At 50.4% G+C, this 115,343-nt stretch carries 104 protein-coding genes (2 of these 104 only partly in view); 45 read left to right on the top strand and 59 right to left on the bottom strand.

Translation table 11 applies throughout. The annotated features are described in order from the left end of the window. Positions 1–657, top strand: the end of a protein-coding gene (locus tag H6624_04765) for a penicillin acylase family protein (protein MCB9083630.1). 1,785 nt of this gene lie to the left of the window's left edge; 657 of the gene's 2,442 nt are visible here — the last part of the coding sequence; its start codon lies off the left edge, out of view; the stop codon is at positions 655–657. Next, entirely contained in the window at positions 654–998 is a 345-nt protein-coding gene (locus H6624_04760; GenBank protein MCB9083629.1) for a hypothetical protein, read from the top strand. Before H6624_04765 ends, H6624_04760 begins: the two co-directional genes overlap by 4 nt. Here the strand turns inward: H6624_04760 and H6624_04755 are convergent. The 13 genes from H6624_04755 to H6624_04695 form a co-directional block, all read right to left on the bottom strand. Beyond that, complete coding sequence (locus H6624_04755) at positions 979–2,046, bottom strand: MBL fold metallo-hydrolase (protein ID MCB9083628.1); 1,068 nt, start codon at positions 2,044–2,046, stop codon at positions 979–981. The genes H6624_04760 and H6624_04755 overlap by 20 nt on opposite strands. Before the next feature lie 154 nt (positions 2,047–2,200). Further along, positions 2,201–2,797 (bottom strand): hypothetical protein, encoded by a 597-nt coding sequence (locus tag H6624_04750; protein ID MCB9083627.1) that lies wholly within the window; start codon positions 2,795–2,797, stop codon positions 2,201–2,203. 200 nt (positions 2,798–2,997) lie between these two features. Further along, positions 2,998–3,384, bottom strand: coding sequence for a hypothetical protein (locus tag H6624_04745; protein MCB9083626.1), 387 nt, complete (start codon positions 3,382–3,384; stop codon positions 2,998–3,000). Next, positions 3,381–4,145: a M23 family metallopeptidase gene (locus tag H6624_04740; GenBank protein ID MCB9083625.1), complete on the bottom strand. Its 765-nt coding sequence runs from the start codon at positions 4,143–4,145 to the stop codon at positions 3,381–3,383. Before H6624_04740 ends, H6624_04745 begins: the two co-directional genes overlap by 4 nt. Continuing rightward, complete coding sequence (locus H6624_04735; GenBank protein ID MCB9083624.1) at positions 4,121–5,353, bottom strand: serine hydroxymethyltransferase; 1,233 nt, start codon at positions 5,351–5,353, stop codon at positions 4,121–4,123. The genes H6624_04740 and H6624_04735 overlap by 25 nt, the downstream gene beginning before the upstream one ends. A 28-nt stretch (positions 5,354–5,381) precedes the next feature. Beyond that, on the bottom strand, positions 5,382–5,825 hold the full coding sequence (rpiB, locus tag H6624_04730; protein MCB9083623.1) for a ribose 5-phosphate isomerase B: 444 nt from the start codon (positions 5,823–5,825) through the stop codon (positions 5,382–5,384). Positions 5,826–5,867: 42 nt separating this feature from the next. After that, positions 5,868–7,145 (bottom strand): beta-ketoacyl-ACP synthase II, encoded by a 1,278-nt coding sequence (gene fabF, locus H6624_04725; GenBank protein MCB9083622.1) that lies wholly within the window; start codon positions 7,143–7,145, stop codon positions 5,868–5,870. Positions 7,146–7,214: 69 nt separating this feature from the next. Then, entirely contained in the window at positions 7,215–7,451 is a 237-nt protein-coding gene (acpP, locus tag H6624_04720) for an acyl carrier protein (protein ID MCB9083621.1), read from the bottom strand. A gap of 67 nt (positions 7,452–7,518) precedes the next feature. After that, complete coding sequence (gene fabG, locus H6624_04715; GenBank protein ID MCB9083620.1) at positions 7,519–8,259, bottom strand: 3-oxoacyl-[acyl-carrier-protein] reductase; 741 nt, start codon at positions 8,257–8,259, stop codon at positions 7,519–7,521. 18 nt (positions 8,260–8,277) lie between these two features. Beyond that, positions 8,278–9,243 (bottom strand): ACP S-malonyltransferase, encoded by a 966-nt coding sequence (gene fabD / locus H6624_04710; GenBank protein MCB9083619.1) that lies wholly within the window; start codon positions 9,241–9,243, stop codon positions 8,278–8,280. 3 nt (positions 9,244–9,246) lie between these two features. After that, a complete protein-coding gene (locus H6624_04705; protein MCB9083618.1) occupies positions 9,247–10,248 on the bottom strand; it encodes a ketoacyl-ACP synthase III in 1,002 nt (333 codons plus the stop codon). Between the two features lie 38 nt (positions 10,249–10,286). Further along, entirely contained in the window at positions 10,287–10,466 is a 180-nt protein-coding gene (rpmF, locus tag H6624_04700) for a 50S ribosomal protein L32 (protein ID MCB9083617.1), read from the bottom strand. A gap of 93 nt (positions 10,467–10,559) precedes the next feature. Next, positions 10,560–11,144, bottom strand: coding sequence for a DUF177 domain-containing protein (locus H6624_04695; GenBank protein ID MCB9083616.1), 585 nt, complete (start codon positions 11,142–11,144; stop codon positions 10,560–10,562). Positions 11,145–11,260: 116 nt separating this feature from the next. Between H6624_04695 and H6624_04690 the strand changes: the two genes are divergently transcribed. Both H6624_04690 and H6624_04685 read left to right on the top strand, forming a co-directional pair. Beyond that, the gene (locus tag H6624_04690; protein ID MCB9083615.1) at positions 11,261–12,172 is read left to right on the top strand and encodes a hypothetical protein; all 912 of its coding nucleotides are present in this window, start codon (positions 11,261–11,263) and stop codon (positions 12,170–12,172) included. A gap of 617 nt (positions 12,173–12,789) precedes the next feature. Beyond that, positions 12,790–13,107: a four helix bundle protein gene (locus tag H6624_04685; GenBank protein ID MCB9083614.1), complete on the top strand. Its 318-nt coding sequence runs from the start codon at positions 12,790–12,792 to the stop codon at positions 13,105–13,107. On the opposite strand, the gene H6624_04680 is transcribed toward H6624_04685, so the two are convergent. Beyond that, the gene (locus H6624_04680; protein ID MCB9083613.1) at positions 13,104–14,498 is read right to left on the bottom strand and encodes an HNH endonuclease; all 1,395 of its coding nucleotides are present in this window, start codon (positions 14,496–14,498) and stop codon (positions 13,104–13,106) included. The genes H6624_04685 and H6624_04680 overlap by 4 nt on opposite strands. Positions 14,499–15,278: 780 nt before the next feature. On the opposite strand from H6624_04680, the gene H6624_04675 reads away from it, so the two are divergent. The 3 genes from H6624_04675 to H6624_04665 all read left to right on the top strand — a co-directional run bounded on the left by H6624_04675 (position 15,279) and on the right by H6624_04665 (position 17,316). Beyond that, positions 15,279–15,554: a DUF4258 domain-containing protein gene (locus H6624_04675; GenBank protein ID MCB9083612.1), complete on the top strand. Its 276-nt coding sequence runs from the start codon at positions 15,279–15,281 to the stop codon at positions 15,552–15,554. 16 nt (positions 15,555–15,570) lie between these two features. After that, positions 15,571–16,023 carry a hypothetical protein gene (locus tag H6624_04670; protein MCB9083611.1) on the top strand — a complete coding sequence of 151 codons (453 nt, stop codon included), beginning with the start codon at positions 15,571–15,573 and terminating at the stop codon, positions 16,021–16,023. Positions 16,024–16,320: 297 nt separating this feature from the next. Continuing rightward, positions 16,321–17,316: a tyrosine-type recombinase/integrase gene (locus H6624_04665; GenBank protein ID MCB9083610.1), complete on the top strand. Its 996-nt coding sequence runs from the start codon at positions 16,321–16,323 to the stop codon at positions 17,314–17,316. A gap of 343 nt (positions 17,317–17,659) precedes the next feature. Here H6624_04665 and H6624_04660 read toward each other — a convergent pair whose 3' ends face one another. The 10 genes from H6624_04660 to H6624_04615 all read right to left on the bottom strand — a co-directional run bounded on the left by H6624_04660 (position 17,660) and on the right by H6624_04615 (position 25,673). Beyond that, the gene (locus H6624_04660; GenBank protein ID MCB9083609.1) at positions 17,660–18,763 is read right to left on the bottom strand and encodes an RHS repeat-associated core domain-containing protein; all 1,104 of its coding nucleotides are present in this window, start codon (positions 18,761–18,763) and stop codon (positions 17,660–17,662) included. Positions 18,764–19,163: 400 nt separating this feature from the next. Continuing rightward, positions 19,164–19,430, bottom strand: coding sequence for a BrnA antitoxin family protein (locus H6624_04655; GenBank protein MCB9083608.1), 267 nt, complete (start codon positions 19,428–19,430; stop codon positions 19,164–19,166). Further along, positions 19,414–19,644 carry a DUF4160 domain-containing protein gene (locus H6624_04650; protein MCB9083607.1) on the bottom strand — a complete coding sequence of 77 codons (231 nt, stop codon included), beginning with the start codon at positions 19,642–19,644 and terminating at the stop codon, positions 19,414–19,416. Before H6624_04650 ends, H6624_04655 begins: the two co-directional genes overlap by 17 nt. A gap of 313 nt (positions 19,645–19,957) precedes the next feature. After that, positions 19,958–21,499: an IS66 family transposase gene (locus H6624_04645; protein ID MCB9083606.1), complete on the bottom strand. Its 1,542-nt coding sequence runs from the start codon at positions 21,497–21,499 to the stop codon at positions 19,958–19,960. Next, positions 21,456–21,869 carry an IS66 family insertion sequence element accessory protein TnpB gene (gene tnpB, locus H6624_04640; protein ID MCB9083605.1) on the bottom strand — a complete coding sequence of 138 codons (414 nt, stop codon included), beginning with the start codon at positions 21,867–21,869 and terminating at the stop codon, positions 21,456–21,458. The genes H6624_04645 and tnpB overlap by 44 nt, the downstream gene beginning before the upstream one ends. Beyond that, positions 21,869–22,258 (bottom strand): hypothetical protein, encoded by a 390-nt coding sequence (locus H6624_04635; GenBank protein ID MCB9083604.1) that lies wholly within the window; start codon positions 22,256–22,258, stop codon positions 21,869–21,871. The genes tnpB and H6624_04635 overlap by 1 nt, the downstream gene beginning before the upstream one ends. A gap of 227 nt (positions 22,259–22,485) precedes the next feature. Further along, complete coding sequence (locus H6624_04630) at positions 22,486–23,202, bottom strand: CPBP family intramembrane metalloprotease (GenBank protein ID MCB9083603.1); 717 nt, start codon at positions 23,200–23,202, stop codon at positions 22,486–22,488. Next, entirely contained in the window at positions 23,199–23,699 is a 501-nt protein-coding gene (locus H6624_04625; protein MCB9083602.1) for an RHS repeat-associated core domain-containing protein, read from the bottom strand. Before H6624_04625 ends, H6624_04630 begins: the two co-directional genes overlap by 4 nt. Positions 23,700–24,144: 445 nt before the next feature. Beyond that, positions 24,145–24,597, bottom strand: coding sequence for a hypothetical protein (locus H6624_04620; protein ID MCB9083601.1), 453 nt, complete (start codon positions 24,595–24,597; stop codon positions 24,145–24,147). 2 nt (positions 24,598–24,599) lie between these two features. Next, complete coding sequence (locus H6624_04615) at positions 24,600–25,673, bottom strand: RHS repeat-associated core domain-containing protein (GenBank protein MCB9083600.1); 1,074 nt, start codon at positions 25,671–25,673, stop codon at positions 24,600–24,602. A gap of 368 nt (positions 25,674–26,041) precedes the next feature. Here H6624_04615 and H6624_04610 point away from each other — a divergent pair, with 368 nt between their 5' ends. Next, positions 26,042–26,389 (top strand): type II toxin-antitoxin system RelE/ParE family toxin, encoded by a 348-nt coding sequence (locus H6624_04610; protein ID MCB9083599.1) that lies wholly within the window; start codon positions 26,042–26,044, stop codon positions 26,387–26,389. 7 nt (positions 26,390–26,396) lie between these two features. Continuing rightward, a complete protein-coding gene (locus tag H6624_04605; protein ID MCB9083598.1) occupies positions 26,397–26,711 on the top strand; it encodes a transcriptional regulator in 315 nt (104 codons plus the stop codon). 411 nt (positions 26,712–27,122) lie between these two features. Here the strand turns inward: H6624_04605 and H6624_04600 are convergent, their stop codons facing one another. The 3 genes from H6624_04600 to H6624_04590 all read right to left on the bottom strand — a co-directional run bounded on the left by H6624_04600 (position 27,123) and on the right by H6624_04590 (position 30,414). Next, positions 27,123–28,217, bottom strand: a complete 1,095-nt coding sequence (locus tag H6624_04600; protein MCB9083597.1) for an RHS repeat-associated core domain-containing protein — start codon at positions 28,215–28,217, stop codon at positions 27,123–27,125. A 608-nt stretch (positions 28,218–28,825) separates the two neighbouring features. After that, complete coding sequence (locus H6624_04595; protein ID MCB9083596.1) at positions 28,826–29,794, bottom strand: nucleotidyl transferase AbiEii/AbiGii toxin family protein; 969 nt, start codon at positions 29,792–29,794, stop codon at positions 28,826–28,828. After that, positions 29,791–30,414: a hypothetical protein gene (locus tag H6624_04590; protein ID MCB9083595.1), complete on the bottom strand. Its 624-nt coding sequence runs from the start codon at positions 30,412–30,414 to the stop codon at positions 29,791–29,793. The genes H6624_04595 and H6624_04590 overlap by 4 nt, the downstream gene beginning before the upstream one ends. Positions 30,415–31,145: 731 nt before the next feature. Here H6624_04590 and H6624_04585 point away from each other — a divergent pair. From H6624_04585 to H6624_04535, 11 genes are all read left to right on the top strand, one after another. After that, positions 31,146–33,083, top strand: coding sequence for a hypothetical protein (locus H6624_04585; protein ID MCB9083594.1), 1,938 nt, complete (start codon positions 31,146–31,148; stop codon positions 33,081–33,083). Position 33,084: 1 nt separating this feature from the next. Beyond that, positions 33,085–34,719 carry a hypothetical protein gene (locus tag H6624_04580; protein ID MCB9083593.1) on the top strand — a complete coding sequence of 545 codons (1,635 nt, stop codon included), beginning with the start codon at positions 33,085–33,087 and terminating at the stop codon, positions 34,717–34,719. A 209-nt stretch (positions 34,720–34,928) separates the two neighbouring features. Next, positions 34,929–35,660, top strand: coding sequence for a hypothetical protein (locus H6624_04575; protein ID MCB9083592.1), 732 nt, complete (start codon positions 34,929–34,931; stop codon positions 35,658–35,660). A gap of 241 nt (positions 35,661–35,901) precedes the next feature. Next, positions 35,902–36,198 carry a hypothetical protein gene (locus H6624_04570; protein ID MCB9083591.1) on the top strand — a complete coding sequence of 99 codons (297 nt, stop codon included), beginning with the start codon at positions 35,902–35,904 and terminating at the stop codon, positions 36,196–36,198. A 155-nt stretch (positions 36,199–36,353) separates the two neighbouring features. Further along, positions 36,354–37,421 (top strand): hypothetical protein, encoded by a 1,068-nt coding sequence (locus tag H6624_04565; protein ID MCB9083590.1) that lies wholly within the window; start codon positions 36,354–36,356, stop codon positions 37,419–37,421. A gap of 424 nt (positions 37,422–37,845) precedes the next feature. Beyond that, positions 37,846–38,307, top strand: a complete 462-nt coding sequence (locus H6624_04560) for a hypothetical protein (GenBank protein MCB9083589.1) — start codon at positions 37,846–37,848, stop codon at positions 38,305–38,307. Positions 38,308–38,321: 14 nt separating this feature from the next. Further along, on the top strand, positions 38,322–42,407 hold the full coding sequence (locus H6624_04555) for a hypothetical protein (protein MCB9083588.1): 4,086 nt from the start codon (positions 38,322–38,324) through the stop codon (positions 42,405–42,407). Next, on the top strand, positions 42,391–42,819 hold the full coding sequence (locus H6624_04550; GenBank protein MCB9083587.1) for a hypothetical protein: 429 nt from the start codon (positions 42,391–42,393) through the stop codon (positions 42,817–42,819). Before H6624_04555 ends, H6624_04550 begins: the two co-directional genes overlap by 17 nt. Before the next feature lie 236 nt (positions 42,820–43,055). Further along, a complete protein-coding gene (locus H6624_04545) occupies positions 43,056–43,535 on the top strand; it encodes a hypothetical protein (GenBank protein MCB9083586.1) in 480 nt (159 codons plus the stop codon). A 378-nt stretch (positions 43,536–43,913) separates the two neighbouring features. Next, entirely contained in the window at positions 43,914–45,539 is a 1,626-nt protein-coding gene (locus H6624_04540; protein MCB9083585.1) for a VWA domain-containing protein, read from the top strand. Positions 45,540–45,650: 111 nt separating this feature from the next. After that, positions 45,651–45,905, top strand: a complete 255-nt coding sequence (locus H6624_04535) for a hypothetical protein (protein MCB9083584.1) — start codon at positions 45,651–45,653, stop codon at positions 45,903–45,905. On the opposite strand, the gene H6624_04530 is transcribed toward H6624_04535, so the two are convergent. Next, positions 45,902–46,414, bottom strand: a complete 513-nt coding sequence (locus H6624_04530; GenBank protein ID MCB9083583.1) for a hypothetical protein — start codon at positions 46,412–46,414, stop codon at positions 45,902–45,904. The genes H6624_04535 and H6624_04530 overlap by 4 nt on opposite strands. Positions 46,415–46,578: 164 nt before the next feature. On the opposite strand from H6624_04530, the gene H6624_04525 reads away from it, so the two are divergent. Further along, positions 46,579–47,697, top strand: coding sequence for a patatin-like phospholipase family protein (locus tag H6624_04525; GenBank protein ID MCB9083582.1), 1,119 nt, complete (start codon positions 46,579–46,581; stop codon positions 47,695–47,697). Here the strand turns inward: H6624_04525 and H6624_04520 are convergent. From H6624_04520 to H6624_04480, 9 genes are all read right to left on the bottom strand, one after another. Then, a complete protein-coding gene (locus H6624_04520; GenBank protein MCB9083581.1) occupies positions 47,694–48,254 on the bottom strand; it encodes a biopolymer transporter ExbD in 561 nt (186 codons plus the stop codon). The genes H6624_04525 and H6624_04520 overlap by 4 nt on opposite strands. Next, entirely contained in the window at positions 48,254–48,688 is a 435-nt protein-coding gene (locus H6624_04515; GenBank protein ID MCB9083580.1) for a biopolymer transporter ExbD, read from the bottom strand. Before H6624_04515 ends, H6624_04520 begins: the two co-directional genes overlap by 1 nt. Then, positions 48,681–49,334: a MotA/TolQ/ExbB proton channel family protein gene (locus H6624_04510; protein ID MCB9083579.1), complete on the bottom strand. Its 654-nt coding sequence runs from the start codon at positions 49,332–49,334 to the stop codon at positions 48,681–48,683. The genes H6624_04515 and H6624_04510 overlap by 8 nt, the downstream gene beginning before the upstream one ends. A 97-nt stretch (positions 49,335–49,431) precedes the next feature. After that, positions 49,432–51,762, bottom strand: coding sequence for an AgmX/PglI C-terminal domain-containing protein (locus H6624_04505; GenBank protein MCB9083578.1), 2,331 nt, complete (start codon positions 51,760–51,762; stop codon positions 49,432–49,434). Between the two features lie 126 nt (positions 51,763–51,888). Continuing rightward, positions 51,889–55,137 (bottom strand): tetratricopeptide repeat protein, encoded by a 3,249-nt coding sequence (locus H6624_04500; protein ID MCB9083577.1) that lies wholly within the window; start codon positions 55,135–55,137, stop codon positions 51,889–51,891. Further along, the gene (locus H6624_04495) at positions 55,134–56,918 is read right to left on the bottom strand and encodes a hypothetical protein (GenBank protein ID MCB9083576.1); all 1,785 of its coding nucleotides are present in this window, start codon (positions 56,916–56,918) and stop codon (positions 55,134–55,136) included. The genes H6624_04500 and H6624_04495 overlap by 4 nt, the downstream gene beginning before the upstream one ends. 17 nt (positions 56,919–56,935) lie before the next feature. Next, a complete protein-coding gene (locus tag H6624_04490; protein ID MCB9083575.1) occupies positions 56,936–57,625 on the bottom strand; it encodes an outer membrane beta-barrel domain-containing protein in 690 nt (229 codons plus the stop codon). Between the two features lie 150 nt (positions 57,626–57,775). Beyond that, entirely contained in the window at positions 57,776–59,110 is a 1,335-nt protein-coding gene (locus H6624_04485; GenBank protein MCB9083574.1) for a dicarboxylate/amino acid:cation symporter, read from the bottom strand. A 14-nt stretch (positions 59,111–59,124) separates the two neighbouring features. Further along, the gene (locus tag H6624_04480; GenBank protein MCB9083573.1) at positions 59,125–60,411 is read right to left on the bottom strand and encodes an aminotransferase class I/II-fold pyridoxal phosphate-dependent enzyme; all 1,287 of its coding nucleotides are present in this window, start codon (positions 60,409–60,411) and stop codon (positions 59,125–59,127) included. A gap of 410 nt (positions 60,412–60,821) precedes the next feature. Between H6624_04480 and H6624_04475 the strand changes: the two genes are divergently transcribed. Then, entirely contained in the window at positions 60,822–61,259 is a 438-nt protein-coding gene (locus H6624_04475) for a type II secretion system protein GspG (GenBank protein ID MCB9083572.1), read from the top strand. Here the strand turns inward: H6624_04475 and H6624_04470 are convergent. The 5 genes from H6624_04470 to H6624_04450 all read right to left on the bottom strand — a co-directional run bounded on the left by H6624_04470 (position 61,256) and on the right by H6624_04450 (position 65,817). Beyond that, positions 61,256–61,810 carry a hypothetical protein gene (locus H6624_04470; GenBank protein ID MCB9083571.1) on the bottom strand — a complete coding sequence of 185 codons (555 nt, stop codon included), beginning with the start codon at positions 61,808–61,810 and terminating at the stop codon, positions 61,256–61,258. The genes H6624_04475 and H6624_04470 overlap by 4 nt on opposite strands. Before the next feature lie 146 nt (positions 61,811–61,956). Beyond that, positions 61,957–62,286 carry a hypothetical protein gene (locus tag H6624_04465; protein MCB9083570.1) on the bottom strand — a complete coding sequence of 110 codons (330 nt, stop codon included), beginning with the start codon at positions 62,284–62,286 and terminating at the stop codon, positions 61,957–61,959. A 199-nt stretch (positions 62,287–62,485) separates the two neighbouring features. Next, positions 62,486–63,520 carry a hypothetical protein gene (locus H6624_04460; protein ID MCB9083569.1) on the bottom strand — a complete coding sequence of 345 codons (1,035 nt, stop codon included), beginning with the start codon at positions 63,518–63,520 and terminating at the stop codon, positions 62,486–62,488. A gap of 134 nt (positions 63,521–63,654) precedes the next feature. Further along, positions 63,655–65,199 carry a hypothetical protein gene (locus H6624_04455; protein ID MCB9083568.1) on the bottom strand — a complete coding sequence of 515 codons (1,545 nt, stop codon included), beginning with the start codon at positions 65,197–65,199 and terminating at the stop codon, positions 63,655–63,657. Positions 65,200–65,274: 75 nt separating this feature from the next. Next, positions 65,275–65,817, bottom strand: a complete 543-nt coding sequence (locus tag H6624_04450) for a site-specific integrase (GenBank protein ID MCB9083567.1) — start codon at positions 65,815–65,817, stop codon at positions 65,275–65,277. A gap of 326 nt (positions 65,818–66,143) precedes the next feature. Between H6624_04450 and H6624_04445 the strand changes: the two genes are divergently transcribed. Together H6624_04445 and H6624_04440 are read left to right on the top strand one after the other, a co-directional pair. Beyond that, complete coding sequence (locus H6624_04445) at positions 66,144–66,923, top strand: hypothetical protein (GenBank protein ID MCB9083566.1); 780 nt, start codon at positions 66,144–66,146, stop codon at positions 66,921–66,923. A gap of 107 nt (positions 66,924–67,030) precedes the next feature. Further along, positions 67,031–67,756 (top strand): hypothetical protein, encoded by a 726-nt coding sequence (locus tag H6624_04440; protein ID MCB9083565.1) that lies wholly within the window; start codon positions 67,031–67,033, stop codon positions 67,754–67,756. A gap of 17 nt (positions 67,757–67,773) precedes the next feature. Here the strand turns inward: H6624_04440 and H6624_04435 are convergent, their stop codons facing one another. Further along, positions 67,774–68,400 (bottom strand): iron-containing redox enzyme family protein, encoded by a 627-nt coding sequence (locus H6624_04435; GenBank protein ID MCB9083564.1) that lies wholly within the window; start codon positions 68,398–68,400, stop codon positions 67,774–67,776. 20 nt (positions 68,401–68,420) lie between these two features. Continuing rightward, positions 68,421–69,089 carry a hypothetical protein gene (locus H6624_04430; GenBank protein MCB9083563.1) on the bottom strand — a complete coding sequence of 223 codons (669 nt, stop codon included), beginning with the start codon at positions 69,087–69,089 and terminating at the stop codon, positions 68,421–68,423. 170 nt (positions 69,090–69,259) lie between these two features. Between H6624_04430 and H6624_04425 the strand changes: the two genes are divergently transcribed. Further along, positions 69,260–70,987, top strand: a complete 1,728-nt coding sequence (locus H6624_04425; protein MCB9083562.1) for a B12-binding domain-containing radical SAM protein — start codon at positions 69,260–69,262, stop codon at positions 70,985–70,987. A gap of 4 nt (positions 70,988–70,991) precedes the next feature. Here the strand turns inward: H6624_04425 and H6624_04420 are convergent, their stop codons facing one another. Continuing rightward, a complete protein-coding gene (locus H6624_04420) occupies positions 70,992–71,777 on the bottom strand; it encodes a hypothetical protein (protein MCB9083561.1) in 786 nt (261 codons plus the stop codon). A 474-nt stretch (positions 71,778–72,251) separates the two neighbouring features. Between H6624_04420 and H6624_04415 the strand changes: the two genes are divergently transcribed. The 6 genes from H6624_04415 (at position 72,252) to H6624_04390 (ending at position 76,820) form a co-directional block, all read left to right on the top strand. Next, complete coding sequence (locus tag H6624_04415) at positions 72,252–73,373, top strand: Glu/Leu/Phe/Val dehydrogenase (GenBank protein MCB9083560.1); 1,122 nt, start codon at positions 72,252–72,254, stop codon at positions 73,371–73,373. 107 nt (positions 73,374–73,480) lie between these two features. Continuing rightward, positions 73,481–74,245: a hypothetical protein gene (locus tag H6624_04410; GenBank protein ID MCB9083559.1), complete on the top strand. Its 765-nt coding sequence runs from the start codon at positions 73,481–73,483 to the stop codon at positions 74,243–74,245. 25 nt (positions 74,246–74,270) lie between these two features. Next, positions 74,271–75,422 carry a PQQ-binding-like beta-propeller repeat protein gene (locus tag H6624_04405; protein MCB9083558.1) on the top strand — a complete coding sequence of 384 codons (1,152 nt, stop codon included), beginning with the start codon at positions 74,271–74,273 and terminating at the stop codon, positions 75,420–75,422. 83 nt (positions 75,423–75,505) lie between these two features. Continuing rightward, positions 75,506–75,853 carry a hypothetical protein gene (locus tag H6624_04400; protein MCB9083557.1) on the top strand — a complete coding sequence of 116 codons (348 nt, stop codon included), beginning with the start codon at positions 75,506–75,508 and terminating at the stop codon, positions 75,851–75,853. Positions 75,854–75,864: 11 nt separating this feature from the next. Continuing rightward, positions 75,865–76,389, top strand: coding sequence for an adenine phosphoribosyltransferase (locus H6624_04395; GenBank protein ID MCB9083556.1), 525 nt, complete (start codon positions 75,865–75,867; stop codon positions 76,387–76,389). Between the two features lie 14 nt (positions 76,390–76,403). Then, complete coding sequence (locus tag H6624_04390; GenBank protein MCB9083555.1) at positions 76,404–76,820, top strand: cytidine deaminase; 417 nt, start codon at positions 76,404–76,406, stop codon at positions 76,818–76,820. Positions 76,821–76,832: 12 nt separating this feature from the next. On the opposite strand, the gene H6624_04385 is transcribed toward H6624_04390, so the two are convergent. Further along, positions 76,833–77,864 carry a DUF2817 domain-containing protein gene (locus tag H6624_04385; GenBank protein MCB9083554.1) on the bottom strand — a complete coding sequence of 344 codons (1,032 nt, stop codon included), beginning with the start codon at positions 77,862–77,864 and terminating at the stop codon, positions 76,833–76,835. 123 nt (positions 77,865–77,987) lie between these two features. On the opposite strand from H6624_04385, the gene H6624_04380 reads away from it, so the two are divergent. After that, positions 77,988–78,443 (top strand): 6-carboxytetrahydropterin synthase, encoded by a 456-nt coding sequence (locus H6624_04380; protein ID MCB9083553.1) that lies wholly within the window; start codon positions 77,988–77,990, stop codon positions 78,441–78,443. Positions 78,444–78,455: 12 nt separating this feature from the next. On the opposite strand, the gene H6624_04375 is transcribed toward H6624_04380, so the two are convergent. The 5 genes from H6624_04375 to H6624_04355 all read right to left on the bottom strand — a co-directional run bounded on the left by H6624_04375 (position 78,456) and on the right by H6624_04355 (position 84,672). Beyond that, complete coding sequence (locus H6624_04375) at positions 78,456–80,075, bottom strand: S8 family serine peptidase (GenBank protein MCB9083552.1); 1,620 nt, start codon at positions 80,073–80,075, stop codon at positions 78,456–78,458. A 218-nt stretch (positions 80,076–80,293) separates the two neighbouring features. Further along, entirely contained in the window at positions 80,294–81,175 is an 882-nt protein-coding gene (locus tag H6624_04370) for a CPBP family intramembrane metalloprotease (protein ID MCB9083551.1), read from the bottom strand. Further along, positions 81,172–83,262, bottom strand: a complete 2,091-nt coding sequence (locus tag H6624_04365; GenBank protein MCB9083550.1) for a cyclic nucleotide-binding domain-containing protein — start codon at positions 83,260–83,262, stop codon at positions 81,172–81,174. Before H6624_04365 ends, H6624_04370 begins: the two co-directional genes overlap by 4 nt. Next, on the bottom strand, positions 83,259–84,041 hold the full coding sequence (locus H6624_04360; protein ID MCB9083549.1) for a hypothetical protein: 783 nt from the start codon (positions 84,039–84,041) through the stop codon (positions 83,259–83,261). The genes H6624_04365 and H6624_04360 overlap by 4 nt, the downstream gene beginning before the upstream one ends. 1 nt (position 84,042) lies before the next feature. Further along, positions 84,043–84,672, bottom strand: a complete 630-nt coding sequence (locus tag H6624_04355) for a PilZ domain-containing protein (protein ID MCB9083548.1) — start codon at positions 84,670–84,672, stop codon at positions 84,043–84,045. Between the two features lie 182 nt (positions 84,673–84,854). On the opposite strand from H6624_04355, the gene H6624_04350 reads away from it, so the two are divergent. Continuing rightward, positions 84,855–85,832, top strand: coding sequence for an isoaspartyl peptidase/L-asparaginase (locus tag H6624_04350; protein MCB9083547.1), 978 nt, complete (start codon positions 84,855–84,857; stop codon positions 85,830–85,832). 10 nt (positions 85,833–85,842) lie between these two features. Here H6624_04350 and H6624_04345 read toward each other — a convergent pair whose 3' ends face one another. Then, positions 85,843–86,325 (bottom strand): GNAT family N-acetyltransferase, encoded by a 483-nt coding sequence (locus tag H6624_04345; protein ID MCB9083546.1) that lies wholly within the window; start codon positions 86,323–86,325, stop codon positions 85,843–85,845. Between the two features lie 82 nt (positions 86,326–86,407). Then, a complete protein-coding gene (locus H6624_04340; GenBank protein ID MCB9083545.1) occupies positions 86,408–87,841 on the bottom strand; it encodes a hypothetical protein in 1,434 nt (477 codons plus the stop codon). 590 nt (positions 87,842–88,431) lie between these two features. Here H6624_04340 and H6624_04335 point away from each other — a divergent pair. The 3 genes from H6624_04335 to H6624_04325 all read left to right on the top strand — a co-directional run bounded on the left by H6624_04335 (position 88,432) and on the right by H6624_04325 (position 91,551). Beyond that, a complete protein-coding gene (locus tag H6624_04335; protein ID MCB9083544.1) occupies positions 88,432–90,012 on the top strand; it encodes a hypothetical protein in 1,581 nt (526 codons plus the stop codon). 100 nt (positions 90,013–90,112) lie between these two features. Beyond that, positions 90,113–90,514, top strand: coding sequence for a hypothetical protein (locus H6624_04330; GenBank protein ID MCB9083543.1), 402 nt, complete (start codon positions 90,113–90,115; stop codon positions 90,512–90,514). Positions 90,515–90,957: 443 nt separating this feature from the next. After that, a complete protein-coding gene (locus tag H6624_04325; protein ID MCB9083542.1) occupies positions 90,958–91,551 on the top strand; it encodes a hypothetical protein in 594 nt (197 codons plus the stop codon). A 37-nt stretch (positions 91,552–91,588) separates the two neighbouring features. Here the strand turns inward: H6624_04325 and H6624_04320 are convergent, their stop codons facing one another. Next, positions 91,589–93,172, bottom strand: coding sequence for a serine/threonine protein kinase (locus H6624_04320; protein MCB9083541.1), 1,584 nt, complete (start codon positions 93,170–93,172; stop codon positions 91,589–91,591). 149 nt (positions 93,173–93,321) lie between these two features. Between H6624_04320 and H6624_04315 the strand changes: the two genes are divergently transcribed. Beyond that, a complete protein-coding gene (locus H6624_04315; protein MCB9083540.1) occupies positions 93,322–93,726 on the top strand; it encodes a response regulator in 405 nt (134 codons plus the stop codon). Here H6624_04315 and H6624_04310 read toward each other — a convergent pair. The 4 genes from H6624_04310 to H6624_04295 form a co-directional block, all read right to left on the bottom strand. Continuing rightward, positions 93,664–95,247, bottom strand: a complete 1,584-nt coding sequence (locus H6624_04310; protein MCB9083539.1) for a hypothetical protein — start codon at positions 95,245–95,247, stop codon at positions 93,664–93,666. The genes H6624_04315 and H6624_04310 overlap by 63 nt on opposite strands. A gap of 94 nt (positions 95,248–95,341) precedes the next feature. Next, positions 95,342–95,893 carry a PilZ domain-containing protein gene (locus tag H6624_04305; protein ID MCB9083538.1) on the bottom strand — a complete coding sequence of 184 codons (552 nt, stop codon included), beginning with the start codon at positions 95,891–95,893 and terminating at the stop codon, positions 95,342–95,344. 185 nt (positions 95,894–96,078) lie between these two features. Continuing rightward, a complete protein-coding gene (locus tag H6624_04300) occupies positions 96,079–97,623 on the bottom strand; it encodes a thioredoxin family protein (protein MCB9083537.1) in 1,545 nt (514 codons plus the stop codon). Between the two features lie 96 nt (positions 97,624–97,719). Then, positions 97,720–99,288: a penicillin-insensitive murein endopeptidase gene (locus tag H6624_04295; protein ID MCB9083536.1), complete on the bottom strand. Its 1,569-nt coding sequence runs from the start codon at positions 99,286–99,288 to the stop codon at positions 97,720–97,722. A 683-nt stretch (positions 99,289–99,971) separates the two neighbouring features. On the opposite strand from H6624_04295, the gene H6624_04290 reads away from it, so the two are divergent. The 3 genes from H6624_04290 (at position 99,972) to H6624_04280 (ending at position 104,416) form a co-directional block, all read left to right on the top strand. Next, positions 99,972–101,444: a hypothetical protein gene (locus H6624_04290; GenBank protein MCB9083535.1), complete on the top strand. Its 1,473-nt coding sequence runs from the start codon at positions 99,972–99,974 to the stop codon at positions 101,442–101,444. Between the two features lies 1 nt (position 101,445). After that, positions 101,446–102,837: a hypothetical protein gene (locus H6624_04285; GenBank protein MCB9083534.1), complete on the top strand. Its 1,392-nt coding sequence runs from the start codon at positions 101,446–101,448 to the stop codon at positions 102,835–102,837. 616 nt (positions 102,838–103,453) lie between these two features. Next, positions 103,454–104,416 (top strand): nucleotide excision repair endonuclease, encoded by a 963-nt coding sequence (locus H6624_04280; GenBank protein ID MCB9083533.1) that lies wholly within the window; start codon positions 103,454–103,456, stop codon positions 104,414–104,416. Here the strand turns inward: H6624_04280 and H6624_04275 are convergent. Then, positions 104,373–107,051, bottom strand: coding sequence for a hypothetical protein (locus H6624_04275; protein MCB9083532.1), 2,679 nt, complete (start codon positions 107,049–107,051; stop codon positions 104,373–104,375). The two genes, H6624_04280 and H6624_04275, sit on opposite strands and share 44 nt — an antisense overlap. A gap of 195 nt (positions 107,052–107,246) precedes the next feature. Between H6624_04275 and H6624_04270 the strand changes: the two genes are divergently transcribed. From H6624_04270 to H6624_04250, 5 genes are all read left to right on the top strand, one after another. Next, positions 107,247–108,962 carry a hypothetical protein gene (locus H6624_04270; protein ID MCB9083531.1) on the top strand — a complete coding sequence of 572 codons (1,716 nt, stop codon included), beginning with the start codon at positions 107,247–107,249 and terminating at the stop codon, positions 108,960–108,962. A 115-nt stretch (positions 108,963–109,077) separates the two neighbouring features. Next, on the top strand, positions 109,078–109,845 hold the full coding sequence (locus H6624_04265) for a hypothetical protein (GenBank protein MCB9083530.1): 768 nt from the start codon (positions 109,078–109,080) through the stop codon (positions 109,843–109,845). After that, positions 109,842–111,314 (top strand): TolC family protein, encoded by a 1,473-nt coding sequence (locus H6624_04260; GenBank protein MCB9083529.1) that lies wholly within the window; start codon positions 109,842–109,844, stop codon positions 111,312–111,314. Before H6624_04265 ends, H6624_04260 begins: the two co-directional genes overlap by 4 nt. Then, positions 111,311–114,538, top strand: coding sequence for an efflux RND transporter permease subunit (locus H6624_04255; GenBank protein ID MCB9083528.1), 3,228 nt, complete (start codon positions 111,311–111,313; stop codon positions 114,536–114,538). The genes H6624_04260 and H6624_04255 overlap by 4 nt, the downstream gene beginning before the upstream one ends. Further along, positions 114,522–115,343, top strand: partial view of a hypothetical protein gene (locus H6624_04250; GenBank protein MCB9083527.1) — the 5' portion only. The gene runs 159 nt beyond the window's last position; only the first 822 of its 981 coding nucleotides appear in the window; it begins with the start codon at positions 114,522–114,524; the stop codon falls past the right edge of the window. The genes H6624_04255 and H6624_04250 overlap by 17 nt, the downstream gene beginning before the upstream one ends.

Below are 115,343 nucleotides of genomic sequence, written 5' to 3'. Positions count from 1 at the left end.
CTCAACCTTTGGGACTATCGCGATCACGAAGCCTCTGTGGCCTCATCCATTTTTTACTACTGGTGGGGACGGTTTGAGGATCTTCTTTGGGAAGATGAATTCTCATTGGGGAAAGATCGTCTTTATCCTTCCCGTACGAGGACGGCTCAGTTGATCAAGAACCTTAGTTTTTCCCCAGACCACCGCGACAGGCAGTGGTTGGATCGGCCCACGACCCAAGCTGTTGAAGGTCTTGAGGATCTGCTGGTAGAGGCTCTTGAGGATGGGGTTGCAAGATTGAAAGAGGAATTTGGTGGTAACCCCAAAAATTGGCTTTGGCATCGTGTAAGACCGACCTATATTCCACACGTCAGTTACATTCCGGGACTTGGTTCAGAAGATCTCCAAATGGGAGGAAGCCAGTACTCCGTCAATTCGAACAAAGGAGGCCATGGGCCCACATGGCGGATGATTGTCAGTTTTGAGCCCGAACCCAAGGGTTGGGGGAACTTTCCCGGCGGGATTTCGGGTAATCCCTTTGATCCGGACTACACCCGCCATGTGGAAGCTTGGTCTCAGGGGAAGGTGAGAGAGTTCCGCAGATTTAAGACTCGCGATCAGGCAATCAATGAATCCCAGACTCGGTTGAGTTTTTATCACCCAGGGAAGGCTCCATGATTTACCTACTTGCCATTGTGTTGTTAGTGACCGGTTTGTTTTTGCCTTGGTGGTCGGTGGCACCCATTTGTTTTGTCGCCGGTTGGTTTTTGAGCTCACGATTTAAGGGTTTCTACGTATCTGCGATTTCGGTAATGCTCACCTGGGTGGCCGCTGCCTATTACTTTGATATGAAAAATGCTCTTGGGACGGGGGAGAGATTGGCTCAGCTTTTTCACTTGCCCCATTTTACACTGGTGTATTTGATGATTGGCTTGGCAGGCGGCCTGTTTGCCGCCTGCGCCGCCTTGGCGGGAAACTACTCCCGCCGCGCCCTGGTTTCTACTGAACCCCGTGATTGATTCCGGGTTTGGGTGGTTCAATCCCTTTACTTAGCGAAAAGACAGTTTGAATGGAGCTGATCACCGCGTGGTGTGAGTCCATATTCATCTTTTCTCTCAGGTAGTGCACTCGATCAAATCCAGTACAATGGGCACCTAAAAAGTGTTCTACGCCAAATGACAACAGCATTTTTGCCGTCCAGTCCAGCTGCCCTTCGGCACTGCCTTTTTCCTGGCGGAACAAATGAAACCCGCCAATGACCGTGTGAACTTTGCCTGTCCCTGATGTGCGAGTCGCGTAGTCTAAAATGTTGATGAGGCCTGCATGACCACAGCCAGTGATAACAACTAGGCCTTTCACGGTGTTGATCACCAGGGCCTGACTCTCCGGAATAATGTCATCAACCAACTTACCATCGGGTGTTTGCATGGGGTCGGAGGGGCTCCAGTTTTTCTCTGCAAAGGGGCGTGGCACGTGGCCACCGGTCAGCCAAATTCCCGGGGCTAGAGTTTTCGGTCGAACATGTTCCACAAAAAGGCCGCCAAGGGCTTCATACTTTGGTTTTTCCTGAACCATCACGTTGTCGTCGCCGCCATCTTTCAGCGGGCGTGGCCAAAAAGTTTCAGGGCCACCGACGTATGCGACAGAGAGGGCTTTGCTCTGTGGGTCTTTCTTGAGACAGTGCTGGCGGATGGCCACCAGCCCCATGGTGTGATCCTGGTGATTGTGGCTGAGAATAACTTCCCTGATACTGCACAGATCAATCTTATCGCCGGCAGGCCGCTTGGCATTGATCTTTTCCACGTTGTAGAGAACGGTTTGCGGTTCGCCCCCAGTATCAAACAAAATTGTCTTTTTAGAACCGTCCTTGAGGGTCGCTTCGACGAGGGCTGAAAACCCCCACTCGCCGTGGGTCCACCGGCTGATGGCCATGTCCGACAGGACAGTGACCTGAACATCCTGAACCATCTCCTTGCTTGGTAGGGCATGCGAGGGCATTTGAACAAAGAGTGAAAATAAAATCGTCGCTGCCGCCAAATAGACGGAACGAAATGAGGGCACAGTCATGAAAGGCTCCTTCATGTTTGATCCAATTGAGTTAGTTGCTCAATAGTGAGCCCTATTGACTGGTCTTCATCTGGTCAAATTAAGGTTGTAAGGGAGCAAGAGTAGAAATTTCTACTGGGAGATCCATTCTAAACTTGGAAAAGCTTTCTACCCATTAGCGACAAAGAGACTTCATGGCCTGGGCGGCCACGCGGCGATCCATGCGTTTGAAGTTGCGTATTTTTTGACTGACCATAGGTTGATCGGTGACGACTTCAATGTCTTCCAACCCCTTGGTAGAAGAATAGATCATCTTTTTGCGACAGCGGTTGGAGGTCTTTTCATAGTAGACTGCTTGGCGCTTGGGAGCGGCCATATCGTACCCGCAGTCTTCGAGAGAGTGCTGTTCATTGCTCTGAACCTTACGTAATTCCCAACTGGGGTTGGATGAAGAAACATAGACATAGACTTTGTGGCATTTGCCAGCGACCACATCCCACTCGGAGTGACTGGCTTTAGCCGCCTGAAATCCACACTTCTCAATGCCAACGCCGGTGATCTGCACCTTGCCGCCAAGTGTCTTGATCATCTTGCATTCGCCTTCTTCATAGCGGTAGCTAGGGCCAGCTTCAGCGACATTGAACGAAATAAAAAGTGAAACAAGTAATCCCAGTATCAGCCATTCGCTCATACTGAGGTTTTGCCTTTCATTGTTCTCAACTGTTCCCAAGTATTTCATGCCAATAAATCCCTCGTTAGCTTGCCAGTCCATTCATCCCACTCAGGTAAATATTCAATTATTGTACCGATTTGGCGCAAAGTTGGAGTCAGATGGTGGCGCTAAGGTGTTGAAATCAGTAAAGACATGAGAGATTGATGAAAAGCCGAGGGATTTCAGCCGTCTAAGCTTGAGACAGGTGAAAACCAGCTGCTCAATGAACCCGGCCCCAAAGAGAGGTTGGCTTTAGGGGCCTAATTGTCGAGATGGAGAATAAAGAGGCGGCAGATGATAAAGCCCAAGCTAAACAAGGCTCCGCCCCAGAAGTTCTCAAAACGGAAGCGCACCTTTTTTCGTTTTTCCCGATTGTTGCCAATCATGTGAATGAGAAAACCACAAACGATGGGAGCGACCATGACATTCAGGGCCAGTGCCCAGGTGTCGCCAATAACCTGATAGGGGAGAACATAAGTCGAAAGCCATCCCAGTAGTGCGCCCAACAACATCCAAAGCGGAAGTTTGTCGGCCCGCTCAATACCTTGTGGGAAAAACCAAACTAAAACCTCAAGCACAATCTCCACCAGGCTCGGCAGCAGGATCTCAATCAAAAAACTTCCAGCGAGAAGAAGAAATTCAGTCATAAACGATTCGCTCCAAACCGGAGATTAACACACAGGGCGGGATGGGTCTGCCAGCCCACCTGGTTGCACTCCGCATCAGGCACCAAACGGAGAAGGGTTGCAAGAGGAAGTCCTTGCGTCTCAGTGGCTTCGGCAACTTCGCCCTTAAATCTCAACATGGACAAGGGATCAACCGGCTGTTTGTCCTTAAGCAATTCAAAATGAAGGTGAACCCCTGAGACTCGGCCCGTGCGACCCATCAGGCCAATCAGTTGTCCACGGGTGACCCACTCTCCGGTATTGACTTTGTAGCGGTTGAGATGAGCATACAAGGTCGCCCACATGTGGTTGTACTCAACTAAGATCATCTTGCCATAACCTTTAAAGCCTCGGCCGGCGTAGACGATGATGCCATCATGGGCGGATAGAATAGGACTATTCAGAGAGCCAGCTAAATCAATGCCCTGGTGGCTGGGATTTGAGGATGGGCGAAACTTCTGAGTCAGCCGAGCGGCCTGCACCGGCCACTCCAGGACAAAGGGACCCTCGCCAATCGGGGCCTCGCCACTTCTTGGCGTGGGGGCAGGAGTGGGACCTCGAAACTCCGGCAAAAGGAGTTGATAGTTATTACTCTCGCTGCGAAAAGCATCCGGTGACTTAAATTCACCCGGGCCCCTAAAGCTGGAGCATCCAGCTAATGAGAAAGCAATCGAGCCCAAAAGGCAAAACCACAGGAGTTGCCCCTTAATATGGGGAGCTAATAAATGGGGAATTTCTCGCACAGCTCTCGAACCTGATCACGGACTTTGGTGATGGTCGATTCATTAGTGGAGTTTTCCAATACATCGGCAATCCAGCCACCGATCACTTCCATTTCGCCTCGACCCATGTTGCGGGTGGTAAGAGCCGGGGTACCAATGCGAATTCCACTGGTCACAAAGGGCGATCGCTTTTCATTGGGAACAGTGTTCTTGTTCACGGTAATCCCCGCACGATCCAGAACCTGCTCGGCATCTTTGCCGGTGATTTCACGATCACTCAAATCAAGCAGCAAAAGGTGGTTGTCAGTCCCGTCGGTGACAAGCTTAAAACCACGTGCCATTAAGGTGTCGGCCAGAGCCTTGGCATTGTCCAATATCTTTTCGCAGTAGCTGCGGAACTCTGGCTTAAGGGCTTCGCCGAAGGCCACGGCCTTGGCAGCAATAACGTGCTCCAGGGGTCCCCCCTGAATGCCAGGGAAGATCTTACTGTTGATGGCCTTCGCCCGTTCCTCATTACACAAAATCATGCCGCCCCGAGGGCCGCGCAGAGTTTTGTGAGTGGTGGTGGTGGTGAAATCGGCAAAAGGAATGGGTGAGGGATGAGCCCCTCCAGCCACAAGGCCTGCAAAATGGGCCATGTCGACGAGCAAGGTGGCGCCCACGGCATCGGCGATCTCACGAAATTTGGCAAAATCCAAAATGCGGGGGTAGGCGCTGTAACCCGCAATCAGCAATGTCGGCTTGTGTTTTTTGGCCGAGTCCATGATTTCATCGTAATCCAGCCTTTCTGTCTCTGGGTTTAGCCCATAGTGAACCGCATTAAACAAAAAGCCAGAAAAGTTCACTGGCGAGCCGTGGGTCAAATGCCCTCCGTGGGAGAGATTCATGCCCATAATAGTGTCGCCAGTTTTGGCTGCGGCTAAACAAACCGCCATGTTGGCCTGAGATCCAGAATGAGGTTGGACGTTGGCGTGTTCACAGCCAAAGAGCTTTTTGGCTCGGTCAATGGCTAGTTGTTCTGCTTTGTCCACCTCTTCACAGCCGCCATAGTAACGTTTTCTTGGATAGCCTTCGGCATACTTATTGGTGAGGACAGAGCCCTGGGCCTCCATCACCGCGCGGGAGGCATAGTTCTCACTGGCAATCATTTCCAGTCCGGTCTGCTGGCGCTCCATTTCCGCATCAATAATGGCGGCGATTTCAGGATCTTTCTCGTGAATGATAGACATGGTGGTTCTCCAAAAGTTGGTGGTTCAATTATTCAACGGGAGCGGATACCTTTTCCACTCGCTCGCTGTGGCGGCCGCCCTCAAATGGAGTGGCCAAAAACAGACGCAGAAGCTCTTCAGCTAGACTTGGCTCAAGCAAACGGGAGCCAAGGCACAGCACATTGGCGTCGTTGTGTTGGCGAGCCAGGACGGCAGTCTCTTCTGACCAGCAAAGGGCGGCACGAATCCATGGGTATTTGTTGGCTCTCATGGCCATACCCTGGCCAGAGCCACAGACCAAAACACCTCTCACACCAGGCTGTTCGCGCATCTTTTCGCATAGCCGACTCGCAAAATCAGGATAATCGACTCTCTCTTCGGAGTTGGTGCCGAGATCTTGCCACTGCAGGCGGGGATATTTTTTAAGCAAATGATCTTTTAGAGGGAAGCCCGCATGGTCACAGGCAATCATGATGGGTAGATCGTAATCCATGAGACCTCTCTCTCTAAAATGTGGTTCCAGGCCCGGTTGAAATCAACTGAACCTGGAGAAAATCAGACTGGCATTGGTGCCACCAAAGCCAAAGCTGTTGTTCATCACATGGTGCATTTGCTTCTCGCGAGCCGTGTGAGGAACATAGTCCAAATCATTTTCAGGACTCGGATTGTCCAAGTTGATCGTCGGTGGAACGATTCCATGGTGAAGTGCCTGAAGGGCAATTACACTTTCGACGGCTCCGGCCGCACCCAAAGTGTGACCAATCATGCTCTTGGTGCTACTCACCCAAAGTTTGTAAGCATGATCACCAAAGACCGACTTAATGCCTTCAGTTTCCGCCTGGTCACCGGCTGGAGTGCTCGTTCCATGGGCGTTGATATAGTCAATCTTGTTACTGTCAATCATGGCATCACGCAGGGCCATCTTCATGGCCACAGATGCTCCGGCTCCGCCAGGGATCGGATTAGTCATGTGAAAGCCATCAGAGCTAAATCCATAACCTGTAAGTTCTCCATAGATGCGGGCTCCACGCTTTACCGCGTGTTCCATCTCCTCCAGGATAAACATTCCACAACCTTCTGAGAGGACAAATCCGTCCCGATCCCGATCCCAAGGACGGCTCGCTGCCTGCGGGTTGTCGTTACGAGTGGAAAGAGCCTTCATGGCGGCAAAGCCACCGATCGCTAGGGGGCATACAGTGCCCTCTGTTCCGCCAGCAAACATCACATCACAAAATCCGTTGCGGATATATCCGGCCGCCTCGCCAATGGCGTGGGCGCCCGACGCGCAAGCAGAGGTTATGGTGTAGTTGGGGCCCTTAGCGCCGTATTTAATACTGATGTGTCCGGCCGCCATATTTGAGATCACCGCCGGAATAAAAAAGGGCGTGATCCTAGAAGGTCCGCGCTCCACCACCACATCCCGCTGGGATTCTATTAGGGGCAATCCGCCGATTCCCACACCTGTGATAGCCCCAGTCTTTTCCTGAATGGCATCGGTCAATTCCAAGCCGGAATCAGCCAGAGCCATGTGGGCTGCACCTAGGGCAAAGTGGGTAAATCGATGCATCTTCTTTTGGTCTTTTTTGGGGACGTAGTCATCAATGGGGAAGTCTTTAACCTCTCCACTGATTTGCACCGAAAAATTTGTGGGATCAAATTGGGTGACACGGTCAATTCCAGAGCGGCCATTGATGAGGGCTTCCCAAGAGGTTTGAGCCGTGTTCCCGACAGGTGTAATTGCAGCCAGCCCGGTGATCACAACTCGGCGTTGTTCACGGGCAGGGCGGCGGTAGTTGTTTTCTCCCGATGCCATGGTCTTCCCCTTATCGTCTATTCGCAGACGTACCTAATGGTTTGCGATCAATGGGGTGGGGGTAAGGCCTTATGCCTTACCTTTTCCCTCTAAATATTTGCAGACGTCAGAGACAGTCTTCAGCTTCTCTGCATCTTCATCCGGAATCTCAATCTCAAATTCCTCTTCCATGGCCATAACCAATTCCACGATATCAAGGCTGTCAGCGCCCAGGTCATCGATGAAAGAAGCTTCGAGCTTCACACGCTCAGGATCTACACCCAGTTGCTCTTCAATGATCTTTTTCACTTTTGGTTCGATCGACATTTCCGTCTCCTCGTTTCGTCGTTGTTTCCGTTTCCGCTTTGTTAGCTCCGCTGCTCCACAGTCATCCTTACATGTACATTCCGCCATTAACGTGAATGGTTTGTCCGGTGATGTAGGAAGAGTCGTCACTCAATAAAAATTGCACCGCATTGGCCACATCATCCGTTTGGCCCAGGCGGTTCATGGGGATCGTTTTGAGGATACTCTCTTTTTGAGTATCATCCAGGGCATCTGTCATATCCGTGACGATAAATCCCGGTGCCACACAATTAATGCGAATTCCACGTGAGGCCACCTCTTGGGCAGCTGAGCGAGTAAATCCCTCAGTGCCAGCTTTCGAAGCGGCATAGTTTGCCTGACCAGGGTTTCCCGAGTGGCCAATCACGCTGGTAATATTGACGATGGACCCGGCTCGGGCCTTCAGCAAACTCTTCATGACAGCTTTGGTAACCAAAAAGGTCCCGCGCAGGTTGGTCTGCATAACATCGTCAAAATCATCAGTTTTCATTCTTAGCAGGAGCTGATCGCGGGTGATGCCGGCGTTGTTAACGACACCGTCAATCTGATCAAAGGCATTTATGACATTCTGAATGCCCTCGTTCACAGAGGCTTCATCGCCCACGTCCATCTTCAGGCTCATGTGACCATCACCGGGCAGTGACTTGAGAACCTGTTCAGCGGCATCCGGTCGGGACGTGTAGGTGATTGCGAGGCGGGCTCCCGCCTCGGCCAATTTGTGGGCGATGCCCGCACCAATTCCGCGACTGCCGCCGGTAATAAGAATACGCTTGCCCTTTAAGTCAGCCACAGTGGTCCTTCCCGCTCATTACGCCTGGAGCTGTTGTTCCAGTGCCTTGAGTTCATCAAGCGAATTGATATTGAACGTCTCGAGGTTGGCACTGTCAATTTTTTTAGCCAACCCAGATAATACCTTTCCGCAGCCCAACTCAACTACTTTTCGCGTCCCCATATGCACCAGTTTCTCGACGCATTCCACCCAGCGAACGGGTGCAGAGATCTGGCGGATAACATTCTCTCTTAGAACAGCGGCCTCTCGTACCGGATCGGCGGTGAAGTTTTGTACAATGGGATAAGCCGAGTCTTGGAAGGGCGTATCCTCAAGGGTCTTGCGCATCTTCTCTTCCGCTGGTTGCATCATTGAGCAATGAAAAGGAGCCGATACCTTAAGGGGTATAAACTTCAGGCGCCGAGGAGCTTCGCCAGAGAAGGCCTCGGGAGAATAGTTTTTTTGTAGCCACTCAATGGCCTGACTTTGGCCACTGGCGACAATTTGTCCTGGAGCATTAAAGTTAGCGGGTTCCACAGGGCCCAAGCTAGAGGTCTTCTCTGTCCATTTGCACAACTCAATGATCTGCTCAGGTGTGACCCCCATAACAGCAACCATGGCCCCTTCACCTACGGGGACAGCTGATTGCATATATTCGCCACGCTTGCGAACCGCTCGCATGGCGTCGACAAAATTCAGTGATCCACCGGCAACAAGGGCGGCGTACTCACCAATGGAATGTCCGGCTCCAGCAATTGGTTCAAATGGAACCAGTGATTGGAGAACCCGATGGGTGGCCGTAGAAACAAGCAGCAAGCAAGGCTGAGTGTTGTGGGTGAGAGCCAAGTCGCTCTCAGGACCATCAAAGCAAAGTTTTTTGAAATCAACCGACAGTGAATCACTGGCCTCTTCAAAGAGTTCTTTGGCAATCGTGAAATTGTCGTAGAGAAACTGACCCATCCCGGTGTGTTGACTTCCTTGACCGGGGAAAAGTGCTGCCCACATTCGTTAAAACCTCATCAGCAGGCTACCGCTGGTGATTCCCGCACCAAAGGCAGTAAGAAGGACATGTTGGCCCCGCTGAACTCGGCCGTCCCGTACGGCTCGGTCGAGAGCCACAGGTACCGTCGCAGCAGAAGTATTCCCCATGTCTTCGATTTCAACCACCACTTTTTCCATAGGGATACCGAAGTGCTTGGCCACGGCTTCGATAATTCGCACATTTGCTTGATGGGGAATCACCCAATCCACGATGTCGGCACTCATGTTGTTGTAGTCCAAAGCTTCTTGACAGGCTTGGCTCATGGTGCGAACGGCATTCTTAAAAATCTCCCGACCCTTCATGCGCACAAAGTGAAGATCCTTGTCCAAGACCTCTTGAGAAAAGGGATGAACCGATCCGCCGCCAGGGAGAACAAACAAATCGGATATCTTGCCGTCGGCATGAAGGTGGTGACTGTAAATGATCGAGTCCTGATCTTCTTCCGCCCGAGTGACAACCGCAGCACCAGCCGCATCGCCAAACAGAATGCAGGTATCGCGGTCTTTATAGTTCACGATGCGATGAAGAACTTCAGAGCCAACCACCAAAATATTTTTTAAAGGCCCAGTGCGAATAAACTGGTCGGCAATAGCAAGACCATAGACAAAACCAGAGCAGGCAGCTGAGATGTCCAGAGCCATGCAGTCGCCAGCACCCAATTTGGTCTGTAAGACACAGGCCGTGTTCGGCATAATCTGATCCGGGGACACGGTGGCCAACAGAATCATATCGATCTGGTCGGGTGTGCGCTCAGCCATCTCGAGTGCCCGCATGGAGGCATGGTAGGCCAAATCGCTGGTCACTTCGCCATCAGCAGCAATATGACGACTGGCTATGCCCGTACGTTCACGAATCCAGGAATCAGATGTGTCGACCAGCTTTTCCAGGTCGACATTTGTTAGGAGCTTCTCTGGTAAATAGGAACCCGTACCCGCAATTCGAGTACGGTAAGTCGAGGTGTGCGCCACGATGATCCTCCCCAATCACTTTTGAATTCTGCCAAAGCTTAAGCTTGGGCAGTGATGACTTCCTGACCTCTATAATATCCACAAGAGAGACAGACCCGATGCGGACGGTAGATAGTTCCGCAGTTGGGGCAATTGTGCACGGTCGGACGTGTCACCTTATCGTGGGAGCGACGGTTACCTTTGCGCATACGCGAGCTTTTCTTTTTAGGACATGCCATGCTTCTAATCCGTTGTTGGGGGCCGCGTTCAAGGCCCGGCTCATTAGCACTCAAATTTCAAAGCGCTATAAATTATCCAAATAGACCGCAAAATCAACTATTTAATTTCAAATCCTTCAGAACCGCGAAGGGGCTAGTACGGCCGCTTTCGGGGCTCTCTGCTTGGCCAGGGCGGTTGAGCCAGCCCTTCTCGTAGGCCTCAGTCAGGTTTTCACAGTCCTCGCCACAGTTTTCAATGGCTTTGGGCTGCATGGGCTCCGCCAGGGCGATGATTTCATGAATAAAATCACCCAAATGGAGGACCTCGCTGTTCAGAGTGGTCATCGACGGGGCTGAGGAGTCCAGCTCCGTGCTGTGATTCACCCGGGACGACTGGGAGCCCCTGGGTCTTTCGTCCTCAATGACCAAAAGCTCGTTGAGCCTCTCCTGGACCGAGTGTTTAAAGTCCACAGCACAGCGGTAACAGGCCAGATCCATCTGTGCTTCGACTGACCCAGTGAGTTCAAAGACGTTGCCGAGAGGTCTAATAAATACCTGAATATTAAAGGAGTTTTCCCCAACAAGGTCCTTGATGGCCTGGCTCATCTGAGGGTGATTGGCATTGTACCTGAAGCTACGGCCTTCTTCCGGGATTTCCTTAAGACTGATTTCAATTGGGTCGTCTTTGAAAGCTTTCATAGGCCGAGCAGTTTATTCACTCTATTTCGCCGCGTCAATATAAATGGCCAAATCTGCGAATCCGGTCTCCTCAAATGGCAAAAGCCTTCCTAAAATAACGACTTAGGGAGATGAAGTTGGGCGCAGTTTTAGGCCGGCTTCCCAGCCGGTTAGCCATGGTGTTGTTTCTCGCCTTTGCGGGGCTGTTTACAGCTCCGGCGTGGGCCATTCTTGATCTTTACGTCCAAGATGATTTGCCCGTTTATGAAGAGCCCGAAAAGGGGGCCCGGCAGGTCAGTCGCCTCACTCGTGGAGATCGGGTCGTCATCTCCTCCAAGATTTACGGTGCTTATCGAAAAGTGTTGGTGACCTACGGTGGGAAAAGGCGCGGAGGCTATGTCCGCATTTCTCAGCTCCGTCGATCATACATTAAGAGCCGCGAAGATGTGGAGCTGGAAGGAAAGCGCATTTACAGCCAAGACTATGCCCTTGGTTTGAGTTTGATTGGCTCTTATATGCGGCAGGGAGCACGAAGTTTTAGTACTTCTTCTGCCGACCAGTACGACATCAGTGCTTTTGCCAGTACCACCTTCTTTTTTAGTCTTTTTGCCGATATTCCCTGGAGCAAAACCATGATGCTCCGGCCCTATCTGACTTTTCGTTCCACCAAATTTAAGGGTGAGGCCGAACTCGTAGGATCGATCAATGCCCTGCGCCCCGCCCAAGTGACTCTTGAACAGAGTTTTTTAGGTTTGGGTTTAATGGCTAAGTTCTACGGAGTCTCCACCGATAGTTTTTGGTACGGCGGTGGTATCGAGCTTGGCAACGGAACCAAAAGCGAACTAGTCATCGACGATGGCATTCCCTTAAAAGTCGATGGCGATGACAAGCCCTTTTTTGCCCTCTTATATGGCGCCATCGGTTGGGATATTCCCGCTCCCGGCGCCATGTGGTTGGTGCCGGATATTCGGTTGGGTGTGGTGCCGAATAATGATCCGATGATTATGTATTTTGAGGTCTATCTATCCGGCGCTTATTCCTTCCGCTAGTGAGACTGGTGAAAAAGGCCTGTCTTCGGCGTTAAACGGGCTATCGCTCGTTCCAACGTGCAAGTAAGCACGCCTGCACTCGCTCAATCCCGTTTGCCTTGAATCCAGACCTTTTTGACCAGCCTCATACTGTAATCTCATATCTAAGGTCATTTGACCTGTCTCAGGTTGCAGAGTGGACGAGGTCTGTCTTTGGCGCTAAACGGGCTCTCGCTCGTTCCAACGTGCAGGTTTTTTCCGTAACCCGTGCTCCGTAACCCGTAAACGTTCCTGTGACGGTTTCCGTTTACAGTGACGGTAACGGTGACTGTCACGGTACCGTGAACGGGTTACGGGTAACGCTCGCGGGATTTTTCTCCTTTGTTGCGTTCGTTGGTCCCTTTTCTCAGTAACCCGTGGTCTGTAACCCGTAAACGTTTCCGTGACGGTTTCGGTATCCGTGCCGTGATCCGTTTTCCTTTGTGGCAGTGGTTGGCCCACCTTTTTCGGTAGCCTGTAACCCGTAAGCAGTAAGAGTTTCCGTGCCAGTTTCCGGTACAGTTAGTGGCTTCCTCCTTTGCTCCGTTCGTTGGTCCACCTTCGGTTGACGACCAACTCACTTCACAAAGGAGGCATAAATGAAACAAAATGATTCTCAATACAGGTTCAGGACTTTGGATTTGGCGGTGGAGTTTTGTCAGAAGGTGAAATTGTTGAAACTGCCGATTCATTTGCGGGATCAGATGCTCAGGGCATCCTCATCGGTGGCATTGAATCTCGCCGAGGGAAGCGGGAAACCCAGCGCAAAAGACAAGCGGCGGTTTTATTCCATTTCCCTGGGTTCCCTTCGCGAATGCCAGGCGATCCTGAGAATTGAAGACATTGACGATTTTGATCTCCTTGATCTAGCGGACCATTTGGGAGCCTCAATCTACAAACTGACCCTTGCCACCTAGCTGGGCAAGGGTAGACTCGGTAAACCAGAAAGATGCTGGGCGCGGTGGTGGCCGGAGCACAACAGAGTTAGGTTTTCCAAAAGGTTGCTTCCACCAAGTGAAACCGGTTTGAGGTGATGGATTTCCAAAAACTTCATCTCCCGACACCGTTCTCCCTGGTGATTCACATGGCTGCATCTTCCGGCAAATTTGAGCATGACTTGATGTTTAGTGGCGGCGGGAAGAGGTCTTCGGCGAATTTGTTTGTTCATAGGTAGGGGCTTGGCTCCGTTGGTCGTATCGTGTTCTCTCTTCTCATGTGTGGTTGAGTTTGCTTCATCTTTTTCTGTACCGACTTCATCTTTGATTTCTTCCCTTTTCCCTGTGGATGAACCCTGCCGGCCCATGGGACCAATGCCATTGTCTACCTTTCGGTCCTGCAAGTTTGTAGTCTTCGGGCTCTCCTTTGACGCAGGCATTTCGACAACTTGTCTTAAGACAAGTTCCGGACATGATTGCGTCATAGAACTGTGATTTGAATTCCCATTCCCATTCCGGCTCTTATTCCGGGTCTCATTCGGTTTTGAATCTCTTTGGATTTGGGCACTAGTATTCTCATTCTCATTCTCATTCTCATTCTCATTCTCATTCTCATTCTCATTCTCATTTTGTTTTGAATCGTTTTGATTTTTGGGACTGGTGCTTTGGCTCACGCCCGCGAGTTTCCCGCGGATCAATTGCCGTTTGGCCTTTTCGACGGGGTCATGTTTCTCCAAGTAGAGATCGACCAGGGCTGCGAGGGTTTCTTCAAGGCCGGCTGGTTTCTTCGATTTTTGACCCACCAAATCTTGGGCTCGGCGAATTTTCATCATGAGCTTCTCCGATATTCCCACCTGAAGTTGAACGCGCACGACTGAGGGCTGCTGGAGAATGGCCACCTTTTCTTGGATCTCATTCTGAGGATGAACAAAGTCCATGCGACCCTTGCGTGCTTCCTGGGGGTTTTCTTTAGCCACCTCTCGCTCCACTTTGGATTGGGGCGCAGTCTTAGCCAGCTCGATCCAGTGGCTTTTGTTTTCAGGATTTATGACAGCCGTGATCTTCCGCGCCTTTGAGACCGTTAAAGCGCCCTTTGTGATCTCTTCTTTCAGTTCCGGAACCTCGCGGGATTTGCGAGTGACGTTAATAAAAGTGTAGGCCACATTATCCGCAAGGCCCAGGCCATGGACAGCGTATTGAAATAGAGAGTTAAATCCATAGCGTAGATAGACTCTGTAGAGATCCACTTGATCTAATATGTTCATCAGATCAACTTCCGCTGCCTTGTATCGGGCCGAAGCCTGCAGGGCCTTGTGGTGAATGTCCTTTATCTTTTGTGGCAAATGCTTTTCAAAGTCATTCTGCTGATTCAAATCCTGTCCCCCTCGTGACGATTTGAGATCTTATAGCACAGGTTTTTTAGTGCAATTTTTAGAGGTTTGCCTAACGCAAATCAAATCGCCCAGGAGCCACGCCAGCATGGGCATTGAGCGATTCTACAGGAGATTGCGAGAGAAAAATGAAAATCAGAAAATGAAGAGAATCGCGGGCATTCTCGGAGCCCGAAAAACCCGTCAACAGACTTTTTCGCTCGTCCAAAAAAATTTTACGCCCGGCCTGCCGTAAAGGTCATGAAGCCCAGCAATCAAAAAACGCCTGGCACTTAAACTCCTGTTTTCTGAGGAGCAACGTCGCCGAGACGAACTTGCTGGGAAACTCAGCACCAAAGAATTTGATAGGGGCTTATGCTTATTCTTTTTATTCCCGAAAGCCTGAGGTGAACTCTCCCTTTTCAATGTTATTAAGGCGATCGTAGTAGTTCTCGAGGGGAGGAGGTTTGACGAGGGAATTCTCGATCTGAGGTCGAAACGCCAACACAAGTGCTACGACGACCATCAAGAAAAGGAGGTACTCAGTGAGTGCTTGGCCATTCTCAGGTTTTAAGAGATGAGATCTATTCACAAACAAATTTTATCACAAAAGCCCTTAAACCACCTACTGCGGAAATTCCCGAATGATTTTAGACAAGTATGCCCGCAACTGCCTGGATTTAGGCGGCAATCGTAGTCTGTCACTGATAGAAATGGCTTGAAAACCAAATGTAACTGAGTTACATTGGGAATGTGGTTAGGCCTCCTAAGGTCAGCAACCTTATGTCGAGAATCTCCGAGTGCATAGATGCGGGTCAATACCGTTATTTTGAGCATGCTGAGGAGAGGATTCAACAGAGAAAGGTTTCTCGCCTGGAGGTGAAGCAGGTTCTTCGCAGTGGGCATCATGAGAAGAGTAAGGATGTCTTTCGCGAGGAGTACGGAAATTGGTGTTACTCGGTAAAGGGAAGGACGGTTGATAAACGGGTTTTACGGATTGCGGTTACTTTTGATGAAAATGAGATGTTGATTGTTACCGTTATCGCCCTGTCAAAATAAAGTTGGAGTCGGTGGTATGGCTGAGAAAAAGATAAAGAAATCACACATTGATTATGGGTTTGGTTTCCCGGTTGTTCTCCTGGATGCCCCTTTTCGGAAGGTTCAAGGCAAGTGGGTTTTGGATCTCAATTTTGAGAAGTATGAAAAGGCAGTTCTGATGGCTTTAACTCATAAACCGGCTCGCCTTTCAGGGAACGAGGTTAAATTTATCAGACACTCCTTTGAAATGACCCAAAAAGCATTTGCGAAGAGGTTCGGGGATGGAACTCACCCGGCCGTCATAGGTTGGGAGAAGCAAGGGGATAAGCCGACCAACATGAGTTGGTCGACCGAGAAAGACATTCGCCTCTTTATTGTCGACAACTTGAACCCCAGCCGCCTTAGGAAGGCTTACGCCGAGTTGGAGCAGTCAGTTCCAAAGCGGTCAGAAAAAGTCCAAATCCAATCCTCAGATATTCACGCCGCCTGAGTTCCTCCGCCTATCTACTTTTTTGGATGCGGCTTTTTTCACCGACGCCTGCTCGCAAACTTGATGGAAGATGACGCAGGCATTTCGGCAACTTGTCTTAAGACAAGTTGCCGAAATGCCTGCGTCAAGTTCGAACTCCCTGGATTGGAGCTGACGAGTATGGCTCAGATTACTCCAAAGACAGATGGATTTTAGAAAGCTCATTCATGGGGGATCTCAGTGCGGCAGCGGACCTCGACTAAATCGATGCATGATTATAGGACTTTTCTTGCATTACACATGTGCTAAGATTTCTTGGTGAATGAAAGTTCTGAAAAACCACCTAAAGACCCCACTTTCTCTCTCAAAAACCCGTCGGTCTCGCTAGTCAATTCCCGCGGATTCGAAAAACAAATCTCAAATAAAGCCCAAGCCCAAAGGCTTATCTTTGGCTCATTGCCATCTCAAGAACAGGGCTTACTATTCTCATGGCTTTACCAAAAATCCCCCAGGACCCGTCGCTACTACCAAAGAATCTGGGGCGAGTTCTTAGGGCTTTTTGAAAACTCCATTAGGAGCCTTCACGATATCGAAATTGGTCACCTGGTGGTTTTCCTAAAAACCAAAGAAAGCCTTAAGCCTGCATCGAGAAATCTGGCTAAAAACTCCCTTTCAAGTTTTTTGTCTTTTCTCACCAAATCAGGCTTTTTAGAAAAAAACCCAGGCCTCAGTCTGAGCTCCATTCCGGTTCCCGATAGGGTAGGGACCAAGGTCTTGTCATTAGAGCAGCTGCAAAGAATGTATGAGTGTGAGGAAAGCCCAAGAAATCGGGCCCTGATGAAGCTTCTTTATTTTTCAGGCATGAGGGTGAGTGAGCTTTGCGGGTTAAGGCTTAAGGATTTGATCAAAAAAAGTGATTCTGACACCAAAATCCAGATTCTTGGAAAGGGCGGGGTGGCGAGAGTTATTCTGGTTCCAAGTGAAGTCATTGGGGAGATTTTTGAGTACCGAAAATCTTTGGGGCTTAATTCTGATCCCGAAAGTCCACTTTTTGTCTCGGGAAAAGGTGAGGGTAAGCCTCTAAACCCAAGCCAAATTTATAGGATCATTAAGATGGCGGCGGTTAGGGCCAAAGTAAGACCCATTCCCTCGCCTCACTGGTTTAGGCACACCTCGGCCACCCATGCTCTTGAAAACGGGGCTCCCATTCATGTGGTGCAAAAAACCTTGGGGCATAAGTCAGTTTCGACCACGGGGCGGTATTTGGAAGCCAATCCCATGGAGTCGAATGCTAATTGGCTGGAGTGGGAGTGAGTTTGTAGGCCAAACTTAGGGGGAGAGGGCTCTAAAGGTCAATTAGTCCCTTCGTAAATCTCTCCAAATTGGGCCAAGACGCTTGAAAAATGACAAAGGAAAACATGGCAAACAATGTCAACGCAATCAGACCGGGTGCCTTCTTGATCCGGGGAATGCAGAACCAGGCTAGTGGTACTCCCAGAAGAAGGCCCAAAAAGCCTCTGTATTCCAACAGCCACTTATTTGGAAATAAGTAAAGGATTGCCAGTGGCACCCAAGAGGTGGAAATAATTTCCGACAGCAAAATGAGATAGGATGATTTCAACAGACTCAAAATCCTGTTACTCAATTTCATATTCAATTACCGCAGTCCACCGGCAAAACCCCAGCAGTTCAAGTTCTGGCCAGAAGGATCAAAGCCGATGGGATTGTAGTTCTTTTGCCCGTTATCAAATTGATCTTGAAGTTGGCGGGCCTTATCAATGACTTCCTGGTCTTTATTTGAACCTTGCGGAATTCGCGACCAAGGAATTTCGGTTCCTCTGTCCCGAGAATTGCTGTGGTCGATGTCGACCCTCCCAGTGTGGCCACCTCCGGTTAACCCATCACCAACAACATTGACGATTGGAATTGATTCGTTAGGATACAGGTCAATTCTCACGGTACCTCCCGGATTGGCTGGATCATCAACTACGACCCCAACATGGCCTGAATCGATTATCAGCCAGGAATCCTGGCCAGCCAAATCAACGAAATTTGTAGGGTCGGAATTTGAGTATTTGTAGTGATTCAAGTCGCCACCATTGAACCCAATCGGATCCTTACTCATCCACCTTCCCACGGCTGCCATGTAATCTCGTGCTCCAAAGCGAACAAGATTGGTGTGCTGGTCTGTGATACCCCCGGCAAATCCAAAGGGCTGAAAGCCGGGGTTTGAATCTAACAAGACCACACCGTATTCGTCGTAGTCGGTTTCTTGGACGACGGAGTTGTCAGTAAGATCAATGACCATGCGGACAGAGCCTAAGTGATCGGAGATGATTTTAAACTTCTTAGGCCCTTGAATCATGTAATCAGGGACATGGGCTTTAGATCCATAGACGAAGATGGATTTGACTGAGCCTTGGCTATCGAGTTCAGCAATGGGGTTGAGTTGATCTTGGTAGATAAACGCTTGCACGAGTGAGCCGTTGAGTTTTTTGCCGACTCTGCGGTTTTGTCCGTCGATCATGTATTCGATCTGGTCGCCATTAGGAAGCTGAGCGGATCTTAAATTCCCGAAGACGTCATAATCAAAGGAGTAAAACTGAGTAGGAGATTGGCTAGAGTCGGAATAAGAGACCAGGTCTCCGTTATTGTTGTAAGAAAAACTTAAATTTCCAGAGGTGAGAATTCTGTCCTGCTCGTCAAAGGAGGCAAGGATTGATCCTTGGGGGGAGAGTTTTTCTAAACGATTCCCGTTCATGTCAAAAGTGTATCTTGAAAACAAGGCACCGTCTTTATGAACTTCCGAGAGTCTGCCAGAGGAATCATAGAGGTAGTTCCAAGTGGTTGAAATGGCGGATTTTGTATCGGTTTTTTGAGAGATTCTTCCCAAGGAGTCACGGACGAAGGTCTGGGCGAAGAATGGCCCTGAGGAGTAGGATAGAGGTTCGCCAAATGAGTTGTAGGTGTATTCATCTTGGATGGAGCCGGTTGAGGAGGAAGTAAGTAGAGCATTTTTGTCAAAGTTGAAGGATATCTCTCCAATCGGAGGCCGGGTGGCATCCCGCCAAAACCATTCGAGTTTAACCTAGTGTCTCTTATCGGGGGAAAGGCCCAACCGTCCGGCCCTTCGCAATACCAAACAATAGCCGGTCACCTAACTAGGCTCGTTTTTTAAAGACAGCCTTCTCAAGTTTTTTGAGTCGAGATTCATAGCTAGAATCCCCGAGAACAGCTTCCCTGAGAATCTCGTTCATGAGTGTTTGATAGCCCTTACCTTGAGTTTTGGCCTGTTTCCTCAGAGCTTCGACGACTTCTGAATCAACAAAAGCCGTCACTCGAAACTTGGCATTTTTAACATCAAATTCGTCACGATCGAGTTCCTCGTCGCCATATTTAATTTTCTTTTTCTTAATTTTGCCAGTCATCCCATGCCTCCAAAAGAAGCTCCTGATACTTCACCACTTGTTTTTCAATTTCGTTGAGTGCCTTCTTGCTAAAGCCTTTATTTTCCAAGCACTCCACCTTATCCAGCCGAAATTTAGCTTCAGCATTTTTCCCCAGTACATGCACATGGGGATACCCGTGATCTCCGGGAACGATAACAAACCTGATATTCCTAAATCGGATAATCACCGGCATAAGGCAAGTATATGCATATTGTATGTATATGTCAATAGAGCGGGTAAATCGCTGATTAATGGAGGCTTTCTGGATTTACTGCCATTTTAGGTTGAGGTGACACTTCCAATGGAAGAATAAAGTGACCCCTTCACTGGAATTCAGCACCCAGCCATCCCACCTTCCGACCCTTCACAATACCAAAAAGTGACGGGCTGAGTGTCCATTGCCAGTGCGACTCCGCGATTCAAAGAGTGGCCACCCAGTGGTACTAAAACTCCAGGCTGGTCAGTGCGGCTGCCGGATTCTCCTAATTCAGATGTACGCTGGGCGCCTATGAGGCCCTTGATTCCTGATTGAGTTTTTTGGCTAGCGCAAGCGGAGTAAGTGGCTGGTGGCGTTTGTCCGAGTTGGTCTGGATCAGGTATTTCAGATAGGCTCTAGGAGCTATCCCGACTTTCTTGCAGGTTTCGATGACCGTGTACAGCGCGGTAGCCACATCTGCTCCATTGATCGTTTTTGAACCATTGAAGTTCTTTCGCCCCATAACTACGTGCCTGAGGCTTCTTTCAGCATCATTGTTGCTCAGAGGTAAGGCCAAGTTATCTAAAAATGCCGTCAACTCCTTCCACCGACCTAGACTGTAATCAATGGCCTTGGATAAACCTACTGATCTCAGATGTTTCTTCCTGGTCTCGATAAGCCACTCGTAAATTTTCTTAATCTGGAGCCTGGATTTCTCTTCCCGTAGGCTTTTTAACTCTTCCCAGGTCTTTGCCGACCGCTCGATCGCAAAAAGCTCATCAATCAGATCCAATATTTCCACGGACTCTTTTGGGTAGCTACCGTGGAGCTCAAAAAATTCTCTCCGAGCATGAGACCAACAGTTGCCTAAAATAATGTTCGGGGCCAACTTAAAGCGATTATAACCACTAAATCCATCTGCCATCAGACAGCCACTAAATCCCTTTAAAATCTCCTCTGCAACCGTCCCCGAGCGAGTCGGCTCGAACTGGTAGTAGTTGCCTGATCTGTTAGACAAAGTCCACACATAGCACTGGCTCTTATTGCCCTGAAGTGGCCACGTGGTTTCATCGATGTGACTAGCGACCTTGTCCCTAATGATGTCTTGCCTAATTCCCTCTAAAACAACATTGCAGTGGTCCGCAACACCAGCACAGAGGTTGTACAGACTTTTCACTGAGACCTTAAGGCCAGCAGACTCCATCTGCCGGCGCTGACGCTCTAGGGGCACATGATATTCATATTTGTCGCTCACCACAGACAGTGCAAAATCCACTGAGTATTGACAGCCTCGGCGCACCTTGGCGGGCCCAGGTGCCGTAATGATCACCTCTTTTGCCCTTTTTCTCGAACTCACTAATCGGTACTTCTTTTGCTTGTGGATAACTTTTTTGTACACCCGCTCTGTTACGGTTATCTCTTGGCTAGTTTGAAAAAGGCCTGGGATCTCCTCCCAGTATTCCCCTTCCTGAAGCTCATATTGCTTTGATAGCTCGCTTAGGCCCAGCTCATTAAAATCATAAAACGCCTCGAAGTACTTCTCGTTATCAAATGCCTTAATCTTTTCGCAGTTGGCAGATTCGCGCGCCTCAGACTGTGAGTGTAAAAGCACTTCCGACTGCTTTGCATTTGAGATTGGTCGATTGTGAGGAACTCTTTCTGGGCCGCTGCCAAAAAACTTGCACTGTAGCCTTGAGAGTTGATCCCGAAGATCAGTAGACAAAAACTCCTGAGACTGGCGTTGGGACTGAGCCTCCTTAAGCAGCTGACTTAACCGCTCGACCTCTTTGGTCGCCAGCATCGCATACTCACGCAAAACTTCCGGGTTGGTCTCTTGCTCCAGGGGTCTCATAACAATGGATACTGACTTGACTTCGAGGTAAGGTCAACGCCTCTTCGCCAAAGCGACGCCGACGGACGTATCCGCCACACAGTAATTGATCCATTTCTTCGATAGTGATTTCAAAGTCTTCTAGGCGATCCAGGGCCATAAACTGGCCTCTTTCAAGTCGCTTGGCAAACAGCAAAAGGCCTGTTCCATCATAGCAGAGTGCCTTTAATCGCTTTCGATTGCGACCGATGAAGATAAAGAGATCTCCCTCGAGAAGGTCCCTTTTCATCTTCTCCCGAACAACCATTGCCAAACTGTCAAATCCCGCACGTAAATCCTGATAATCGGAGTAAATAAAAACCCGGTGACCAGAGCGAAGTCTAATGCTCATCACATCACCCCATGGATCAGTTGTCTGACCTGGCTAAAACTCAGACCCTTGATTTGATATCCCTGTGGAGTTACCACGGTTAAACCTTCAACGGTGAGAGGTTCAACCGTGGAAGATTTAACCGTGAGAGCGGCTGTTGGAACAGCTTTTTGATCTCGTATCTTTACTGGTTTAAAGCGCCCGGGCGCCGCCTTTTCCCAGGCGTTCAGGGTAACATAGGGAACCCCGATGATTTTGGAAAGCTCGTGGGAGCTATATCCCAGCTTCCAAAGCTTTTTGACTCGATCTTTGACCGCCTTGGGCCACGCTTTTCGCCCGCCGGTCACTTCTTGCTTATACTGAATAATGATTTGTTGTATCTCAGATATCAGGTTGTCGCCCTCGTCCATGGTGTCCTCCTGGACCAAGGATAACTGGGCCTAATCAAACTAGGAAAGAACCCTGCCTACGCCCAGCGTACATTCAGATTTCCAAAATGACGGTTTAAAGTTTGGCAGGATGAGGAAGTCGGCCCTACCGTAGATTCAGTGCATCCAAAAAAGTAGATAGGCACAAAACTATGGCACGATTTAGGCACTGGTGGTTAGTACTTGACCCAGTTTTGAAACCATTTAGGTCAAGTTAAGTGAGTTCTTTTACGTTTTCTAGAGGCAAGTAACAAAAGAAATACTACAACTAGGTAGAATATCTTTTCATAGTACGCCATATTAAAACCGGGGTAAGGTCGAGCTAAAAGAAGAACAAGTGAGTCGTCTATGCCATGAAGGAGGGATAGCCATACAATAGATATTCCTATAGACCTGGCTCCTGCGTAAACTAATCCATATGCAAACAGTTCGGGAAAATGGTAATAGGGTTGAGCTTGGACATGATATATCATAAAAATCAGGGAGCTAATCCAGATCGCTGCGGTAGGAGAATATTGCTTCGAGAGGGCGATGTAGGCTAACCCACGGAACAAAAATTCCTCAAAAAAGCCAACGACAAAACTACTGATGATGAGCATTGCAATTTGAGAATCTCCAATATCTCCTGTAAAGAATTGAAATGACCTTGATTTCAAAGATATCAGCGAAAATGCAACTAACAGAAAAAATGCGCCCCATTTGCCTTGCCAATGAACTCCCAATTCGGCCCATGACAGGTGCCGTTTACAAATATACAGCGTAAGGACGAAACAAAGTGTGCGCGGAATATCCATAACGGAGTCCCGCGCAACCCAGTCATCAAATGAGTTGTTCTTCATAGAGTCATAAACAAGAGCTCTTAAGGCACCATATAACAAAATGATTAGCAGCGAATACGACAGTAGCCTTGATCGTTTTGTCATCATGTTCTCGTTGAGCCTCCTGGACACTGACCTCTTATGCCACCACCACCATTTGAATTCGGATTTGGATTAGGTAGAAGCTCTGGTGGTTTACATATTTTCGCGGAAGGGTTCTTTCTACAGAATTCCAACCGTTCTCTAATCCTTCTCGAACCCTCCTCTCGAATCCATCTCAACAATTCCTCGCGAGACATTGGAGGGATTTCTGGGTCCAATTCACTTTCGCCGGTAATATCAATTAAATTTATGGGGTCATTTACCACATACCCGTACAAATTCGGACTCCCACCATCAAACCCAATCGGATCCTTGCTCGTCCACCTTCCCACGGCTGCCATGTAATCTCGTGCCCCAAAGCGCACGAGATTTGTGTGCTGATCCGTCAAACCACCGGCAAATCCAAAGGGCTGAAATCCTGGGTTTGAATCTGAGAGGATAACACCGTACTCGTCGTAGTCGATTTCTTGGGCGATGGAGTTATCACTAAGATCAATGACCATGCGGACGGATCCCTACTCTTTTGCCTCGATCTTTATTAAGAGAAACTGTTCTCCCGTTGGATCTACCTGGTGTGAAGATCCATCTTCTTTACGACAGTAGATCAACGTTCTCCCATCATTCCCTTTCCTGGGAGAGAAACCAATCACAGTAGATTCCAACTTGTGTTGGTCTAAATGAACAATCCTATGAGTCGGCAATCGATCCGAAAGCCACACGGATCTTACTGCCGACGATGGGTCGACGGCTAGCATGTCGAGCTCAAGGAAAATCTCTGCAGATGCAACTGATTCAAGTTCCGAGATTGCCCAAGCGAAAACATGCTGCCAGCTCGTAAAAACAAAGAGACGAAACTTTTCATCAGAATCCAACTCCAAATGGCCGATAGCAGATTCTGTTTGAGAAAGGTCAAGGAAGGCTGTAAAATACCTAATTAGGTTAGAGACATCAATTCCCATGGTTCTCCTGGAACTCGAATTTCGAAGATTCAATGGAAGCTATCTTTTTGAAGTTTGTAGCGTTCTCTCTGTAGATTAAAATGTCAGAAAATGGGGGCCTGTTTTCTAAGAATTGACCATTATAAAATCCAATTCCCCCAAGCTCCCATGTTGTCTTTTTGGCAGCTTCAATGACAACGACTTTGTGAGTGGGTGGCCGATTGTCGGATGTCAGTCTACCAAATGAACTATCGAGTGAAACAAATGGGGACAGAACAGCCCCCTTTCCTGCAATGGCCTTTAACGTATTGTCCAGGTGGAATTCCCATGCAAGTTCGATCCATGATTCAAACAAATCGTCAGCGTCAAAGCTGCATTGTCCAAGGCTAAACACCGTCCCCCATGTTAAATCTAAATATTTTGAGAATCGTATCATAGCTTCGTGAAGGGCAATTGTAGTCATTGTTACTCATTTTCTCCGGATGCGACAGGGCACTGTCGGTTTAGAAAGTCCAGTTCTTCTGGTGTTGGCGGTCGCTTTTTGGGATCATTTGGCCATCTTTCAGTTCTGGGTGTGCCCTCGTCGAAAATTACGCGTTCCTTTCCTGATCTGGTATTTGGGTTGGGCCTGTATTCTTTAACCCGATCTTTGGTTATGTCAACCACTCGCCCGTCATTGAAGTTGACTCTAACGCCTCTACCTCCACCCCTGGTTGTTCGTGGCGTAACTGTGTATCCACCTCCGCGACCTCCACCAATTCCAATAGTACCTCCGGCGTTTGTTAGGTTCGGGCCGGGAAATCGCTTATTGTAGCCACTGATGTCAATGTAGTTAATCGGATCTTGGCTGACATAATGGTATAGCCCCAGTCCATCGGTGAAAAGGGAGGAGTCCATCAGAGTCCACCTTCCAACCTCTGCCATGTAGTCCCGTGCCCCGAATCTAACGAGATTGGTGTGCTGATCGGTGATACCACCGGCAAATCCAAAGGGCTGAAATCCTGGATTTGAATCTGCGAGCACCACGCCGTATTCGTCGTAGTCGATTTCTTGGGCGACGGAGTTGTCAGTAAGGTCAATGACCATGCGGACAGATCCTAAGTGATCGGAGATGATTTTATATTTTTTAGGCCCTTGAATCATGTAATCAGGGACATGGGCTTTAGATCCATAGACGAAGATGGATTTGACTGAACCTGCTCCATCGAGTTCGGCAATGGGGTTGAGTTGATCCTGGTAGATAAAGCCCTGAATGAGTGATCCGTTGAGTTTTTTGCCGACTCTGCGGTTTTGTCCATCGATCATGTATTCGATCTGGTCGCCGTTTGGCAGCTGAACGCCACGCAGGTTTCCGAAGACGTCATAGTCGAAGGAGAAAAACTGAGTGGGCGATTGGCTGGAATCGGAATAAGAGACCAGGTCCCCGTTATTGTTGTAGGAAAAACTTAAACTCCCAGAGGTGAGAATTCTGTCCTGCTCGTCAAAGGAGGCAAGGACAGATCCTTGGGGGGAGAGTTTTTCTAAACGATTCCCATTCATGTCGAAAGTGTATCTTGAAAACAAGGCACCGTCTTTATGAACTTCCGAGAGTCTGCCAGAGGAATCATAGAGGTAGTTCCAAGTGGTTGAAATGGCGGCTTTCGAGTCGGTTTTTTGAGTGATTCTTCCAAGCGAGTCACGGACGAAGGTCTGGGAGAAGAGGCCTCCAGAGGAGTAGGATAGAGGTTCGCCATATGAGTTATAGGTGTATTCATCTTGGATGGAGCCGATTGAGGAGGAGGTGAGTCGGGATGACTCGCGAACCACTTTTGATTGTGGGGCGACAGCAAAATATTGAATATTTTCATTCGGTTACCAGATCCTATTATTGCTTTACATATTGTGCATTATAATGCACAATATGACTCATGACCATCTCTGTAAAGCATCGGGTTGCCATTAGGTTTGTGGACTCAACGGGGAAAGCTCCGTTTGATCAATGGTTTGATGGTTTAAAAGACAAAAGCGGAAAGGCAAAAGTTGTTGTTAGAATTGAGAGGGCTGAAAGCGGCCTTTTTGGAGATCACAAGGGAGTCGGCGACGGGGTTATTGAGCTGAGGATCGATTCTGGGCCTGGGTATCGGATTTATTTTGGAATTCATGAGGATAAGATAATCCTTTTGCTGCTCGGCGGAGATAAAGGGTCTCAAGAATCAGACATCAAAAAAGCAAAGGAATATTGGGCCGAGTTTAAAATCCGGCCTGAAACTAAGTAGGTGAGCTATGTCAAAAGAAGGACTTAAATTTAGCGATAAGGTACTTGAGGAGCTGAGAGATCCTGAATTTGCGGCGCTTTATCTGAATGAACATTTGGATTATGAAGGCGAATTGAAACAGGAGCTTCTTCTCCAGGCCTTTAGTAACTTGATTGAGGCCCACGGAGCCAGTCAACTAGCCAAGAAGACAAAAATTGCCCGGAGAACACTCTATTCAGCTTTTGAGGAGAACGGAAACCCCACTTTGGCGACCCTTATAAAGCTGATGAGTGAAATAGGGGTCACCCTGGAATTCAAACATAAAATCAAGAAGGCAAACTAACTGGCAGTGACCGGCTTTTCTAAACCCGGCGGTTCTCGCAATTGTCTATAAGGTCAGGATGAGGAAGTCGGACTGGCAATCTAGCCGGTCACCTAACTACTCAAAGCGGATCATATTAAATATGTTAATAGGATAACTAGCGCAATGACCAAAAATATCGCGCTAAATATATAAGAGCGTTGTTTTGATTTAAAGATGAAGTCGAATTGCTTCCTTGGCCATGAAAAAATATTTGCGCTTGACGCAAATGCAATGAATAGGAAAACAAAGGACAAGCTCACCAGTCGAAAGAACATGGCTACAGATTTATCCTTTAGAAATTCGTTTCCGTAAATGTACGCAGTAAGTAAGAACAAGATAATGTGTACGATCATCGTGATGTATGACGATGCCATATTATTCAGAAGCCTTTCATTTTTCAATTGAAGGGGTGGAACACTTGTTTTCCTTATCTTTGCCTTCTACCTTGTCGTAGCAGTACATGGCCCATCCAACGGCCTGTGGGCTCGCAGCGAGTGCGGCGGCACTTATGCATGCCCTAGCTCCTGCGGGGTTCCCTGTAAAGGTGGATATGCATCCGGCGGCGATAATCGCGTGGGTTAGACCCAGTGAAGAAATTGTACCTGTTGCCATACATTTGGCGAAACTACCAATTGCCTGTCCATTTATCTGGGGCACATTGATTTCACCTGCCTGACCACCGAAATTAGTCTCTCCTGTGGGAGATGTCCCTGGGATGTGACCGCCTACATTTCCGATTGGCAATAAATCCCTCAGGCCGCTCGGATCCACGGAGTTCATGGAATCGTTTTGCACGTACCCATACAAATTCCCATTCCCACCCTCAAACCCAATCGGGTCCTTGCTCGTCCATCTTCCCACGGCTGCCATGTAGTCTCGGGCCCCAAATCGCACGAGATTGGTGTGCTGATCGGTGATACCACCGGCAAAGCCAAAGGGCTGAAATCCTGGGTTTGAATCTAACAAGACCACCCCGTATTCGTCATAGTCGATTTCTTGGACGACGGAGTTGTCAGTAAGGTCAATGACCATGCGGACAGAGCCTAAGTGATCGGAGATGATTTTAAACTTCTTAGGCCCTTGAATCATGTAATCGGGGACATGGGCTTTAGATCCGTAGACGAAGATGGATTTGACTGAGCCTTGGCTGTCGAGTTCAGCAATGGGGTTCAGCTGATCCTGGTAGATAAAGCCCTGAACGAGTGAACCGTTGAGTTTTTTGCCGACTCTGCGGTTTTGTCCGTCGATCATGTATTCGATCTGGTCGCCGTTAGGGAGCAGAACTCCACGCAGGTTTCCGAAGACGTCATAGTCGAAGGAGTAAAACTGAGTGGGCGATTGGCTGGAATCGGAATAAGAGACCAGGTCTCCGTTATTGTTGTAGGAAAAACTTAAATTTCCAGAGGTGAGAATTCTGTCCTGCTCGTCAAAGGTGGCCGAGACTGATCCTTGAGGTGAGAGTTTTTCTAAACGATTCCCATTCATGTCGAAAGTGTATCTTGAAACCAATGCTCCGTCTTTATGAACTTCAGAGAGCCTTCCAGAGGAGTCATAGAGGTAGTTCCAAGTGGTTGAAATGGCGGATTTTGTATCGGTTTTTTGGGTAATTCTGCCAAGAGAGTCACGGACGAAGGTCTGGGCGAAAAATGATCCTGAGGAGTAGGATAGAGGTTCGCCAAATGAGTTATAGGTGTAGGCATCTTGGATGGATCCGATTGAGGAGGAGGTGAGTAGAGCATTTTGGTCAAAGTTGAACGAGATGTCTCCTGCTTGAGTGAGTAGTCCATCGCGGTCGAATTGAAAGGGGATGTTGGTGGAATTGATTTGGATATTTTGTGCTCTGAAGTCGGAGTTGAGAGTGGTGTTAAGAGTCGCCGAGAAGAGAGGAGTGGAGATACTTTCTTGAGTAACGAAAGGTCCGTCGTAGTCGTAGGAGTTTTCGATGCCTCCCGGAGCGGAGATGGCAGAAATCTGAGAAGTGTTTGGCAGGTAAGAGTAGGTGTAAGCCCCAAGAGGTGTGGTGGTCGAAAAGAAAAATACCGCGTGATGTGGGTGACATGGAATTATGTAACAATGGTCTAGTCGAGAACCGGTTAAAGGCGATCGAGATACTTGCTGATCCTCTGCAGGATTTCGTTGAGAGTGGGGTGGTCCCTGAAGTAGAGGCTACTGCTTCGGTTGAATTCCTTTTCAAAAAGATCGCGATCAATGGGGTCTGTCAGCTTGAAGGCCTCACTGTTGGAGACCTTGGTGTCATCTCCTCTGAATCGTTCTCTTTTGAACTCTTGATATTCCCGAGTGCCGATAAAATTTTGAATATCCTTGCGGTCAAGGAGCTGGAAAATGTCGTAGTAGTGGCGGATAAAATTGGCGGGTAGGCTCGTCTCATTCTTGTTCTTATAAAGGCGGAATTTACGGATAACCGCCTGGAGTTTTTCAACGAAGGTGTACCTTGGGTCATAACAGGGTACGTCTTTGGCGCGATTGTCGATCATGCTGACTCCGGGCGTAGCGGCTGCGCGATCATATGCCCACGAAGAGATGAGCTTTGGTTGGTTGGGCACTGTCTGGTCAAAACCCACTTCGAGGAGGATGCCTTCTTTTAACCCCGGCACAGAAAAGTGTGAAGAGTATAGAAGCCTAATCCCGCCATTTCTGTACTTCTGGTCATCATCAAAGGTTTTGTCCCGCAAAACGCTTTCGATACCTGGGATTTTGTCCGTTATATGGTTGGCGATCCAATCAAAGTACTTGGCTCTGGAGTCTCGGTGTTTCTGATTATCGTGGTTTTTGCCACAGTAGACTGGAAATCCACAGAGATTTAAATCAGGTTCAATTTTTATATCAATGTCTTCCGAAAAGCGGTGTATGCAATCGTAACCCTTTGATAGAGAGGTGCCTCCCTTTAGGTGGAAATCCATGTCTAGCTGCTGGAGGCCCCATAATAAGTGCATGAGCCAATAGTCTTTTTCGACAAGAGCAGGGTCTCTGATGCCGAGGTCTACAGCAGTTATCTCGATGAGATCCTTGAAGTCGGATCGTTCGTGAAGATAGCCATTCATTTGGGCAAGGATTCTTTGTGCGACGTCCGACTCTGGGCACTTCTTAGGATGTGATCGAGTTTTTTCTGGGCGGACAAGGTGCCGTATCGGGAGGCGGCAAGAAGAAGTCGCCTGCGGTTGAATTCGGGGAGCTTGTCTCGGAGTCTCGTTAGGACCTGATTGCGATCCTCAGCAAGTTCATTGAAGCGATTTAGAATTTCAACTACCAGAAACTCCGGAGTCAGTTGTTTTGGGGCCTCTCGCCAGCGATGAAAGTAAAAGGTGAGGCCTCCGAAGGTAAACTCCCCCAATCTTTTTCGATTGAAGACGACGAGATCGTTGTAGAGCTGGGTGGTCCCCAAACCAAGGGCATTGAACTGGCTTGGGCCATAAACGACAAAGTGATCGTCTTTAAGAAAGGAGCAAATGAGGGAGTTTATTTCGGGTGGTGCATCCCCAAAGACTGTGCTCTTTGGCGCGAGATAAAGTCCATGGGAAAGCTTTTTGAGAAGGCCTTCCTCTACCAGTTGAGCGAGGTGGCGATCAATGTTGGAGGACTGACTCGCTAATTCGGCACGACGATAGACTTGGCCGGGCACCAAATAGGCTTTGAGCTTTTTGAGTGTGGTCGTCTGAGGCATTTACAGCCCTCCATATTGTAAGTATCGGTAAAAGGCCTTTAGAAGTAAAGAATATTAGTAAAAATTCATGTATTTAAGTTTAAATAATCAATAAATACATATAATTAAAATAATATCAGATATATCTAAGTCAATTTTAAGAGTTTTGAGCCCGCGATTGGATAAGGCAGGATTCAGGCCACGGGTGAAAGGGGTCTGGCTGGTCCAAGGCGAATTGTCATCCGGAGCCACGGATAGGTTTGGCCGAAGGGCGGGGGCGGAATTAGGGGGAAAGTCGTTGCGTGTAGGTGTTCCAGTTGTGGGCGAGGGGTGCCTATCTACTGTTTTGGATCGACTTGACTCGCGGGCAATCACCCTCCCGAATCGAAGGAAGATGACGCAGGCATTTCGGGAACTTGTCTTAAGACAAGTTGCGGACCTGTTTGCGTCAAAGGAGCAGGGGGCGGATCGAATCGTATCTGATATCCGATATCAGGTATCGGATATCAGATATCAGATGTCTAGCGTTGGGATGGCCGAGGGGAAAGGGCGAATCCCGGTAACAAAATTGGGCGGGGTGAATAGGGGGTAAACGATGGGGAGGGGAAAAGGGCGAGGTGAGAAGGAATTGGGGGCGAATGGAGGTGGTATGGATCGTGAAGTGGAGGTTCCCGACCAAAAAGATCAATAAGATCCAAGAATGTAGGTGGGTGCATTTAAGGAATTGAAGAACTTCAAGGACTTAAGGCGCTATGAATCGAATCTTGTTAAGGGCTCCCTGGTGGAGTCAGAAGACTAAAAGAGATGGCCATCGGCTGATGGCTGCTGTGCTTTCGTTGAGTCTGGCCTTTTCTCCAGTGACCACAGCCGTGGCGGCTGAAGGTGATGGTGAAAAAGCGGCAGCGGCGGAATCAGCACCGGCTCCGGTTTCAGTGGAAGAGATCCAGGTGGATCAATCGAGAGCCAATCAGGCCGCTCGGGACTTTAAACTGTCGCCGGAACATGGGAATCTCCTGCTCAGTCTCACCGAAGGCCTCATCCATGAACAAGAAGGCATGGGCAATCACCATGTGTACGAACTGACCATGAGTCAGTTCATCGAGCTTTTGCAGGCCCGAGCCGGCAAGGTCATGGACATGTTTTCCTCTCGGCAAAGCGGCTTGGATTTTAGCCTCAACGGCCCGGTCAGAGCCTGGTTGATTGATAACGGCTACAATCCACTACTGGCTGATGCCCTGGAAATCATTCTTGAAGGCCGAGGCAATGCCTTTGACGGCATGATTGAAAAAGTCGCCGAACGTTTGGGTAAGAGTGCTGTGGCCGTACGTGCGGAAATGCAGCGCATTTCCTATCGCATCCCCGCAGGATTCTCCAATACCTCAAAGCTTCGCCTGGGTTCTTATCATGGTGAATCAGTCAAAAAGGCCGCTCACGCCAAGGCCTTTCAGCTGAGCCAAGAGGGAAAACCCCTGGTGTTCGATCCTGGATTGGCAAATCTGTTGGCCCATGTGGATCGCATGAAGTTTGAAGTCTCGGTGGTGGCCAATTCCCCTGACTTCACCGCCATGGAGAAATTCAAAGGCCACTTTACCAAGCTGGGTGACCTCTACACATCGGTGTGGGAGAGCTTGGCCGGCATCGAAATGACAGTGATCGACTTGCAGGGTTTGATCGATTCCCTTCGCTACAAACTCTCTTTGGAAATCGTCGACACCGCCCGCGAGGCCGAGCACTTAAAAGGTCTATTGGATGCGGCCATTGAACTGCGCGAGCGTTACATAAGAATTGTCGAACCCTTCTTGTCGGTGCAAAACCAAACAAATCTCAGTCGTTGGGATCTGCTCCATCGCTTAGCCAAAATGACACCCGATGTGGAGTTGGGTTTCAAAGAAGTGAAAGGTTTTGCCAGTCATGCGGTTGACCGAGCGGATGTGATACTTGGTCTAGACGGCAGTCGGGGCGACGCTCTTAAGTTCGACTCGCCCTGGGAACTCGAGTTTGTGATCGCCCGCGACCAGGCACGCGCCCGTGGTTTGGCGGGGCAGTGGGACTCCATTCGCACCTTTCAGGTCGAGCTGCGGGAAACCTACAAGACTGCTCACTGGACGACCACGAGTCAGGAAGCTATTCGTGATTCAAAGGGAAATGTGACTGGTTATCGCACGGTCACCCATCATCATCACTCGTCGAGTACCGACTGGGACTATGAAACTGTCCATACGCCCGTGTATGAAATGGAAGTGGCCATTCGTCTTCAGGGCTTTCGTCAGCGGATGAGAGAATTGGCAGGGCTCCCCGCGAGTGAAAGGGGAGCAGCCCTTGAAAAGCTGCAGGCAGAAATGACAGCGCTTAAATCTCAGCTGACCCGCTACGCGACGGTACCGCCGGTTGGCAAGGATGAGTCCGAGCAAAAGATCAAGCGGACGCAGAACCTTATTGAACAAGTGCGCCGAATGATTGCCCAATCCGAAGTTCTGGGCGTTCAGCTGGCCAACTCGATCCCGAAATTTAATCGTGACTTGAAGCCCAATCCAGGCTGGACAGAACGAATTGCCCTGCAGTTGCAGAGTCTGGACGCCAAACGCTGGCGACGGGCGAAGATCATTGGTTTTTCCTCAGCGGGTGCGGCTGCGGTGGCAGGAGCTTGTTATTTCTTCCTGCAAAACGGCGGCATGATAGGAGGATTTTAATATGAGATTTCTAATTACGATCCTCATCTTTGTCGTTTGTTCCTGGCCCACGGCCTGGGCGGCCACAGAAGCCGAGGTGGCTCAGGCACTTGATAAGGCTTTCTTCAACCATGAGTTGAATAGGCCAGTGACTCCCAATGATGCCCTGTGGTTGGTGATGTCCACCGTTCATTGGAACTCCAATATTGGTGAAATCAGTAACGCGCAAATGCAGTTGATCAAATCCAACATTGCCTCGGACACAGGTCTGGTAGCTCAAGTGTTACTTAAGCAGGGATACAACTACCATGTGCTTGTGCGTCTCAGACCTTTGGTGGGCTACGATCCTCACAACGTGAGTTATGGTGTCACGGACATCGCCTCATTGAAAAGCACAGCTATTGGTTCTGCCAAGGCGGGGATTCCTGAGTTTGCCCGCGTGCAGACCGATCACTGGGCCACTAATCACAAGGGTGAGCTGAAGATCATGTATGATGCTCAAGTCCATTGGCTGATCGAAAGATCCAAGAACATGGTGGATGTGGCGATGACCGCAGCCGGTACGGCATCCCATAGTCCAGTGAATCTGGTGGTGAATCGCTTTAAGCTCGTGAACACCATTATTGATTTCTCCAAACGGGTGGAGCATGTGCTCACTGAGTACCAAGCTCTTTATGCCAGTATTGAAGTGAAGATGGCCCGCCATCAGGGCGAGGGAGAGATTGAATCTGGCCTGGCGCGCGTGCGCGATCAGCTTTTGGCTGAGCGAGCAGCCTTTATCAAGTGGGTGACTGAGGTCTTGGATAAAGGTCAGCCATCGAGTGAAAAGGACAAGACCCCTTGGCGGGAGTTGGGTCGTGCCATGAGACAGGCCCAGAGTGAATTGGCCAACTTAGAAAATACTTTTAAAGAACTTTCCAGCCGGACCCTGGCCGAAGTGGACAGAGTCACAGGTAACACCGGATTGAGTGCCCGCTATGCCAATGACTTAGAGCCAGAATTGGAACTCAAGCGGCAGGAGCAAATCAAGCAGAACGAAGAGTTCGCTGCCCGCTGGGAGCAGATCAAAGAGCGGACTTATTTTCGCCGCAATCACAAATGGACCTATATCCACAAGCATTCTGAGCAGCATGGCCCCTACATTGAGAGGTCCAGATCGACAAAATCGAGAGAAGTCTGGGATGTGGCTCTGCCGCCCATTGAGCAGGAAGTGGAAGTGGTGGAGCAGCTCCTGGCCGAAGCTCAGCGAATTTTAAAGACAAAATTGCAGGCGCCGCAAATATTAGAACTGCGTGAGAGACTGATCAACATCCAGGCCCGGCATGCTGAGCACTTTGGTCGGGGACCGGTGCTCCCCGAGGTGGCTCCTTCAGGGCTTCAAGAAGGTTTTAACGAACACTTTCAGGCGCGCAATCAATTGATTGCCCAGTGGTTGGAAATGCTGATTGATTCCACCTACCGACATGAAGCCCATGAGAAAAAGGGCTATGTGGGCATTGAGTTTGAGACTGAACTTAGGGCTGACTACGCGGCCACTCTCACGCGCTTGGAAAAGATCGCCCGTCGTTTTCGCATTGCCGCCTACAGTATTGGTGGTTCGGCGATCACTGCGGCCGGTGCTGGTTGTTATTACTTCTTGTCCTCTGGTGGCTTCTAACCCAATAGAGGCCCAATAAACTGGCGATATGGGCAAATTCCCCTCGCTGGCTGGTCGCAGCAAGAATCAATCAATGGCCCGGGACCAATTGTCCCGAGCCATTCTCAATCACTTTTCAACTCCGCGAGAAACAAAAATTGTGTGGGCAGGGGCGGTGGCTCCTGCTATTTCCTGGTTTTCTCATTTGAACATGAAAAGAGGGTATAGGGGTGAAATCTCAGGTATTGCTTTGGTGTTTGTTGCTAGGTCTTTCCGCCTCCGCGTCCAGCCCGTCGGCATCAAGTGAATTGACGGCAGAAGAGGCCGAGAACCAACTGGATGTTGAGCGCGAGTGGGTGAGCATTGAGTCCGACTGGTTCAATCAGGCAACAGACCCACAAAATAACGCCACTCCTGATCAGGTGAGTAGTGCCACCAAAGTGTATCTATTGTTGTACGAAGGCCAGCAGTTTTACTTTCACCTGGGCTCTCAGGTCACCTATGCCCCAGATGGCAAATGGGATGCGCCGACAACGCTGGTGAACTTCGGGGCCTCCCTGGGCTTTTGGGGAGATGATGTGGAGGTTGAGGCTTTTGTTGAAACCTACGTGAATCACAAGGACTCTGACCTCAGTGAAATTGAACCCCACCTGGTGTTTTGGGCGTCGACCGGTAAAATGTTCTGGGAGTTAGACCCAAGCCTGCGTTTTCGCACCGGCGGTGAAAGCCGTGACCCGGCCTTTGGTGTTTTAGGCTTCGCCGCTTACCGTATGAACGACAATTTGGGAGTGGGATTGCGAACAGTGGCCGACTATTCTCCAGACGATGAATTTGTGTGGTTGGGGCCGAGCCTTGAGTTTGACACTCCCGTCGGCATTGGTGGTTTTTTGTTCGCTGGATTCGACACCCATGGCCCCGTGGCCAGCACCAACCTGATGTTGCGACTTTCCGGTAGCCTTTGAATTTGTCACCCAGGCGGTGGGAGTCAGAAAAATAACAGTGTCTAAAGGCCTTACAAGCAAAGCTTCAGCTGGAATCTAATGACAGGTGAGAGATGTAAGGTCTTTCTTGTTTTTGGCCTCTAATTTGATGCCTGTCCAATCGTCCATGGAATCGAACATAATGAGTGATCTGCACGTTCTCTCAGACTGGCCAAACAGGAATGCGAGTGGCCCTACTTCTGTGTCCAATCAAGGAGGACCGATGATTCATCTGGAGATGGTTCAGCGTTTTGTTGACGGCGCCGAATGCCCCACCTGCCAACACCACCACACACTTTTTGCCAACCTTCGCTGTGATCGGGACAGTGATGGACCTGAGTACACCATCAGTTGCCAGCAGTGTGGTTTTCGTATGCTCTGCGAAGTGGAAGTGATTCCAGAAAAATCCAACGTGTGGGCGAGAGTGGTCTGTGAGATCAACAGCCCCATTTGCCACCTAGCCCTTGACCCAAGCCTTTACGCCGTCCATCTGGAAGGGCGTCACAAATCAGCCGCATAGCTTGGAAATCTCACCCTTTTTCGGGGTGAGCCAATCGGTCTCTATAGCGTCAAGTGACTGGTCAGCATCGGTGAACCTGACGCTCTACCACCCCTAGATGAGATCTGAAGGACCATGGATTTTGCAATATTAGAGGCTTATCAGGGGATAGAAGTATGGATGCTTCACGATGGGCCACGATGGCTTTCGCTCTTGCTACCGCACTGATGTTGGGTTGTGAACCCATGCACGTGCGTAGCCTTCAAGACAACAGTTTCAATGGCAGCTCAGGCTCCGGGTCCGGCAGTGGATCGGGTGGTGGAGGTTCAGGCGGTGGTGGCTCCGGAGGAGGATCCAGTTTGCCAGCTGAGCAGGCCTTCTTTGCCGAGAGGGTAAAGGCTTCATTTGAAGCCAGCTGTATCGCCTGTCATGCGGCTCCTCGTCTGGTGACGGGAACTCCCGCGCCTCTCAATATCTACGACTATGGTCCGATGAAGAACTTGTTGAACGATGGAGTTTCACCCGCCAACAATCGCTTGATCAACAAGATCCGCGGAGTCATCACCCACACTGGTGGAGATGCCTGTGGAGGCAATTTGAGCTCCGGCCCCTGCAAAGAGGTCATGGAATGGTACAAGGTGGAGAACAAAGTCACCGACAATGGTTCCACCGGCTTTATCGACAATATCTCTCCCCTGGGTGTCGTCACCGGATGGGCTAAAGACCCCGGCGATGAAGCCAAAAAGCTCACCGTCTATTTCTACGTCAACGGCCCTGTCGGTGTTGGCCAAGCAGCAGGGTCGGTTGTGGCCCAAGAGGTTGGTCTGGGAGGCGCCGGCCTTAACCATTACTTTAACCATCAGTTGCCAGCTCAATTTCGCGATGGAACCACAAGAGAAATCTATGCTTATGCGGAACAGGCGATTGCGGGCAATCTTCTGCCTGGAACTCCCAAACAGTATGTGGCCTATCAGCAGTCTGATGAAGGTCGTCAGTACTTTGCCGCTAACATTGCCACTAATTTCGCCAACACCTGCGGAGCTTGTCACCCCACCACCTATGAGGCGGGGTTTGCCAATTTGATCTCACCTCCGCCAGATAAGGGTGGTACCGCCCAAAATAACGGATTGGTGATCAAAGGTTCCGGTGGCAACGGCCACGGAGGTGGCAATCGCTGTGGGGGCACCAATGGTTCTCCCTGCCGGGAGTTCCAGGAGTGGTGGAGGATTGAGTTCGGAAATTAAAAACCGGCTCCTTCATTTGCTGATCCGCAAAAACCCTTTATCAGTGAAAACGGTCCTTTGCCGACCATTCTCCGCAAATCCTCACGCACCTTTTCGGCCGCAGGCTCGTCTTCGGGTCGCGTCAGGCATCCTGCCGCGCCTCGGATACGCCCTGCGCGACGGTGAGGATTCGGATTTACGGAAATGGCTCGGCAATCGGACCTATTCCCTGGGTAAAGGTGGTCCAAGGTTTTGCGGATCAGCAAATGAAGGAGCCGGTTTTTAAGCCATTCCTCACGGAGTTTCACTTTTTGTTAAAAGTTCAACTTTAAAGGTCAGTGGTAATTACAAGAACCCCTTGGGGCTTGGGTTTGGTGAAGTCCAGTGCTATTCGGCAAGGACTTTAACCCAAAAGTACTGAAGGAATATTGAGAGGGGGTTCTCTATGATCAAAGTGTTTGGACTGGTCTTAGTCCTACTATTGTCTGTTAGTTTTGCTGAAGCGCGTATTCCGCGCAATCTGCGCATCGTTCCTGGATCTGAGCTGATCATTAATCAGACTCGTGAAGCCATTGAGGATTTGACTGCTGTTCATCAGATTTCATTCCAATCCGCCATGCTGGTCTATTTTGTCAGCAAAATGGAAGAAGTCGCTACTCCTCAGTCCATCGGATTGGTGGAAGAGATGGTTTCGGCCCTTGAAGCCATTGCCGGCCAGGAGGTGGACGAAAGTAGTGATGAGGTGATGGCTTACTCAATGGAACATCAGCTCTATTTTGCTCAGGCCGTGGCCTCTTATCTTGTTGAAGTCATTCCAGTGAGTGCACAAAAAGAGGAAGCCTTTGGTAATGCTGTTCGCAAGTTCGTCAGTGGCGCCAAAGCTGTTGTCAGCCAATCTGAAAAGTAAAGCCTAAGATCATCATGCGGGGGATCTTATTTTTATTCCTGGCCCTTGGTTTATCCATGGGCTCACGGGTTCATGCCTATTGGGGACCGCCCACTGAAGATGCGGTGAAGTTCTATCAGCACATGTTGAGAGTTGGGAAGGCGTCTTATGATTCCAACAACTCCCATCGTGGACTGCAGTACTGGGCATCATTGACACGAGACTGGAATCACGTCCAGGTGAAGTCCTTCTTAAAGAACAATCTGCAAAAGGTAAATGGCTTTGATAATTGCCGCTTTTGCGATTTGACCCTGGCAGCTTATCTGTCTGGTGATGAGGCACTGCAGGCCAAGGCCATTGGCCTGGCCAGGGAGAGATTCCGCAACTTCGCTGGAACGGATCAGGAGAAGCAAAATTACTACCGCGAGGTGATGAACAACCAACTCCACCAACTCATATCTCACCAGGACAAGTTGGAACTTCCCTATGCGATGATTGGAGCCTACTGGCAAAAGCTCAACATTCCCTTCAGCTGGACCGTCGAGTACTTGGATCAGTACTTGATCTATCCCCACCATCAACATCAGCATGTCTCCATGGCCATGGCGATTTTGCGGGCGGCTCTTGGTGGAGAGGAAGAATTCCACCAGTGGTGGCATGCTGAGCGGGATCGACGGGTCCAGGAGTACCTCGGGAAACTGGAAGTCTACCTGGCTACGGAGCCAGAAGTAGACCGTGAGGACCACCGCGAGGAATGGCATGAGATCAGGGACAAGTGGCAACAGGTGCGCTTTCTCCTTTTGCAAGTTGCGGAGAGTATCCCTGGTGATTTGTTGGTGCGCGCATATGAGCGAATTTCACTAAATCCCTGGCATGATAACTTTCACGCAGAGTTTCTTCAGGTTCTTAGCAAGACCAAGGACAAGGGGGCGATCAGTCGCGCCCACCAGCTCATTGAGAAAAGGATCGCTGGGACTGACACTGCTTACACTGATTTCATCAATAGGTACATGAAATCAGAAGATGGCAGGTTCCGCCATCGCCATGATGAGTGGATGCATGAAATGGAACATGACGAGGAGGACGAATCCAACTACTACAAGTACCCGGGGAACAACTTCTATCAGGAGAGGCAAAAGAGAAACCAGGATCTGCTGACAGCTGAAGGGCGGCGCAATGCCTACGTCGATGAGGTTCTGACGGTCTACATGAGGTTTCTCAACAACCATAGGACGAACGAGGAAATCGAACCAGCAGTTGGAGACTTGATCAATCTCTATGGCCTTAAGTACGAGGACTTTGAGTTATACATCGAACACTTTCTGCGCAAACCCGAAGGTCGGCTGGTGGGCTTGGGCAAAAGCCTCGCCCTTCACTTTAAGGGTGAACAGTATGTTGCTGCTATCGAGGCGAGAAGGGAGCAAGGGCGCCGGGAGAAGGCGGTGGAGTTTCTCACCTCGATTCCCGTCGCCAAGGTTCACGAAGCCTTTAGTCCCGTCCAGGCCTATTACTACAATATCTACGTCCACAGTGGTGATCGGGAGATCCAAGAACTTGTTCTTTCCAAATGGGAAGTCCTCAACAGTGATGAACAGCTCAGGCATTTTTGGCGTTGGCACGTATTAATCGCTGGCAAGAGCAAAAACCTCAAGTTGATCGAGCGAGTTGTTCAACAATTGGATGCAGAGTTGGATGGCAATGGCGGCCAGGAGTCGCGTCACCACTGGGGGGATCCCGATACCCCTTTGCACGAAAAGTTCAGTCGTTTTATGGACGAGACTTCTCACTTTTTCCTGTACGAGCTTCGTCTTAGTGATGATTTAGACGACGTTGTTCCGATAATGGTTCAGCTAAAGGCTCTAAAGGATGTAAAGGTTCAGGAGAATCTGTGGGAGCGCGCCAATAGGGACGGACGTCATCCAGAAACAAAGATCGCCCGCGCCTTGCTCAGGGCTTTGGTCGGCGAAGCTAAATTCAATGAGAAGATTCCCAAGAGTGAACAGGGGCCGGAGCAGGACCAGCGGCGCAATTGGTATCAGAACATCCAGGGCAATTTGGGTACGATTGAAAGAGTCTACCATGATGAAAAACGCGACGGCGGAAGTCACCGTTCGGGACGCCAACTGCCAAATCAATTTCAGCTGATTTTTGCTGAGGTCTTTGCCCCGCCCGTGAAGGCATTCATAGAGGAAAAACTGGCCATGCTGACCTTGGCCCGGGAATTCGCTTTGACCGGGAATATGTGGTACCTGGCGCTTACCAGCGGCCACGAAGACCTCAAGAAGCAAGCACAGCAGCTGTTTCTGCAAAGGCTAAAGGGTGAGGATGGGGAATTCAACAAGCTGTGGGGAGCGGCCGCGGCGAATGCTCAACAGAGATTTCAGATTCTCATCGAGCCTTTGTTTTATGCCCTGACAAAAGATCATTGGGCTCCGGATGCCGAGGGCGCCCTGCTTGATTTGGTTTTGTCTCTGGAATTGAACTACGACCTTGTCGGCTCTTATCTGGAGCAGATCTACAGCGTGAATTCTGAGTCCCACCTTAAGAGGATAGCGGGTCGGCTCATTGGAGAACTCAAGGGTCTTGAATATCTGGATTCCTTGCCTGACCTTAGTCTACGCAAAAAATTTCTCGTCGTTAACGGCGGTTACAGCGAACTCTCTAACTATTCGGTTAATGAAGAAGATGTGAAGTCTTTCCACTATAATCTGTTTCATGGCCAGAGCGTGGTGCTCAATGCCGGAGGCCCTGGTGGAACTGTCGTGCCTATCAGTGGCGGGCAATCCATGCGGGATGAATCCGGGCTGATAAAATTGGAGCCGGGACTGGTCTTAGAAACCCCTTATCGGGCTGCGACCAATGCCAATCTAAAAATGGCCATCGATGAAATCAGGGAGTCGAACCCAATTTCCGTGACAGCGGTTTACGGAGATCACGGGGGGCCTCAGTCCCTGGCTTTGTGGAATGGGGACTACCTGACCGCTACGGCATTGCAGAAGATGTATCGTAAGTTTCCGGAAGAGACGCCTATTCGATCGATTTTTACCCAGTGCTATGCAGGAGCACTGATCGTCTCGCCTGAGCGCAAGAGACCTCCTTTTGTTGTCGGCCTTAAGTCTTTTATCAATCATCACTATCCGCTGAATCGCTGCTCTTACGCCAACGGCCATCATGATGAGCTGGGCACCTACTATTCTTGGGGATCCAAGTGGGAGGATAGCAATTGGAGCCAGTTGTTTAAGGCCCGGCCCAACCTGTCTTTGAGAATCCTGAAGGACTTCATGGGCCAGGAGGGCCAAGTTCATTCCACTCCCATACTCTCCAGCGATTACTTCATCTATGACTTTATTCAGACCTTTTGCCAGGAGTTGTCGAGTTTTGAGAAATTGGCTCAAGAACACGGTCACAATGTGGAGGCCTGGCCCCCTGCGGTCAAGAGAAAGGCCCTGTTTATGACGGTGCCCAAATTAGCACGCGAGAAGCTCAGTGTGGCGCGCCAGTCCTTGTGTGAAAGCGAGTTGGAGAAACAGAGGCAGAAATTAGTCGCGGAATACGAAAGATCTTTTGATCTTCATTACAACAAGGTGAGATCCCTTGATAATCAGTGGCGACGGGAGATCATCCAGGACAAGTATCCTGAAGTCTACAAAATGATGCTTGAGGGCAACCGTCTGCGCAGTGAACTTATGGCCAAATACGCCAACGAGGGGACGGACTTGGAGTTGATGTCAGAAGGGGATCGGGAGAAGATTCGCGAAATCCAGGCCAACTACATTTTTCCCTATCAGCACCTGGAGAAGTCCTTCGACTACATGAAGGAGTTTGATCCTATTTTGAATCAAAAGGCCATCGATTACTTTCAGGCCAACAAAGAGACTTTTGGCGAGTTTGTTCAAGACAATATTCTTAAGGTCGATCACCATCGCCGGATCATCGATGAGGTGAAGTCAAATCTTCAGAACCGAATGCGGTCCAAGCAATCAGAGAGAAAACGAGTGGAGAATCGCATCTATCGTCAGCGCCAAGAAGGCCTTGAGGTACTTTTGGATGAAGCAGAGCTGGAGTTTATTAAGGCAAGATATGAGAATCTTTTGCAGTGTGAAAATGCAGTTATCAATTAATGCCCTGGCCTTGGTGGCAACGGCCTTGATCCTGGGCTGCACCAACTCCCAGGGGCCAGATGAAGCCAAGGGCGAGGCCATTGAGTGGTCGCCAAGGCCGGCGCTTAACTGCGGGACCTATGTCCTTAATGGACAAATTCGCCTCAACGAGCAAGGTCAATATGTTTTGGTGATGCGGGCTGATTCCCCATCCGCCTTTGATGTGGTCTTGTTGGGTGGGGATCAGGTCAAACTGATAGACGCACAAGAGACCCTTGTGGCAGCAAAGGTCTACTTCCCCCAGCCCAGCCAGGACAATCGAGTGTCCATGGCCTACCTGGAGGACATCCGGAATGGGGACCCACGCCAGCAGAATCCAGTCCTCCTGCAATTGGAATCTTGCGGACAAATGGAGCGCTTTAAGGCCCAATGAGGCCATCCCTATGGCCTTGATCATTCCTAAAGAGTGCCGCCGCAAATCATTGAAATTAATGGCTTTGTTGAACTTTTTTAAGCCTGTCAACTGACTCGACACGTGCCGACCCTTGTCAGGGGTGTGTCCAAACTTTGGACGGAAAATAGGCCTCATCTGCGTAATAAGGGGCTTTTTCGTTGGTATCCTGGTTGCAAACTGAATTGACATAAGGAATGAGGCACACGGAGAGGAATATGGAATTCGGTAAGTACTTGAAAGCAGTTCTGCTTGTTCTGCTCGTGGCGGTAATGGGAAACGCCTTGGGAGAACCACTGAACATAAAGAAAGAACGAGTGAAGCTCGACTTCAACTCGATGATTGAGGACGTCAATAAGGAGTCAGCCTCAATTGCTGAGAGCCTTTCTGACGATATCACCAGTGAGATTCCAGGCGAGGCTGAGGAAGTCCCTGCTAAGGCCCTAGAAGGCGATCAGGCAAGGGTAAAAGAGTTCCTCGATGTCGAGATGGGACTTGGTGATGCCTCGGCTGTGGTGGATTCTGGCGAGTGGAAGGCACGTCCTTCAACCCCGATCACCAATCGTGAAGACATCATTTTTGAAGAGAACATGGAAAGACATGATACGGAGCTCGAAGAGAAACCCCGAGGCCCGAGTAACGTGGCCCAAAAGGGGACTCTGAAAAGTTCCAAGCGTCGGAAATTGGCCCCTAACTGATTCTCGTTTTTTACCCCAGACCCCCTAAGAAGTACCCCATTTTGCCGGCCGTTTCCCCAAACGGTCCGGCTTTTTTTTGGTCAACAGATACACAGTTCTGCGCAAATTCTTATCCGCCCTTGGTCGAGCTAGACTCGCGCTAGGTCCTAACGCCAAACATGAAAAGCCGCTATTCATAGGGGTTTGACGGGGTTTTGTCGGCAAAAACAGCAAATAAAATCCGCAGAATCTGGACATACTTTTGGCGACACCAACGAGTGAACAGTTTTCTCCCGGATTAATGACCGGGTCCAGGCGCCAACACCAACCTATTGGACTTTTAGCCATCAGACTTGGCCTTGGCCTTGCTCTACTCATGGGTGAAAGGGGAAAAGGGTTATGTTGGTAAGGGTTGTCACACCAGTAGTTATGATATTAGCCATGGTCGGCGCGATGTCTTGCTCGGACGTTCGTCTAGTGACCAAAGAGGAACCAAAAGTAAACGTCAAAAGCCAAGGGCACTTTTGTATCAGTGATCCAAAAGAAGTTATGCGCTTTATGAAGTTTCTTTTTGTCATCGACAAGTCGGGCTCCAATAGCGATTCCGATCCAGGAGGCGTCAAACGATCGAGGAACATCGAGAAATTCGTCAAGGAGAACGAGGACAAAGACTTCTATAGATATGGAATGATTATATTTGAGGGCAATCGGGGAGCGGAGGCCTATATCCACAATGGCGATCGGCAAATGCCGACGTTTACCGATGATCCCAATGAGGTCTACGAGGCCACGGCCCGCATTCGTAGCGAGGGGGAAGGGGGTTCGACGCCCTACAAGGCCGCCTTGAACTCAGCCCGGCTGGCTATTCGCAACGATATGGAAAAGTTCCCGGATGAAGAATCCAATTATATGGTCTTTTTCGTTTCGGACGGAGTTCCCACAGACACCTATGATGATGATGAGCTCAAAGACTTGGTCAAAGATATCGTGGATTTGGGGCCTAATGTTCATGTGAGCACAGCCTTTTATGGAAGCTCCGGGAGCTCGGCGGTTAAGCGCCTGCGCAAGATGGGCGAAGACTGGGGAGAAGGTAAGTTCATTAACTTTGAGGACAATGCCAACTGGGATTTCAATGAGCTGATTGTTAAGCCCACCTACGAGCCCTGGCAGATGAAGAACTTCCTCGTTTACAACCTAAGTGCCGGCTACTGCGAAGATGGCTTTGTGGATGTGGACTCAGACGGCGACGGCATGTGCGACAGGGACGAAGTCCGTTACGATGGCATGGAGTTGCGAGGCAAGAAGTTCAGGTTTGACCCAACCAAACGATTTAGTAATGGCGGTGCCTTTGGTGATTACTTCCACTGGCGGGAACTCCGTTATGGCGAGACCATCCCTACCGAGCAGGAGTGCAATGACCGTACGGATGAAGATCATGACTTCCTGACGGCCTGTGAAGAGGACTATATTACCAACGACAGACCTTCGGAAAACGTCCCCAAGCATGGCGACAAGAAAAATCCGGATACCGATCGGGATGGGTTGCTTGATGGACTTGAGACATTTGTGTATTTCACCCGATCTCTGGCCTATGCCATGGATTCCTACAATTTGTTGCGTACCAACCTCGATGGGGAAGAACAGGCAGATCTGCAAATTGGTGAGCATCGCAGTCCTTTGATCAAAGATAAGGGCGCGATTGCTTACGACACGAAGCTCGATAAGACCAATGAGGTCAACCGCGATTGTTACAGTTTTTCCCAAGGGATTCTTCCTCTTTACGCCACATTGGAAGTGAAGGAGAAAGACACTCTTCCCGGTCTGGGGCATAAGGCTGGAGAGAATGCAGTCTTGGTCTACTACATCCAAACACCACAGAACGATCCTCAGGGTGACGGCATCCTGATGCATTCGGTGCAGATGCTGATGAATGATCCCGCCAACCCGATTTTCCTCGGCACTAATGCCGGGCTTAAGGTCCAGGATGGGGTCTTTAAGGCCTACAAGACGCCAAAGAAGCGATGAGAAGGCCTTTTGCTGGGAGGCAAATAATTGGCAAATGAAATGGGATATGGGGCTCAGAGAGCCCCTTTTTTGTGGCTGGAAATCAAAGCCATTTGTGGTTAGAATAAAACAATGAGTAACATAAGACTTCAGACAATTAAGAGCGCTCTCCTCAGTTTAGTCGTTTTGACTTCGGGCTTGGCGATGGGGCAGGCAAAGTTGGACCTGGATGATATTACCATTAAAGGTGAGCTCCACAACGATGACCGACTCAAGATGTTGGCGCGGCAAAAGAACGAGCTGAAAAACTACGTCAAATACCGCACCAATTATCGTAAAGAAATCGTGGAAGGCATTCCCAAACCACGACCTAAAGTTTCCTATTAAAAGTAGTAGCGAGCACCAAGAGCGATATCAAACTCAGTCTTAGTGGCCTGAGTGATATGATAGGTGAAGGCCGCTTCGGCAAAGAGCTCAACGGGCATACTTTCAAGAATGTTCGTCAGGCCTGCAACCCCACGGGGGCCGGCAAGATAAAGCTCTTCCACTTCGGGGTCGTTCTCAGTGCGGATCTTGACTCCGCCACCCCAGTACCAGCCAAAGCTCCAATCCATCATGGCGAAGGCGTCAGGATAGATCCAAAGATAATCCGCCCAGCCTGAGGTGTTCTCTTGGCCACCCATCTCCATGGCTGCGGCCACATCAATGGCGTTACGAGAACTCAAGATATAGGTAGCAGTGGCGCCAATATGGCCGCCGTAGAAAGCGCCCATGCTCAACTGTTGGGGTTGCCCCACATAGTTATTGCGGGCCAGGGCTTCGTTGGCCGTCAAACTCAGCCCACAAAAGAGCATCAGCGCCGTCAGGATTTTAGTTGAGGAAATCGATTTCATCATCAGACCCACCTTCTCCAATCAGGTTAAAAATCACGCTTCCAGCTACAGCAAAGCCTGTTCCTCGACCGAGGTGAAGGAGGTGAGAGAAGGGTGCAGGGTGCTTATAAAAATTCCCAACCGGGTGACAATTCACGGAGGATTTCTCGACTATTAAGCCATTCCTGATGGGACTAGAATGGAAGCTAGGACGTTCATATATCGGAGGAATCATGTATCCGTTTCGCAACCTGATTTTCGAAGGTGGAGGAGTTAAGGGCATTGCCTATGTGGGTGCGATGCAGATCCTTGCCGAGGAAGGTATTCTCGATCAGATAGAGCGGGTGGGGGGTACCAGTGCGGGTGCCATCAATGCCACTCTGTGTGCCTTGGGATACACGATCGGCGAGCAGGATCAGGTGCTGAGGGCCATGGAATTCAGTAAATTTATGGACGATGACTGGGGAGTGGTGAGGGACACGGAGAGACTTATCCAAAACTATGGTTGGTATAAAGGGGATTATTTCTACCAGTGGATGGCCGAGAGGGTAAAAGAGAAGACCGGTAGCAGTGAGTACACCTTCGGCGATCTGTGGCTCGATGATGGGCCCGAGCTTTATGTCTGTGCCACCAACCTGGCCACTGGCTTCAGCGAGATCTACTCCCACGAGCACACGCCACAAGCGAAAATCGCCGATGCCGTACGAGCTTCCATGTCGATCCCCCTATTCTTTCAGGCTGTGCGCAACCGCTTGGGTCATGTTCTCGTCGATGGTGGATTGCTGAATAACTTCCCCATTAAGATGTTTGATCAACTCAAATACATTTCCGAGGATAGGCGCGAGTCGTGCGCCAAGAGGACGGACTACTATGATCCCATCAACGTCCACCACGGTCATGATGAGGTCAGCGAAAAGGCTTATGTTTTTAATCGTGAGACACTGGGATTTCGTCTGGACTCCAAAACGGAGATTGAAACCTTTCAGCAGACATCTCCCCCTCCAGCCCTGCGGATTGATGATCTGTTTGACTACGTTCGCGCCTTGGTGACCACCCTGGTGGATGCCCAGGACAATCAGCACCTCCATTCTGACGACTGGCAAAGAACCATCTACGTCAATACTCTAGGCGTGAGCACCACGGACTTTCATGTCTCAGAGGAGAGAAAACAGGCTCTGATTGAATCAGGTCTGACCCATACCCGGCAGTACCTTGAGTGGTGGAAGAATGACCCATCAGCGGTCAACAGGCCGGAAGTTCTTTTGGTGGGTGGAGCTGGTAATGAAGATTTCAGGCGGTCAGGTTAACCGCCACCTTCTTCTTCGCTGCCTTCTTTGACGGCAAAGTTAATCCCGGTGAAGCCTTCGGTGATCAAGACATTCATCACCCGTTTGACGTAAAGGACGGGCGTGCCCTTGTCGGCCTGGATGTTGACTTCAGTTTTGGGTTTGAGTCCCGCAGCTCTTAAGTTGTCCTGAAGGGCCTTGAGGCGTCTGAGGGAGGCGGCAAAGGCCTCCATATTCCAGTTGTTCATCGAGAAGTCGGCAGGGTTAGTGCCGATCTGTTCTGAGTCAATGGAGACATATTGCTTGGTAACAGTGATCAGAGGCAAGCTCTCTAGAGGGCGAGCATTCTCAGCCTCTGGCAGCTTAATGTCTTTGGCCACGAAGTAGGCTTCACCGGTGGCCGAAAAGTTAAGGAGAAGGAAGATCACCAGCATCGAGAACATATCGATCATCGAGGTGAGGGGCAAAACCATGTCATATTCCCGATTGCCGCCTTTGTCGAGCTTGTCTCGAAAGCCCGCCAAATCGTATTTTGGGCGAATATGGTATCCAGGGCTTACAATCAGAGTCTTTGCCATTATTGAGTACTCACTCCTACATCAGGCCACTCGTTGCCCACCAAAGTATCGAACACACGAATGAGCTTGTTGTAGGTAACAGTGTTTTCGGTATTAAGAATCACATCGGAACGATCCGGGTACTTTTGCTTCCAGGCTTGCAGAACCTGAACAAAGCGCATGACATCGATGTCGCCATTGGGTGCATCGGGAATTCTCGTGCCGTTTTCATCTTCGGCCATTTCGATGCCGTCAGGGACAACGGTCACGCTTAGCTGAACCTTCTTGGGAGGCGGGGGAGTGTCCTCATCTGCCGCCGCCGCTCCAGTTGTGTCCGTTGATAGAGAGGCAATGCGGTTCCATACCGCTGTCAGCAGTAGCATGACCACCAACAGGGCGAAGAGTCCGATGAAGGGAGTCATGTTCAGTTCTACGTTGACCTGTCTCTTAGCCACGCGAGTGTCTCAGCTTTTCCCGATTGGTTAATACAAAGTTGAGGGTGGCCACACTTGCTTCATGCACATCGTCGACAATTCCTTGAACCATGGCATTGAGAAAACCAAAACAACCCAGCAGGGGAATGGCCACAATCAGTCCAAATGCAGTGGTGTTCATCGCAGTCGCAATCGCATTTGCGAGCATAGTGGCTTTTTCAGCAGGCGCAACGTTGGCCACCGCGCCGAAGGCGCCAATAAGACCGGCCACTGTTCCCAGCAGCCCGAGCAGGGTGGCAATATTTGAAAGGGTTGCCAAAAGACCCACGCGCCTTTCAAGGCGGGGGACTTCTCTTAATGCAACAGCATCCATCGCCGTTTGCACTTCATCTGGGCCCCCATTATTGGCAACGGCCATCAAGCCCGCACGCACAATGTTGGTCAGAGGATTTTTTACCTGCGAGGTGACGGCAATGGCTTTCTCCAGATTGCCCTGGAGGATGTAGCTATTGATGTGATTGAGCACTTCATCCTTTTTGATATTGGCAGCAGCCGTGAGCACCATGAATCGCTCAACAATAATCGCGATGCCGAGAAGAGAAGTGACGGTAATAAGATGCATCCAGTTTCCGCCAGCAATATAAAGCTTCATGAGTTCGCCGATCATAGACCCTGTCTCCTTTGAGGGAATTCCCAGAAACCATTGTATCTCCAGGGATTTTTTGCGAATAGTAGGGCTTTACATTCTGGACGAAGGTAGGACCTTAGAGTCGGCCGAAGGGGAATCCGATGTTAGGCGTCGTAGCTTCGCCATTTTTTGCGACGGGGAATTTCATCTTCTTAAAGATGGCGAGCACACAGCCATTAAGACTATCACCGCCGCGCATATCAGACTTTTTGACCTTGGCCCACTTCACTTGGCCTTGTGGAGTGATGAACCACTCATATTCAACACGGCCGGCGATTCCTGGGTCGGTGAGAAGTGACCTTTCGTAACACTGTTGGATTTCACCCAAGTAGCCTTTGACCACGTCCATCACCTGTTTGCGGTTGAGGCCTTCCGTGCGATTGATCTTCATCAGGCTGGGAGTGCCCACTACGGATCCGGCTACACCGCGACTTCCAGCGCGGCCCTTAATTCCCTGGACTCCATAGCCGTCACCAGTTCCGAAACCTTTTCCGGTGGTTTTGACGCCAGCAATACCAGCTGCCTGCAATTGCCCGCCCTTAGCCTTGATAGCGCCAATGACTCCGCTAGTGGTCATCTTCGCTCCGCCCCCGCCGGCGTTTTTATTGACGTTGATCGAGACCGGCTGATTGGTTGGGTTTGGAGTGGCCGCCCCCAAAGCGCCCAAAGCAGCGAGCGCCCCGACTTTAGTCACGTCCTGAGTCGGCTTACCCTTGATGGGCTTGTCACTGGTCACATTTTTGGTGACCTTTTTGTTCATCTCCCTCACCTTGACGTTCTTGCGCACCACAACCTTTTTAGGTTTACGCTGCTTGGCCACTTTCTTGGGTGGAGGCTTAACCTCTTTCTTCTTGGCCGTGGGCTTTGGCTCTTCCTTTTTCTTCTTAGGCTTAGGTTTTGGCTTCGGTTTTTCCTTTTTAACCAAAAGTTTGGCAATTCGAGGCGGAAGGTTTTTCACCTTTGGAGTATCATCTTTGGGTGCAAAAAGCAGGCAAACCATGACAAGCAAAAAGTGAATTAATCCCGAGCCAGTGATTGTCTTTTTCAGTAGGGCGTCCGGCTCAACGATTTTTTTACGTGAGAGTTGGCGAGGAGCAGGAGCGTATCTAAAGTACAAATGGATATCATGACCCAAATTCATGGAGCACAAATCTGATGAGCCGAGCTTTAAAACATAGTTGTTACCCTTGCGACTGAGGGCCTGGCTGCGAATGAGGTCTTCAAGAGGAACCGGACGGTAGTCCCCAGTCCGCAAAAAGCCATTAACTTTTTGTGGAATGGAACAGCGGGCGACAGCACCGTCAAAATCGGCGACCAAAAATTCGCCTTTGAGCGTGGGGACATACAGACCTTCTTTTGAGCGTCCGACAACGACCTGTTCTCCGGGCCAGAATAGGTGAGTGTCGAGGACCTCGCCTTTCCAGGTGACGTAGGCTTCCAAGACCCGTCGTCCACGCGGCACGCGATCGATGCCATCAAATGCTCTGTCCCGTTCAAGGACAAAACCTGTAAGGCCTTCACCTTTTTGGTAAGCAGGCTTTGCGGCCTCGCGCTGGGTGCGCTTCTGTTTGCTCGCCTCAGCTGGGGGTCGAATCTCCTCCCGTAAATAATAGGGAAGCGGTTTACTGGGAGCTTTTGGTGTTTGATGGTCGATATTGCCAGGTAGAGGGCCAGTCGGGACCTGAGGATGGGCATGCGCCTGAGGATCAGTCAGTTGAAAGTTAGGCTGGTAAGATGCTGCTTGATTCTCAGAAGCGGAGAGAGCAGGCCCACGATCTACAATCGTGGCTTCAGGATTTTGATGAGCACCACCGCGGGGGGGCATAGGCGGCTCATGTTTAATTCCGGTCGCGGTATTTACTGGTACAAATTGAAATTGATCAGGAGTTGGATCCGAATTCTCCTGGTCGAGGTTCTCCTGGTTGAGATCGGGATAAAATCTCCCCTTTTTGGCTTGAGCCGGGGGACCAGGTGGTTGGTAAGTGACAATGGTTTTGTCGTCATCAGGAGGAGGTCCAGGCGAAACATCCACCGGAGGGGGATGATCCACTTGACTGACAGCTCCTCGCGCCTGGGCCCTTCTTTCCAGTGGCAATCCAAACTGAAGAACCAACGGGCCAATACTGGCGATTGTCCCATTATGAACCTCAACCCGGTCATAGGTACGGCCTCCGAGCTGAATGCCATTTGAGGATTTCAGATCGACCAAATAAATGCGTCCACCCTCGGGGATGATCACGGCATGTTGGCGGCTGATCCAATTGAACTGAGAGAGAGTGATGTCGCAATGACTACTGCGACCAATGGTAACGGGCAGAGCATCAAAGGTCCTCTCGAAGATGACTTCATCTCCGTGGGAAATCAGGACATAAACTGGGAATTCGTATTTCTTTTCTGCCGCACTCATAGTTTTTATACTCTTGGTAATGTAACTATCGGCAGCCCGGCTCCGGTTCTCCAGTCACTGGACCCACAAAAGCAAAAAAATCGCGATCTTAGGACCCGGATGGAGGTCGAGGAAGAGGGTGCAAACTTACTGGACAGCCTGGATGAAAGGATGGGTGAGCCCAGTCGGAGGTCCGGCACGCCTGGCCGCGCTCATGGAGCCCCTCAGGCGGCTTTTAAAACTAAACTGCTTGTGGAGGCCTGCGATCCCATAGAGGGCCAGGGAATTGGATTTGCTGATATTGAGGGCTTTATCAAACCACTTCTTGGCCGACCCCAGATCGTTTTTATACAATTGAACCACTCCAATTGAGGCAGCAACTGTTCCATTATTGGGAGCAATTTCCAGAGCGCGGTTAAGAATCAATTCCGCCATTGAGAAGTCCTTCGATTGCACATAGATGCGTGCCAGTTTGGTCAACAATGTGATGTCGCGCGGTTGATCATAAAGGCGATCGCGAATTTCCTTGGTCCCAGGAGGAGCTTTTTCTTGGGCCCGTGAGTACATACGGGTTTCCTTGGCCTCGTCGACCTGAATTTTCCCTCGGGACTGGCAGCCGCGAACAAAAAGTGTGAAGACCTCGAATTTTTCTGCATTCTGGATGCACTGACCAAAATACTGTTTGGCCGCCTGGTCATACTGCGCAGCTTGCTGGCCAAGAACATCTTTGAATTGTTTTTTCTGGGCGGCATTAAGCCCCTTGGGCATGGGGGCCTGCTTAATGAAACTAGCAAACTCCTTATTGGCCTGGCCCAGTCCATAGAGGGCTGCGATGATCCACCGGCCGTTACCAAAATTAATTACTGTTTTAAGCTTGGTATCCAGGTCCTTGAGCATCGCGGCCTTGCTGTTAACGGCCTTGGTCTCATTGCCAGGGCTCATGCGAATCTGGTTGTAGCGTTCCATCGTATCCATGGTGAGGAGGTAAAGAGCATGGGCTGCCATTTCCTGTGACTCATAGGAGTTGGTGGCCATCTGCGAAGCTCTCTCAAGAGCCGAGCGGGCCGCCGAAATTCCCCGCAGACGGTACTGGGCCAATCCTTCCCAGTAGGGAGACTCAATTCCCGTTGCCTTGGGTGCTGACCTTAAAAGTGCCGCCCAGTCGTTAGCAAGAAAATCCATGCGCGCCACTGACGTGTAGTCGTTGAGTTTGCGAAAGTCTCGGGCCGCCACTTTGTAATCACCCATGAGTTCCCTCATGGTGGCGGCATTTTTAAGCAGATCGCGAGAGTCCTTTTGCCCCGGGTATTTTTCAGAATAGAGTTCAAAGTAGAGGGAGGCGCGACGAAAGTCGGCAGTAGTCAGGGCCATCTGGCCCATCGCAGAAACGACCTCCAGTGCATACTTGGACTTTCCATGCTGCATGAGAAGTTGTTCGCCAGACTCGTAAGCCCGCGGGTCCCGTTTGGATCTAAAGGCAATAAATGCCTCGTACAGAGCCTTATCTCCCAGAGCAGAACCTTTGTATTTGCGCGCCAGTTTCAACAGGCTGGTTGCGTATTCCGGAGACGAGGAATCGCCGGCCTGAGCCTGAACACTACGCATTTCCGCCTGCTCGATAATCTGGGAGACCTGATTCTTAAGGCCGGCATCATTAATCGCTTTATTGGCGAGAATGGCTTTTCCCTCAGAGATAATCGCCTTATAGTCTTCTTTCTGATTGTAGGCATCCAAAATCAGGTTGGCGGCAATAGAAACGCTTTGGTCAGAGGGATGGAGCTTAATGTACTCCTTAAAGGCTTTCACGGCTTCCACAAAGTTTCGTTCGTCGTAAAATGTCTGGCCAATATTAAAGCGAATACTTGGAACAGATTTCTCTTTCGGATAAAGTTTAATGTACTCATTTCCCACATCGCGAAGACCAGAGCGAATCTCAGCCAACTCCAAACGAGATAGTTTGGCCTGGTTGCGAATGGCGCTAATGTAGGACTGAATTGAGGACTCCAGAAAGCTCTTCTTACGTTTAGGATTCTTAGTTTGAGGCACCAGTTTTTCGTAGGCTTTTGCTGCTTCAATGATATTACCAGCGTTAAAAAAACTCTCCGCGAGGTTAAGGCTCATCAAAGGGGCGCGTTTGGAGTCGGGGAAGGCCCACAAATAGGCCTTGTAGTCGCGAATGGTCCATTCCCAATCCTCCTTATTGCGGGTCTTCTTTGCCCGCTTATTCGCCCGAGTGGCCACGTCGCGGGCAAAAATCTCGTAATCATGAAGAGCCTTTTTGATTTCGGCCTTTTTCATGGTGTCCGAGTTGCGAATTTCAGCGATGGTTTTGGCCACCTCCTGTACAAAGCCTCTCAAGGGCCATTCCCTCTGGGTGTTTTTCATGGCCACATAGGCGCGTTCAATCACGTCCCGACGGGTTTCAAGGTCATTGGTCACGCGGAGAAGCTCAAAATAGGACTTGGTGGTGTCTTCATAGCGCTTCTTAATATTCAAGCGACGCCCCAGTTTGGAGAGGACCTTCTCATAACTAATACGATCAGGGGACAGGCGGCGAAAATAATTGATGGGGTTCACCCTCCACATACCGATCTTGCGCAACCGGGAGGGTTTAACTTCTGAATAGGGCCACACCATGGCTAAAAGAGCATCGCGGCGCACGTCCGTCTTACGATACAAATCGGGAAGCTTGCTCAAGTCCACGTTCTGATTTTGGGTTAGAACCTTTTCAAAGCTCAAAAGTGACTTTTCGAATTCCGTCTTATTAATATAGGCCCAACCAATTTTGTAGTGGGCTAAGGGAGTGAAGGGACCAGTGGGACGCTTGAGAATTTTGTCGTACATTTCAAGAGCAAGATCCACATCCTTTTTCTCTTCAAAAAAGTAATCACCAATGACAAGCTGGCTTTCTTCCCAAAAGGCCGACTTCGGATACTCTCTTGTCAGTTGAGCGTAGGCCCGGACCATGTCTTCAAGTCGGCCCAGTTCACGAAGTTCGTGAGCCTTAAAGAAGATGGCCTTGTCCCGCTCTGGGAGCTTAGGGAATTTATCAATAAGGATGTCATAGATTTCAATGGCTCTGAACTTGGGCCGTTTTTCCATGTTGAAATCCAGCTCATCCATGGGAGTACCTTTGTTCTCAGCGATCTTGATGGCGTACATATAGCGGGCCTTTTCCACCAAGAATTCTGCCAGGGCAAAATAGAGGTCGGGCAAAAACCGGGCGTCGCGTACGTCTTTGACCTTAGCTTCAGTCTCATCGATACTCTTGTTGATTTTAGCCAGGTCCTGGCGCATTTGCTCTAAACTGATCAGCTGGGCCACCTGAGCCTGGGTCGTCAGGTGAAATCCAATAGCCAATATTGAGCAGAGGAGTACACGCAGATGGGACCTCATTCAAATTCCCTTTCCATCTGATCATCGTCAGGGGAAGTCATGTCACCACAGCGGGAGGAAATGAGCATTTTGTAATCGGGCATTTCATCCCACCAAAATTCTCCATCTGCCGGCCAGTAGATCTTTTCAAAGGTCACGTAACTGATATCCTCTGCTTGGTATTTGCGGTCATCACCACGGCGAATCCGCAATTCATCAAGGCGGGAGGTGTACTCCAAAAAGAGAACCTGTTCTTCTGCGTCCAATAACTCGTTGGCTGCAAAGCGCGCCTTGTCCTCCAGCTCGATGTCAATTCGTGACTGTAGGATCTTGTCCATGCGGTCGTATTCATCAAGAATAGGTTTGTAAAAACTGAACTGCCCCCAATTGTATTCCGCCAGGGCAATCTTTTCTGCGCGCATCTGGTCTATCAAATTGGCCAAGTTCTGCACTTCCATGTCGAGTACAGCCATATTAAAGAGCTTCTTTTCATGGCGCAGAGGCTCCCGCTTGCGAATGGTTTTAAGGCTGTTGTGGAAGTCAAAACGGAATCGCTGAGCCACAGATTCCACGGCCTTATAGTGACACAGTTCCCGATAAATAATCATTTCCAGAATATGACGTTCAAAGGTCAGGGAGGGTTCAAAATAAGGGGACTGGAGAGAGGTGAGGACTCCCATAGCTGTCGAGTAGTCCTTCATGTAGTAGAGGACCCAGGCCCTCTCAAGGTTGAGGCGGCCAATTTCCCGGACCGCCTTAACTCCGAGGTTGTTATAGATCGCTGAGGCTGTAATGAAGTCCCCTTGCTCAAAGACCAGCCGAGCGTACTGAAGAGCAGTCTTTTCAAACAACGCCGGATGGAGGTTGGGGACCTCCAAAAGAGTCTGAAAGATCTTAATAGCATTTTCTGGGCGGTCACGAGAGACCTCGCCAATGGCCGTCCAATATTTGAGCAAATAATCCCAATAGGAATCCTTTTTGATTCGGCTCATATGAACATTGGCCCACTCAGTGAACCCAAGCTGCATGAGTTCTAAGCCCTTATAATAGGAAACGAAAGATTCCACATCCGGGTGAAGAGAAGCAAATTCGTTGCGACTCAGAAGTTGAATGAGGGCAAATTCATCGAAAAGGCTTTCCTGAGTTAATCGACCAAGCTGGTGAAGTGCGGCTTCGCCCACATTAGTACCGATGCGCTCCTGGACGAGCTTGGTGAGAAGATGAAAGGACGCAAAGTAGAGTCTCTTTTCCATAAGGCCAATGGCCATGGCGAGCTGGGCTTCACCACCTTCAGGTGTACTCGATCCCATGGCGTCTTCCTGCTTGGCCGCCTCAATAACAACAGCAACCTGGTTATTTTCTCCCAGCTGGGATTGAATTTTTGTCCAAAAAACTGGGTCTGCCGGCTGGTACTCATAGGGCTTCTGCTCTTCTTCTTTAAAAGCTTCAGAGAGATCGACGGATTTGCCACTGGTTACCTGATCCGGAGGGGCTTCGCCAATTTCCGCAGGCTTATTGGGATCCGATTTCGCCTGTGCTGCCGCGGCGGGTGGGGCGGTTTTCGGGGGAGCCTTTTTGCCCGGTTTCGTTGTTTTTTTTGCTGTCGTACTCTTGCCAGCTTTTTTGGTTGTTGTTTTTTTCGCAGTTTTCTTTGCCGGGGCCTTGTTTTTGGTTTTCTTTGAGATCGAGTAGGTTGATCGAGATTTGGACGAGGAGGTCTTCTTCACCTGGGCGTCTGCCGACCTCAACCCGAAAATGAGGAATATAGAACATAACAGGGCGAGAGTTTGTAGACGGAGCATCCTGACTCCTGACAATCTCATTTTTTCTCCAACTCCTCGCTCATGATCGGCGCCTTAGGAGGATCTCCCAGCTGCATGGAATAACCCACCATCAGGGAAATGGTATTCACCGCACCCAGCGACTTTTCAAAATAGACATTATTGCGGAAATCAAACTTCCAAGAGGTGTCTTCCTTGGTGAAAAACCGTAAATAGGCTCCTGCCGTGATGAGGGCGCGAATACCCGTTTCATCAAATCCGGCTCCTCCAGCACCAAAAACAAAGCTCACCTCCCCGCGGACAATGTTCTTGTTGAAGAGCAGGCTCTTAGTGTAAAGTGGAGTGTAAACAATGTTACTGGTAAAATAGTAGACAATGTAATCGAGAATTCCACCAAAGCCGACGTTTTCAACCGCGGCTCCGAAGTTTTCCAATAAGTCTTTCTTTAGATTGGTTTCACTGTTGAAGGAGTAGTTGGCATTCACCACCTCCCACCCTAGGTAATCACTGAAGTAGTAGGTGTAGGAAGTGCCAATGGTATAGCCTTTGTTAAAGGCATCGCTGGGAAGCCATCCCAGGTTTACAGTCAAATCGTGATTGAGGTAGTAGGTGCGGTTTTGCACGGCCACCACCTTTGGTAAATCGTAAAACTCTTCAGGAGGGGCTCCATGAGCTGGAGTCATGGCACCAAACAGAGCCAGAGCCACAAACAGAATCCTACGTGCCACCACAGAGGAGCTCCTTTGCATAAGAAGAGTGTTCCAAGTCGTTGAGCAAACTCAGTAAAGTCTAGCATGCAGGCGGGGAATTACCAAAGCTAAGTAGGTGAAACTAGTATTCAATTGTTGACTCTGGCGCAAGTCGTCCAGACCTAGGTCCTATTCAAAGTGGGTGCGCACGTGGTCCTTGTCTTCTGATAAATCTGCTGTTCCCAACTGACCCTCGCTGGCTGCGACAATGGTGGCGACGGTGGCATCGCCGGTGACGTTGACGACTGTTCTAAGCATATCGAGAAATCGATCCACTCCCAAAATTAAAGCAATCCCGGCGCTAGGAACACCAATGGCCTCGAGAATCACTACCAACATAATGATCCCAGCACTTGGTACGGCTGCTGTACCAATGGAAGCGAGGACAGCCGTAAACACGATCATGGCCTGCTGACCCCAGGTGAGGTCCATACCAAGGGCCTGGGCAATAAAAACCGCAGCGACGGCTTGATACAGAGCTGTGCCATCCATATTGATGGTTGCTCCAAGGGGCAATACAAATGAAGAGACTTCTTCAGAAACGCCAAGTTTTTCCTCACATCGTTCCATCGTCAGTGGCAGAGTGGCTCCACTGGAGCTGGTGGAGAAAGCCAGCAGCTGGGCTGGAGCGATTCCTTTAATAAAAGTGGTAAAACTCATTGGGCTTAAGGTTTTTAACAAAGTGGGCAGTACGACGAAGGCGTGGATTCCCAATCCCACGATAACGGTTAGGCAGTAGAGTCCCAAAGCTCCGACGAGTTCAAGAACACTGCCACCAGTTCCGCCCGCCGTCACTGAAGTGATAGTCTTGGCAATCAGTGCAAAAACTCCGACCGGGGCCATGAGCATAATCATGTCCACCATACGAATGATCACATCATTAAGAGTGTGAAAAATATCAATGAGGACTTGAGCTTTTTCCCGGTTGACTTGGATCAGGCCAATGCCGAAAAGGATCGAAATAAAGACAATTTGCAGCATATTGCTATTACTCGATGCGGATTCAAACAAATTGCTGGGGACCATATCTACGATCGGCTGCAAAGGGCCTCGGTCTTTGGCTTTTTTGGCCTGAGCTGTGCGGTCTTCAATATCGGCCTGGTAGGATGCCTGGAGCCGATCTCTTAATTCTCCAGGGACACTTTTCCCGGGTTGAGTGACATTCACAATAACCAGCCCGATGATCACGGCAATCAAAGTGGTGACAAGGTAGATGGCGATGGTTTTGCCGCCCATTCTTGATAGCTGATTCAAATCGGAGAGAGAAGCCACGCCAGTGGTGAGCGAGGCGAGCACCAAAGGCACGGCAATCAATTTCAGCAGATTCACAAAGATGGTGCCAAAAGGTGAAACCCAGTCGGCCGTAAAGGATTCCCATCCAGCCGAGGCCGCAATCAGACCATAAACAAGGCCAAGAATGAGTCCAAGGATGATGCGCCAGTGAAGTTGTTTATGCCATGCCATGCGGGGTGACCTTTCTAGCCAAGCGATTGAAGAAAGTTTTGGATGCGGTCACATCCATTTTTCAGATTCGTTGCGTATTGTTCAACAAACTTATGGTCCAATGAAGCACCTTGTTGAGCAGCCCTCAGTAACTCTTCGCCCTTGTAGTCCACCGTGGCCACGCGAACGGCTAGGTAGGTCTCGGGCATATAGAAATCAGAGCCGGGAAGCAGAGCCACTTTGACTTCGTTGAGAAGAAGGCCGCAGAGTTGCTCAGAGGTGGTGACGCCGATTTCTTTGAGTTGTTGGCGATAGGACTCAAAATCTGGAAAGAGATAAAAAGCTCCGGTTGGCGGTGGACACCTTAGGCCCATCTCCAAAAAACGGGCGTAAAGGTATTCGCCACAAACCTTGTGGATTTGCGAGCAAGTCCTCAAGTAATGGTTGATCTCAGGATCAGCCTGGTAAGCAGCCACAGCTGCATATTGAATGGGTGAGCTGACACAACTATAGGTTTCACTCACCAATGCTGTCAAAACCGGGAGAAGTTCGCTCAGTGCTTCGGGAATAGCCATCACACCCAAGCGGTAACCGCCGGCGGAAAATCCCTTGCTGAGTCCGCTGGAGACGATGGTTCCTTCTGGATAACATTGGGCCAAGCTGGGAGCCGGTTGGCCATCATAGGCCGTCAGACTGTAAATCTCATCGGCGATCACAAGAACCCGGTGTTTGCGCAATACCGGAGCCAGGTTTGACAACTCCGCGGAGGAGTAGGTGCAACCGGTGGGGTTGCTGGGACTGTTGAGAATGAGAATCTTCTGTCGGTGATCCGCCATTTCCTGACAGGCCTTTTCTAGGTCGACATCCGTGATCTTATAGCTGTTCTCAAGTGTGGTCGCTAGGACCCTAACCGGCTTATGGCAAATATGAGCCTGGGGACCATAGCTCACCCAACTTGGTGCGGGAAGAATAAGAGGGCCTTCCAGGCACATGAGAGCTTGGAACAAAAGCTCCTTGCTTCCCGGGCCAATGAGAACGTGATCGGGGTTGAAGGTAACCCGATAGGTTCGTTGGTAGTGGTCGCAAAAGGCCTGGCGAAGAGGCAACAGCCCCAGGGTTGGCAAATAGTCCTTGTTATCGGCGGCATCCCTTAAGGATTTAACGATCTGGGCGGGGACTGGAAAGGGCGACTGGCCAAAGCCAAAGTGAAATACGGTTTGACCTTGGCTTCGCAAGTCCTTGACCCTTTGATTGATGGCCAAAGTGGACGACTCACGCAGCGAGCGGATCTGCTTATTCAAAAGTATATGAGAGCCCGACATAGAGGGCCCTCATAGCAACTGGCGGGCGTTGGCGCAAGGCCTAGCGTTGGCTGAACTCAAAGGCCTTACCGAGGGCGGGCTCAAGCAGCTACAAGAGCTTATTGGCCTCGCTTGCTGAATCAAAGTTAAACGACAGTGGAAAGTTTTCTCTAAATTCACGAATGACGAATTGGCCTTCTCCCATGTGAATCAATGGCTGAAGGATCTTTTGGCGCGTAGCCCTAGCATGGGTACTGGCCCATGAGCTTTGTTGTGGGTGATTTGAAAAACCTCTCTGGCAGAATTCATTGGAGGTGGCGCATTATCCTGTAGGGACCACAGGATTATCAGGAAAATGTTGGAGCGTCGTTGCCAATTGTTTGTTATGGTTTATCTATTCAAGTAAAAAACCATGATTTAAAGAAAAGGTATTGGGGTTGCGACGCCATTGGATTCTTCGCCACAAGTTGAATCAGTTGCTGGCTCTCTTGGGGGCGGGACTGGCCATGGGCGGGGCTTATTACTACCATATCAATCAACCAGAGTTTTTGGTTTCTGACAGAATGTGGGAGGTTAAAGCCCGATTCCTCAGGCATTACGCTGTCAGCAGAGAAATTGCCACATCCGTTCACCAACTGCCAGAATTGAAAAATCGCGAAAACCACAATAAAGATCCATGGGGATTTCCATTTCAATTGGAGGAAGACCAGCTGAATCGCCGCTATTGCGTGGTCAGTTTGGGTGCAGATGGAGCGCCTGGCGGGGAAGGGGATAATCGGGACTTTCGCGGGTGTTTTCTGCTTCACGAATCTGACGGTAGCCCAGCCAACCCATTTGGTGGCTGGGACCGCAAAAAGAAATCCAACTAGAATGAAAACCCCAGAGCAATATAGGGAAGAGTGTAGGCCTGACTGGTGTCCTTGTCCGTTTCTGTCCCAGCCACATCGAGCTTCGTGTAGTCAAAAGTTCGGTAGCTCAACTGGGGGCCGATCGAGAAGGTGTTATTCACCGACCACATGTAGCCAATGTCCACGCCAAAACCAGTGCCTGAGGTGAGCGAGGTGTTAGTGCCGATTTCATCTTCCGCCGAAATGAAGTAATGGAGAAGAGCAATCCAGCCATCGTTGGAATAACCAAAGGAAGCCCCCATATAAGTCTCGGCATAGTCATTAGTGCCGTCACCATCGCCGCGGGTCCCATAGATGGCACCCGCGTACATGCCGTTGCTCCATGAGTAGCCGAGGCGTAAATCGTAATAAAGTGCTGAAGACTCAGCCGTGCCCCCACCAATTTCGCTGCGATCATATTCACTGGTGGCGTAAAATAGGGCTGGTGAAACGGAAAAACTTCCCGCCTTACCTGATGCTGCCCAGGATGTGGTCGGTAGAGCAAAAAAAATTAAGAACAAAAGATATTTCATGTTGTGTCTCCCATGTAGGTATCATTCACAGCAGCTTATCGGCCTGATCCAGCAGAGGTTCAAGTGGGAGCCGCCCCGACCCATGAAAGATCAGGACGTAAGGATGAGAATATCACTAAGGTATAGACCTAGGCCCGGCGGAGATATTAAGGGACGCTCGGCAAACAGAGAAAGCTTGTTGTAGCCTCAACCACACGAGTGTAGGTGGTTTCGCCGAAGCAACAAGTGGTCTCTTCGCAATAAGAATCGATCTGCCAGTCCTTCATTTGGTGGAGGTTTTGATAACCGCAGGTCTTGAGTGCCGCCTGGTGTCCGCGGTTTTTTGCCTCTTTGATCATTTCCTCGGTAACCTCTGGGCATCGGTAGAGATCGGCAGAGATGGATCTGCCAGTTTCCTCAATTTGATCTGGAATAAAGGCGGCAGCAGGAAGTTGGAGTAAAAGGTTGGCGGCGAAAGCAGCAATCAGACTTTTCATAGAGGTCCCCCGGCATGTTCAATTGACGAGACCCAGTTCGGGCCAGCGCGTTTTTCTGAAGCCGGAACCTACCGGTCTTGCGGGTGGGGGTAAAGCGTAAATTCGCTGCATCAGGAAGGGCACTCCGCCCTGAGCACGATGAGTAATAAAAAAAGGAGCGAAATCTCGCTCCTTTTTCGACAAGGCTAATTTATTAGGATTACTTTTTGGAGACCTTCATTTTGCCATGAACCATGGTTGCCTTGCTGAGGATATCTTCCGGAACCTCAAAACCAATCGCCTGGGCAGTGGTGAGGTTCACGTGGATCTCGTAGTCGGTTGCAAGAATGGGATCCTTTGCGGCTTTGCCATCCAATGCGTCCTTAGCCATCACCGTCGCTTGATCCACCAAATGGGTGTCCTTGGCGTAAAATCCAATGACTGCACCGGACTTCACGATTTCAGGCTTATTAGTTACAGACAGAATCTTGGCTGTTTTGATGGTGTCCATAAGGGCATCAAACTTAACTTGATATGTGCCTGTAATGGAAACATACACAATATCATATTTACCCTTCTTAATCTTGGCTTGAGCCTGCTTGAGTTCCTTGTCGTTGGTAACGTTGATGATATCACCGCTAAAGCCATGCTTCGCCATCATCGCCTTGTGCGACTTGTTCATATAGGTGAAAAACTGTCCCATCAAATGGCGGTGATGAGCATCGTGCTCACCATGATTTTCAGATATAAAGAGATCGGCATCCATGGAAGTGAGGATAGCAATCTTTTTGGCATCAGGGTGAAGCGCCCTTGCCTGGGCGAGGTTGTAGTCCACTTGATCTTCCATGACAGAAGAAACGCCGGTGGAATTCTTCACTGACGATTGCCATTCACTCACCAAGCGAGAGGGCGCATTGGACATGAACACGAGTTTTTGGTCAGTCCCTTTAATGCGTTCAACCACCGGGCGGGTGGTGCGCTCACAGGTGGTGACAATCACATCAGGAGCTTCTTTGGCCAACTTTGCGGCATAATCATTAAGTTGATCAGGAGTATGAGCCTCATAGACTTTGAATTCCACATCGTCCCCATACTTCTTTTTGTAGTCAGCGCGAAACTCTTCATAGTGCTTCTTCGCTACGGGACAATAGAGAATCCCGACCGTCTTTTTGCCTTTTGCATGGGCCGTCACGCCAAAGCTGATGGCCATTACTAACGCAGACAGGCCAACAAGGATCTTTCGTCCATGTCTCATTCTGATACTCCTTTTACAAAGATTAACCCTCAATACCAGATAAAATTGAAACCCTTGGGGCAGGGAAATGCAAGGGCTAAAAACCTGTACCATCTATAGATGTGACGAGAATCGATTTCCCGTTAAGATCCTATTTAGCGATGAGACAGCCCCCGATTCCATTCAGGGTCGGCCTGGCTCCAGTTGGCCTTTAGCTGCTCCCGGAAGTCTGTGGCTTTTTCTTCCTGCTCGAGGCGGCCGAGCAGGTGCTCTGCCAAGGTGAGGCCACGGCTCCGTCCAACAAAACGAGTAAAACTCGACTCCAGTGAGGCCCAGGCCTCTGTTGTTTTTCCTGCGCGATCAAGAAGGTCGGCGGCAAATTCCTCAATAGGAATGACCTCAAAGGGGACCCCATAAGCGAGATACTCGTTGGCGTTTATGCCAGCTAGCTCTGCAAGACGGGACAAGGCTTTACTTTCGCGCTTATGACTAAAGTCGTAAAGGGCCACACACATAGTGGCGAGGTTGCGAATCTGTAACTCAAAGTGTGCACTGCGACCGGAGAAGGCCTTCTGCTTGAGAGTCTTGTCGCACTCACCGGCCAGACGGCGGAGCGCTGCCTTGTCCTTTAGGTTATAAGCGGACAAGGCTGAAGCGAAACGAGCCTGGGAGTGCTCCATGCCGTGATCTTCAATCTGTTGCCAGCCATCCAACAGTTTCGTCGCCTCCGACCATAACTGACCTTCGACAACATGAAAGGCGGCCATTTCATAGTAATGGGCAAGGAGGTGATGGTGTTTTTCACTGGCCTGTTTGGCAAATGCCAAGAGCTCGGAAGATTTCTTAAGTTGCCCCATTTGCAAGTAGGCATAATTGAGCCAGGTGAGAGTGTGCCAGTCCTGCTGTTGCGATACATCCCAGGAGCGTTGGTTCACCTTTAGGGCCTTCTGCCAATTGCCCATCTGCACGTAAATATGCCCGGGCATATGGAGAGCATGGCTCGAATCAGGTGAAACGTCGGCATAGACGTTGGCAGCCGGCAGGGCTAGGGGAGCGTGAACGGGATCATCAAAGGCATGGATGGTGTAGTGGAGGGCTCCGGGGTGGCGCGGGTATTTTTTTAACAGCTCAAGACCAATGGCTCCAGCCGTGATGAGCCGCATATGTTTGTGCGCCTTGGGTTCTTTGATATCCTGAAGCGACAGCGAATAGAATGCGCCTATCTCTAAATGCTCCGGGAATTGTTGATGGAGGCGAGCCATCTCATGGCTGTATTGAGTCACCCGCTCATTCCACTCCAAATTTGAGTCATAAAGCTTGTTAAGAGTCCGCAGAAGTCCCCTTTCCTCCGCCTTTAGGGAATCAAGCTTGTCAGGAATCTTGGCTAATACCTTTTGCGCAGATTTCATGTCCTGAGGTCGGGCCCAAATAGGATAGTTGTGTGTCATGGCTTCTCCCCAAAGGGCGATGGTGCAGCTTTTGGGATCGGCACCCGCTGCCATTTGGAACTCTTCCCGGGCCTTTTCATACCAAAATGAGTGAAGGGCGGCGAGGCCAGTGAGAAAATGACCTTCAGCCTTTTTGCTACAGGAGGTTGCAAAATGGACGGTGCCAAGTCCGGCGATGTCTTTTGCCTGCGCCGTAGAAGTAAAACAGCTCAGTAAAATAACTATCGAAAACCAAAACCCAAATCGGTTCATAAAATTGCTCCCTAATTCTGTAGGTACTCTCCAGACAACGACCGACTCTAGCCTAGTTATCAATGAGCAGCCAAGTCACAGGATGAGGCGGCGAAGTTCCTGCTGGGAGTATAGATAGTCCGCATAAATCATTGTGTTGGTGATGTTGCGGTGGCCGAGGGCGACCTGGACCAAGCGCAGATCTTTGGTTTTCTTGTAGAGTCGAATGGCAAAGGTGTGGCGTAGGGAGTGGAACTTTTTTTGCGTGGGCCTGTAGAGTTCCCAAATTTGCCGCAATCGATTGTAGGAAATAGGAAAGAGCTTTTGTTCTCTATCTGGAGGAAGGCCCTTTAAGAGGCTTTGTAATTCGTCAAACAGCCATCCGGGGAGAGGGATCTCGCGGTCGTTACTTCCTTTAATACCCTTGATGAACAAGCTCTGTTCATACTCGTTCAAGTCTTGCCGACAGAGGTTGAGAATTTCCTGGGCCCTGGCACCGGTGTGGATGGCGATAAAGAGCAGCAAACAATTGCGTTTGTCCTTTTCGAGATGACTCTTGAGTAGATACTCAAGGCGCTGAATTTCTGGGTCCAAAAGATACTTGTTTTTGTTGAGTGAATATCGCGCTGCCGTAGCCATGATGTGTTAACCTCGCGTGGAAAATGGCTGTATATTGATTTTATTTATATACACCGAATCAATCATAATAATGCTGCGAATAAATCCAAAATCACCCCCCGTCCTTTTTAGATAAGATCACAAAAAGCGCCTAAAAACAATGATTTAGATATGTAACTTATAACTAAAAGGTACAGTCGATTTGGCCATTGGGGGTACGCGGGGTGGGGTCTGAGAATTCACCATTGGATTCTCATCACTTAACGGTTCGTGTCGATCACTTCTGTACTTGTGAAATTGCAAAATACAACGAAGAATATTATAAAACACAACAAGGGAGTTGTGAAATGCAAGATCAGAAAGAGATGAAGAAGGGATTTGCCGTCCATGAGGCAGGCTCAGATGCGGGCTTCGAAGACTTCAAAGACTTGTCAGAAGGTGAGATTGAAGGGGCTCTCTCTTGCCTTGGTGGACCCAGGGCCGGTCAAGGCCATGAGCAGGGGCAAGAATCAAAGGCTTCAGAAAAGACTCCAGATTTGCCCCCAAAGACCCCCCTTTTTGATGCAAATTTGAACCTCAAATTTTCAGAGGGGAAGTCTCGCACATCCCAACGACTCAAGTACGAAGCCGAGGTCTCGGTGATCCAAAAGCAACTTGGTTCACTGGAAGAAATCCGCCAGAACCTGGGGTTAAGTCGCCGCAAGATGTGTCAACTCTTGATGGTCGACCCCTCGGCCTGGACCCGATGGACGAAGGTGAAATCCAAGGGCAAAAAGGCAGGGGCTCCGCCGCACATTTTTCGCGCCCTTCAGTGGTATCATGCCCTCATCGACAATCAGCCCGGATGGCACCCGCAGAATTCATTTAATGCTGGCGAGAACATCCGCGTACAGGATGAAAAGCTAGGGCGGATGCAGGAGGATCTAGAAAGGCAGATTGCCTACCTGAAAAAGGAAAACAACCGTCTGGAAGAACTCCTGGGCGACAAGATCGCCCAACTGGAGACCCGCAATCCCTTGCTGGATTATGAAAAGGAACTCTCCATTGGCATGGGCTGGAAGCTCCTGGCCCTGGTGAATTTTGTCGCCTTGATTCTCATTCTGCTCGCCAAAATGGGATGGATTTGAGTAGGCTCAGCCAATCTTGACAATGCTTGGGCCCGGATATAGTGGGAATGATGTGCTGAGTTAGGTGATCCATTGGCTGTCAGCACCTGGTCTAAACGGGTGAAATCATGGAACTTGATCCAAAAACCGAGCCGAGATCCAATCTGTCTGAGGTGGTTGCCCAGGCGATCGAACTCTACGCCTCAATGCTGAATCAAATGGGCTATTCAGTCGAAGGCTCGCGCACAAATTACCAGCGCGTCTTTCAGGTTCTTCCTGAAGAGGCTCTGCGCAAAACCCGTGATCTTTTGGTTCCTTTCTTGAGCCTATTTGCTCCGGAGATGTCCGAGCTGGAAAGGGACCCCTATAAGCCGGGTATAGAGAAGGAACTCTATCTGCTGAAGAAGTTCATCCGCTCCAAGGGACTTGTGATGCCCGGAGATTTGGAGTCCTATATTCGGGATGGGGATATCATTGAAGTTTACGATGGCCAGGGTATTCAGCAGTATCGCAGTTTTAACTTCTTTGAGCTTTGCACCTATTCTCTCGATGAGGTTTTCACCCATGACTGGATGGAGCTTTACGAGCGCAATGAGTTTATCACTCGCCAGATCGGGGTGTGGGCCGAGAGGTACTTCACTCAGCAGACCAAGGACCCAGTGGTCTTGAATCTTCCCACTCATGTGGCGCGGGAGAAGTTTTCCCAAGGGCGTACAGCCGTGCGTATCAAACAGGGTGTTCTCTATCCCCTTGAGAATTTGGCTGGGCAAACCACCATGGTGATTGCCACTTTTAAAGTCCTTGAGCGCCTCCACGACTACAGCGGAGACGTGCAGACTGATCTGGGGAATTGACCCTTCACAAAGATCAGCTATGCGGCCTGGAGTTTAGGTCGATAATCCTGAATGATAGCGGCGAGGAGGGAGCGGTATTGCTCCCCAGCCAGACGGAGCCCATCGAGAATGGTGTCCATGTCTTCTTCCGCGCAATCGGCCAAGGTTTTCAGAGTTTCCTCCACGTGTTTGATATCCTCTTCACCATGGACGGCCAAAAAACGGCCGCATTTGCTGCCAAAAGTGCGGCGGACTTTTTCATAGGCAGCAGGTCCCATATGGACAGCTAGAGCCTCCAAAAAGTGCATATAGCCGAAGAGGCCAACGGGGCCATGGGATTGGATCAGGGTGCGTGTGGTGTGGTAAAAGCGCTGGGTCTGTGGGCGTTCGGCGCGCAAGGGGAGGCCCAGGGCCTTGAGGTCAGCCAGAGCAATCTTCTCGTGGCCATATTCTTCCTTAAGATGATAAAGAAACTGTTGATGGTAGCTCTGTTGATCGAGGCTGGCCACTCCTGCAGCGAGAGCCAAGAGCCTCGTGGTGTGGCGGACGAAGTGATAGGTTTGGGAAAGCCAGTCGGCATAGACTTCGGGGGCATCCCAATTGATTTCCTCGATAAGGGTGGTGGTCTGTTTCAGCTCGTTGGTGAGAGATTCATTTAGCCTCATGTGGGACTCCTTCATCCTGGTCAGGCCGCAAGGCGAATGCGGTCAGGCCCGTGGTCATCATTTGTATAGTCCCGACGTGATTGCCAGAGTTTTTCCGCTAACAGCCCCGCCCCTCTGTCCTCGTTGGGCTTTATCCGATCCGTGCGACAGACCTGAAAGCAACAGTCGTAGCCAAAGCAGTTGAGACCAGATTCAATGGTTTCAAAGCCAATGGCAGCCGCGGTTCGGTCGACCTTTAGATCCACGCGGGAGATGGCGGTGCCTGCATCGGCATTTCGCTCTCTCATGTACATGGTGGCCAAAGAGCCCAGAACTCCAGCGAAGCTTACGCCAGACTTGGACTTGCGGAAGTCCGGGTGCACGGTCAGGTATTCGAGAGACATCACATAGGTGAGGTTGTGATCTTTGAAGAAGTCCCAGGAGATTTTGGAAATGGACTGGAAGTACTTGCTGGCTGTGGCCGCGTTGGTCTCAAGATTAAAGAAACAATATTGATGGCAGGCCACCGCCTTTTGATTCACAAAAATGCCCGTGCAAACTTCATTGCGGAGAAAAGTATCGCCAGAGATGGAATCGTGAGTCACTGGTCCATGAACCATGCTAAACAGATTGTAGATCTCATTTTGCAGAGGGGCGAGAGAACTCCCTTTTTCAAGTCGGGTGGGTAGGATCAAATATTGGTACTGCATTAAACGCTCCGTCACAGAGAAAGAGGTGAATGTGTCTGAGGTCAATTGCATCGGCAGTAAAGTGAACTTCTTTAAGCGGAAATAAAATAAAAATTATTATTCATTATTCTCACTTATCCCCCGATAGAGGGGGGATTGTAGCCATCTCAAGTAAATAGGTTGAACTCCCCATGTCACAGACTCCCTCCGCCTCAATTTGGTTAGTGAATTTGTTTGGTATGTCCATAGCTCCTAGCTCCTTTAATCCGGATAACTCCTTGGCTGCTTTGGCTGGGGCGCTAAAACGTCACGAGTACCGCCCCCTGATTCTCGACTACCAGACCTTTGACTACGGTCGTTTGTTTATGCCGCAAGAGATTGGGAATGAATTGCGTGTTAAGTTGGATGCTTTTCACCGAGAAGGGAATGACCATGGTGCTCTAGATGACCTATTGAATTTGGAGAAACGCCTGGCTGAGCATCAACTCAATATTGTGGATACAATTGCAGAGGAGCTTGTCCTGAGAGCATCTCAGGAGGCACCACTGTTTGTGGGCTTTAAGGTTTACTCGGGCGATGGGGTGAGGCTCTCCGATCACCTGGCCCAGATCCTCAAGAGGCGCCTCGGAGTGGTGACGGTCGCCGGAGGGCCTGTAGTTAAAGTCGTGGGCGAGGACTTAATGGAGTCTGTTAACGGTTTTGACTATTTGATCGATGGAGAAGCGGAAAACGCCATCGTACAGTTTGCCGAATATGTGGAGGGTAAGAAAAAGATCGGCGATGTCAAGGGTCTCATCTATCGGGGAGAAGATGGACAACTGACGGCCAATCAACGAGATGTGATCCCTGATTTGGACTCCCTTCCTGACCCTTGCTACGATGAAGAAGTATACCCCGCCCTATGGGAAAGTGGCCAGAAAACCATGGTCTTCCAAATCGATGAATCTCGCGGCTGCCCCAACACGTGTAGCTTCTGTGTGCATCCGAGCATTAGCCGGTCTGGGACCCGTTTGCAGAGTCCAAAAAAGATCGTCAGGCAGATCAAGGATCTTCAGAAGAAGTTTGGAGCCTATGCATTTCGATTTACAGGGTCAAACACCCCCAGGCAATTCCTGAGCCCCTTCGCTGATTTGGTCTTGAAGGAAGGGTTGGATATTCGGTACTCCTGTTTCACATCGGTCAACTTTGCCAAGATTGATCTTCTACCGAAACTCAAGGCAAGCGGTCTCTGTGGTCTTTTCATTGGTATTGAGACTCTGGATGAAGACCTGCTAGTTAATGTTGTCACGAAAAAGGGGCAGAAAAAACAACGTGTTAAGGAAGTCATTCAAGCCGTCCTTGAGAACGGCATCTTTTTGACGACCTCTTGGATATACCCTATGCCGCGAATGACGGAGGAGGCCCGGGTCGAAATGAAGGATCTCATTCTTGAGACCTACGAAGGTAGGCCAAACAGCGGAAGTGTGGTGATTGTCCCGGGGACAGTGGTTCCGGGGACAAAATGGTTCTCAGAAAGCGAGACCTTTGGCTTTGAAATTCCAAGTAAGCCGCAACTGATCAAGGACTATGTCCATCTGACGCTGAGAACTCACGTTCCTCGGCAGCTGCTGAACAGAATGTCATTTTCCTATGAAGGTAAGACCTTTAACGAGAATAACTACCTCACGGATCGGCTCACTTCTGAAATCCGCAACAAGGGCGTTTTGGTAAATATGACGGACGACTGGATGCTAATGGGAAAGCTCAGCGGACGATCCCTTGAGGAGTTCCAAGGCGATATTCTCAAGGCGTTGCTCTATGGGGATTTTTCTCCCATTTCAGAGGTCATTCGTGCCATAAACTCCAATTCAAGGCAGAGAGTCTTTGCGGATCAAAAGGATTTGAACTGGGGACAACCACCCTCTAGGAAGGCTTCCTGAGTTCTCAGATAATCGTCAAGTCGGGGCTGCGCTTTTTGCGGATCTGGTTGGCGGCAATTTCTCTCTGGTATTGGGCGTATCGCTCGGCCTCTTCTTCACGACTCAGTTTTTTGCCGACGGATTGGACATCCTCAATGGCCATTAAAGCAACCACATGACCATTGTCGTCGAGGAGGGGAGCCAAGTATTTGACCATTAAGTTGTATTCATATTTTAGAGGGGAGCGGCTTTCGCGCACTTTTTGGAATCCCAGGTGGCTCATCGGTCGTGCGGAATTGGAATTGCTGGTGAACATTTCAATAGCCGTCTTTTGGATGTTCTCAACAATCTCAGGGTTCTCTCGGGAAAAGAGTTCCATCCACGTGTGGCAGAACAAATCTTCAAGGGAATAGCTGAGTAAGCTCATGGCCTGGAGGTTGCGAAAAATTTGAATATTCTCGGCGTCGTAGATCTCAATGGTGTCTTCTTCACTAATAAGATCGAAAAGATCTGAGCTGAAACGTAGCTTCATCGACTTGAGCGCGTACCACAGAAGGGATTTGTTGTCCCGCAAGCGGGCCCCGTTGGCTTGGGTCAGCTCACAGATACCAATATACGTCTCGAGTGAGGAGAGGGCATTTTGCTGCTGTTGAGGGGACAGTGACGAAAAGACTTTGAGTCTTGGATCAAAATAGGGGTGATAGTGGACCCCGTCCTTGGTGGCAATTGATGCGAGATGAGTCGACAAGCATAAAAATCGAGCAGATTTTTCGGATTCCAGTTTAGACTTTTGGCCCAGGACTTTACTCACTCAAGTTCTCCTTTGTCCCTATAGATGCTGGATTGCCGGCCTTATGGCGCGCCGAGCAACAATACCCATTCTGGAAGATTCAGTCAATGCAGCCCAAGTACTGACGGAATTCATGGGAAGTTAGATAAATCACGGTAATTACTGACTTTAGTGCAGCTCAAGGGACACTTGAAAGTTGCCCTTGAAGCGACAAGAAAATTTGCCGAAAAGGGATTTGATGAGGCATCTAGACAAAACCCACACCTCTCCCTCCCTGGGGCGAGCCTATTCTCGGGCTCTGATCGGCTTTTACGCCACCCAACTGGTTTTGGTGGCCATAGCCCTCTACTCTCTGACTCAGTGAGGCAGGCGGATTCTTTAGTCATCTTAATCAAATCCCCACTTTTTCCTTGAACCCGAGTGACCAAGTTTCTAAGGTGGCTTGCGCATCATGACCGGGGTTATGCAGCCTAGATTCCTTTGGAGGTGAGGTAGATGTTTACCTTTGAGTTGATAGAAAAGCACGGTGAGCACGAGGAAGTGATCTTTTGTCATAACAAGGAAGTGGGACTGAAGGCGATCATCGCCATTCATAACACCACGTTAGGGCCGGCGCTGGGTGGAACCCGGATGTGGACCTACAAGACTGAGGAAGACGCTCTCATCGACGTGCTTCGTCTGTCTAAGGGGATGACCTACAAGGCTTCGGCCGCAGGACTGAACCTAGGTGGCGGTAAAGCGGTCATTATGGGTGACCCAAAAAAGGAGAAGACGGAAGCTTTGTTCCGTGCCTTTGGTGCCTATGTGAACTCTCTTAAAGGTAAGTATATCACGGCGGAAGATGTGGGCACCACGGTCCACGACATGGAATATATCTTTATGGAAACTCCTTATGTGACCGGGATTCCCGTGGCTCTCGGCGGATCGGGTGACCCAAGCCCCTATACAGCTCACGGGACTTTGATGGGGATCAAGGCTGCGGTAAAAGAAAATATGCAGACAGATAGCCTACAGGGTGTGCGCGTTGCCGTACAAGGCCTAGGCAATGTTGGCTCTCACTTGGTGGAGTACCTCGTGAAAGAGGGCGCTGAAGTGGCGGTGGCTGATATCGATCAGGACAAAGTAAAGAATATGGCCTCTCGTTTTGGCGCCAGCGTGGTGGGTCCCGACGAAATCGTCACCAGCGACTGTGATGTGCTGGCTCCCTGCGCCTTGGGTGCGGTGATCAATGACCAGACTCTCCCCAAATTGAAGTGTAAAGTGGTTGCCGGTGGAGCCAATAACCAATTGGCCGAATACCGCCATGGCGACAACCTGATGGAAATGGGCATCCTTTACGCCCCCGACTACGTGATCAATGCCGGCGGCTTGATGAACGTCTTTGTGGAACTTGAGGGCTATTCCTCTGATCGGGCCTTTGAAAAGACCAACCAGGTCTATGACAATCTGATGAACGTCTTTCAAATCGCTAAGAGGGATAATATCGCTACGCATCGGGCGGCTGATCGTCTGGCTGAGGAGCGAATTAAGAAGATTGGTGGACTTCGCCAGCACCATCATGGGCGCACGGCTCGTCCCTTCTCAACCCTGAAAGAAATGACCAATCGTCAGAAATAAGTCCTCTGTTGCCAGAGAGTTAAAAGCCTTCATCCAATCAGAGCTTTACTTCTCTGGCACAGCAGTTTTATGCTGAGCCCTAGACTTAGATCAGGTGAGGTATCAAGGTGAGTAAAAAGCTATCTAAAGAGGAAGTTCGTGGGCCAGATGCCTTTGTGGCAACGTCGGACAAAGTAGGCAAGTGGATCGAGAAAAATAAGGTCCCTGTGTTCTCCATTATTGGAGCCCTTTTTGTCATCGGCGGCATCAAAGTGGCCTGGGACCAATGGGCTGGCTACAGGGAGAAGTCCGCTCAGGAAGCTCTTTATACGGTTGAAGCCAAGATAAAAAAGAAACAAGAAGAAATCGCCAAAGAGCTGGAAGCCAAGAAAGAAAAAAAGGAGCCGGCTGCCGATCGTTCCTTGGAAGCAGACTTTGGCCCTTTGCTGTCAGAGTACTCCAGTCAGATTAACGATTTGAAGGGGAGTAAGGCCTCCTTGATCGCTTCCATTCATTTGGCAGCCCTCTACATGGACTACAAAGAGTTCGAAAAGGCCAAGGCCTTTTTGGCTGAACAGCTTCCACGCGTTGGCAAGAGTGGAACCTTTTTTGGTCTTCTGCATATGCAAATGGGGACAGCACTGGCAGCAACGGGAAAGAACGAAGAGGCTCGCTCCGAGTTTGAAATGGTGGTCAAGGATCCTGGCTCTGCCTTTTTGCACGCAGAAGCGGTGTTGAAACTCGGCTTAGCTGAAGAGATATTGGGCAATGTGGACAAGGCCAGAGATCACTACAACCGGGCCAGCCAGGAGTTTTCTGCAACCGACGCAGGCAAAACGGCTAAGGGTTACCTACGATTGATGAATCTGGAAAAGGCGGCCGCTGGCCGTTAATGGGTTCGCAGGCCAAGGAGAGGTTATGAAGAGCTGGGGTAAAGCACCTCTACTCGTAGTTTTGGGATTAGGCGTTCTCTTGGGCGGATGTTCTTCTGCTCCTCATGTGGAAAAAAAGAAGTTCATGGTCAAAAGACATTGGCTGAGGTCGACGCCCGAAGGGGAGTACCTCCACTTTCGTCGCATGAATCGGATGAAACCAGTGGTGACGGAGAAGCTGGTCATCGAAGGCAATGCCATTGATCGATTGACAGCCTATGATCGTAACACTGGCAAAGTGCGCTGGGTGCGTGAAATGCGTGATGGCGTGGAAGGTGGAGCTCAGATTGTTGATAACACTTTGTACTTTGGTGCCAGCGATGGTTTGTTTTATGCCCTGAACGCAGAGACAGGGGACACCCTGTGGACCTTCCCCGTGCGCATTGAGACCTTGGGAGAGCCTTTGGTTGAAAATGATGTGGTCTACTTCCTGGCCGGCAACAATGTTCTTTATGCTTTAAATGCCAAGACGGGCCAGCAGCTTTGGACCTACAACCGTTTGGATCCTAGTCAGCTCAGCATCCGGGGAGCCAGCCGACCTTTGGTGATTGGGCCTCACCTTTACCTGGGCTTTAGCGATGGGAGCTTTGTTTCATTGGATAAGAGCAAGGGCACGGTTGCTTGGGAGCAGAACCTCAACCAGAACAAGCGGTTTCGCGACGTGGACGCCACGGCGGTTTCTGATGGGGATCGCATTTATGTTTCCAGTTTTGATGGCGCCCTTTATTGTTTAGACCGCAAAGACGGAACGATCTACTGGCGTTTGGAAGAAGGTGGCTATGCCCCCGTCCTGGTGGATAAGGACGTGATCTACTATGGGACTTCAACTGGTAAGATGATGGCCCTTGATAAGGCCTCAGGTAAAGCTCTGTGGAGCAAAAACAATGTGCGGGGAGTGGCCTCTTCTCCTGTTCTTTATCGAGGACTTTTGATCTACGGTGAGTCCCAGGGAAGCCTTAAGATCCTGGATGCCCGCACGGGGAGCGAGGTTTCAGAGTTTAAAACGGGCCGGGGAGTGACTTCCTCGCCTTATTTGGATGGGACCACGGGCGATATTTATTTTATGTCCGCCAATGCGGTTCTTTACGCACTAAAATTGGGTTGGGACATCCCACATCGGGTTTGGCCATGGGAATAACCCGACGCAATTTTTCCTGGCTGGGGTTGACCACCTTGCTGGTGGCATCCTGCACATCGGGGAATTGCCGAAGGGATGGGACCATGATCACGCCGAAAAACCCGGGGCAAGTGAAGCCTATTGATGAGACCTCTCCTTCACCTGGGGATGAGGCTTCAGCTGGGCAGGGGGCCTTCCCGCCTTTGGAAAATCGAGTATTTGTCTACAAGTACGATGGTTCCAAGCAATGCGGAGCGGGTCAGCCCATATCAGTAAAGACCATGGCCAAAGAGCTGAAGGGTATGCAGGTTTTTTCCCAGGAGAACAAGCCTGATGGCCTCATGCACATACAGGTGTGCGGAGCAGCTACAGGGCGTGCCAACGTTTATGAAATCAAAGCTGAAGATTTGGCCAAAGCTCAGGCCAAGGGTTTTCAGGAGTGGAAGTTTTAAGGGGGAAAGAAGTGAAAAACTGGTCGATCAAGGAAATTGAAAATCTCATTGAGGACGTGGCCGATTTTCCCAAGCCCGGTGTCTTGTTTAAGGACATCACGCCCATTTTGGAAAATAACCAGGCCTTTGTCTCTTTAGCCCGTCACTTCGCTGAAAGCCTCCCGGCTGAGACCACTCACTTGGTGGCGATTGAAAGTCGGGGATTTATTTTGGGTGCGGCCGTTGCTCAGCACCGCCCGATTGGTGTGGTTTTGGCGCGCAAGCCGGGCAAGCTACCGCGCAAGACCGTGAGTCACACCTATGACTTGGAATATGGAACGGATACCTTGCAGATCCATGAGCACGCTCTGGATGAGAACTCTAAAGTCATCATCATTGACGACGTACTGGCAACGGGAGGAACGGCTCATGCGACCGAAACCCTAGTGACCAAGTGTGGAGCCCAGGTGTTGGGTCATCGCTTTCTGATGGAAATCAAATTCCTTGAAGGCGGTAAAAAACTGTCCACTCCATATCAAGCCTTTATCCACTACTAAGAGGTCCAGAGGCGATGGCAGAAACACTGGATACTAACACCAAGGCAAAAATGCTTCAGGCGGCCATGGAGGCGCGGCTGAATTCCCACAGTCCCTACAGCGGTTTTAAAGTTGGGGCCAGCGTTCTCATGGACAACGGTCAGATTTATGGTGGTTGCAATGTGGAAAATGCCTCTTACGGGGGCACGGTGTGCGCCGAGCGAACGGCCATTTGGAAGGGCGTGAGTGAGGGAGCCAAGCGTGTGCAGGCCCTGGTTGTTGTGACGGACAGTGACCAACCCTGGCCCCCCTGTGGGATGTGTCGCCAGGTGGTGAGTGAGTTCTCCTCACCCGAAGTACCGGTGATCTTGGCCAATCTTAAAGGCAAGGAAATTGCTCAAACGGTGGCGGAGTTGTGCCCCCACTTCTTCGGGCCCATGCATCTTAAATAAGATACCCGTGCCTTATTTATCGGTCTTGGCTTCATCTGCCTGAATGGCAACCGTTCCAGAGATATCCTGGAGGCGATCGAACTGCTCCAAATGGCGCATCCCCCGATCACCTTTGAGTTCAATGGTGAGGACTGGAATGTTGCGATCCTTCCACATATAGCGACCGAGACTCCCCGGGAAATGCCCCAGCGAAATCCAGGGCAAAGGTTTAAAGTGTGGATACTTAACCTTGGGTCCATCAAAGTCCAACACTCCCAGCGGGGTGTGAATGGAAATAATAAAGTCAGGCTTAAACTCCTCGATGTGCTTCACCGCACAGCGGGTCTCCACCTCACTTGAGGCATAGGGACCCGGGTAGCGACGAGGGTCTTCTTTCTTGAGCGTCTTCCACTTGTGAAGAGCCTCATCGTCCCAGTTCTTAGTTGGGAAGTTGCGGTTCAGGTCCACACCCCGAGCGTTGGTGCGAGTGCCCTTCCTTAAGCCGTCAGGATTCATCACCGGAATGACCCGCCAGCTGTTGCGGGGATTGAGCCTTTCCAGTCGGGCGATCCAGGCCCGAGCCACACTGCCGCTGGGGTACTCATCTCCGTGGATCAAAGACAGTGTCAATATGCGCTTGCCCTCGCTGTCCCTTCCAGGCCTGTCGTAGTGAAAAATGGGTCGATCCTGCTCACTGGAGCAGCCGTCCATGACCAGCGTCTTTTGACAAACCTCTTTGAGTTCCTTCTGGTTGAACTGACCTGGAAGCCCCTTGAGGCTTTGGTAACAAATGGAGGCCACTTCTTCTGGCGAATACCTGGTGGCCGAAGAGCTCGGTTGGACAGGTGCGCTTTCCTTTTTCTGTTTGTCTGCAAGGCTAGGAGCTGTCCCAGATTTTTTCTCGGTCAAATGCATTCTATCAGATTGCGGTGAAGAGGGCTCAGCCCTTTCTTCGCCGTTATCAAAGGGGGAGTCCGGCAAGGCCTGCTTCGCAGGCTCGCCCTTGGGGAGAACATTCGAACAGGCGGGCAATGTCGGCCCAACAAGGAGAAGTAATAACACCATGATGCGCATCAAACTGAATCCCACCCTTTTGGTCACGGTTCTAATGACGCAGACAATATCCGTTCCATTCTTGGGTAGAGCTGGACTAGAGTCAAGCCTGACCCGAAGGGAGGGCCGTCTTCAGTGACAAAGGTGGTTAAGACAAAGGACTCATCCGTGCCTGCTCATTTGATTTTGGCTCGCAAGGCCTTTTTTAGCAGCGGAGTTCGCTATGCACGAAGTGAATGGTCTGAGGCCAAAAATCTGCAGGTTTTTGGGCCCCATTTTAGTCCTCATGGTCATGGTTACAACTATGTCCTGGAAGTCCGTGTGGAGGGATCTCGTGATCCTGTAACCGGTCTGGTGGTCAACCTGACGGATGTGGAGAAAGACCTTCAGCAAGTGGTGGGCCAGTTGGATCACCGTCATCTGGCCTTTGACGTACCCGCTTTTGCCGACAAGGTACCGACATTGGAAAACCTGGGTCAGTTTTGTTTTCAGCAATTGAGCCAGCGATTGGGAAAGCTGTTGGCCGGCATTCGCCTTAAGCAGGGTGAGGATGACTGGGTCGATGTGTGGCGTGAGGCAGAGCGTCCCTAGAGCCTAACAGCTCTAGGGGCAGCCCTGGGACGAAAATCCCTGGGAGTTACCAATTGTCTCAGGATAGTCCTCGTGGACTTTCTTTATCAGAGCCTCCAAATCCAAACGACGCCCCTGTTTGTAATAAGCCGTGAGTCCTGGATCTTGAATCGCGCCTTCAGTCAGTAGGCGCTCCACTTCAGATGCCTTGGGCTTTACCCCAAATGTGTTTCTCAGCAAGCCCACGACCAGGGCGGCAGCACCCGTCACAATGGGCGCTGACATGGAAGTTCCAGAGAGTCGCGAGTAGAGTTGATTTTGGTGGTAGGCGACGGGAGTGACAGTGGAGTAAAGACCCGTCCCATTTTCCTCAGCTCCGGGCGCCCCAATTTCCACATACTTGGTGCTGTAGTGACTAAATGAACTCCAGGCATTGGTCTTACTGTCCACCGAGCCTACAGTGATCATGCCGGCCAAGGATTCACCATACATGGCCGGTAAGGAAGTGAAACTCGTGCCATTGACCTCTTGTGCTGGGGAACTGTTTGTCGCGTTACCCACTGCACTGACAACCACCACGTCAGCGTTCACGGCCTCAGTGATGGCATCCAAATAAAAAGGATCTGAGTCCGGACCATTGGTCAATCGGCCAAGACTGAGATTGATAACGTCTGCTCCGTTGAGAAAGGCAAAACGGATTCCGTTGGAAACAATCTCACTTGTGGTTTCAAAGTTATTACCATTTTTGCGGAACACGCGGATGGCCATAATTTTGGCAAAGAAAGGCATGGTTCCAGTGACCCCGACGCCATTGTTGCCAGCAGCAGCCGCCAGGCCTGCTACGTGGGTGCCGTGGGAAATAGGGGAGTTGTCCATCGGATTGTAATCGACCAAGGCTGTGCCGATGGTGGTGGCGTCGATGCCAATCCCATCCTGATGGCGCCACATGCGGGAGGAGATGTCGGGGTGATTGTAATCCACCCCAGTATCGACTATGGCAATGATCGGCTCGCGCCCGTTGTAGTTCATGGGCATTCCATACTGAGGATGGTAAAAGCCATCGTAGGCCACGGGCCCATGAAGGGAAGCCAAATGATTTTGGTAGTATGCGCCGGGATCATCATAGTTGGCGTGAAGGTCATATTTGTGGTTGTAGCTGATGCCCACTACGCAGCGGTCGCTGGCGGCCTCGGCTTCCAGTTCAGCCACGTCCAGGTCCGTCGTCGTCATAAATGAAAAGGCCTGTTTATCAAGGCCTGGCAGAATCTCCCGGCCATCGGCGACTTCAACGCTCAAAGGCGGTGGCATCTCTCCCTGTTGCCGTTTTTGCTCAAGGCAAGAGGTGTTTACCAGTGCCGCTAGCTGGCTTCCTGCAGGAAGTGTGATTGGATTGTCTTTCACTTTGGAATGAATTTGGGCCCCGCCGCTTTCAATCCTGTACTGACCGAGCATAACTTTGCCGTTTGCAAAAGGAGAGGTGTAGTGAAGCAGAGCCAGTTTGGGATCAAGTTTACGCGACAGGTTTCCGGGTGGTTGGCAGCTCTTGTTATTGGCTTCAAACTTTCCTTCGCAGGAATTGAAAGCACCCAAAATACCCAAAAGTAAAACGGGAATTGCCAAAGCCAAATAAGGAAGCTTTCTCTTACCGACCATGCCCTTCTTTCTCTACCAGAGTTTATTCGCCTAAGACGTGGCGATCACTGAAGATTCATACCCTTCGCGCATTATCAGTGTATCATTTTTGTCGGCCAAAAGTCGGGCAAGCTGGAGGCTGGAAATCAAGAAATTATCCTCTCCCTTTAAGGGGTTGAAATCGCCTCAAAAATCCACACATCTCGTGCAAGCCAACGTCTCACTGTGAGACGTTGGCTTTACTGTGGATAAGTGAATAGGAGTAGGTGGGTGAGGTTAAGGCCGAAATGGGTGAGAATGGAGGCTTCTAGGCGCTGTCCAGCCCTCTGCCAGACCCACCCATAAAACAAACCGGCAAAGGTGGCGGCAAGCACATAGCGAGTCCCGCCCCCGAAGTGAGCGAGACCAAAGAGAAAAGAGGCCATAACCAGAGCCAGCCACTTCCATTTTGACGGCAAATATTGGTGAAGCTCTTTCTGGATGAGGCCCCGAAACAAAGCCTCTTCGGCAATAACAGTGAGGAATAGATTTTTGAAGACCCAAACGCCGATCCAATCGGGAGGAGAAATGACTTCAAGATTGAGCCACCCGAGAGTGAAAGCTCCTCCCAAAACAGCAATCAGTGCGCCTGGTAACGCAATGAAGACTGGTTTAAGGATCACTTTCCAGCTCTTCTGGCTGCGGGCTGCCTGCCCAGCGAGAGCAAAAAACACCACTCCAAAAAAGGGTTTATCAAAATTGAGATAGAGTTGAAAGGGCCTACCTGAGCCCTTGATCACGTCGCGACCAACATGCCAGTTATCAAAGCCTGGAAGCAGGTGAAGGGACAAGGCCGCTCCAATTCCGAGGGCCAAAAGTGTGACAGCCAAACGCCCCCACATGGGCAAGTTGATCTTAAGATGATAGACGGCGAGAAGTCCTCCCGTGATGGAGAGAATCAAGACTCCTGGCCACATGATCCGGCTGGCCATCACCCCAAGAGCCAGGAAAAGGCATATGCATGTAAACCAATAGAAGTGTTTGCGCGACAGAAAGCAAAAGACAAATGCCAGGGCGAGAAAGAAAAGGGCTTTGGTGGCTGTGGAATCCTCGACAAGTAGGGCATTGAGGCCAAGACTCATCCGACCGCTTGCCCCTGTTGAGGGATGCCGCGATTGAGTAGCTCGATGTCCTCGACAATGCGCATTTCGCTGACAGACTCAATGAACATGGCCATTTCAATGTTTTGGGTGACGATCTCCCAAAACGCGTCGTTACTAATTCTCAACAACAGTGTGTTTTCCAAGGCCGTCACAGTTCCCGTCCTGGGAATATCGGCTATCACAGATATTTCCCCAAAAAATCCCCCTTGATGGATTTTTTTGACCTGGACGCCGTTGATGCTGATTCCAACTGAGCCACGAATCAGTAGGTAAAACCCATCTCCTCGGCTTCCCTGGTGGAAGACGATCTCCCCTTCGCGAGCGGGTTCAATTCGCCCATGGCTTAGAAACAGCTGGACGATATCCTCTGGCAGATTACGAAACATGGGGGCACTTGTGAAATACTGCGAGACCATAATGGCATTCTTGAAATCTTCTATTTCACGAATGTACTGGGATTCGGCTGAGGCTTCGCGTATCACTTCAGCCGGAATCTCCAGGATTACGCTTGGTTCCTCAGTGACAACCTCCGCCGTCCGGCGGATCTCCTCAATGACAGCAACTTCGCCAAAAATAGAGACCGGCAGAACTTCCCCAATTTTCTCAGCGCCCCTATTCGCTGCTCTTCGCACAGCCAGGCCTCCCCGCAGGAGAACATACATGTGTCGCCCCACATCTCCCTGAATAATCACTCTGGTACCAGCCGGAAAGGATCTCACCTGGGATTGCCGGATCACCTTCTCCAGGAGAGGGTCTGAAAAATAGGAAAACAAGGGCAAATCACGAACGGCAAATAGTAGTGATTCCGGGGTGAAGTCCGAGGATTTAATACTGCGAAAGCGACGAAGCACTCGATGGTAACGATTTTTGATGGGCCTGGATATGAGAGGCATAATGACTTGGTAAATATCCTGTAAAAGGACCACAATGGCTGTGAGATAGAGCCCGGCCAATACCAGGGCTGCGATCTTTTCCGCGTGAGGGTCAGTTTCCAAGCTGAAGCGGATAAGGGCCGAGTTGTGTTTGTTGACCTGATAGAGGAGATAACAGGTGGCAATCATCCACAGTCCCGCCATGTGCCAGAAAGCCAAGACCACTCCCTGGTAACGGGAATTGCCGGAGGGGGTCAGGACGCTCAAAAGATTTTTGTTGGGGATATAGGCGGTGAGTTGATTGAGGCCATCATCTTCGCAAAGGGCCTTGAAATAGAGGGAGAATTCACTCTCGGTAAACGGGTTAAGGTCAATCAGGGTCAAAACCAAAGCGATAAATAGAGACTGACTTAACAGCGGCAGATCCGGGGTGAGCCAGTAAAGAATAGAAACAAAAACAAAGTGAGAAAGGGCAAGGCTCAGATGAAAAATGGTCAAATAGAGCTTGTTGAAAAGGAGAAACAGGGATTCGTTTCCCACCTTGAAGTGAATACCAAAAAGGTTCAAAACAAGGCGAAAGTTGTAGACTCGTCCCGTGAGGAACAAAAGCATGATCGCCTTAAAAAAACTCTTTAACGACAAAAGTATGCTGGAGAGACCGATAAAATAGAGAACCCCTAGAGCATAGCTGCCGTTAATGCGAAAGAATTTGGTGCCAAAAAAATCGCTGGGGATATTCTGCAGGCCAAGGAGGGCTAGGACAATCATGGCCATGGATAGAAAATAAAACAGGAAAGGATGGGTTTTGTCATTACTGATCCGCTGACCAAAGAAGATTTCAATCAATGGCCTAAGAAAGACCGACTGATGAGGTTCGGTCAGATGGGTCCTGGTGGGCGAGTCAATCAACTCCCCACCATTTTCAAGGAACCCTCTGTCCTTCAAACGGTAGATGGCAGTAAAGACAGACTTGAAGTGCACCACACCTTGTCGTTTATAGATCTTTTCAATCACTTCACGCATGGTGAACTTGCCGTTACACAGCACCAACAGGTCGGCAAGCTCGATGGGCAGGATGATCTGGTTAAAAGGCTCACTGGTTTCGTAGATGATCTTGGATCCTTGAGGAAGAATGCGGCCCGGTTTTATTACCGGGCGAAAGTGATCAAAAGAAAGTTGATCACTGTTTTTCACTCTTTACGCCTTTCGTGTTCTTTGTGGGCATCGGTGAGACAGTAGATGAGGTCCATCATCCTTTCGCTGGGGTTCTTGATGTTCACAGCAAATATCAAAAGGTCATGGAGAAGTTGTTCGCGAATCCTCTGTCCCGGGAGGCCGTCCCGGCTTTGAAATTTATAAACCGGCGGGGCATCCGCATATACCAGGACGCTATGTCCGTACAGAGTGATCTCCCCAATGGGCAGGTTTTTTTCCATATTGGGGAAAAGGGTAATGGCTTCGCCAGAAATTCCGACCCACATCTCTTCGGCCCCCACCTGGAGATGTTTGGCATCGTCCATTGGTATTTTCCTCATGCGCAAGCCTAGATAACCGGGTTTAAGAAGCAGATTGAGGCGGACATAGGACTGAGTGTCCAAATCCAAAAAACGGATGTGCCTTTTGTCAAAGCCGGCCGCCACGATCAAGGATGGCTGGGGGATGACTTTGTCCTTCCAAACCAAATCAAGGGTGATGGTGTTGCCAGCTGTCGATTGAAGATAATCCAAGTCATCGATGAGGCAGGTCCCTCCCAGACTGATGTCATATATGCGCATGGGTTTTCCTTCAAAATGAATTTCCGGAAGATTTCCCACCGCCCCGTGCTCTGGATAGTGAATCCGCGCCGCCTTCCTGCGATCAAGCGAGTTTTCAGCCGCCAGGCGTTGGGTGGTCAGTTTTGGTGATAGAACTTCATTATTCTTGTACAGGCCAAGGATGCGAGAAATCCAATTGTGTAGACGAATGCCTTCCATCTTACCCTAATAACCACTTGCGCAGGAGCTCCTCCCGCGGATTTTCTCGAATGATCAAGGTTGTGTGCTCGCCTTTTCCAGTCCGCTCACAGAGCACATCGATATGCTCATCGCCACGCCAGAGCTCCATGCGGAAGAGCTCTCCCGACCAGTCGGGAACAGCCTCCTGCAACTGCACTCCGTCGAGTGACACATCAAGAGTGTTGGTTTTGAAGACCTGCCCGGAGGTGCCCTCGATTTTTACCTTAAATGACTTGTGAAAGCGAGTGGAGGAACGGCGGTCTTCGGTATCCATGTCCTCAATCATTAAGCTTCCGGTACCCACGGCACCCTCTTCCTCTGTGTTTGGTAGCTGTCCAACGCGGATAAAAGTCACGGTCTTGGTGACTTCCTCGTCTGGTCCCATGCCGGGAAGGGGCGGGGCCTCCTCCTTTGAACCTTGTTCGATTTCTGAAAACTCCAAAAGGGGCTTCCAGGATTTTTCTCCGGTCTTCCAGGCCAGCCAGTGATTGCGATTCTTGGGGGCAATGGACCTTACGATTAAAACCACATCGTGCAATTGAAGGCCATCGATTTGATGATCTTCCATTTGATCATAGAGGCTCCAAAAACTTTGGCGAGGGGAACTCATAGGTGAAAATCCTCTGGTCTTGATAAGTGGCAATCAATTGATTCTTAATTATAGAAACAGCAGAGTAAAAAACCAAGATCCTGTAGGCTTGAGGCTTTGCGTTAGGCCCTGGATTTGAAGCTTTAGGATGGACAATAGCTGGCCAAAAGAACTAGTTTTTCCAGTCTAAGGTGGAGCTGAGCATGGATGAGAGATTGTCAGAGATCTATTTGCGCACTGGAAGTCGTGAGCTCGGTAACTTGGTTCAGAGACCATTGACCTTGATTCACGGTGGAGCCGGCCCGGGGGACCCTAAGGGTGAGCGCATTCAAGAGGCCCGAACAGCACTGCAAACGATCATCTCGGAGTTGCAGCATAAAACTCAACCTCCCGCTGAGTTGGGTTGGCTGTCGCACCCCGCCCGGCAGGTGGATTGCCCAGCGACCAGAATGGCTTTAAATGTAGCCGTGGCTATGGAAAGGCACCCAAGTTTTAATGCCGGAATTGGTAGCGTGTTACAGGAAGACGGCAAGGCCCGTTTGAGTGCCAGTTTTATGGAGAGCCAATATCGACAGTTTACAGCTGTGATGAACGGGCAGGATTATCCCTTCGCCTCCCTGCTGGCCTTTGCTTTACAGGGGGAGAAGCACGGCATCCGTGATGCGGATGGTGTTGAAGACCTGATCCGCCAGTGGGATTTACCAAGATTTGAGATGGTCACGGCGACCCGTAGTGCTCGCTGGATCAAGCAGATGATGGAGAATCCGCGTCGGACGGGCTCCCACGGCACCATAGGATGTGTGAGTCTGGATGGGAAAAAACATTTGGCCAGTGTCACCAGTACCGGTGGGGTTGGTTATGAGCCTCGAGGCCGAGTTGGGGACACACCAACCATTGCCGGGAACTATACCAGCCGACGGGCGGCGGTCAGTTGTACCGGGAGGGGAGAGCAAATCATCGATTTGGCCTTGGCTGTTCGGGTGGCCACCCGGGTGGATGAAGGCCAAGGGCTTTCTGAAGCCTTGGGAGACATTCTTAAAGAAGGGCTTGAACGGGAAATGAGTCTGGCAGCAATTGCCGTGGCCTGGGACGATGATGGCCTAGCTCACTGGGCCTTGGGTTCAACGGCACCGACATTCATCTGGGGTCGTATAGAAGACAATTCAACCGAGTGTTTTTGAGTCAAGCCCGTTAATCCATCGGTGGAACGTCGAGAGTCATGAGCCGATGGGGGCCGATATTGGGGACATCGAAGAGATCACTCTGATAGGTGAAACCCATTTTCTCGTAGAAAGGGAAGGCCTTTTCTCGGGCGTGACACCACAGGAGCTCACAGTTTTTCATTTGCAGGTAGGAGACGGCGGTGTCCAACAGCTTTCGTGCTATTCCTTGCTTTTGCATTTCCGGAAGGGTGCCCATCTGTCGGAGTCGGTAGGGGTTTTTGCCTGAGTAGGCAATGTTCTCATTAATCTCGGGATAAAAAGATGCGACGCCGGTGAGTTTGCCTTCAACAAAGGCCCCCAGGTGAAAGGATCCCGACATGTTGTCGTTACTGAATCGACATTCCTCGACGGACAGGTGGGGCAGTAGCACTTTTTGGCGAAAGGCCCAGGTGTCCTGGGAGGGAATGGTCTCGATGAGAATCTTTTCCTGGGGTTCGGGAGAGCTGGCCATAGACCGACTATACCAAAAAGCCTTTATGAGGGCATTGCACACTCAACTAAAGGCATTTTGGCAGTCATTTCTGGCTTTTGGACTAGTATTCGATTCCAGGAAAGAAGTTCTTTCGGTTAGATACGGTGGACTGATCGTAGCAAGAATCATAGGTGGCGTCAGTCCCTGCGCAAATGCCAGTTCCGTTTTGGAAGCTATAGACGAGATCGTCGATATCGTATTTGTCATTACAGGGGCCATAAATACCCACGCAGCTGGGGTCACCTTCACTTATTCCGTAACGATCGGGCGCTACCGTCACACCCGCCGAGGAAATGTAGGCCAGGTAATCAGCATAGGCGTCCCACTCACGGATGTAGACGCGAATGCGATTGCGCACTTCAAAGGCTTTGTCCAGACACTTGAAATCATAAGAGTCGGATGTGGTCCAGCCTCTCATGTCAGACCCACTGCGGTCATCAAGAGGGTCAATCATATATGGCTTGGAAGAAGCCCATGCGGACCCATTCTCAAAATCTGTATGATCGTGAACGCCGGCGAGCGTGCTGTAGTGATTAGCGATAGTCAGGGTGTCATAGCCCTTTGGCTCCTCGATGAGCTTAGCCAGATTGAAGGTGGTGTTAAGACCTTCGCCAAAGACATAACTGATGAGATTCAGCGGCCAGCCGTCGTTACTCTTGTCCGTCCACGCATTGGTGCGGACAGGGCCACCCAGGCAGCTTGTAAAACTGCCTCCCCATTTGCCATCAATGGAGGTGCTGGACGCCGAGAATGCCCCACCGCTGTCCTCGCGCCATATTGTCAGACTCATTGTGTAGTCACCAAAGCAGCAGTTGGCTCCTCCTGTTTGCTGTTGATCGTAGACACAGCTCACTGCGGCGTTCTGTGGGTCGAAATTGAGTTCTCTGAAGTTAAGTTGGGCATTGTCAATACTACAGCCCGCACCATCCGGGGATCCATTAGGTCCAGTTGAGCTATTGGCTGTGTTGGCAACGCCATCCACCGTACAGTTGTGGCCGACCAGGCTCCCAGTGGTCGAGTAGGCGACTTCGTAGTTAACCGTAGAGGGACCAATTCCTGGCTCCTGGTTATAGAAGAAGTAGGGAGTCCGAGTGAGATAGGTACACATATCGGGAGGTACGTTGTAATGCATTTGTAGTTGGTGGAAGTAAAGATCCCCTTCGTTCATCTCAATAACGCAATCCAAGGTCTGGTCGGTTGCCGCCGCGTCGATCTTACATTCATCGGCAAATCCGGTGGTGGCATGCATGTGATAAGGATATTTAGCAGTGTCATAGACGCGAATCCAAAAGTTGTCGTTGTCGACTTCGCCCACCGGTGGGTTGGTGCCGCCGCCATCATCATCGTCGTCGTCATCGCCTGAGGAGGCGGAATCAGAAGTTCCTTCCGAGCCGCAACCGGAGGTGAATACGGCCGCTGACAAAACCATGCTGCTTACAATCAAGAACTGCAGCAAAATGGACCATCTCAGCCAATAACGAATAAACGCCACCATAAGAAATCTCCCCACAAAACAAATCCAAGTTCTCTATGAATTATCGGAATCTAAAGCGAGACATTAGAGTAAGTGACAGAAAAATCTGTGGATTTCCAATTAGTTGTATCGAATTGAGAGAGTCAGTGGATTAACCTAAGACAGTTTTAAAGATTCAGCCTTACCTGAACTCAAGAGCCTCGACCTAGGGCGGAGGTGACGGCCAAGAAGGTCACTTTGTCCAAAGGCTGACAGCCGAATTCAAAGGGTTCTCCCAGGAAGCCATCTTAAGGTGTTGAAAACATGGGGTTCACCCGTGAGAGCCTGGGACCTTCGTCTGGACTGTCATTTGCTTAAGGAGACAGCAACGGATTCTCTCTTAAAAAAGAGATCTTGGTTCACCCCATTCGCTTTGTGGCCTCCTTGCGGGGGCCATTTTTTTTGCCTTAGTCTAGTGAGGGACCCATCTAAGGTTGGGTATGTCTTCTCACCAAGGTCGAGAACAATCGCTGAAACCCCCTCGCTGAGTAATTTCTCGACTGATGACGGGTCCCGTTTTGGTTAAGAAAACTGTCTATACATACGATAATATCCCGTAGGAAGGAATGCTTATGGGTAAGATGTCGTTGGCAATTCGCACATTGATGATGCTGCTTCTTGCAACCAATTTGTGGTCCTGTGGGTCTACGAGTGGTGAAGGAGTGGACGAGGATTCCAATCTTGTCTCTGAAATCGACGAAGCCACTTCTGATATCTCAGAAGAAGAAGGCGGTGACGAAGAGAGCCTTCTCAGTGAGAGCGATGAAGAAGGTGGGGCTGAAGAAGAATTCGCCTCTGAGTACGAGGAAGGCGAAGAAGGAGAACAAGCCGCCGTCGAAGAAGGTGGTGATGAAGAGGCGGGCGATGAAATGGCCGCTGGAGACGAGGAAGGTGAATTCGAAGACGAAGAGTTTGCTGATGAAGACTTCGAAGATGAAGACTTTGCCGAAGAGGGTGAAGAGGTCGCCGGAGGAGATGAAGAGGGGTTCGACGAATTCGAAGACTTTGAAGAGGGTGAAGAAGGCGCTGACCGTGAAGTGGCACAGGAAGAAGGGGGAGAACCCACGCTTGAAGCCCTGGATGGATCTTCGGAAGATGCCTTTAATGAGCCTGCTGCTGAAGGCGGAGACATCGCTGCTGCCGATGTGGGAGCGGAGGAAGTTGGAGCCGAGGGGGAATACCCTGATGCCCAGGTGGAAAACCCGGACGAGCTAGCTGCCGCTCCGATGGAAGTGGCTGCCGCAGACGAAGGGTATGCGGATGAAGCTCCCGCCCAATCGTGGATTCCCGTCAAGAAAATTAAGGACGCTCCATTTTATCGCAATGGACGCCTATTGAACACCGTCTACATATTTCGCCAGGACACCGATCTATCCAGTGTGAGCCAGAAGATTTTTGGCGAAGACCGCACGGCCACTCTGTTGGAGGATAACCCTCACCTGGCCAGTGGTGCTGACCCAGGGGACAAACTCTATTACAACTCCCCTAATCGTCCAAATGACTCTGGCTCAATGAAAGTGGCCTATGAGGACGTGGGACAGGCCGCCCAGGAATATGTGACTCAGGTGGGTGATAACATCCGTTCGTTTTCAGCCTCCTTACTTGGCTTTCCTGATGCGTGGAAAGAAGTTTGGGCAACCAACGGCGAAGTGGAATCAAAATCTGAAGTGGCCGAAGGGATGTCACTTCGTTATTGGAAAGATGATTTAGGCTCTCTGAATACCAAATTGGCCGCCAATGATGCGCCACCTGAGTTGGATAGCGCCATGTCGGGCGTCGCCAATGACTTTAACAATGATATGCCCGGAGCCGGCGCTCCGCCGCCACCTCCTCCCGGACCTGATTTTGAGGCAGGCCTACAGGATATGGCATCGAGCGGTACCACAACGGGGGCTCCGCCTCCGCCACCACCTCCCGTTCCAGGCGGAGATATGGCACCGCCACCTCCTTCCCCACAACCTATTGCGGGAGCGCCTACCATTCCTGGTGATGCGGCAACGAGTGCAGATGGTGCCGGCGGTATTGGTGGACTTGGCGGCGATAGCTCAACCCTCATATACGTGGCATTGGGATTGTTGGCTGCAGTGGCCTTGTTTATTAAGAAGAAGAAGTCGGCACGGGCACCAAGTGTGTTTGAAGCCACTCAGGTTTAATTGATTCTGTTTTGATAGGTAATTGATGGAGAAGTTCTCGCCCAATCGTGACCCCGCGATTGGGTTTTTTTCTTCAAAGAGACCGCGCAGGGAGAAAATCATGTCAATAGGTGACCTACACGGAGACGATTCAAGCCTATCCCGAAGTCCAGAAGTTAGACGGGGAGGGTGGTTGACGGCATTCCTAATATTGATGTTCATCGCCAATCCTCTGACTGCAATTAGTTACTTTCTGTTTCCTGGAGCCATTGTGTCGGCACTCCCCAAAGCCACAGAGGGCCTCATCATGGGCCTTGGAGTGATGGCCGTCCTTAACACTGTCTTTGCAGCGGGCATTTGGATGTGGAAAAAATGGGGGGTGTATGGGTTTTATGCCAGTGCCGTGGTGGCCCTGATTGTAAACGTCTATATTGGCCTGAGTGTGTTTCAATCCCTATTGGGGCTATTGGGGCCAGTGATTGTGTATCTGCTGACCAAGGGGCGCTGGCAGCGTTTTGAGTGAGGCTCTAAAGCGATCCGCAAGTCCCTTTGCCAAAGAAATCCGTCCTATCTCCGACCTTTCCCGTAAATCCTCACGCGCCTTACGGCCGCAGGCGCGTCTTCGGGGCGCATCAGCTGTGCTGCTGCACCTCGGATACGCCCTTGCGCGACGGCGGAGGATTCGGATTCACGGAAAAGGCTCGGCTACAGGACGGACTACTTGAAAAGGGATTCTTGCTCCTTGTGGATAGAGGCCGGAAGCCAGGGGATGTCCATATTGATCTCCAGAGGTCGACAAGTGAATAGATTCTAAGTGGGCCTCTCGATCATCGGCGCTCCTTTGATGACCAGGTCTGGGAGCTAGGTGGAAGCGAAAGGGCCCCTTTGCCTCAGTATAAATGCAGGCTGGATGAGGTTTGGCGCGGGACTTGGGTCTGGAGGTAGTTTGATCTGATAAGATATATTATGTTACATTTAATATATGTCCTGGGAAGTCTTCTAGGATTTTGGCAGAATGAACATATGAATGTTTACCCTAGGAATTTTCGCATCATTATCGTTTTATCCGTCCTCATGCTACTCAGCCTTTCTCCCTATTCGGCCTCGGCTGGCGAAAGTGTCGAGTGCGAAATCACGCGCGACCGTTGTTTGGTGCGGGTTTGTCGGGAGATTAAGGTCGATTGCGGTGAAAATCTGATTGGCTACTTGAGCAACGGTTCTGACGATAAATTTGTGCCTGAATCCATTGTTTTCCTCTATCGAGATCGCATAAAAAACACCTATGTAGAATCCTCGCCCTTAAGGGTACCTGAAGATCAGGATGTCCGACCCGCCATTGCTACGCTGGTGGGATACAATCAGTTCATGTTCAAGCAGGCTGATGTGAAGCAGCGATTTGACCCCAGTGAAATCGGTATTGTCAAACGGGCGACAATCGATAAAGACAAGCTGTTGCCTTTGTTGTTTAAAGACCAGCGAGGGGATTCGCAGATGTACCCACCCGCCCCGACTGGCTCTCCTGCGCAAAATCCTCCGAGCAAGTCGACTGGCCAACAGTAAGGGAAAAACCTTGGCGGATGTTTGCTAATTAGGTCTCTTATTGGTTACGAAAATCGATGAAGACATCTTCTTCGAAGGGTTTGACTTGGAGATTTCGCACCGGAAACCCCTTTGATTCAAGGCTGATTTTTGCCGTCTTAGCATTGGAAACCCTCACCAGGGCTGGCGTTCGCAAACGCAAGAGCTTTCCATTTTGATAAATTCGCGCTCCAGTCGGTCGCGTGCGGATCTGTACCGTAAATGGTTTGTCTGGATATTTAAGACCGAGGTTCTGTTCGTCCGCAATGATGCTCGCCACGTCACGGGTTTCCGTACTCAACCCCAATGCCTGCCTCATTGTAACCCACGCCCCCTTCATAAACTCACCATAGCTTTTGTTGGCCGCCCTGGACCACATGAGTGACAAGACCAGAAGTGCGGCTCCAAGCTTCCAGGAGTAAGACATAGCCTGTTTGAGCTCATAGTGCCGCCACATTCCTCGATTTCGCTTCTTCTTTTCTGTGATCGCTTGGCGGGCCTTTTTGAATCTTTCGACCGCTTCCTCGGTGTTTTTATGGGGAGATTCCTTTTCAACTAAAACTCCCATGCGATCAACCATATCCGCATACTGATCAAAGGTCTTTTGGTATTTTTTTTCAGACACTTCGATGTCGGTTAGATAACTCGCCAGTTTATGATCTCTTTCCTTCATTTCATTTTCGAACTCATGGCGATAAATACGCCTGAATTCGCTGGGCGAAAAGTCCGGGAAGTTCTTATTGAGGTACCGGTTAAGATCGTCATGTAGTTCTCCGGCCGTCTGATAACGATCCTCGGCTTGACCAGCCACCGCTCGCTGGACAATTCGATCCAGCTCATCTGACATTCCAGGAACAAATTGTTTTAGACTGGTGTAATCCGGGTTGTTGAGCCAGCTGACAATCTGTGCGTCTTGCAGGTCCTGGTAGAACCGCCTTCCTGACAGCATCTCCCACAGGACAACGCCAAGGGAGAAAATGTCGGTTCGATGATCAACTGACTCGCCACTGGCGTGTTCAGGACTAATGTACTTGAGCTTACCCATAATCTGATCCGATTGGGTCTTGTCGCCCAACCCGGCTGAGCGAGCCAGACCGAAGTCGATAATTTTCACTTCCCCTTCGAAATTCACCATGATGTTCTGCGGTGAAATGTCCCGATGGGCAATCCCCAGTTCTTGCCCTGTCTCAGGGTTTTTACATGTCCTTGCATATTCCAGTCCCGCGGCCACGGCGCGAGCAATATAGATGGCATATTCCATTTTGATGATCGGCTTGCGGGTCATGTGGTGATGCATGAGTCGACTTAAGGGCAACCCGTTCACATAATCCATGGCCACATAAAAGATCTCATCGTCATGACCACACTCATAGAGAGAAACAATAGAGTTGTGCTTAAGCACATTGGCCAATGAGGCTTCTCTCTGAAGCATTTTTAATGCTCGAGGATTGGAAGACTGTTCGGCGGTGAGAATCTTGACGGCAAAAAAGTTAAAGAGCCCTGGGGCCATCTGGGTGTAACCCAAATAGACTTCCCCACTGCCTCCTGCTCCGAGGCGCTCTAAGAGCGTGTATTTTCCAAGTTTACGAAAACTCTTTGCCAAGGGCCCTCCCGTGACATTCAACCATCGGAAATTACTGAACTCGACTTAATGAAATCTCCGCGCACCAATTTGAGAATATGACTTTCGCCCTAAAACAACGGGCCCATTATGTCGATCCAAAGAAGTCACCACGAGAGGGGCTAGTACCAGTGTCAGATCCAAATCAGGACAAAGAGCCAGAAACCGTGCTTGTCGTCGATGACGAGGAGAATGTTCGTCAGGTTTTATCTTGGGCTCTTGGTGAAGCTGGTTATCGCGTCGTGTTTGCCGCCAATGGCGAAGAGGCCATTTCCCTTCTCATGGAAAACGAAGGAAAGATCGACTTTGTGGTGTCGGACGTGCAAATGCCAGTCAAAAATGGTGTCGAGGTCCTTAAGTTCATCTCCACCATGGAGAAAGCTCCCCAAGTGGTGATGATATCAGCCCATTCGGATCTCAACTACACCCAGGCTCGCGCCATGGGGGCGGCCAATCTTGTGGCAAAACCTTTTTCAATCGGTGTTCTCATCACCGCTCTCCGAGAGGCCGCTGCCAATAGCAAAAAAGTTTCCTAGAAGACCCTGGGGGTTCTGGTCATGCAAAAATGCCTGCCACCGAAAGGTCTTTGAGGACTCGCTTCCCCAAAGTTTCAAACAGCGCCCGGAGTCAATGGGCGATGCACCAATACTTGGTTTTTCGAGCTTGTAGTTTCGCGCCCAATTTGGAGTTGTACCTGAGCTGAAGTGCAGCTGCCTGACCTGCTTGGTTTCCTGAGCAAACTGCTTTCGATCCAAAATTGCCGACGTGGCGATCTCCACACTCTTGAGCCAGATCTTTTTCGTCTCCGCATCCATGTTCTTGGGACAAAGAATATGTTTGAGATTCGGGTCGTCTCGATTCCAAGGAGAAAATTGCGCTGAGGACGATGTGACATAAGGGACGATCTGCTCAATCTCCAGCGCCTTGTAATTGGGACTCGTCGCCTTGACGAAAGGGACTGTTCGGCCCTGCTTTTTGACGTAGTAAGCGCGGTTCATAATGACTCGTGCCACTGCCATGGGATAGCGAATCCCATTGCGGAAACATCCACGCATTTCCCCAAATATGGTTCGCGCAATGGCGTCAATGGCGAACATTTTTTCTCCAGTCACTGCCTGATCCTTGTAGCGAAACAGAGTCTTTCCTTTTTGATTTCGCCAGTGACTGCCCATGAAGTGATTGAAGGGGTTGGTATAGCCACTGGGATTAAGATTTCCAGACACACATTGCCCTACATAGTTTATGGCCTTCTTGGCCGCCTCATTTGGTTCGTGGATGACGACATCAAGCCCTTCTTTAATCTGCTTCCCTAAATCCTTTGATTTACAGTTACAGTCCGGCTTCGGCAAGGGTCGAGGGGCAACGTAGTCCACTTCTCCCACAGAGAGCTCACTTCGCGGCAAGGGATCGGCGCGCACATATTGGGCACTTAGCCAGCCCCTCTCACTTTTGGTTCCCCAGTCGGTCGGGTACTGAACATCGACCAGATAGAACAGCTGAGGCCTTTTTGCTCCAGTAACAGGGTCGGTCTCTTCAATGATTTTCCCATGGCGGATTTGCATTCGCGTTTGGGGGCCACCTTTTGGCCAAGCTACACAAGGCCTTTCGCCCTCCGGAACCGATGGACCGCAGTCCCTCCAGGTCTTGCCTGGTGCCGAAGTGATCGTCACTGGTTGCCCCTCTGGGACGTCCAGAAACACGTCAATCATTCTGGTTTCCGATGCGTCTTTGCGAATAACCTTCCCCTTGGTCTCAGCATAGAGCATTCCGTAGTCGTCGCTCTTGATCACCGCTCTGCCGCCTGACACGCCTTCGAAAGGAATCAAGTCGTCAGTCTCCAAAGTCGTGAGCGGTTCCCCTCCCTTGGGCTGAGTAAATACTTCTACTGGTTGGCTGGTCTGGTAGAAAAACGAGGGGAGCCGTTGGTCCCGCTCCTCAAGCTGCTTAATGAGATCTCCAATCGGGTCAGAAGGGGCGCCATGGGCCACGGGAAAGGGACCTGCAATTGTTGAGATCACCAGGTTCAAAGCCCCTAGGAGACAATTCCTTCTTAGCATTCCTGGCCATCTAAATTGGAACACGAGCAAAGACCTTTCTTGTCCTTGCTCTATCGGCGCTTCAAATTGAGAAATTTATGACCGAAAGGCCAGCTTAGGCCGCTCGGCCGGAGACAATTCGCTCAATGGAGGTCCGTGCCTGCTGATTCATCTTCATGATACGAAAGCCATATGAAAAGTGAGGCCTAGCCGCACCAAAGACAGGGTTCTTTTTGACCACAAGAGCGCACACCGAAAAAGGGATAACCCCATCCATGATTTCAAGCTCAACAACGTCACCCTTGCAAATCTCTTCAGACTCGGAGATCAACGCCATTCCGGTGAGACTCATATTCACGACAAAACCCTTAACTGGTTCATGAGACGGACTGCTGGCCAGAATCTTATGTGCCATTGCGGGCAAGGTGGATGGCGTTCTCGTGTGCCGACGCCGCTCACCTGAATCACTGAGGCCCTCTCCGTAGTCGTCATCTTCTTCTTCAACAGGAAGAGATTGGTCGCTGAGACGGTCAGCAAACTCACTGGCCACCTGTCTGGCTTTGTCCTCATCATAGGAGTTAAGATCGAGCTCGATGGTCAAGGTGTGAATTCCTGACTGAGTCATCTCATCAATCATGGTCTTTTGTGTATTTTGATTTATACTCATTCAACCCTCGCGTCCCACAGCCTTATTGAGCAAGGCCTATGCCACGAGACACCCCCCAAATACCCCTTATCCAGACTAGACTCGTGTCAATATGAGACGGCTGATCAGGAACAAGCCAAACCCTCATAAGTTCGCCACTTAGACGCGGGGGCGCTCTTTAGGCCCATGAATTCCCCCTTTGGCAACTAAAACCCCTTGAAATACTCCTTGCACGAACTCAGATAAGTTTCCGTAAAACCAACTCTTTGCTGACTGCAGTGTTCCTGGTCTTGGTTTTTAGCCAGAGCCTGTAATTCGCTTCCAGATTTCCTCTCCTCTCCCCACTTCACCAGACTCTTGCGAAGCTTATCCAACACTCTTTTGTTGCGACCCATGAAGGCATCGCTGGTCTTCAGATTGTCCGTGTAAAAGGATTTGAGTTCCGCCATGATTCCAGCTTTGTCCTCAGGTTTTACTTCAACCAAGTATTTGAGGTACTTGCCTCCCCACTGAATTCGGGTCGCCCGACCTTCAGCCTTTTGGTAAGCCTGTTTATGCCAATCCAAGGCCTCCTGCTTATTCCCTGCTTTGTTCTCCAAGTAGGCAAGGCCTGACATCATGTAATAGGGGTTGAGACCTTTTTCCATTTCGGATTTGAGGATATCCCTGGCTCGCCCTGGCTGACCCACTTCACCCAAGTAATAGCTTACGTCACTCACGACCGCCACTCTCTGTTCCTTCTTGGCTGCGGCTGCCAGCGCTTTTTCGCACTCATCAACAACCGTCTGTTTTTCTTCATCTGAGAGGGGAAAGGACTTTTCGTCAGTCTGTGCCAGATCTATGGCCGGATACAAAGCATTGAGTCTCATATCCCAACTGACTTTAGGTGATTGCAGGATGTTTCTCATCATTCTCTTGTAGTTTTGGCCAAACTCAAGTCTAGCCCTCTTTTCTTTTTCCTCGAACAGACCTGAGTGGATAGAACCAGCCAATCCGGAGAGCTCCCCGACGAGCTCCGGAAGCAGACCCTCCTGTTGAAAAAGCTTTTCCAGCCATGCGAGAAACTCAGCCTTTTGTGCCAGGCTCAATTTCTTCTTTTCCAGTCCCTCGCCGAGCCGTAAACGCAATGAGACCAGGCCCAGACGCGCTTTCTCGGCACCAGAGGACTCGGGAATTTGTTCCTTTAGGCTCCACAAGCTCTCTCCCCATTCAGCTCGCAACTCATCAAAAGCCGGATCTTGATCCCAGGAATAGCGAGACAAGAGGCGCCACTCCTCGGGTCCTGGTTTCCTTGCTCCATTTTTGATTTCCCTCAATAATTCCGGCACTGGCGACAACACGTTGTAGGCATCCTTTAGGACTTCCGCAATCTCGGTGGCCGAGACATTGGTCGACAGACGAACCACCTCTTTACCTGCGGAGTTAAGAACCATCAAGGTCGGGTAACCGCTGGCATTGAGCTTTTCACCCCACAGCTGAGCGCTCTCCGTGTCTCCATCCAAATAAACCGGAATAAAAGAGCTCACCGCCTGCTTAAAGTCCGAATCAGGAAACACCTTAGCCTTTAGGACATTGCAGGGAGGGCACCAAATTGCTCCCCAATAAACAAACAATGGTCGATTTGTTTTCTTGGCCTCGGCCAGAGCCGATTCCATTCCATCTTTGCGCCATTCAATCTCTTGCCGGGCCTGCCACCACGATTGAACTTTTGTGCAGCTCGACAGAGAGAGAACAACAAATGACAGGCTCACAAGAACCGCCCCGAATACGATTGTGGATTTTGCGCTCAGATTTTTCATGGCCGGTATTTAAAGATAGTCGGGCAAAAAAGGCAAGAACCGATCTCCCTAACAGCCCAAATCCCCCGGCGGAACTTGGTCTCGACACAGAGGATAGTAGTCAGAGCAGCGCAGTCGTAGATGAAAGTGATCATCGTGTCCCCGATAAGGGCGCATGCGCATGAGAGTTTCATTGAAAATCCTTTGCTGCCCGCTGTCTTTTGACCAAACACATGCAGCCTCTTTGATTTTTTGGTCGACAAAAATGCGATTTACATAGCCAGTGTCAACCAGGAGCTTGAAGAAGCGCAGATTGCGTTCAAGATCAAAGTCCTCAGCCAATACGCCATCAGTCACGACTGATCTCCAACGGGGCTGGGCATCCAGGTAGGCTATATCCGCGTCCAACCCACTTTGGTGACTTGAATGGCTACCCAGTCGACCTCCCCTTCTTTTGCTCATATCATCAATCTGGATTAGCGACTTCTGATCATATTCCTCGCGAAAGACCAATGCGGATTTCTCCAACAGTCTCACCAGCAGACCTGATCCATAATGATGATCCCGCCGTGGGTTTAGTTTTTCAAAGCCAGGACCTCCTCCGAGTTCAAGGAAATTAGGCCCATGATCCATTTCGGTCAGAGCGCCATCTTTGCGATGGGTATCCTCTTTGGTACACTTTCGTTTCACACACATACCGCTGGCACAGGGCTCAAAGCAAATCGTATAGGGTAAACCCACGCTCTGCCCCCCTTCCTTTAAGTCCATCGCATCCAACTGCAGCATCCCCGAAATTCTTGGTTTCTCTCCCAAGGGGGCTGCAGGCGCTTCCTCTTGACGGACTTCTCCGGAAATCACCGGAACTCCCTGTCCTCCGACCTCTTCAGATTCAGGAGGGGCCTTGACCTCGCCAGGAGAGCCTTCGGACCCCTCCTTGCGCACTTCAACACCCACCTGACTCGATGGAACTCCATCTGTCCTGGTGTCTGCCCCAGGCAGGAGGAGCGGACCCGATGGTTGGTTTTCACCCTTCACCTGAGTTCCAGGCTCTGCATTCCCATCCCTATCTTTCCAGTCGTGAAGATTATCATAGTAGGTCTCTTCAACCCGGTGTCCGACAAATTGGCCTTCACAGCCTTCAAACTCATCACATGGTCCACTCTTGGCCTCAACTCCGCTTCCCGCTCCCGGGCTCTGCTTGCCTGAATTCTGTCCGGTCACTTTGGTGCTGCCATGCCCCTGATACAGAAATTGCTGCTTTCGGTGCTGTCCATTTTCTACATAAAAGACGTCCACATAAAGAACCGAACAGCTACTAAGTTCAAGACACTGACCAATGGCACGCAGAGGGGCTCCATTGGCACTGGGCCTTTCTTCATCCAGATTAAACCGACCCGAATCCTGAATTTCGCCACCGAGGGATATCGGATTGGACCCACTTCCAGTAACCAGTGTCACTTTAAAAGTAACTTCTCGGGAACCCATCTTTGGCGGTTCGATCAGTGGATTTTGAAAAATCACATAGTCGGTTTTTTTGGGCGCGGGTCCGCCTCCAGAGAACCGAGGGCTGGTAGATGGGGCCATCACCAGAGGCAAGGAATCAAAGGCCGCCCGATCCACCTCAACTCCCAACTTCATGTCGATAGGGGCAGGCTCCTGCCCCTGATGGGGGCTTGTTCGACCCTGAGGCCGAGAACGGGGCCCACAGGCTCCCAGCCAGAAGATCAAGGTGCCAAGAATCAAGTAGATCAAGGCCAACCCATGGTTTTGTGGCTTTCTTGGGGGGGGGATTCTACGCAAGCTCATGGCACCATTAAAAGCAAACTCGGGGCCGCCTAAAACCTTGAGAATACCCGATTTTTGGGTCAATTTTGGCTAGACTCTGCGCACCCGACTGCCAATTTACGGCGGCAGGGATGCATTCCCCAGTTGGATTTTAGGCATAAAAAAACCCTCTCCGTATCCGGAGAGGGCGGTATCACAAGAGTGCTGCTTCTCTACTCCCCCTCGAAGGCAACAAAAAAGACAACATCCCATCTCTTGCAATCATAAAAGGAAGACCAAAAGGTGAGCACAACCTACCAGCGCCCACCGAAAGTCGAAATAAACAAATGTGCACAAATGTTCACAATTCAATGTGCGGATGCCTTGCATTTTCTTCCCAGTATTCCCAGCAAGCCATTTGTTGAAGCTGACAAAGCTTCACCTCACTTTGGAAAATTTTTCAGGCATTTTGGTCACTTCTTTTCTAGCTCTAGAGAATTCTTTGCCTTTTTCACGATCTCGACACATAAAGTCACACAGATTCAGGTGAGGTGGAGATGGTCAATGGGCTCAAAAGGCTAAGTGTCCTTAAAAAGATACAGCGGATATTTCTATTTCTCAATTTGGCAAGCCTCTTGTCTCTTCCTGCCATGGCTTATGGATTCCAAGGGCCTGAACAACCGCCCAATCCAATTGTAGCGTATTACCTCCAGGAAAAAGAGGTTCTGCTCCGAGAGTTTTCTGGTGGTGGCGATGTTCTGTTCAATGATAGCCAGGGTTTTAACTACCAAGTCTTCTTTCCATCTGAGCACCCAAACCTGCAGAAACTAATCGACAACATTACAATAGATCTGATGAAGACCAGGGTCGGCAAACAGGTCTGTGCCCGCATCCTCAACCAACAGCCTCAACTGATTGAATCCCATTTGTCAGTCAGCCCTCGCGCCGCTAACATTATTGCCGCCTCCTGCCTGTGGACCTCAGAGCAAACGCAAGGGATGGTGTTTCCCAGTCCAGAAAAGGTTCTCAATAAGTTGAGTATTCGCCCCGCAGGGGGACAAGAACGTCTCTATATGTTGGTGGTGACTGATGCTCCTCACTTCCCTTTTGACTCCTGGACGGACCCCTTCACCAATAATACGGTTTTGCTGGTGAGAAAGCGGCCAGGCACTAATGATCTCAATTACGGATTTCTGACCCAGCTGATTGCTCACGAAATGGCGATCTATTTTGATAGCCGGTATTGGCCGGGTTCTCCAGAATGGGGTCAGGTTGTTCCCAACACACTTCTTGAATCCAATTTTCGTGGCGCCAGCAAGCGCCCCTTATACACCGCCTTGGCTAACCCGCTGATTTCCAATGTTTTTGCCTTTATGCGCGCCTTCCAAGTCGAAAGAAGCATGGTAAACGAGCTGGCTGCAAAGGGTGAAATCTACTTGGCTCCCGAGTATCGTTACTCCACCAGCAAATACCCTTTCCTTGAGAAAACCTGCGATCATTCATGCCTCATTAATTATGTGACTTCCGAAGCAAGGAATCTTCTGCCCTTGTCACTGCCGCTCGTTGCTTTCGCCCCCCACTATAGAAACCGCAAATTAAAGGATATGGTTGAGGGCGTCGATGGTCCTTCGCGGGATAGCACGGCCCAGGCCTTTCAGCTCCTAGCCCAGTGGGCACCAGAGTATATTCAGGACTCACTCAACGGTGATTTTCTTTCTCACCTTCTCAAGATTCCCGATGATCCGGTTGCTGCTGAAAAGCGCGAAGAGGCAAACATCGTCTTTGATTTACTCCTTTTGCCCAAGGATCTCGAATCTCTCGTGCGGCTGTCACAGGACACGGAAAGCGGACCGACGGCGAATCGATTTGAGTTGTTTCGCTTCATGAGTAGTCCTGTGTTAAGTGGATTCAATGTGCGCCTGTCCGGCGGCCCTCGTCCGCGAATTCGTGGAGGTAATGGGCATTTGCCGGAAATTCGAGCTTGGGACAAATTCTATTTTGGCGATCTGAATCGCTTCAGGAGACAGTAAAATGGCAACCGCCGCGTCTCCCGACATTCAGACTTTCCGCCTGGACACATTGAATCTCATTCAATGCGGCAAGCTGAAGGAGGCCAAACGAGCAATTGACTCGTTTCAGGGTAGGACCCATGTGGAACTGCGAATTTTGGAACACCTGCGGGGAGTGGTGGCTGAGTTCTCAGGAGACCTGGAACAGGCTTATCACACCTACTTGCTTGCCATTGAGAAACATGGGGAAAATATTAAGCTAATTGCTGACCTGGCTGGTGTTTGCTACCAGCTGGATTTGATGGCCAAGTGGCGGTTTTATCATCAGAGGGTTTTGCACCACCTCGATGAATTTGATGCTCAACTGAGCGTAGAGTCCAAAGTCGTTTGCCGATTGGGCGCGGGCAAAAACATGGAGGAGGATGGCGACCTCATTGGCGCCTTGGATCTCTATGAACAGGCCTTTAATCTGAGTCGTTCAGTCGAAGACTTCGATGCCCGCCAGTTTCTATACTTGAGAGTTTTGCCACAGGTCGTGAGATTGCGGTCCCAGTTCGCTGAGGCCGACAAACTAGGCCTCTATTACACGGAACTTATCAGTCTACAACGGGCAGAATATCCCAAATATCTGGACGTGGAAATCCAACACAGTCTGATGCTGGCTGAAATCAATTTGATAGGCCCTCATCACGCCTGGGCTCGGGTGAAGCTGGTGCTTGAAGACACAAGCCTAATGGAGTCAGACCGTCGCCTCGTTTATTTTGATTTTCTGGAGGAGATGTTGATCCGAGGCCTGCCATTGACCGAGGACATGTTTGCATTTTCCGAATTGCAAAAATCCGGCGACTCCTTTGAACAGGAGATCGCCCTACTCGCCTTTGATCCTCAGCGCCGGCGGGATCTGGGGGAGCTTTCAGATCTTGCGGCCGTCCTCTCCTGGAGTTGCTATCTGCGTATTATGATTCTTTACTTCAGCAGTACCGAGGACGAGAGACTGGCCCAAGAGCTGCGCAATAAAATCAACCTCATCTTGAGTTCATTGGGAGCACAGTCTAAGGCCTTTTGGCTCAACCGCATGCGACCCTATATGGCTTCTGATGATTTGACTCTGAACTTCTCCCGCGAGAAGAGAACCATTGCCTTCCAGAACAAGGAGCTTGACCTGTCTCGCAAAAAGGGAATGTTGTTACTCCTTGACGCCATGACTGAAAACAATGAGCACAGTGTAGACGAAGTCATTCAATTATTGTGGCAGGACAGCTACTCGCCGGAGAATTACCACCGCCTGCGCATGACTGTTCATCGTCTCAACCAACTTCTTTATGATTTAACAGCGATCCCTAAAGTGCTAGAGGTCAGTGCCGACAAAGTCAGTGTGAAACCTACTGTTTGCCTGGAATCCATTTCAGTTTAAATGTTGGGATCTTTAGATCGTGGGTTTAATAAAAAGGACGATGTGAAGCATCCGTGCTTCAGCATGTCTTCCTGCCTAACATCGCCCCCCCACGAATGTAATCGTAACTTTTTTCCTCAACCAGGCAACTTGTTTTTACAAAAAATGAAGGTTTTGTTTTTTTCTGTATTTGAATCCCCCATGGTGACTGAGTCTTCCGTGGAACACAGCGTGGAACCCTTGATAGCAAAGGCTTTTGAGTGGTCTTCGTTTTGAGTTGAATTGCCAGGAATTGTTCGCCACGCGTTAAGTGGTGCCCAAAAAAAAGGCCAAGAGGAGGTCCCTTGGCCTAAGGATAACGGCTAATAAAGTTGGTCACTCATTGTTGTTATGAGGTGACCACCTCCGCCTTGGAATTAACACCACGTTTATCCATAGGCATCACCTCCTCTCGCGGTTCTATCGAACCAATTTACTTCACTATAACCGAGTCCATGACTTCCTCCTAGCTCTCTATTTTTATGCTTACCAAAACCCCAATTTATAATTCCCAATTCGAGAAAACAGCTCTTGCACGATGGCTCTGTATTTGAAAAACTGAACGCCGCTCAGAAAGGCAGGACCTTTGTCGGAGACCTTGGAACCACAGCAACTGGAATCACGACAGCCCGCTCCAAAACAGCACACCTTAATTGATATTGAAAGCGGCTTTCGACGCCGTTTTGGCTTGGAGTTTTTTCGTCGTATCCCGAGTGAACCGGGGGTTTATTTTTTGAAGGACCGGACTCGTCAAATTCTCTATGTGGGAAAATCAAAAAATCTCCGTCAACGACTCACTTCTTATCGTTACCTGCACAAAAGGGAAGGGGCCCGCAAGTGGCGAAGACTACTTGAGCAAGTCTATGCCGTCGATTGGTCGGTCACTGCCAACCCGAAAGACGCCGAGTTATTGGAAAATCGGCTGCTCAGGGAACTCAAACCACCCTTTAACACCATGAATACAAGACCGGAGGGCTACTACTATTGGGGTGTGGCCTGGTTTGACTCCAATCTCTCATTGCTATTACGTACGCAACAGAGTGAAGTCGCTCGCCACCGGGTGTTTGGCGCTTTTCGCGGCCGCCAACTCTGCCAGCGGGCTCAGACGGCACTCATGCGCCTGTTTCATTGGACACTTTTGCCAGGCGCACCTCTGCCTCAACCCCTTAACAGACCCTTAGCCCTCTCTATGGAGAAGTTGGAGTGGAAGGGCTCACCGCTACCGGAGGGGATTAGAGGTTTTTGGGCTTTCCTCCTAGAAAATTATCTTAGCGGCCGGGACGACAGCCTGATTTCGACCTTTTCCGATCACCTAAAACGCACGGAAAACCTATTCAGCGAGGCTTTTTATTTGCGATGGCTTGAGGAAGATCTGGAAACACTTAAGCAGTTCTTTCGCCTTGGCCCTCAACGGATTTTTCAAGCCCGACAGGAATTGCGGCTGGGGGACGGACCGATTGCCCAAGACCAGGTGGATGACTTGTACACCCACCTGGCACATTCGGAGTTTCAACAGATTACTGGCGACAGAAGTCATGCCACTGATTGGCATCCTCAATAATCATGTTACCGTCGCCGTTGGTTTGGTTTCCGGGCTGGGCGCTGCCGAACCCGGCGCCCGCATTATTGGTGGCCGTCACTTCGCTGGAACCCTGACAGGCCATAACCTTGATGCGCCCGCCTCCGCCGGCGCCCGCGTTGGCGTCCCCATTACCACCATTGGCACTGAGAGTGAATGCGCCCGCACCGAGACGGACAATTTCTTTGGCAAAAATATTAATCGTTCCACCTCCGCCACCACCACTGGTGTTGGCACTGACAGTTCCGGCTCCACCATCGACCACAAGCGTGGCCCCGGAAGAGGTCACAGCAATTTTACGTGCCGCAATCATTATGGCGCCGCCACCGGTTCCGCCCGCGATGGCTCCTGCTGATCCACCGCCACTGCCCATGATCAAACCAAAACCTCCGTCGCTGCCTCCATCATTACCACCCATTCCACCATTGGCTCCTGTGCTGGCGTTACCACCATTGCCGTAACCGCCTCCTCCAGCACCATGGCCACCACCATCGCCCTGACCACCGGTTCCGGTGTTAGTACTGGCACCCATCAGGCCGGACCCATCAACACTGGCGACGCCACCATAACCAGCATTCATGCCGTTGATGTTGGCGTTTAGGTTCATGGTTCCATTCACGCGAATGGGCAGAATTCCACCATTCATGTAGGTTGAAAAGGAGTCCAAAAACACCAATCCGTTAATGGTGAGATCTCGATACTGGAGAACTTTCACCACCTGGATGCGGCACATATTTGGAGCGCTAGCCGCATTTGCCAAATAGGCGGTGCTGGCAGAGTCAAGAAAAGTTCCTTTGCTAATGTATATGGAACCACCGCCGCCGACAATCACCCGAGCAAATGCCTGCATTCCAGGGCTGATTTCTTCACCGTTCCAGTAGCCACAGTCTCCCGCCTGGCGATAACCGGAAACATGAATAAGAACTTCATCTCCAGGGGCAAAACTGCCATTGACTGACGACAGGCTGAGCCCGGTCGATTCAACCGGCGATGTGGATGTCCCATCCAAACGAGCGTAGCTCGCCCCCATAGTTGCTGAAGCCGTGCCAGAGGCGATGGTAGCATCGGTGGTGCCGACACCATAACTCATCATTTGTCCGCAATCGCCTGAGCAATCATTTTCCACATACTCGCTCATGTAATGACGCTGCCCTTGAGGGCCAACAAAATAGGGGCATACGGCCAGTCTGAAATTGTGGTGATTATTGTTGTCCACTGGAGGCATCCCTCCTGTTCCACCAGAAAACACATAGCTTTCCGCCGTGCCGCTCAGCTCACCCACTGGATTCATCCCCTTCATCGTCAGCTCTTCATTGCATGGCGGATCCTCGTCACCGTGGTCGCCATCATCGCTATTCCAGTTGTTGTAACCAGCAAAGACAGTTGCCCCATGCACGGCCACACCCCCCACTTCGGGCAAGTACTTCCAGTTCAGAGTAATCGCATTGCTGCCGTTGAAGGATTGAGCGGAGTAGCCTCCCCACTTTTCAAAGGGGCGAATCAAGCGAAAGGGACCCCGCATACCAAAGGGACCGTCATCCCACTCACGCATTTGCTGTGGATAAAAGCGTATGCGGTTAAGTGCGTCCATATCACAAAGGCCACTCTGGTGAATGTCCGTATAGGACCGGGCCACCCCGCCAGCCACCTGACGTATATCAGTCGCAGCCGGGCTATGAGAGGGACCTTTAAAGACCAAATTGGCTGTCAGAGTGTTGTCGTTGAACATATACGGAATCGCTTCTTTCACGTCGGGGAAGCACACTTCATGTCCTGCAAAACTCGGCCCATTGCCGTTTGAGAAAAAACCAATGATTAAATCCCGTTCTGCATCCTCTTCCGGCCCCTCGCCCGGATCCCACTCAGGGTAGTAGGATGCTGGCTTGGTCACCTTGAGGACGTGATTGCCTGTAGCCGCAAAGTTGGTCAGATTCACATTGCTAAACACCGGTGTCCCGTCGAGCATTTCATAAGTGAAGTCCACGTTGTCGAGAAGGAAGATGTTAAACCACCCGTTGTACATCTCTTCCTTGGTGACTGCCATACGTGGTTTACCATTGGGCGGCTGAAAATAGCCAACCATCACTCCCGTCGGGCCACCAGTAGGCGAATTGTAGTAGCGCCCTCCCGCATGGCCTTCCTTAGTGACTGTTGCTCCCAAAAAGCTGGCATTGATCTCCACAAAGACATCGCCTCCAGCAGACGTGTCCACTACGGTATCGCCATAGCTAAAACGCAAGACATCGCCCGTATCTACAAAGACTCCCAAATACTGAACCATCACCACGCCCTTGGGGATAGGCTGATGCATATTGTAATGGTCGAGAACAAAGTCCAAGGTGTCCGTAGTCCCAGTGGTACTGATCATATTTTCCAACTGGTGATGATCAATTTCTTTCACCATTGGCAAGCCCGCACCTGCTCCGGTGCGGATATTGAAGATGACCACTTCCAGCTCCATGACACTTTGTCCGGTATTGATCGAAGAGGGCATGGAGAGGCGCAGGACAGCGTCCCGGTCCACATCGCGGGTACAAGAGAAGGTTCCAAAGCCCACCACAAGGGGCATGGCTGCGGCCAGCAAAGCCCGGATCCGGGTCTTAAATACGCTTTTCATTTTGAACCTCCCATACGTGCCACTGATTACCCTATCGGCGAGCTAAGTTGGCGATTGTAGGGCTTTCCCGAGTGTGAGCAGAATTTCACGTAGCCGTCTCAGGCTGGGCATCCCCCCCCGTCCCGGTGTTTCATCGTGGTACGAAAATTGAACTCCCACACCCTGCTACTCATCAATCGGTCGCGTGGAGGGCCTGTGTCCAAATTGAAATCCCCTTTCCCGATGAATCTGGGGACATTTGTTGTCCTCTCTGCCCTTTTTGCGGCTCTCTGTCTTGAGACCGGAGCTTGGGCCCGAAGCCGTTGCCGGGAGGATGTTTCCGGCGAGGTAAAGGTCACCCACCTCAACGACCTGGAGAGGGTGCGCTCCATCAAAGGGCCTGAGCTCCGCCAGCAACGCAAAAGTCTTCGCCAGTGGGAGCAAAGGCGCCAAGATGGAAAACCCGTGATCCTCGTTTCAGTTCCTTCGATTAACCTTCCCAAGGCCGAAATTGCTGGCATCAAGGGCATTGAATTTTACGAACATCGAGGACTGTGGAATATCCTCCGCGCCCGGGACCCCAATGTACACGTCATCTTCATTTCCTCGCAGAGGGTTCCTGACTTTGTAGTTGACCATTTACTTGAAGGCCTTCCGCCGGCCGAGGCAAAATCGATGAGAAAGCGCATTCATTTGCGCAGCCTCAATGATACTGGTTCGGACTACCTTTCAGATAAAGTTCGCAACAGCCCCGAAACTCTGCATATGATTCGAACAACTGCCCGTCAGATTCTAGGCGAGGACATTAATTCGGCAAATACTGTGCTCAATGGTTTTATCAGCGAATCCAGTCTTGGCCGCCTAGCCTCAGAGCTTGGCATTTCTGTGACCAACATCCATCCCTCTCTTGGCTACTTAAATTCGAAAGCGGGAAATCGCGAGGCCGCCGCTGAGGCACATATCCCCTTCGCCGTTGGCTTCAACAGTGTGCGCTCCACTGATGCAGCGGTAAAAACGGTCGATATCCTGTTTATGGAAAATCAGGGCGTTGGCAGTGCCTGGGTGAAAACCAACTACGGCACCAGCGGTGAAGGCATCATTAAGGTGCCATTTGAAGATCTGGCCATTACCCCCTCGACTCCAAAAAAGACTCGCCACCGCCGAATACGCGAGTTTCTGGAAGAGGCCGAACAAAACGGCAAGACCTGGAAAGAGGTCTCTGCTCGCCTGGCCACCGATGGAGGCGTGAATGAGCTGGGCGTCCCCCACAAAAGGGCTCCCAGCGTGCAGCTCAACATCGGTGGAGATGGAAAGATTGATCTTCTCTCGACGCATATGCAGATCCTGCAAGGCACCACCTACAAGGGAGCTCGCCAGCCCGCTTACGACGATCCAGTCCTGGTTAAACTGCTTACCGATTATGCTTTGTCTTATGCCAACACTTTGGCCCGTCACGGAGTGGTTGGACGCGTGGCTTTGGATTTTTTTGAGGTGAGTAATGCCCTCGGCAAGTCAGATTTCGTTTTCGGCGAAGCCAACATCCGCGAGGGCGGCACCACCCACCCGCGGGAAACCGTGGCTATCCTTAACGACGCTTACTACGACCATCAGCGGGGCGGATTGGTCTCCCGCGCCACGGGCAAAAAACTCTATTACGTCATGACCGATAATTTTGTTCGCTCTGAGTTCGTCGCTAAGGAACTGGAACTCCTGTGGTGGTACTTTACGAAGCAACCCGGATACCAGGACTTGGTGTTTGACCCAGCAAAAAACTCAGGCGTGAAGTTTCATATGCTTTCGGCCATCCCCCAGCACGGGAAGATGGGTTTAGTTGCCTTTGGTCGCAATCCGGCCGAAGCCCAGCACCTGCTGGAGAAGGCCGAGCGCCTGATGGAGGACGCGGCCAGAATACTGGGGCAGCGTTACCCATAATGTTGGGCGTCACGCAGGAGGTTGAACCCCTTTCCTTTGGCGCCTAAGCCTTCGAAGTTTCTTGCATCTGAGCCACAACCACAGGTAGAAAATGACCTCAATTTGAGGGGGATTCATGAAGGCACTTCCTGTGGGGACAGGTGGAACTTTCTTATGTGTGGTTTTTGCTTTTGCACTCGGTTTCGGCATGAGTGCATGGGCCACCCCCAAACCCCGGGATCAAGCTCTGCGCGAGCTTTCTCAAGCCCCAGCCACCATTCAACCTCAAAGCCCGGCCACAGTGGAAATCCGCCAGGATATTCTCGCCCGCGAAGAAGCTCACTCCCCTTGGAGCCTTGGACTCTTTGTGCAGTTTTTTGAGCCGGGCGGATTGGGCTCCCAGCGTGGCGGAAGCGAATACCAGCTGAACCAGTTAAAACCCACGTCCATGTTTCGCCTGGAAGGCCGCTGGTATTTAGACTCAGTAACCAAGGCAAGCGCCACCTGGCTGCCCCAAGTCACCGCTCAAGCCAGCTACTCCAGTCAAGATGTGAACCTCACCACCGCCACAGGTTTCCGGTATCAGCACACCCGGCTCTCAACCCTCCTCACCTCGACCGGATTTCGCCTTGGCCTACGCCCAAAGGGATGGCCAACCTTAGAACCTGCTGTCGGACTCGGCTTGGGACAGGCTCTTAACTTCCAAACCAGCAAAAGCGATTCTGCCACTTTCTCCAAGTCCAACAGCTATTGGTCCATGACTGCCGCATTGAGGTGGTTCCTTCTTGGCCAGTGGTCAATGGAAATGCAGCTGGAATCGAGAAGCCCTTTTGCTTCCACAGCAAAGGTCGATGTTCAACACACCAATCTCATGATCGGCGTGAACTGGGGGCGAGGCCAGTGATGAATTTTGTCGGTTATATCAGTGGAGCAATTGCCACCTTCATGTTCACAGCGGGCGGAGCCCGCGCCGAAGTCTTGCGTCTTAACCCTCAACATGTGGTGGATCGAATACTGAGTCAAGGTCTTACGCCACAGGAGCTTGCTCTCGACGAACAGCAAAAGGAAAAGGAATATCTGGAAGCTCTCAGCGAACTGGATTGGACTCTCGGAGCCGAGACCAATTTCGAGGAAGACCGCGGCGAAAGCCTCACGGGCACCAGCAATCTCAAAGATCAAAAACTGGTGATGGGCTTGAGTCTCAACAAAAGTATTTCTAGTGGAACGGACTTTGAGCTCGGCTATCAACGTCAGTCGCAAAAGAGTGAACTCAGCTCCTTTGCGCAAAATATCAATCTGCCGGAAGCACAAACCCAGGACCAGCTTCATCTCAAGATTTCCCAGCACCTATGGCAAAACGGGTTTGGCACTGCTCACCGCTCACGCCTGAGCCGAGCCCAAGAAGTTCTTAAAAATGCCTCCTCGCAAAGACTCGAAGGACTCGAAGATGCTCTCGTGGAAGGTATGAAAAAGTATTGGGATGCCTTTGTTGCTCAGGAAAATCTTAAAGAAAGCCTGGCCGCCAAAGACCGTTATGAAAACCTAGTCAAGATTGTTGGCAATAAATCTAGGGTTGGCTTCACCAACCCCGGGGAGTTGTCCCGAGTGCAAGCGGAGTTCGAGGAACAGTTGCAAAGGGTTAAATCCAACTCTCTCGCCTATTTGACGGCCGCCGATGAACTCCTCGTACTGCTTCGCTACCCGGTCGGCCAAGACCTGGAGTTTGAAATCAAAGAGGTTCTCCCGCCTCTCCCGCGCCTTCAGGCCAAGGATCTGAAACAACTGCGCCCCTACCAAATTGCTGAGAAGGAATTGGCCATCGCTGCTGATGATCTTCGCTGGAGCCGCTCCCAGCAGGCTCCCCAACTAGACCTTGTTGGCGAAGCCCGCTTCACCGGGGTTGAAGAACAACCTTCGGATGCTTTTGCGGAAATGTCGGGCTTGGGTCGACCGACCTACTATATGGGAGTTCAGTTCTCCACTTCCCTTGATGGACGACAGAGACGGGCAGAGATCAGCTTTAAAACCGCAGAACATAAACGCAAGCAGCTTCATTTGCAGAAGAAAGCCGATGAACTGGAAAGTCAGCTCCGAGAAAAGGAACGCCAGAGCCAGGCCCAGCTGCAGATTGCCGAAAGTGCCGGACGCATGGTGGACCTGCGCCAAAAGGCAGTCAAGGAACTGGAACGGGCTTACCGCCAAGGTCGCTCGACGATTAGTGACGTGATACTTGCCTACAATGCCTTTTTTGCCGCGCAAACCAAAAAGTCACGCGCCATTGGTGATTACCATATTGCGCTTAACGAATTGGCCTCCACACGAGATGAGCTCATTGCCGGCTACACGGTGCAAACCAAGGAGTCCGGCCAATGAAACAACTGCTGGGCTTTTTCATTTCCAACTATAAGCTGAGCTGGCTATTGATGGCCGTTTTGGTTTTGATGGGCTTCATGGGACTGCGTCAGGTGAAGCGTGAGTCCAGGCCACCTGTGGACTTTGCCCGCGTCACGGTGGCCACTATTTACCCTGGAGCCTCCCCCGAAGAAGTGGAAGAGCAGGTCACTCTTAAGATAGAAAACGAACTGCGTGGCATTGAGGGGGTTAAGGACATCAAGTCCCTGTCTGCCACAGGCCGCAGCGAGATTGCCCTACGCCTGGACATCGACAGCGGAGACCCGCTTAAGGCCCAGGACGAAATCCACCGTGCCGTGCAGAGAGTGCGTGGCCTTCCCCAGGACATCAAAGATACCCCCAGCGTTCGCGTGGCCAATGCCAAGGAAATCCCCATCCTCGAACTCGCTCTCATAGGCGGCAATGAAAATCGGCGTCGAGACCGGCTCGCCAACGACCTCAGACTTCTTCTTGAAGACAGTCGCGGAGTAGCGGACGTCGTCATGAGTGGCTATCGGGAAAGGGAGTTTCAAATCCTGCTCAAACCAAATCTCATGCAGCAGGCCTATGTGGGAATCGGCGAAGTCGTGGATGCGGTCAAACGCCGGACCCTCAATATCCCGGCTGGCTTTATTCGCAGCCCTGACAATCAACGTCTGGTTCGTGTCACAGGACAAATTCAGTCAGCCGAAGAAATGGGCGAAATTATCATTCGCAGCAATTTCAGTGGTCAGAAGATTCGCATTCGGGATGTAGCTGAAATAAAAGATGGAATGGAGGATCCCTCGGTGATGGTGAGGGTCAATAGCGAGCCTGCAACCTTAATCACCGTCACTAAACGGGCTGATGCAGATGCCATTCGCGTGGTTGAAAATCTTAATAAACAGCTTGAAGTATTTCGCAAAGATAAGCTCCCTGACGGCTATTCCCTTATCTCCTATAACGACGAGGCCAGCCGCATTGCGGAGAGGCTCGATATTGTCGTCGTCAATGGCCTTTCTGGCCTCGTTTTGGTCTTGGTTATTCTCCTGTTCTTTCTACCCGGCTCTTTAGGTTTCGTCGCCTCCCTCAGTCTGCCTCTAGCGATTTTAGGAGCTTTGGCCCTGATGCCCCTCATGGGGGTCAACTTTAACAACATCACCATGCTGGCCCTGGTGATTTCGATTGGCATGCTGGTTGATAACTCGGTGGTAATCAGTGAGAATTATGCCCGTCTGCGCGCTGAAGGCTATAAGCGGCAACCCGCCGCACTTAAGGCTGTTCATCAATTTTGGCTCCCCTTGACGGCAACTGTGCTCACCACCATCGCCGCCTTTTTACCAATGCTTGTGACCAAAGGGGTGATGGGTCAGTTTATCCGCTGGATTCCTATTATGGTGAGTATCGCTCTGGTCATGAGTCTGATTGAGAGCTTTATTTTACTCCCCAGCCGTTTGCAGTTTACGGTCTTGGACAATGCCGGGAACAAAGACCCAAGTGCCGAAACCAAGACAAACTGGTTTGAACCTCTGCGCATTAGGTTTGAACGTTTTATGGACCTTTGCATTCGGCGTCGCTATCTGGTGTTCCTAGCACTTTCCCTATTGTTGTTGTCGAGCCTGGTCCTCGCACGTTACGGAAATCGTTTTGAACTCTTCCCTACGGACGACGTGGAGTATTACTTCTCGGGATTCTCAGCGCCTATTACAACTAATCTGGAAACTATGGATAAAATGACCAAGCGGGTTTCCGAAGAGGCGACCCGAGTGCTCGGCAATGACAATATCGATTATGTCATTGCCAGATCCGGGGTCTCCCGCCGTTCAGGGAGCGAAAACTCCGTCAATGGCGAATACGTGGGCATGATGGTCATCGCTGTCACAGCAAATGCGGCCAAAACCCTCGACCCACAGGAAGTCCTGCAACGCTTGCGTACCATCGATCGGGGTCAGCTGGAAACACTCACTTTCGATGCTTCGAGGCATGGCCCTCCGGTTGGGGCCGCTCTCAGCGCAACTTTTAGATCCAAAGACTATAGGCAACTCAAGAGCTTTGTGACTGAATTCCAGGAACAGTTAACAAGGATTCCCGGCGTGGTGGACGTTGAAAATGATGAGGTTCGCGGCGGACCGGAGTATCGGATCGTTCCCAACCACGGGGCGATCTCCAGTATGAATCTGGACACGCAGACCATTGGCGTGGCACTGCGAACTGCTCTCCAGGGTGCTGTTGCCACGGAACTCACTTTGGATGGGGACGATTTTGATTTACGCATCCGCTATGATGACCAGCAAAGGGAAACCTTTAATGCTATCAAGGCCACTCACGTCATGGAAAAAACCGGCAAACTGATTCCTCTTTCTTCCTTGGTGCGCATTGAAGACACAGAAGGCCCGGCGGTACGCAAACACCACGATTTTAAACGCTCAATCACAGTGCAAAGCGGGGTGATCCCATCAGTCATCACCTCAATCGCCCTCAATGAAAAAGCCCAGAGCATTGCGGCTAACCTGAAAAGGACCTATCCGGCAGTTACCTCCGTTTTCGGCGGGGAACAAGAGAGTACCCAGGAATCCATGACGTCGCTGCAACAGGCCTTGCTTCTCGCCTTGCTCGGCATCTTTGCGATATTGGTCTTATTGTTCCACAGTTTTCTACACTCGGGCCTTATTCTTTCCACCATTTTTCTTGGGTTGGTTGGGATTAGTTGGGCGTTCTTTCTTCACAACCGACCTTTGAGTTTTTTAGCTATGATTGGCACCGTGGGGTTGGCTGGGGTAGTCGTCAACTCGGCCATTGTTCTGGTGAGCTACATTAACGATCTCAAGCAAGAAAAACCTCACTTGGATTTACACCAGATTCTAGCTCAGGCCTCTGGGGCCCGACTGCGCGCTGTAATGGTGACAAGCCTGACCACCATAGGAGGTCTTTTGCCGACCGCTTATGGATGGGGTGGCTATGAACGCATGCTTGTCCCCATGACCTTGGCTTTAGCCTGGGGTCTCGCCAGCGGCACCATTTTAACTTTGATTTGGGTTCCATGTGGCTATGCCATTGTCGAAGACATTTCGCTATGGTGGAAATCCCGCCTATCCTGGTTACTGGGCCGCTTTGAGGAAGGGGCAGATACGCCCAATCCAATGACCATGAATAATTCACCTGATGATCAACGTCTTCACTCTTCGACCAAGCCAATGGAGGATCGTAACCATGATCTCACTCTGTAGAGTAAGTGCACTTTTGTGCCTGTTGTCTCTGTTTGGATGCAATGTAGGATTGACACCCGACAAGGATGTCCCGGATGAAAATCGCCAGGAGATTCTTGGTGTCTATGATCAGGTTGAAGGGGTTTACGAAGGAAGTCTGACCAAAAAAAACGAGAAGGGCGAAGAAGTGGATCGCTATGACGTTGAGATCCGCCTTTTTTCCATGTCCAATTTTGGCGGACGCAACGAGGACGGCCGCCTGGCCTCGCGGCCCGAACTGATTGGCCAGTACCGACGCAAAGATGCGATTTTGGCCACTGACGATAAGTTTTTCCAGGCCTCCTTCAATGAAAAGACCGGTTTTTTTGAAATGGTCTATGCCGGTCAGGATTTTTCGGGCGGAAACAACGGCGGTGCCTCAAACAGTCTACGTGCGGCAGTGAGTGGCTTTATATTCAATGGCCAGATGACCAATGCCCAATACCGAATACGCTCTGGAATTGTGGGTGAAATCGAGGCCATTCGCGTGACTCGGCAAGTGATTGCCCCGAGTGAGCGGGACTTAACTGATTTGCGCCATCGACTGAGTCAGTTTTATTCTCCCCTTTTAGGCGACTACGTAGGCACGGTGGTGGAGCCTGCAGGGGTGACCAAAACTCGCCTGCGCATTCGCATCTACCTGGTGGACGATCCCTTCGGTGGTTCAGTAAAGCTTAAGGCCCGAGTCCACATGATGGATATGCAAATCAGTTCCGACCGCTGGGCCGACGTCACCTTCTATGCTGAAACCGGAGAGGTGTGGATGGAAGGCCTGCCCAACCCCAAC

The organism is Pseudobdellovibrionaceae bacterium, from assembly GCA_020635075.1.
In the GTDB taxonomy this organism is placed as follows: domain Bacteria; phylum Bdellovibrionota; class Bdellovibrionia; order Bdellovibrionales; family UBA1609; genus JADZEO01.
The sequence above is the reverse complement of the archived record's forward strand: the minus strand, read 5'-3'. Positions and strand labels throughout refer to the sequence as shown.

What these genes read in the sequence shown, in the direction of transcription:
- H6624_04275 (MCB9083532.1), bottom strand. Translation starts at nt 107,051, where the DNA reads ATGAAAAGCGTATTTAAGACCCGGATCCGGGCTTTGCTGGCCGCAGCC.
- H6624_04325 (MCB9083542.1), top strand. Translation starts at nt 90,958, where the DNA reads ATGTTACATTTAATATATGTCCTGGGAAGTCTTCTAGGATTTTGGCAG.
- rpiB (MCB9083623.1), bottom strand. Translation starts at nt 5,825, where the DNA reads ATGGATTACGATCTACCCATCATGATTGCCTGTGACCATGCGGGCTTC.
- H6624_04470 (MCB9083571.1), bottom strand. Translation starts at nt 61,810, where the DNA reads ATGAAATATCTTTTGTTCTTAATTTTTTTTGCTCTACCGACCACATCC.
- H6624_04450 (MCB9083567.1), bottom strand. Translation starts at nt 65,817, where the DNA reads ATGGCTACGGCAGCGCGATATTCACTCAACAAAAACAAGTATCTTTTG.
- H6624_04600 (MCB9083597.1), bottom strand. Translation starts at nt 28,217, where the DNA reads ATGAATGGGAATCGTTTAGAAAAACTCTCACCTCAAGGATCAGTCTCG.
- H6624_04480 (MCB9083573.1), bottom strand. Translation starts at nt 60,411, where the DNA reads ATGTCGGGCTCTCATATACTTTTGAATAAGCAGATCCGCTCGCTGCGT.
- H6624_04360 (MCB9083549.1), bottom strand. Translation starts at nt 84,041, where the DNA reads ATGGAAGGCATTCGTCTACACAATTGGATTTCTCGCATCCTTGGCCTG.
- H6624_04460 (MCB9083569.1), bottom strand. Translation starts at nt 63,520, where the DNA reads ATGAGACATGGACGAAAGATCCTTGTTGGCCTGTCTGCGTTAGTAATG.
- H6624_04340 (MCB9083545.1), bottom strand. Translation starts at nt 87,841, where the DNA reads ATGGTGGCGTTTATTCGTTATTGGCTGAGATGGTCCATTTTGCTGCAG.
- H6624_04585 (MCB9083594.1), top strand. Translation starts at nt 31,146, where the DNA reads ATGAATCGAATCTTGTTAAGGGCTCCCTGGTGGAGTCAGAAGACTAAA.
- H6624_04430 (MCB9083563.1), bottom strand. Translation starts at nt 69,089, where the DNA reads ATGCAGTACCAATATTTGATCCTACCCACCCGACTTGAAAAAGGGAGT.
- H6624_04295 (MCB9083536.1), bottom strand. Translation starts at nt 99,288, where the DNA reads ATGAAGTTGGGAGTTGAGGTGGATCGGGCGGCCTTTGATTCCTTGCCT.
- H6624_04560 (MCB9083589.1), top strand. Translation starts at nt 37,846, where the DNA reads ATGATCAAAGTGTTTGGACTGGTCTTAGTCCTACTATTGTCTGTTAGT.
- H6624_04635 (MCB9083604.1), bottom strand. Translation starts at nt 22,258, where the DNA reads ATGGACGAGGGCGACAACCTGATATCTGAGATACAACAAATCATTATT.
- H6624_04500 (MCB9083577.1), bottom strand. Translation starts at nt 55,137, where the DNA reads ATGAGGTCCCATCTGCGTGTACTCCTCTGCTCAATATTGGCTATTGGA.
- H6624_04590 (MCB9083595.1), bottom strand. Translation starts at nt 30,414, where the DNA reads ATGCCTCAGACGACCACACTCAAAAAGCTCAAAGCCTATTTGGTGCCC.
- H6624_04520 (MCB9083581.1), bottom strand. Translation starts at nt 48,254, where the DNA reads ATGGCAAAGACTCTGATTGTAAGCCCTGGATACCATATTCGCCCAAAA.
- H6624_04400 (MCB9083557.1), top strand. Translation starts at nt 75,506, where the DNA reads ATGATCACGCCGAAAAACCCGGGGCAAGTGAAGCCTATTGATGAGACC.
- H6624_04495 (MCB9083576.1), bottom strand. Translation starts at nt 56,918, where the DNA reads ATGCTCCGTCTACAAACTCTCGCCCTGTTATGTTCTATATTCCTCATT.
- H6624_04745 (MCB9083626.1), bottom strand. Translation starts at nt 3,384, where the DNA reads ATGACTGAATTTCTTCTTCTCGCTGGAAGTTTTTTGATTGAGATCCTG.
- H6624_04625 (MCB9083602.1), bottom strand. Translation starts at nt 23,699, where the DNA reads ATGGTCATTGATCTTAGTGATAACTCCATCGCCCAAGAAATCGACTAC.
- H6624_04425 (MCB9083562.1), top strand. Translation starts at nt 69,260, where the DNA reads ATGTCACAGACTCCCTCCGCCTCAATTTGGTTAGTGAATTTGTTTGGT.
- H6624_04645 (MCB9083606.1), bottom strand. Translation starts at nt 21,499, where the DNA reads ATGAGACCCCTGGAGCAAGAGACCAACCCGGAAGTTTTGCGTGAGTAT.
- H6624_04605 (MCB9083598.1), top strand. Translation starts at nt 26,397, where the DNA reads ATGTCAAAAGAAGGACTTAAATTTAGCGATAAGGTACTTGAGGAGCTG.
- H6624_04550 (MCB9083587.1), top strand. Translation starts at nt 42,391, where the DNA reads ATGCAGTTATCAATTAATGCCCTGGCCTTGGTGGCAACGGCCTTGATC.
- H6624_04415 (MCB9083560.1), top strand. Translation starts at nt 72,252, where the DNA reads ATGTTTACCTTTGAGTTGATAGAAAAGCACGGTGAGCACGAGGAAGTG.
- H6624_04615 (MCB9083600.1), bottom strand. Translation starts at nt 25,673, where the DNA reads ATGAATGGGAATCGTTTAGAAAAACTCTCCCCCCAAGGATCTGTCCTT.
- H6624_04440 (MCB9083565.1), top strand. Translation starts at nt 67,031, where the DNA reads ATGGAACTTGATCCAAAAACCGAGCCGAGATCCAATCTGTCTGAGGTG.
- H6624_04570 (MCB9083591.1), top strand. Translation starts at nt 35,902, where the DNA reads ATGATTCATCTGGAGATGGTTCAGCGTTTTGTTGACGGCGCCGAATGC.
- H6624_04545 (MCB9083586.1), top strand. Translation starts at nt 43,056, where the DNA reads ATGGAATTCGGTAAGTACTTGAAAGCAGTTCTGCTTGTTCTGCTCGTG.
- H6624_04305 (MCB9083538.1), bottom strand. Translation starts at nt 95,893, where the DNA reads ATGAGTATAAATCAAAATACACAAAAGACCATGATTGATGAGATGACT.
- H6624_04760 (MCB9083629.1), top strand. Translation starts at nt 654, where the DNA reads ATGATTTACCTACTTGCCATTGTGTTGTTAGTGACCGGTTTGTTTTTG.
- H6624_04655 (MCB9083608.1), bottom strand. Translation starts at nt 19,430, where the DNA reads ATGACTGGCAAAATTAAGAAAAAGAAAATTAAATATGGCGACGAGGAA.
- H6624_04510 (MCB9083579.1), bottom strand. Translation starts at nt 49,334, where the DNA reads ATGATCGGCGAACTCATGAAGCTTTATATTGCTGGCGGAAACTGGATG.
- fabF (MCB9083622.1), bottom strand. Translation starts at nt 7,145, where the DNA reads ATGGCATCGGGAGAAAACAACTACCGCCGCCCTGCCCGTGAACAACGC.
- H6624_04285 (MCB9083534.1), top strand. Translation starts at nt 101,446, where the DNA reads ATGGCAACCGCCGCGTCTCCCGACATTCAGACTTTCCGCCTGGACACA.
- H6624_04735 (MCB9083624.1), bottom strand. Translation starts at nt 5,353, where the DNA reads ATGTCTATCATTCACGAGAAAGATCCTGAAATCGCCGCCATTATTGAT.
- H6624_04370 (MCB9083551.1), bottom strand. Translation starts at nt 81,175, where the DNA reads ATGAGTCTTGGCCTCAATGCCCTACTTGTCGAGGATTCCACAGCCACC.
- H6624_04650 (MCB9083607.1), bottom strand. Translation starts at nt 19,644, where the DNA reads ATGCCGGTGATTATCCGATTTAGGAATATCAGGTTTGTTATCGTTCCC.
- H6624_04265 (MCB9083530.1), top strand. Translation starts at nt 109,078, where the DNA reads ATGAAGGCACTTCCTGTGGGGACAGGTGGAACTTTCTTATGTGTGGTT.
- H6624_04620 (MCB9083601.1), bottom strand. Translation starts at nt 24,597, where the DNA reads ATGACTACAATTGCCCTTCACGAAGCTATGATACGATTCTCAAAATAT.
- H6624_04675 (MCB9083612.1), top strand. Translation starts at nt 15,279, where the DNA reads ATGTCGAGAATCTCCGAGTGCATAGATGCGGGTCAATACCGTTATTTT.
- H6624_04540 (MCB9083585.1), top strand. Translation starts at nt 43,914, where the DNA reads ATGTTGGTAAGGGTTGTCACACCAGTAGTTATGATATTAGCCATGGTC.
- H6624_04310 (MCB9083539.1), bottom strand. Translation starts at nt 95,247, where the DNA reads ATGCTAAGAAGGAATTGTCTCCTAGGGGCTTTGAACCTGGTGATCTCA.
- H6624_04390 (MCB9083555.1), top strand. Translation starts at nt 76,404, where the DNA reads ATGGCAGAAACACTGGATACTAACACCAAGGCAAAAATGCTTCAGGCG.
- fabD (MCB9083619.1), bottom strand. Translation starts at nt 9,243, where the DNA reads ATGTGGGCAGCACTTTTCCCCGGTCAAGGAAGTCAACACACCGGGATG.
- H6624_04565 (MCB9083590.1), top strand. Translation starts at nt 36,354, where the DNA reads ATGGATGCTTCACGATGGGCCACGATGGCTTTCGCTCTTGCTACCGCA.
- H6624_04595 (MCB9083596.1), bottom strand. Translation starts at nt 29,794, where the DNA reads ATGAATGGCTATCTTCACGAACGATCCGACTTCAAGGATCTCATCGAG.
- H6624_04670 (MCB9083611.1), top strand. Translation starts at nt 15,571, where the DNA reads ATGGCTGAGAAAAAGATAAAGAAATCACACATTGATTATGGGTTTGGT.
- H6624_04455 (MCB9083568.1), bottom strand. Translation starts at nt 65,199, where the DNA reads ATGAACCGATTTGGGTTTTGGTTTTCGATAGTTATTTTACTGAGCTGT.
- H6624_04530 (MCB9083583.1), bottom strand. Translation starts at nt 46,414, where the DNA reads ATGATGAAATCGATTTCCTCAACTAAAATCCTGACGGCGCTGATGCTC.
- H6624_04580 (MCB9083593.1), top strand. Translation starts at nt 33,085, where the DNA reads ATGAGATTTCTAATTACGATCCTCATCTTTGTCGTTTGTTCCTGGCCC.
- H6624_04435 (MCB9083564.1), bottom strand. Translation starts at nt 68,400, where the DNA reads ATGAGGCTAAATGAATCTCTCACCAACGAGCTGAAACAGACCACCACC.
- H6624_04750 (MCB9083627.1), bottom strand. Translation starts at nt 2,797, where the DNA reads ATGGACTGGCAAGCTAACGAGGGATTTATTGGCATGAAATACTTGGGA.
- H6624_04255 (MCB9083528.1), top strand. Translation starts at nt 111,311, where the DNA reads ATGAAACAACTGCTGGGCTTTTTCATTTCCAACTATAAGCTGAGCTGG.
- H6624_04330 (MCB9083543.1), top strand. Translation starts at nt 90,113, where the DNA reads ATGTCAATAGGTGACCTACACGGAGACGATTCAAGCCTATCCCGAAGT.
- H6624_04445 (MCB9083566.1), top strand. Translation starts at nt 66,144, where the DNA reads ATGCAAGATCAGAAAGAGATGAAGAAGGGATTTGCCGTCCATGAGGCA.
- H6624_04660 (MCB9083609.1), bottom strand. Translation starts at nt 18,763, where the DNA reads ATGAACGGGAATCGTTTAGAAAAACTCTCCCCCCAAGGATCAATCCTT.
- H6624_04505 (MCB9083578.1), bottom strand. Translation starts at nt 51,762, where the DNA reads ATGAGTGCGGCAGAAAAGAAATACGAATTCCCAGTTTATGTCCTGATT.
- H6624_04345 (MCB9083546.1), bottom strand. Translation starts at nt 86,325, where the DNA reads ATGGCCAGCTCTCCCGAACCCCAGGAAAAGATTCTCATCGAGACCATT.
- H6624_04385 (MCB9083554.1), bottom strand. Translation starts at nt 77,864, where the DNA reads ATGGTGTTATTACTTCTCCTTGTTGGGCCGACATTGCCCGCCTGTTCG.
- H6624_04525 (MCB9083582.1), top strand. Translation starts at nt 46,579, where the DNA reads ATGGGACTAGAATGGAAGCTAGGACGTTCATATATCGGAGGAATCATG.
- H6624_04485 (MCB9083574.1), bottom strand. Translation starts at nt 59,110, where the DNA reads ATGGCATGGCATAAACAACTTCACTGGCGCATCATCCTTGGACTCATT.
- H6624_04755 (MCB9083628.1), bottom strand. Translation starts at nt 2,046, where the DNA reads ATGACTGTGCCCTCATTTCGTTCCGTCTATTTGGCGGCAGCGACGATT.
- rpmF (MCB9083617.1), bottom strand. Translation starts at nt 10,466, where the DNA reads ATGGCATGTCCTAAAAAGAAAAGCTCGCGTATGCGCAAAGGTAACCGT.
- acpP (MCB9083621.1), bottom strand. Translation starts at nt 7,451, where the DNA reads ATGTCGATCGAACCAAAAGTGAAAAAGATCATTGAAGAGCAACTGGGT.
- H6624_04465 (MCB9083570.1), bottom strand. Translation starts at nt 62,286, where the DNA reads ATGAAAAGTCTGATTGCTGCTTTCGCCGCCAACCTTTTACTCCAACTT.
- H6624_04290 (MCB9083535.1), top strand. Translation starts at nt 99,972, where the DNA reads ATGGTCAATGGGCTCAAAAGGCTAAGTGTCCTTAAAAAGATACAGCGG.
- H6624_04350 (MCB9083547.1), top strand. Translation starts at nt 84,855, where the DNA reads ATGGATGAGAGATTGTCAGAGATCTATTTGCGCACTGGAAGTCGTGAG.
- H6624_04610 (MCB9083599.1), top strand. Translation starts at nt 26,042, where the DNA reads ATGACCATCTCTGTAAAGCATCGGGTTGCCATTAGGTTTGTGGACTCA.
- H6624_04335 (MCB9083544.1), top strand. Translation starts at nt 88,432, where the DNA reads ATGGGTAAGATGTCGTTGGCAATTCGCACATTGATGATGCTGCTTCTT.
- H6624_04685 (MCB9083614.1), top strand. Translation starts at nt 12,790, where the DNA reads ATGAAACAAAATGATTCTCAATACAGGTTCAGGACTTTGGATTTGGCG.
- H6624_04535 (MCB9083584.1), top strand. Translation starts at nt 45,651, where the DNA reads ATGAGTAACATAAGACTTCAGACAATTAAGAGCGCTCTCCTCAGTTTA.
- H6624_04555 (MCB9083588.1), top strand. Translation starts at nt 38,322, where the DNA reads ATGCGGGGGATCTTATTTTTATTCCTGGCCCTTGGTTTATCCATGGGC.
- tnpB (MCB9083605.1), bottom strand. Translation starts at nt 21,869, where the DNA reads ATGAGCATTAGACTTCGCTCTGGTCACCGGGTTTTTATTTACTCCGAT.
- H6624_04695 (MCB9083616.1), bottom strand. Translation starts at nt 11,144, where the DNA reads ATGAAAGCTTTCAAAGACGACCCAATTGAAATCAGTCTTAAGGAAATC.
- H6624_04375 (MCB9083552.1), bottom strand. Translation starts at nt 80,075, where the DNA reads ATGGTCGGTAAGAGAAAGCTTCCTTATTTGGCTTTGGCAATTCCCGTT.
- H6624_04405 (MCB9083558.1), top strand. Translation starts at nt 74,271, where the DNA reads ATGAAGAGCTGGGGTAAAGCACCTCTACTCGTAGTTTTGGGATTAGGC.
- H6624_04630 (MCB9083603.1), bottom strand. Translation starts at nt 23,202, where the DNA reads ATGATGACAAAACGATCAAGGCTACTGTCGTATTCGCTGCTAATCATT.
- H6624_04355 (MCB9083548.1), bottom strand. Translation starts at nt 84,672, where the DNA reads ATGAGTTCCCCTCGCCAAAGTTTTTGGAGCCTCTATGATCAAATGGAA.